Here is a 110006-nt window from a genome sequence, read left to right as displayed (position 1 = left end):
CGAGCGCGGCGGCGAGCACGACGGATTACTCCGCGTCGGCGGCGGGAGCCTCAGCGGCCTCCGCAGCGGCCGGAGCGGCGGGAGCCTCCTCAGCGGGAGTCTCCTTCTTCTCTGCCTTGGGCTTGACGACGGACTTCTTGGACGCGTCGATCTCGAAGGGAGCCTTGGGCTCCTTGACCTTGAGCGTGGACACCGCGTCCTTGTCGCCCTTGAACTTGCCCCAGTCGCCCGTGATCTTGAGGATGGCGGCGACCTGCTCGGTCGGCTGCGCGCCGACGGAGAGCCAGTACTGCGCACGCTCGGAGTCGACCTCGATGAAGGAGGGCTCCTCGGTGGGGTGGTACTTGCCGATCTCCTCGATCACGCGACCGTCGCGCTTGGTCTTCGAGTCGGCGACGACGATGCGGTAGTACGGCGCGCGGATCTTGCCCAGGCGCTTGAGACGAATCTTTACAGCCACGATTCTCCTGAATTGTGTGAAGGAAGGAACTGATCGCCTGGAGCGTGGGGTGCACACCCGGCGGAAGCTCTGAGGGAGGACGACTGCTGGATAGAGGGTCGAGCAGGTCGTCCGACCTTCTATTCTGCCAGATGCCGGCGCGCGGCGCGAAACGTGGCGACACGGCCGATGCTCGCTCCCCCGACCCTCGTGTCAGAATGTGCTCGTGTCGCTCGATTTCACCCCGTCCGCCCGCTCCACCGTCGGTCTCGAGTGGGAGATCATGCTCGCTGACCCCGTGAGCGGCGACCTCGTCGGTCGTGCACCGGAACTGCTCGCCGCACTCGAGGACGAGAGTGCCCACGAGCGGCACACCGTGACGGGCGAGCTCCTCACCAACACGATCGAGGTCACGAGCGGCGTCGGCGACTCCGTCTCCCACGCCGTGGACGACATCGCCCAGGCGATCGCCGCCGTCCGCGCCGCGACGGACCCCGCCGGGATCGAACTGCTGTCGGCGGGCAGCCACCCCTTCGCTCAGTGGTACGAGCAGCAGGTGACCGACAAGACGCGCTACCACACGCTCATCGAGCGCACGCAGTGGTGGGGGCGCAACATGATGATCTGGGGGATCCACGTCCATATCGGTGTGGAGGACGCGCGCAAGGTCTTCCCGATCATCAACGCGCTGACGGGTTATCTCCCCCACCTGCAGAGCATCGCGGCATCGAGCCCGTTCTGGGCCGGAGAGCGCACCGGCTACGCGTCCAACCGCGCGCTCGTGTTCCAGCAGCTCCCGACCGCGGGCCTGCCGTGGCCTCTGCAGGACTGGGCGCAGTTCGAGGGGTACCTCGACGACATGGTGCGCACCGGGGTGATGGCCGACGCCTCGGAGGTGCGCTGGGACATCCGTCCGGCGCCTCGCTGGGGAACGATCGAGATCCGCGCCTGCGACGGAGTGTCGACTCTTCCCGAGCTCGCCGCGATCGCCGCGCTCGTGCAGGTGCTGGTCGAGCATTTCTCCCGCGAGTTCGACGAGGGCCGTGCCCTGCCCCAGATGCCCGCCTGGTTCCATCGGGAGAACAAATGGCGAGCCGCGCGGTACGGGCTGGATGCCCGGGTGATCGTGGATGCGGAGGGCACGCAGCGCCCTGTCCGGGAGCACCTCGCCCAGACCATCGAGGAACTCGCGCCGATCGCCGTGGAACTCGGGTGCGCCCGAGAACTCGGCAGCATCCACACGACGCTCTCCGCCGGCGCCAGCTACGCGCGCCAGTTGGCGGTGGCGGAGGCCTCCGGCGGCGACCTCCGCGCCGTCGTCCATCACCTGATCCGCGAGTTCCGCTCCGGCCCGGAGTCCTCCACCGCCGACCTCTGACCGGTCCGCTCCCGCGGCGGAGCGATCCCCGCACTCAGTCGTCGAGCAGTTGCCGCGCGAGCCCCTCGTCCAGGACGACGTCCGTGATGAGATCGGCCGCGATGGCCGCGCGCAGACTCACGAGCTTGGGGATGCCGGAGACGACGCACACCCGTCGCGGGACGCGGCGCAGGCGGTCGAGCCCCGGCCCGGTCGCGCGTGCGTTGACGCGGATGTCGCGCCACGAGCCATCGGCACGGAAGAACACCGTCGCGACGTCACCGATCGCGTGGTCCTCCCGCAGACTCCGGTAGTCATCGCGCCCGAGGTACCCGCCGACGTAGACCCGACTGGGTACTTCGGCCGAGGGCGAGCCGAGGCTGAAGACCGCGATGTCCATCTTGGACTGCAGATCGAGCACGCGACGGGTGCTCCGCTCCCGCCACATCGCCTCGCGGGTGGCCGGGTCGTCGAAGAACGCCGGCACCGGGAACTGCTGCACCTGCGCCCCGAACGCACTGCCGAAACGCTGCAGGATGTCGCTCGAGTACTCGACGCCGCTGGTCTGCGTGTTGCCGGCACCGTTGAGCTGCACGAACGTGGTGTTGTGGGTCTCCTTCTGCGTGAGGCCCCGGCTCACCGCGCTGATCGTGGACCCCCAGGCCACACCGATGATCATGTTCGAGTCCACGAACTGCGACAGCAGTCGTCCGGCGGTGAGGGCGACGCGTTCCAAGCGCTCCACCTCGCTGACGATCTCGGACATCGGCACCACGTGCGCGGCCACTCGATGTCGGTCACGGATGCGTTGCTCGAGGATGCCGAGGCGCTCGAGCGGGGAATTGATCCGGATGTCGACCAGACCGCTCTCCCGTGCGTAGCTCAGGAGCCGCGACACCGAGGACCGGGACGTGCCCAGCTCCTGCGCGATGACCTCCATGGTCTTGTCCTGCATGTAGTAGAGCTGTGCAGCCGTGAGCGCCGCGATCAGCCTCGAATCGCGGGATTGCGCGTCTGAACCGACCATGGGGGCCTCCTCTGCATCGATCCTTGCACATATGTGCAGTCGACTTGCGCACGACCCTCGACAGGTCGAAGCTGAGGGCAAGCAACGAAAAGAGGTCGAGGATGATCGAGTCGACACACTCATCACCCGAACGCGCCGCAGTGCAGGCGCTTCGTGAATCCGGACGTACGAGCGTCCTTCTGATCGGCGGCGGGATCAACGGCATCTCGACGTTCCGTGATCTGGCTCTGCAGGGAGTCGACGTCACCCTGGTCGAGCGTGGGGACTTCGCCTCCGGCGCATCCGCGGCCTCGAGCCACATGATCCACGGCGGCATCCGCTACCTCGAGAACGGCGAGTTCCGCCTGGTCCGGGAATCCGTGGAAGAGCGCAACGGACTGCTCAAGATCGCTCCCCACTATGTGAAGCCGCTGCAGACGACCATTCCGATCTACTCGACGTTCTCGGGAATCCTCTCCGCCCCGCTCCGCTTCCTCACGCACAAGAGCGGGAAGCCGCAGGAGCGCGGCGCTTTCCTGATCAAGGTCGGGCTGACGATCTACGACACGTTCTCCCGCGACGGCGGCACCGTGCCGCGTCACCGCTTCCTCGGACGCAAGCGCTCGCTGGCCGAACTGCCCTCGATCGACCCGAAGATCAAGTACACCGCGACCTACTACGACGCGTCGATGCACGACCCCGAGCGCCTCGCGCTCGACGTCCTGCAGGACGGCCTCGCCGCACACCCGGGCGCGCGTGCGCTGAACTACGTGGAGGCGATCGGCCGAGACGACAAGACCGTCCTGCTGCGCGACCGCGAGAGCGGCACGGAGTTCTCCGTGGCGGCCGATGTCGTCGTGAACACCTCGGGCCCGTGGACCGACCTCACCAACGACGCCCTCGGCACCGAGACCCGCTTCATGGGCGGGACCAAGGGCTCGCACATCGTGCTGGACCACCCCGAGCTGCTTGCGGCCACGCGTGGCCGGGAGATCTTCTTCGAGCACTCCGACGGACGCATCGTGCTGATCTACCCGCTCAAGGGCCGCGTGCTCGTCGGAACCACCGACATCGACGCCGACCCGCGCGACCCGGCGATCTGCACCCAGGAAGAGGTCGACTACTTCTTCGATCTGATCCACCACGTCTTCCCGCAGATCGACGTCTCGCGCGACCAGATCGTATTCCGCTTCTCGGGCATCCGCCCGCTCCCCCGTCACGAGGACACCGCCCCCGGCTTCGTGTCCCGCGACTACCGCATCGAGGTCGACGACTCGGGTTCCGTCCCGCTGGTCAGCCTGGTCGGCGGCAAGTGGACCACCTTCCGCGCGCTGGGCGAGTCGCTCTCCGACATCGTCCTCGGCCTCATCGGTCGCACCCGGACGGTCTCGACGGTCGGGCGTGCCATCGGCGGCGGACGCGACTTCCCGCGCACCGAGAAGGCCAAGCGCATCTGGATCCAGGAGTACCTGCCCGGCGCTGGCGACCGCGCGGAGAAGCTGCTCACCCGCTACGGCACGCGCGCTGCGCAGGTCTGGGAGCACATCGAGCAGGGCGCGGATGCTCCCATCGCCGGTGGCGACCTGTCGACCCGCGAGCTGGAGTGGATGGTGCAGAACGAGATGGTCACGCGCCTGCAGGACGTCATCATGCGCCGCACGAGCATCGCGTTCACCGGACACGCCGACAGCGCGGTCATCGACGAGATCGCGGACGCTCTCGCCCCGCTGCTGGGCTGGGACCGGGCGCGCCACGACACGGAGCTTGACCAGACCAGGGAACTCCTGAACGATCGGCATGGACTGCACCTCTCGTCCCGCACCCGCGGCTGACGAGGGATCCGACGTCGCCCTCCTTGCGACGCACCCTCATCATGTGGTCAGGGCAGAGGGGCCCTGACCCGCAAGAAAGGTCAATGAAGACATGGCTGATGTCAATCTCGGTCTCTACTTCCTGTCGGAGTTGGTGGGCACAGCGATGCTCGTCCTGCTCGGATGCGGTGTGGTGGCCAACGTCGCGCTCGCCAAGAACAAGGGCTTCGGCGGCGGCTTCCTGATGGTCAACTGGGGCTGGGGTCTGGCGGTCTTCGCCGGTGTCCTGGTCTCCGCCTACTCGGGCGCCATCCTGAACCCCGCCGTGGGAATCGGTCTCCTCATCTCGGGGACGATCACGTTCCCGATGTTCCTGGTCGCAACCGGTGCGGAACTGCTCGGCGCCATCCTCGGTGCCATCGTGGTGTGGCTCGCCTACAAGCAGCACTTCGACGAGGAGCCGGATGCCGCCAACAAGCTCGGCGTCTTCTCCACCGGTCCGTCGATCCGCTCCTACGGCTGGAACCTCGTCACCGAAGTCATCGGCACCTTCGTGCTGGTCTTCGTGATCCTCGCCTTCGCCGACTACGGCGACATCGAGGTCGGCACCCCGGGTGGCCTCGGACCGCTCACCGCGCTCCCCGTCGCTCTGCTCGTGGTCGCCATCGGCGCCTCGCTCGGTGGACCGACCGGCTACGCGATCAACCCGGCCCGTGACCTCGGACCGCGCATCGCTCACGCGATCCTCCCGATCAAGGGCAAGGGCGCCAGCGACTGGTCCTACTCGTGGGTCCCCGTGGTCGGCCCCCTCATCGGTGGTGCACTCGCTGCCGTCGCAGCTCCTGTCCTGCTGCACCTCGCCTGATCCGACCTGAATTCAAAGGAGAACACAATGGCTGACTACATCCTCGCCATCGACCAGGGAACCACCTCCAGCCGCGCGATCATCTTCGACAAGAAGGGCAGCATCATCGCGACGGGCCAGAAGGAGCACGAGCAGATCCTCCCGAAGGCGGGCTGGGTCGAGCACGACGCCTCGGAGATCTGGCGCAACGTGCAGGAGGTCATCGGTCTGGCCCTCAGCCGTGCCGACCTGACCCGCCACGACATCGCCGCGGTGGGAATCACCAACCAGCGCGAGACGGCGGTCGTCTGGGACAAGACCACCGGAAAGCCGGCGTACAACGCCATCGTCTGGCAGGACACCCGCACGCAGGGCATCGTGGATCGTCTCGCGGCCGACGGCGGCGTCGAGCGCTTCAAGCCGATCGTCGGACTGCCGTTGGCGACGTACTTCTCCGGTACCAAGATCGCCTGGATCCTCGAGAACGTCGAGGGCGCACGTGAGAAGGCGGAGGCCGGCGATCTGGTCTTCGGCACGACGGACAGCTGGGTGCTCTGGAACCTCACGGGCGGCGTCGACGGCGGCGTGCACGTGACCGACGTCACGAACGCGTCGCGCACCATGTTCATGGATCTGGAGACGCTCGAGTGGCGCGACGACATCCTCGAGGCCTTCGGGGTGCCGCGTTCGATGATGCCGGAGATCCGCTCGTCCTCCGAGGTCTACGGGGCGGCGGAGGACTCCTCGCTGCTGCGCGAGACCCCGATCGCCGGCATCCTCGGCGACCAGCAGGCCGCGACCTTCGGCCAGGCCGCGTTCCAGAAGGGTGAGAGCAAGAACACCTACGGCACCGGCTGCTTCCTGATCTTCAACACGGGCGAGGAGATCGTCCACTCGAAGAACGGGCTGCTGACCACGGTCGGCTACAAGCTCGGCGACCAGCCGACGCACTATGCGCTGGAGGGCTCCATCGCCGTCACCGGATCGCTGATCCAGTGGCTGCGCGACCAGCTCGGCATCATCTCCTCCGCCCCCGAGGTCGAGGAGCTCGCCGAGAAGGTCGAGGACAACGGCGGCGTGTACATCGTCCCGGCGTTCTCGGGCCTGTTCGCGCCTTACTGGCGGCCGGATGCCCGCGGTGCGATCGTGGGTCTGACCCGCTACGCGAACAAGAACCACATCGCTCGCGCCGCCCTGGAAGCAGTCGCCTTCCAGACCCGCGACGTGCTGGACGCCGTGAACGCCGACGCCGGTGTGGATCTGACCGAGCTCAAGGTCGACGGCGGCATGGTCGCCAACGACGCGCTCATGCAGTTCCAGGCGGATGTCCTCGGTGTGCCGGTCGTGCGGCCGGTGGTCGCGGAGACCACCGCGCTCGGCGCCGCCTACGCCGCGGGTCTCGCCGTCGGTTTCTGGAACGGGCTCGACGACCTGTCCGCGAACTGGCAGGAAGACCGCCGCTGGGAGCCCTCGATGGAGGCAGGCGAGCGCGACCGCCAGCTGCGTCTGTGGCGCAAGGCCATCTCGAAGTCGATGGACTGGGTCGACGAGGACGTCAAGTAGTCGCACCCGACCGAGAAGCGGCCCCGGAGAGATCTCTCCGGGGCCGCTTCTCGGTGTCCGGCCGTCGAACGGGGTGTCAACGACCCGCCAGAACGGCGAGGAACGCCCGCGCGACGCTCCGAGGCGCGGCTGCGTCCCACGTGACGTACTCGTTCCGCACAGGACCTCGCCGGACGGCCACCGTCGCCACCTCCGCATTCGAGCGCGCCACGACACCGGGTGCGAGCAGCGTGACGGCGAGCCCCGCCGCGACCAGCCCGAGGATGAGCTCGGCGGAGTCGGCCTCGAAGGCGACGTCGCGCTCCACCTGCGCGGCAGCGAACGCCGCATCGCTCTGCGCGCGACCCGAGGTGCCGGCGGGGAAGTCGACGAACGTCGTCCCCGCGAGGTCGTGGATTTCCACGAATGGCGCCTTCGCCAGGGCGTGTGCGGAGGGGACGACGGCCACCAGGCGGTCGGAGGCGAGCACTCGCGAGGCGACACCGGTCGGAAGCACTTCCTCACGGAGTCCGACGAGCGCGACATCCAGATCGCCGCGGTGGACGGCCGCCATCAGCGCATCGCTGTTCCCGACCTGCATCTCGACCCTCGTCGAGGGGTGCGCAGACCGGTAGGCGACGAGCACCGCGGGGACGTCGACGGAGGTGACCGTGGGGATCACCCCGAGCCGAAGGGTTCCCACGACATCGCCCACGGTCGCCGCGGCGTCCTCCCTGGCCTGTTCGACCGCCGTCAGAGCGTTGCGCGCCGGCACCACGAACGCCTCCCCCGCCTCGGTCAGACGAACGCTGCGACTCGTACGCACGAACAGCCGCTGACCGAGCTCACGCTCGAGTGCGGCGATCTGATGACTGAGGGCGGACTGCGTGACGAAGCAGCGCTCCGCAGCACGGGTGAAGCTCGATGCCGCCGCGACCTCGACGACGTAGCGCAGCTGCTGGAGGTCCATCTTCATATGATCTCTGTTCATGGAAGCCGTGACAAGCATGCGTTGGACTCATCGAGTCCTCGCGGGGAGGCTGAGAGCATGAACAGACTGCCCATCGTGCTTCTCACGGCATTCGCACCGATCGCGTGGGGGACGACGTATCTCGTCACCACCGAGCTCCTGCCCGCCGGTCACCCGCTGTTCGCGGCCCTGCTCCGCTCGCTTCCGGCCGGGCTGCTCGCGGTGTCGATCGGTCGCCGACTCCCGCACGGCCTGTGGTGGGGCAAGGCCTTCGCCCTCGGAGCACTCAACATCGGAGCGTTCTTCCCGCTGCTGTTCCTCGCGGCGGAGCGTCTCCCGGGAGGCGTGGCCGCTGCCGTGGCGGGCGCACAGCCGTTGATCGTTCTCGCGATGGGCGCTCTCGTGCTGCAGGAGCGGATCCGTCCGACCACCGCCGCCGTTGCGGTGGCCGGTGCCGGTGGCGTGGCCCTCGTCGTGCTCGGTCCTGCCGCGGAGCTCGACCTCTGGGGCATCCTGGCGGCGCTCGGGGGCGTCTCCGCCACCGGCGCCGGGATGATCCTGACCAAGCGGTGGGGGCGGCCGAGCATGGTCGGCCCCGTGGCCTACGCGGGCTGGCAACTCACCGCCGGCGGTCTTCTGCTGCTCCCGATCGCGCTTCTCGTCGAGGGGGTGCCGTCGGCCATCGACGGAGGTGCCGTCCTCGGCTACGTGTGGCTGGGCACCGTCGGAGGAATCATCGCGTACACGCTCTGGTTCCGCGGCATCCAGCAGCTGCCGGTGATCGCCCCGGGGCTTCTGGCGCTGCTCTCCCCGATTGTCGCGACCACCCTCGGCACACTGGTCGCCGGTGAGGCGTTCACGCTGGTCCAGGCGATCGGCTTCGCAATCACGCTCGCCGCGCTGGTCTCAGGGCAGATCTTCGCGCACCGAGGAACCACGCCAGTCCCCGCGGTCGAACCCTCCGCGGCACCCGCGCCGGCCTCGCCGCGCTGAGCGGCTCAGCTCTTGCCGAACAGCTTCTGGATCTCGGCCAGCTCATCCTCGCTCGGTGCCGCCTTCGCGCCGCCCCCGAGACCGAAGCCGGATCCGGTCGGAGCCGACGTCGCAGCGATACCGGCGTTCTCCGCGGCACGCTTCGCCGGGTTGCCCGAACGGGAGCCGCCCGAGGTCTTCCCCTTCTTGCCCCTCTTCGACGAGGCTCCGGGCCTACCCATCCCGGGCACGGGTCCCATGCCGGGGATGTTCGGGGTGCCGCCGCGCGCGACGGTCTTCATCATCTTCGCGGCCTGTTCAAAGCGCTGCACGAGCTGGTTGACATCGGTCACGGTGACGCCGGAACCGCGGGCGATGCGCAACCGGCGGGAACCGTTGAGCACCTTCGGGTTGCGGCGCTCCCCCGGCGTCATCGAACGGATGATGGCTTCGGTGCGGTCGATCTCGCGTTCGTCGAAGTCCTCGAGCTGCTGCTTCATCTGCCCCATGCCGGGGAGCATCCCCAGCATCTTCTTCATCGACCCCATCTTCTTCATCTGCTGAAGCTGGTCGAGGAAGTCTTCGAGGGTGAACTGCTCGGTGGCGATCTTCTCCGCCATCTTGACGGCTTCCTCCTCATCGAAGGCCTGCTGGGCCTGTTCGATGAGCGTGAGGATGTCGCCGAGGTCGAGGATGCGGCTCGCCATGCGGTCGGGGTGGAAGGGCTCGAGATCCTCGAGTCGCTCTCCGGTGGACGCGAAGATGATCGGACGGCCCGTGATCGAGGCGACCGAGAGGGCGGCACCACCGCGGGCGTCGCCGTCGAGCTTCGACAGGACGACCCCGGTGAAGTCGACGCCCTCCTGGAACGCCTTGGCGGTGTTCACGGCGTCCTGACCGATCATCGCGTCGATGACGAACAGCACCTCGTCGGGGTCGACCGCCTTGCGGATGTCGGCGGCCTGCTTCATCAGCTCGGCGTCGACGCCCAGGCGTCCGGCCGTGTCGATGATGACCACGTCGTGCTGGTGGCGGCGAGCGTGCTCGACACCATCACGCGAGACCCGGACCGGGTCACCGACGCCGTTGCCCGGCTCCGGGGCGAACACGGTGGCGCCGGCCTGCTGGGCGACGACCTGAAGCTGGTTCACGGCGTTCGGACGCTGCAGGTCGGCGGCGACGAGCAGCGGCGTGTGCCCCTCGCCCTCGAGCTGCTTCGCGAGCTTTCCGGCGAACGTGGTCTTTCCCGACCCCTGGAGACCGGCGAGCATGATGACGGTGGGCGCGGTTTTGGCGAACCGGAGACGTCGCTGCTCACCGCCGAGGATCTGCACGAGTTCCTCGTTGACGATCTGCACGACCTGCTGCGCCGGGTTGAGGGCCTTGTTGACCTCGTCGCCCAGAGCCCGTTCACGCACCTTGGCCGTGAACTCCTTGACGACGATGAGGGCCACGTCGGCGTCGAGGAGTGCGCGGCGGATCTCGCGCACGGTTCCGTCGACGTCGGCCGCGGTGAGCTTTCCCTTCGTGCGCAGATTGCGGAAGGTCTCGGTGAGCCGGTCGGAGAGCGTGCCAAAGGTAGCCATGGTGCTGTCGATTCTACGCGAGACACTCGGTGCCGGTGGCGCACCCCGGGTGCCGGTTCACGAACCCCAGGGAAGCCGGTGGATCGCCGCGAGTGCGTCGATGAGCACGGCTTCGGGACTCCCGCGCCCGGCGCCCTGCTCCGCCCAGACGCGGAGAGACGTGAGCACCGCTGCCGCATGAGCCGCACCCAGGATGTCGGCCCGCACGTCGTCGACCCCGGACGCCACGGCCGCGCGCGCGATCGCGGCGGCCAGGCGTGCCTGTCGGAGCCCGGTGTCCCTGACCAGCTCGTCCTGAAGCCCCATCGCCGTCGCATTGCGCAGAGCCAACGCCAGCGGATCGGGGGCGAAGTCGCGCACGACGGTCACGAGGATGCCGCGCACGCTCTCTCCTGTGGCACCCGCATCCTGCTGCTCGAGAGCGACCACCGCGTTCTCGATGCGCTCATCGACCCCGGACCAGAGCACATCGCTCTTCGATGCGAAGTAGTTGAAGAAGCTCGAGCGGCTGACTCCGGCGCGCTGCGTGATGTCGGCGACGGACGTCGCGTCGTAGCCCCGCTCCAGGAACAGTTCGCAGGCGGCTTCGGCCAGGGTCTCGCGCGACGAGGCCTTGGGGCGCCCTGCACGGCCGGTCACACTCATGACATCACGGTACCGCGCGGCGTGCATGACCTGCGCTGTCGGCAACCGGGAGTATTGTTGGACTCGATCCATCTAGGCTCCTGACCTGGACACCGACGGCGAGAGAAGATCATGCTCGACATCCTCACACCGGGGTTCGCCCCCGACTTCGTGCCGTACACCGAGGGGTGGGAGCTGCAGCGTCGCGTCCACGCCGACGTGGTCGACGCCACGCGTCCGAACACGCTGATCCTGCTCGAGCATGAGGCCGTGTACACCGCGGGCAAACGCACCGAGCCGCAGGAGCGCCCGCACGACGGGACGCCTGTGGTCGATGTCGATCGCGGCGGGAAGATCACCTGGCACGGTCCAGGACAACTCGTCGGATACCCGATCGTGCGGCTTCCCGAGCCCATGGACGTCGTCGCGCACGTGCGGCGCCTGGAGCGGATCCTCATCGAGGTGCTCCGCCCGCTCGGCGTCGACGGCTACCAGGTGGAAGGTCGCAGCGGTGTCTGGGTGCGACGCCCCCTGTCGGAGGACAAGGTCGCCGCGATCGGCGTCCGCGTGCAGCAGGGCGTCACGATGCACGGTTTCGCGATCAACTGCGACAACTCGCTCGCGGGCTTCCGCGGCATCATCCCCTGCGGCATCACCGACGCCGGGGTGACCACGGTGAGCGAGGTCGTCGGTGCCTCCGTCTCGCCGACCGACATCGTCGCGTCCCTCGTCGACGCCTTCACCGCCGAATACGCGACCCACGACACAGGAGTGCCCGCATGACCGCCGCCCCCGAGGGACGCAGGCTTCTGCGTCTGGAGATCAGGAACGCCGAGACCCCCATCGAGCGCAAGCCCGAGTGGATCAAGACCAAGGCGAAGATGGGCCCGGAGTACACCGCGCTGCACTCGCTCGTGAAGAGCGAGGACCTGCACACGGTGTGCCAGGAGGCCGGGTGCCCGAACATCTTCGAGTGCTGGGAAGACCGGGAGGCCACCTTCCTGATCGGCGGCTCGCAGTGCACCCGACGCTGCGACTTCTGTCAGATCGACACCGGCAAGCCCGACGACTACGACACGGACGAGCCGCGACGGGTCGCCGAGAGCGTGCAGCGGATGGGTCTGCGTTACGCCACGGTCACGAGTGTCGCGCGCGACGACCTTCCCGACACCGGTGCCTGGCTCAATGCCGAGACGGTGCGCAGGATCCACGAGCTCAACCCGAACACCGGCGTCGAGCTCCTCGCCAACGAGCACAACGGCGACCCGGCTTTCCTCGGTCAGATCTTCGAGGCACGCCCGGAGGTCTTCGCACACAACGTCGAGACCGTGCCGCGCATCTTCAAGCGCATCCGCCCGGCTTTCCAGTACGAGCGGTCGCTCGATGTGCTGACGCAGGGCCGCGCGGCCGGCCTGATCACGAAGTCGAATCTGATCCTCGGCATGGGAGAAGAGCCCGAGGAGGTCGTGCAGGCGTTGCAGGATCTGCATGACGCCGGCTGCGACATCATCACGATCACCCAATACCTGCGGCCGACGCCGCGGCACCTGCCGGTGGCCCGCTGGGTGAAGCCGACCGAGTTCGTCGAGTTCAAGGAAGAGGCCGAACGCATCGGGTTCCTCGGGGTGCTCGCGGGCCCGCTGGTGCGCTCGTCCTACCGCGCCGGACGCCTGTGGGCGCAGTCCATGATCTCCAAGGGTCGTGAGATCCCGCCGCACCTCGCGCACATCGCCGAGAGCGTGGACCAGGGCTTCGCCCAGGCCGTCTGACCGCTCAGTCGGCGCTCATCACCGACTGCACGCCGCCGTCGGAGCCGAGGTTGACGAGCAGGACGTCGTCTGTGGTGGTCGCGTCCAGGGCGTACTCCATGACCGCGAAGGGCTCGGAGCCGCCGTGCTCGTCCGCCAGGATGGTCATGCTCATCAGGCGCAGGGAACGGATGATGTCCACGGCCGCGTCCCCGGAGACGTCCACCAGGACATCGTCGAGCTCGTCGCCGTAGGCCTCCTGCTGCTGCAGGATGTACTCGGTGACCTCGCTGGTGCGGTCGTCGACCTCCGCGAGCATCCCGCGACGCGCCGTGTCGTCCACGGTCTCGAGACCGGCGATCAGCGAGGCGGCGATGTCGAGCGCTTCGGAGGACACGTCGTCCTGGTCGGGCGCGGTCAGATCCACGGTGACGCTCTGGTCACCGAGCTCGACGGTCTCCGACCAGAAGATCGAGCCGTCGGGCCCCGACGAGAGGAGTCCGAAGTAGTCGTGTTCGATCGCCATAACGCTATGAAACCAGCCTCCAGGTCGCGGCGGTAGTCCCGTGCTCAGCCGACGAGCGACTGCACGAAGACGTGGGGGGTGAAGCCGGTCAGATCGTCGATGCCCTCGCCCTGGCCGAGCAGCTTCACCGGGATGCCGGTGCGCTCCTGCACCGCCAGCACGAAGCCACCCTTGGCCGAGCCGTCGAGCTTGGTGATCACGAGACCGGTGACTCCGGCATGCTCGAGGAAGGACTCCGCCTGCAGCACTCCGTTCTGTCCCGTGGTCGCGTCCAGCACGAGAAGGACCTCGCTGATCGGCGCCTGCTTCTCGACGACGCGGCGGATCTTGCCGAGCTCATCCATGAGCCCGCCCTTCGTGTGCAGGCGTCCCGCCGTGTCGATGATCGCGATCTCGATGCCCTCGCGCTTGGCGTACTCGATGGTCTGGAAGGCGACGGAAGCCGGATCCTGGCCCTCCTGCTGCGGACGCACGATCGCCGCGCCTCCGCGCTGGGCCCAGGTGGCCAGCTGGTCGACGGCCGCCGCGCGGAACGTGTCGGCCGCACCGACCACGACGCTGCGCTGGAAGCCGCGGAGGAACTTCGTGAACTTGCCGATCGTGGTGGTCTTGCCGACGCCGTTGACCCCGACGACGAGCACGACGGCCGGACGCTCGGTCAGCTTGAGGGTGGTGTCGAACTTGGCGAAGTGCTCCTCGAGCGTCTCGCGCAGCATGCGCCGCAGGTCCTGCGGATCCGTGGTGCGGTAGCGCTCGACCTTCTCGCGCAACTCCTCGACGACGCGCTCGCTGATGTCGGGGCCGAAGTCCGCCGTGATCAACGCGGTCTCGAGGTCTTCCCACGTCGTCTCATCGATCGTGGGCTTGACGAACATGCCGCGCAGTGCGCGACCGAGGGACCAGGACTTCTCCGCCATCCCCCCAGCCTACGGGGCCGCTGCCGGTCCGCGGAGCAGAGGGCGTGCGTCAGCTCGCCGCGGCGGCCCGGTCGCCGACACGCTGACCGACCACCGCCGAGACGCCGTCCTGCCGCATCGAGACGCCGTAGAGCGCGTCCGCGATCTCCATGGTGCGCTTCTGATGCGTGATGACGAGCAGCTGCGAACTCTCACGCAACTGCTCGAACACCGTCAGAAGGCGCCCGAGATTCGCATCATCGAGGGCCGCCTCGACCTCGTCGAGGATGTAGAACGGGCTGGGACGCGCCTTGAAGATCGCCACCAGGAGCGCCACGGCCGCGAGGGAGCGCTCGCCACCCGAGAGCAGGGAGAGCCGCTCGATCTTCTTGCCGACCGGCCGCACCGACACCTCGATACCGGTGGTGAGCATGTTCTCGGGGTCGGTCAGCGAGATGCTCCCGGTTCCTCCGGGGAACAGCAGCGGGAAGACCTGCCCGAAGGCCTCCTTGGTGTCCTCGAACGCGCTGGCGAAGATGGTCTGCATGCGCTCGTCGAGGTCGGCGATGATCGTGAGCAGATCCTGGCGCGTCTGCGTGAGATCGGCCAGCTGCTCGGTCAGGAAGGCGTGGCGTTGCTCCAGCGCTGCGAACTCCTCGAGGGCGAGGGGATTCACGCGGCCGAGCTGAGCGAGCTTCCGCTCGGCGTCGGCGAGTCGACGCTGCTGGAGACGCCTGTCATACGGAATGGACGTATCGTCCAGCTCGTCGCCGCCGACCGGATCGACTCCGGGATCGCGAGGAACCCGCTGATCCGGACCATATTCCGCGACGAGGATATCCTCGTCGAGGGCGAGCTCAGAGGCCACACGCTCGAGCAGGCTGTGCAGGTGGAGCTTCTTCTCGTGGATTTGCAGTTCGAGCCCGTGCACGCTCTCCGTCAGACCTGCCAACCGCTCCCGCAGCGAGGTCTCCTGCGCACGGAGGGCCGTGAGTTCCTCGTTCTGCGCTGATCGCGCCGCTTCGGCTTCCGACAGCGCGACGCGCGCCTCCGTCACCGATCGGTCGAGCGAGTCCAGCACGCGGGGCAACTCCTGCGCGACGCCTGCGGCAGACTCGCGCTGGGCGCGTCGGATGACGGCCCGACGTGCGGACTCCGCGGCGGCGTCGCGCTCGTGCTCACGTTGACGCTCCAGCCCGACCACGCGCGCCTGCGCCGCGCGCACACGCTCCCGCAGAGTCTCGATCTCCAGCCGCGCCCTGACCTCGGTCTCGCGCGCCGACTCGAGCGCCTCGAGCAGGCCGTCGCGCGCCGACGCGTCCAGCACCGGACGTGGCGCCGCGACCGCATCCTCGACCGCGCTCCGGGTCGAGTCCGCCTTCGCCTCCGCGTCCGCCACGGCCGCCTGCGCCTGCGCGAGCCCGGCCTCCAGCCGCTCGCACTCCGCTGCGGCCGCTTCATGCTGGACCGTGATGCGGTTGACCTGCTCGGCGTGGGTCGCGAGCGCGGCATCGAGCTCACGCAGAGCGCGCAGCGAGTCCTTGGCGTGCCGGCGAGTCGTCTCGACCGCGTCGTCTGCTTCCGTGCGGGCCTCGCGCAGAGAGTCGACCACGACCTGGATCTCGGTCAGCCGCTCCACCGCCGCATCCCGCTCGGCGGCGAGCTCCAGACGCGAACGTTCGCCGCCCGAGCCGGTGCGCAGCGTCTGGGCCGTGATCACGTCGCCCCGCACCGTGACGATCGTGGTGGCGTCGTCTCCGGCAGCATCCAGTGCCGAGCGGGCGTCGCGAGCGGATTCGATGCTGTCGGCGATCAGTACGTGCGCCAGGATCCCCAGGACGCCGTCCGGTGCCGTCACGGTGTCGACGGCGGGCGTCACACCGGGGAGGGACGGGAGCGTGATGGGGGTGCGGATCGCATCGGCGACCACGAAGTCGACCACTCCCCTGCGCGCGTCGGCGGCGTCCTGAGCGAGCGCGAAGGCATCCGCGCCGGTGTCCACGAGCACCCCTTCTGCGAGGGGGCCGAGAACGGCGGCGACCGCAGCTTCGAAGCCGGCGCGCACCTGCACGGCATCCCCGACGAGTCCGCGCACGCCCTGTGCGCCGGACTTCACGATCTCGGCGGCACCGCCCGACACCGCCAGCGCGCTGCTCAGCGCCGCGGCCTTCGCGGTGAGGGAATCAGCCTCGCGCTCCGCGGCATGCAGCCGGTCCCGCAGCGACTCCCGTTCCGCTTCCGCAGCCGTCGCCGCTCGCTGGGCCGCCTCGTATGCGGCGGAATGCTCGGCGGCCGATCCCTCCGGCGCCTCCGCCCCGTCGATCGATTCCCGTGCCTCCGCGGCCGCGCGTCGACGCGCATCCGCGGCCTCGAGCGCGTTCTCCTGACGGAGCACGGCGCCGCGGACCGCAGCGAGAGCGGACGCGGCCGCATCCGCCGCGCCGCGAAGTGCTGTCACCCGCATGTCGTACTGGGAGACCAGGGCGCTCTGCTCCGCGATGTCGACGTCGAGGGTGTCGAGTTCCGCGCGCGCGAGTACGACCTCGCGACTGGCCGCTGCCGCCGCATCCTGCGCATCGCCGAGACCCGCCGCGATCGTGGTGATCTCGTCCTTCGCCTCATCGATCGTCGTCTGGGTCACGGTGATCGCGGTCACCGCCGCGTGGTCCTCGTCGGAACCCAGCAGCGCGAGCCGCTGGTTCGCCAGCGTGAAGAGCCCGCGCATGCGCTCCTGCACCTGTTCCAGACCGAAGGCCACGCTCCGCGCCTGATCCACCGCGACCGAATTCTGATCCTGTTCCAGTCGCGCGATCCCCGCCCGCACGGTGTCAGCCTGATCCGACAGCACGAGGCGCTCGGTGTGGCGTTCGTTCTCCGTTCGGGCATGATCCGCGAGCGCCGTCCGCAGCGCCACGACGTCGTCGGCGAAGATCCGGGCCTTGGCGTCGCGCACGACCGCTGCGATCGTCTGCGCCTCGCGGGCGATCTCCGCCTGGCGTCCGAGCGGCTTCAGCTGGCGACGGATCTCACCGGCGAGATCACTGAGACGGGTGAGGTTCGTCTCCATCGCGTCGAGCTTGCGGAGGGTCTTCTCCTTGCGTCGACGATGCTTGAGGATGCCAGCCGCTTCCTCGATGAAGCCGCGCCGGTCCTCCGGCGATGCCTGCAGCACGGTGTCGAGCCGCCCCTGACCGACGATCACATGCATCTCTCGACCGAGTCCGGAATCACTCAGGAGCTCCTGCACATCGAGCAGCCGGCAGTTCTCGCCGTTGATCGCGTATTCGCTGGAACCGCTGCGGAACAGCGTGCGGCTGATCGTGACCTCGGCATAGTCGATCGGAAGCGCGCCATCGGCGTTGTCGATCGTCAGCTGCACCTCCGCGCGTCCGAGCGGCCCCCGCGTGGAGGTGCCCGCGAAGATGACGTCTTCCATCTTGCCGCCGCGGAGTGACTTCGCACCCTGCTCGCCCATCACCCACGCGAGTCCGTCGACGACGTTGGACTTGCCGGACCCGTTCGGTCCCACGATGCAGGTGACGCCCGGTTCGAACACGAAACTCGTCGGCTGCGCGAACGACTTGAAGCCCTTGAGCGTCAGGCTCTTCAGATGCATGCGGGCACCGCTCGTCCGGGAAGAATCACGGCCATACGCTACCGGAATCCCGCGCCAGCGCTGGCATCCCGCGCGGGCGGGGGATGATCCCGACTCCGGTACGACACGCCGAGGATCGGAACGAATGCTTGACGTCTCCTGTGAACCCTCGCTACGGTGGGCCACCGGATCGCCACACGAAAGGAGGTTACCGATGATCACTCAGCTCGACGCTCAGGCCACAGGCCTTGCCGCGCACGCATTCTCTGCGCCGCGCCTCGCGCACTCGGTAGCCGCCGGCATCCGTTTCCGCGCGATCGGATAGCAGCGCTCTGCGCGACCTCCGCTCCTGCGGTGGCGGGAGGCCGCGCCGCTGTCCCCGCGGGTGTCGACGTTCAACGCCGAGGAGAACCGGCCCATGCTCGCCATCAACGAAGCCCTCGGGTTCCGTGCGGTGTCGTACGGCGCGGCCTGGCAGAAGAGAGCGTAGGGTTCGCGGCCCCGAACTCATCCCTCGGGATGACGTTCGGGGCCGCACCTTCATCCATGCGAGCGACGACGAGGCGGCGACGAGTGGGAAGGCTGGAGGCATGAACATCCCCGTCATCGAAGCCCACGCCCTCTCCAAGCACTTCGGCACGACCCGCGCTCTCGCGGGGGTCGACCTCGCGTTCGCACGCGGCGAATCCGTGGCGATCATGGGAGCGTCCGGCTCCGGCAAGACGACTCTCCTGCACGTTCTCGCCGGGATCACCGCACCCGACGCCGGGAGCGTGACCTTCCGCCCCGCCCAGGGAGCGCCGATCGAGGTGACCGAGCTGGGCGAGTCCGGTCGCTCCCGCCTGCGACGTGAACGCTTCGGCTTCGTCTTCCAGCAGGGGCTGCTGATCCCGGAGCTCACCGCCGTCGAGAACGTCGCCCTCGCCAGCATGATCAACGGCGTCGCCCGAAGAGATGCGCTCCCCCACGCGGCCGCCTGGCTCGCGGCCCTGGGATTGGCAGGGATGGAGGATCGCCGCATCGGTGAACTCTCCGGTGGACAGGCGCAGCGTGTCGCGATCGCGCGCGCGCAGGCGACCGGGGCCGAGCTCATCTTCGCGGACGAGCCCACGGGAGCCCTCGACTCGCGGACCTCCGACGAGGTCATGGACGCCCTGCTCTGGTCCACGACCGCACAGGGACGCACGCTCATCGTCGTGACGCACGATGCCGAGGTCGCGGCACGGTGCACGCGCACCGTCGCCGTGCGCGACGGCCGTGTCATCTCCTCTTCGGTGGCCGCATGAACCGGCACGTGCTGAGGATGCTGCTGCGACCCGGCAACGGTGATCGAAGTGTCGTCGTCCTGCCCGTCATCGCGTTCGGAGTCGTGACGACGCTCGTGCTCACCGTCGTCGGCGGTGCACAGTCGTTCTGGACATGGACCGACGAGATGGCCCCGATCTATCAGGCGCTCGCCGCGATCGCCCTCGTCCTGCTGGTGGTGCCGCTGGCATCGCTCGGCGGAGCCGCCGCCCGCCTGTCCGCCCGCCGCCGCGACGACCGGCTGTCGACCCTCCGACTGCTCGGGGTCTCCCCTGCCGGCGTGACGACAGCCACCGTGACCGAATCCGTGCTCCTCTCCGGTGGCGGTGCACTGCTCGGTCTGCTCGGCTCTCTCGCCCTCAGCCCATTGATCGCCCTGATCCCCTTCCGCGGGGAGCCGTTGGGGCTCGACGGCGTCCTGCTGCCACCGTGGACGGTTGCCGCCGTGATCCTCGGGGTCCTCGCACTCGCGGCCGTCAGCGCGATGATCGGCCTGCGCCAGGTCGTCGTCTCACCGCTCGGTGTTCGCATGCGCACCACGGTCTCGAAAGTGCACTGGGTTCGGGCGGTGATCGCGGTCGGAGTCCTCGCGATCTCGTTCGCACTGGTCTCGGTCTTCCCGGGGATGGCCGGGTTCGTCGCCACCGTCGTCGTGCTCTCGGGCCTCTTCGCGGGCGCCCTCGCCGTGCTCAATCTGGTCGGTCCCTGGGTGCTGGGGGTGACGGCATCGGGACAGCTCCGACGCGCCGAGCGACCGGACCGCCTCCTCGCCGCGCGTCTCGTCCTCGACTCTCCGAAAGCCGCGTGGCGTCAGATCGGTGGAATCGCCATGGCGAGCTTCATCGCAGTGTTCGCCGGAACCGGCGTCTCGCTTCTGAACGTGATGGGGGCGTCCGACGCCGACGCCACGCTCGCCACGGACATGCGCACCGGCCTCATCATCACCCTGATCGGCTCGTTCCTCATGGTGGCGGCGTCGGTCGGCGTGAATCAGGCATCCGACGTGCTCGATCGGCGAGAGCTGCACCGCAGCCTGCACCACCTGGGGATGCCGCTCGACACTGTCGACCGGGCCAGACGGCGGGCCATCATGTCGCCGCTGCTGATCACGGCGCTGGGCTCGGCCGTGTGTGCCGCCGTGCTCGTCTTCCCCTTGATGGGTATGGCCGTGATCACCGCGCCCGCATCTCTCCTCACGATCGCGTTGGTGGTGGGGCTCGGAATCGCCATCGTCTGGCTCACCACCCGGGCGACGCGGCCGCTGCTCGCGCGATCGTTCAGCGCCGCATGAGCCGTGCCGAGCGTGCGCCGACACGTCCCCGCCGTCTCATCGGATTCTTCGTCTCACTGGCCATCGGCCTGCCGCTGGCGGTGCTGTTCTCCTGGCCGCAGGCATTCGGGGCGCAGCGTGCGCCGGTGATCGCGCAGCTGATCTCCTTCCGGGCACCACTCGCCCTCGGACTCGCGGTGGTCGCCGTCATCGCAGGGATCATCGCCCTGCTCAGGCATCGCTGGGGCGTGGCCGCGGCGATGGCGATGGTGCTCAGCATGACCGCTGCTGGCAACGGGGCCGTGCTGCTGCAGCGTGGTTCGAGCGCCGAACTCCCGGAGGGCGATCTGACCGTCGTGGCCTGGAACACCCAAGGCGGCGCCACCTCGCCCGCCGACGTCGCGCGCCTCGTGCTCGACGTCGAAGCCGACATCGTGAGCCTTCCCGAGACGGATGAGCACGCCGCGGCGGAGATCGTACGAATCCTGGCCGCAGGTGGCGTGCGGATGGCGCCCGACACGACGCGCGCGGACAACGACTATTCGGGTATCCCGACCTCGGTGCTCATCGCCGAGGCACTCGGCGAGTATCGCATCGACACCGCTGCCGGGTCGACACCGGGACTGCCGAGCGCGGTGTGGCGCCCGGTCGAGAGCACCGGACCCACCGTCGTCGCGGCACATCCCCTTCCGCCCCTGTTCGCGCACATGGAGGACTGGGATGCGGGTCTCCGCTGGATCGCCTCGATCTGCGATGCACCGGATGTGATCGTCGCCGGCGACCTCAACGCGACAGTAGACCACATGTCCGGACTCGGCGTCGACGGCGCCCTGATCGGCGGATGTGACGACGCCGCTCTCGCCGCGGGTGACGGCGCAACCGGGACCTGGCCCTCCGCTGCTCCGACCTGGGCAGCGGCGCCGATCGACCACGTGCTGATCGGTTCTGCCTGGGCGGCGCGCGGCGCGCGCGTCATCACCTCGTTCGACGCCGGGAGCGACCATCGCGCGATCGTCACCGTGCTCGACGAACGATGAGGTCGGTCAGAGTGTCAGCGCCGACGCTGACAGCGGGGGCAGAAGTGGCTCGACCGGTTCATGAACGCTTCGCGGCGGATCGGCGTGCCGCAGCGGGCGCACGGCTGCCCCCCGCGTCCGTACGCGTTCAGCGAGTGCGCGAAGTAGCCGGCCTGTCCGTTGACGTTCACGTATTGCGCATCGAAGCTCGTGCCCCCTTCGGCGAGGGCCTTCGCGAGCACGGCGCGGACCTCGGTCAGCAGCCGTCTCACCGCCTGCGTCGACAGCAGATCGGCCCGTGTCTCGGGGTGGATGCGTGCCGCCCAGAGCGACTCGTCGGCGTAGATGTTGCCGATACCGCTGACCAGGTTCTGGTCGAGCAGCACGCGTTTGACGGCGCTCTTGCGTCGCGCCAGCGCCCGGCGGAACCCGGCGTCGTCGAACAGCGGGTCCAGGAGATCCCGCGCGATGTGGCGCACCTGGGACGGGATGAGGGTCGGGCCGTCGAGGATCAGCGGGTCGACGGCAAGCGAGCCGAAAGTGCGCTGATCCGCGAACACGACCGCGAGCTCCCCGTGGATCGGGTGCTCCAGATGGATCCGCACCCGCTCGTGACGCTCGGACGCGGCATCGGGCGAGCGGAGCAGCATCTGCCCGCTCATCCCCAGGTGCGCGATCAGCGCGGTGTCGCTCGCAGCCAGCGGCAGCCAGAGGAACTTGCCGCGTCGTTCGGCTCCCGCGACCGTGTGTCCCTCGAGGCGGGCGACGAAATCGGCCGCACCCGCGGGATGCCGGGTGAGCGCCCGTTCGTCGAACACGCTCACCGCGGTGATCAGAGAGCCGATCGCCGCCGGCGCGAGACCCGCGCGGACGACCTCGACCTCGGGAAGCTCAGGCACTCTCGCTGAGCATGCGCCAGGCGCTGAGGGCCGCAGCCATCTCCGCCGTCTTCTTGCTGCTGCCGACACCACGCATGCTGACGTCGCCCACGATCACCGTCGCCGTGAAACGGCGATCGTGATCCGGTCCGCTCGCCTCGATGAGGTACTGCGGCGGGGTCGCGCCGACGCGTGCGGCGAGTTCCTGCAGACTCGTCTTGGGATCCATCGCCGCGCCGTAGCGCTCGGGGTCGGCGAGCAGAGGAGCGGTGAGACGGAGCACGAGCTCGGTCGCCGCCTCCGGGCCTGCCGACAGGTACGTCGCACCGATCACGGCTTCCATCGTGTCGGCGAGGATCGAATCCTTGTCGCGCCCGCCGGTCTGCTCTTCGCCACGCCCGAGCCGCAGGTGACTGCCGAGGTCGATGCCTCGCGCCACCTCGGCGAGAGCCACTGTCGAGACGACACTCGCGCGTCGCTTCGCCAACTGGCCCTCCGAGAGATCGGGGTGCGTCGTGAACAGCATCACCGTCACGGCTTGACCGAGGACGGAGTCGCCCAGGAACTCGAGGCGCTCGTTGTGCGGGATCGCGCCGTTCTCGTAGGCGTACGAGCGATGGGTGAGCGCCAACTCCAGAAGCTCCGCGTCGATGTCGACGCGGAGCTTATCTGGGAGAGGTCGCATCCCCCCGGGGACCTCCGTCACGATCGTTGTTCGTGACTCAGACGTCGGCGACCTTGCGGCCCTTGTACTCCAGGAACAGCTCGGTGCCCTGCGAGTCGGTGACGACCTTCGCCTGGTGGGGACGGCTGTAGACGACCTGGCCGTTCTCGATGGTCTTGACGAGAGCGATGGGTGCCGCCTTCCACTGCGCGCGGCGCGAGCGGGTGTTCGAACGGGATACCTTGCGCTTCGGGGGGTTACCAGCCATGACTAGCTCTCTTCTTTCTCGGCGGCACGCGATTCTTCCGCGCCGTCTTGGTCTGTGATGTGTTGGAGCGCGCTCCACCGAGGATCGATGGGAGCCACCTGCTCCGTTCCGGTGCTCACGGCCAGTCGTTCACCCGTTTTCGGGTCGAGACCCGGGCAATCCGGCTGGCACACCGGCTGAAAAGGAAGCGCCAAAACTAGCGCATCCCTGACGAGAGTTTCAAGATCCACGTGGTCGTCTTGAACCTCGAAGTCAGTTTCTTCCTCACCAGGATACGCGAAAAGCTCCTGGAACTCGACTTCGACGGGCCGGACGATGTCGATCAGGCATCTGCCGCAGACGCCGACGTACTCGCCATCGGCCGCGCCGGTCACGAGAATCCCCTCGTGAACAGACTCGAGACGCACGTCGAGATCGATCTCGGAACCTGCCTCGAGGGAGACGATGCCCTCGCCCCAGGTTTCCTTGAGCGCCACGGAGAATGCGTGCTCACGCATCTCGCCCGGGCGCCGGACGATGTCACGGGCGGGGAGGATGAAGGGGCCGTTCAGTCGGGAGCGCACTGTTCAATGTTACCGGCTCCCCCTGAACGTGGGTTCAGACGAGGCGTCGCTCAGATGCCGCGGGCGCCCGTGTCCAGGAAGGACGCGACCGCCTCGGGGACGAACGGCGACACGTCTCCGCCCAGCGACGCGACCTGACGCACGAGAGAGCTCGAGACCATCGCGTGCGACGGATCGGGCAGCAGGAACACGGTCTCGATGTCGGCGAGGTGGCGGTTCACGATCGCCATCGGCGACTCGTAGGCCACATCCATCTGCGAGCGGATGCCCTTCACGAGCACTCCCGCGCCCACGTCGCGGGCATAGTCGACGAGGAGCCCCATGCTCCACGACCCGATCACGATGTTCCCGGCCATGCCGTCATCGGCGATCGAACGCTCCAGCAGTGCCAGCCGCTGGGCGATCGGCAACATGGCCTCTTTCCCCGGGTTGTGCACGACCAGCACGTGAAGCTCGTCGAACAGACTCGCGGCTCTGCGGATGACATCGAGATGGCCCAGCGTGGGCGGATCGAAGGAACCCGGGACGACGGCGATCCGACTGCTCATGATTCCAGCCTAGGGCACGGGCCGAGGGGATCGACGAGCGGGACCCGAGCGTCAGTTCTTCGCGAGCGCCGCACGATCGGCCTCGCTGACCCGCCGACCGATCACCTCGCGGAGACCGGGGTGCTCGGCCAGTTCGGGGTCGTGCGTGAGGATCGCCTCGGCGATGTCGCGTGCGCTCGCGATCAGCCCGGCGTCCTTGACCACGCGCAGCAGCCGGAGCGACGAGCGCACTCCCGCCTGTGCGGCTCCCAGCACGTCGCCCTCGCCGCGGAGTTCGAGATCGACCTCCGCCAGCGCGAAACCGTCGAGGGTGGCCGCCACCGCATCGACCCGCTCGCGGGCGAGGGTCTCGGCCTCCGCCTCGGTCACGAGCAGACACAGCCCCGGCACGCCGCCGCGCCCGACACGTCCACGGAGCTGATGCAGCTGGGAGACGCCGAAGCGGTCGGCGTCGAGCACGATCATGGTCGAGGCGTTCGGTACGTCGACACCCACCTCGATCACCGTCGTCGCCAGAAGCAGGTCGATCTCCCCGCGCGCGAAGGCCTGCATCACGGCATCCTTCTCGTCGGAGGGCATCTTGCCGTGCAGCACGGCGCGGCGCAGACCGCCGAGGATCGGATGCGTCGCGAGCACCTCATCGAGTTGCACGACCCCCCACCGCGGACCGCTCGCACCCTCGGGCGGCGGCGCCGACGGTTCGGTCCCGTCCGTCGTCTTCGTCGTGGTGTCGATCGCCGCGCACACCGCGAAGACCTGCCGCCCCTGTGCGATCTCCTCCGCGGCACGTTCCCAGACGCGGTTGAACCAGCCGGGATGCTCGGCCAGCGGCGCCACGAAGGTCTGGATGCCGGCCCGCCCGGCGGGCATGGTGCGGATCACCGAGGTGTCGAGGTCTCCGAAGACCGTCATCGCGACCGTGCGGGGAATCGGGGTGGCCGTGAGCACGAGCGCGTGGGGACTGGACCCCTTCGCGCGGAGGGCCTCACGCTGCTCGACACCGAACCGGTGCTGCTCGTCGACGACCACGAGCCCGAGATCGGCGAACGTGGTCTTCTCCCCCAGGAGAGCGTGCGTGCCGACCACGATCAGCGCCTGCCCGGACGCCACCCGCAGTGCGGCCTTGCGTCGTTCCGCGGCCGGCATCTGCCCCGTCAGCAGCGTCGGCATGACGAGCGGCGCCAGCTGCGGGCCGAGCATCTTGGCGATCGAGCGGAGGTGCTGGCCCGCGAGAACCTCGGTGGGGGCGATCAGCGCGGCCTGCCCTCCGCTCTCTGCCACCTGGAGCATGGCGCGCAGCGCGACGAGCGTCTTGCCGGAGCCGACCTCTCCCTGCACGAGTCGGTTCATCGGCCAGGCGCCGACGAGGTCATCGGCGATCTGCGCGCCGACGGTCTGCTGATCCGGCGTGAGCGTGTACGGAAGCGTCGCGTCGAATCGCTCGAGGAGACCGCCCGGGGACGCTCGGCGCGCCGTGGCCGACAGCGCCCGCACGGCGGCGCGCTGCTGGAGCAGAGCGGTCTGCAGCGTCAGCGCCTCATGCATCCGGAGAGTGCGCACGGCGGGATCGATGTCGTTCTTGGTGCGCGGGCGGTGGATCTGCTCCAGCGCGACCGAGGCGGTCAGGAGTTCCTCCTTCTGCCGCACCTGCTCCGGGACCGGGTCGGGGACCTCCGCGAGATCGTCGAGCACACGACCGATGAGACGCGCGATCTGCCAGGTCTGCAGCGTGGACGTCGCCGGGTAGATCGGGATCGGGACCGCCGCGCGGGCATCGGCGCGTCGCCGTGCGGAATCCTCGTCGTCGAACAGCTCGTACTCGGGGTGCGCGAACTGGGTGACGTTGTTGAACATGCCCACCTTGCCGGAGAACACCCCGCGGCGACCCACGGCGAGATCCTTCGACCGCCACTCCGCGGCGCCGATGTTCTTGGCGAAGAAGGTCAGGGACATGCGTCCGATGCCGTCGCCGATGACGACGTCGACCATCGCCCCCGGCTTGTTGCGCATGCGTCGGAAGCTGGAGGAGAGCACCTCCGCGACGATGGTGACCGTCTCCCCGAGGGGGAGATCGCGGATCGGTGTGAGCTCTCCCGGATCGGCATAGCGGCGGGGATAGTGCGCCAGCAGGTCGCCGACGGAACTCATGCCGAACGCGCGATCGAGCGACTTGGCCGACGCCGCCCCGAGGGCCTCCTCGAGCGACGAATCCAGCGTGAGCGACATGCTCCGAGTCTAGAGAACGCCGCGGACACCCCCGTCGCGCGCCGGTCGGTATCGTGTTCGGGTGACCAGGATCATCTCCGGGCGCGCCGGTGGTGCGCGACTCGACGTCCCCCCGACCGGCACCCGTCCGACGAGCGACCGTGTCCGGGAGTCGCTGTTCGGTGCGCTCGACGCGGCGGACGCGATCGCGGGCGCACGGGTGCTCGACCTCTACGCCGGATCCGGGGCTCTGGGTCTGGAAGCCCTCAGCCGCGGCGCCGCGAGCCTCGATCTGACGGAGAGCGGCCGAGCCGCGGCGGCGATCATCCGGAAGAACGCCGCCACGATCCGGCGCGCCGGCATCGATGCCCCGACCCGCGTGCACGAGAGTTCGGTCCGCGCCTACCTCCAGCGCGCCGTGGGACCGTTCGATCTCGTCTTCACGGACCCGCCCTACGACATCGGCGACGCCGCCATGGACGAAGACCTACGGATGCTGTCGCCGCTGCTCGCGCCCGACGCGATCGTGATCGTGGAACGCGCGAAGCGGTCGACCGCCCCGGACCTCGCCGGGGCCGGACTGGACCTGGTCCGGGAGAGGAACTACGGAGACACCACGCTCTGGTGGGCCGCTCCGTCCGAGGCGGACACCGCCGAGGCGGCGGACTCGAAGGCGACGGGTCAGCCGGACGCGGAATCCCAGTCGCGGTAGGGATCCCAGCCCGTCACATCGACGGGGATGTCGTCGCACAGCAGCGGGGCCTCACCCTGGGTCCGGACCTCGCCGATCACGCGGAACCCTGGTGGAAGGATCCCCGTCGGGAAGGTCGCCAGCAGCGCGTGGTCCTCACCACCGGCGAGAGCAAGATCGGGGTCAGCGCCGAGGGCGGCCCGGTCGAGGGCGATCGTGACGCCCGACGCCGCGGCGAGCCGGCGAGCATCCAGCGCGAGCCCGTCCGAGACGTCCATCATGGCGGTCGCGCCCGCGGTGGCCGCCACGGGACCGAGTCCGATCGGCGGCGAGGGGCGCAGCTGCGCGGACAGCGCGGCGCGCTCCCCCGATTCGAGTCTCGCCGGGTCGACCGGCACCGGAACGTCGCCGTCGGTGAAACGCCCGAACAGGATCGAGAGACCGCGCGCGGCGTGTCCGAGCTCTCCCGCCACCGCCACGGTGTCGCCGGGGCGCGCACCACTGCGCAGCACGGCGCGGCGTCCGCCGAGATCGCCCAGCGCCGTCACGGCGACCGTGAGCACGTCGGAGGTCGTCAGATCCCCACCGACCACCGCGCACCCGGGCGCGAGCGCCGCGCAGGCCTCCCGGAAGCCGTCCGACAGCCGCTCGACGAACGAGAGCCGCAGATCGCGCGGTACGGCGAGAGCCACGAGCAGAGCCGTGGGGGTGGCGCCCATCGCGGCCACATCGGCGAGATTGACCGCAGCGGATTTCCAACCCAGGTCGTAGCCGCTCGACCAGGCGAGCCGGAAGTCGGGTCCGTGCACGAGGGTGTCCGTGGTGGCGACGACGGTCCCCGAGGGCGCCGCGATGACCGCCGCATCGTCTCCGGGGCCGATGATGGCGTGCGACGCCGGCACCATGCGGGACAGGATCGCCTCGAGGATGCGGCCTTCGGACAGGTCGCCCAGGCGCGGATCATCGGCATCGGGTCGGGAGGACATGGTGTCAAAGGTAGCCTGGAAGCATGTCCCCTCTCCGCCGCCTCGCAGCCGCTGCCGGTGCGGTGATCGCGGTCGCCTTCCTGTCCGGCTGTTCCCAGACCGTGCACCTCGAACCCGCTGCCGCGGCGAACGATCCCGGCTGCGCCTCGGTGTCCGTGCTGCTCCCGGACACGGTCGGAGGGTTCGACCGCGTGTGGACCGACGCCCAGGCGACCGGTGCGTGGGGAGATCCCACCATCGTCCTGCGCTGCGGTGTCGAGCCGCCCGCACCGTCCGCCCTGGTGTGCACCACGCTGGGCGGCGTCGACTGGCTCGTCCTCGATCAGGAGGACACCCGGCAGCGCCTGGTCACCTACGGGCGCGACCCCGCCGTCGAGGTCAACATCCGTCGCGGCGAGGAGATCGACTTCGCCACCGTGGTCGACGCGCTCTCCTCGAGCATCCAGCCGGGCCTCGCGCCCGCGACGGCGAAGTGCACGGATCGCGTCGAGACCCCCGCGAGCTGACGGTCAGCGGCGGAGGCCGGCCTCGATCAGCTCGGAGATCAGTTCGCCGTAGCTGAGCCCCGAAGCCACCCAGCACTTGGGGAACATCGAGATCGGAGTGAACCCCGGCATCGTGTTCAGCTCGTTCACCACGAGGCCGCCGTCAGGCAGCAGGAACATGTCCACACGGGCGAGACCGCGCCCGTCGACCGCCTCGAACGCGCGGATGCCCGCGTCCTGGATCGCGGCCAGCTCCGCCTCGGTGAGCTCCGCCGGGCAGACCACGTCGACACCGTCACCGCCGAGATACTTGCCCTCGAAGTCGTAGAACCCCCGCGACGTGAGCACGATCTCCCCCGGAAGCGAGGCGCGCGTGCCGTCGGCTCCCTCCAGAACGGCGACCTCGATCTCCCGCCCCGTCACACCGGCCTCGATCAGCACTTTGTCGTCCTCCGCGAAGGCGACGAGGAGTGCGGCGTCGAGTTCCTCCGCGGCCTCGACCTTCGAGACGCCGACGCTGGAGCCGGCACGAGCCGGCTTGACGAACAGCGGCAGCCCGAGCTCGGACGCGGCCGTGCGGACAGCACCGGCATCCCGGTCCCAGTCGCGACGGCGCACCGTCACCGACGGAGCGACCGCGAGCCCGGCGGCCTGCAGGGCGATCTTCATGAAGTGCTTGTCCATGCAGAGGGCCGAATCGAGCACGCCTCCCCCGGCGTACGGCACCTCGAGCGTGTCGAAGTACCCCTGGATCGTGCCGTCCTCGCCGTGCGGACCATGCAGGATCGGCAGGACGATGTCGATCTCGCCGAGATCGGTCACGGCACCGTCGGTCTGCACCACGCGGAGCGTGCGGTCGCCGCCGGGCTCCGGCCAGCGCACGCGGGTGCCGTTGTCCACGACCTCCGGCAGGTGCTCGGCGTCGAGGGGGAACTTGGCGGGCTCGTCGTCCTCGAGGACGAAGGCCCCCTCCCGTGTGATCCCGACGGGAATCACGTCGTACCGCGCGCGATCAATCGCGCCGAGCACGCCCCCCGCCGTGGCGGAACTGATCGAATGCTCGCTGGAGCGTCCTCCGAAGAGCACCACCACCGTCTGCTTGTCCATGGTTGGTCCTCTCACCCTGGGGGGTGTCGTCGTCCGTCGTCAGGTGGGGTGCGATGTCGCGGGGGTCCATCTTCCCGTCGAGCACCATCTTCACCTGTTCGACGATGGGCATGTCCACCTCGGATTCGCGCGCGAGCTGCAGGATCGGCGCGACGGACGCGAGACCCTCGGCCGTCTGCTGCATCTGCTTCACGACATCCTGGAAGCTGTATCCCTGTCCGAGCAGGCGCCCGGCGGTGTTGTTGCGGCTGAGCGGAGACTGGCACGTCGCGATCAGGTCGCCGAGACCCGCGAGGCCCTGCAGGGTCTCCGGGTGGGCGCCGTTGGCCACCGCGAAGTCGGTCATCTCGACCAGCCCGCGCGTGATGATCGAGGCCTTGGTGTTCTCGCCGTAGCCGACGCCGTCGACGATGCCGATCGCGACGGCGATCAGGTTCTTGAGCACGCCGCCGAACTCGGTGCCGATCACGTCGGTGTTGACGAACGTCCGGAAGTAGCTGTTGCGGGCCGCGCGCGCGACGATGTCGGCCGTCTCCTGACTCCGCGAGGAGATCACGGCCGCGGTCGGCTGCTCACGGGCGATCTCGAGCGCCAGATTCGGCCCGGAGGCGACGGCGATGCGATCGGGATCGCAACGAAGCTCCTGCTGGATCACCTGGCTCATGCGCAGCCCGGTGGAGCGCTCGACGCCCTTCATGAGACTGACGATCTTCGCGTCGCTCTCGGCCAGGAGCGGGCGCAGCGCCTTGAGGTTCTCGCGCAGCGACTGGCTCGGCACCGAGAGGTACACCTGCTCGGCGCCGTGCAGCGCCGTGGCGAGCTCATGGGTGGCCGCCATCGATCGCGGAAGATTGATGCCCGGCAGGTACCGCGAGTTGCGCTTGGCTTCGTCGATCTCATGGGCGAGCTCGGCGCGGCGGGCCCACATCGTGACCTGAGCGCCGCCGTCGGCGAGGATCTTGCCGAATGTGGTGCCCCAGCTGCCGGCGCCGATGACGGCGACGCGCGGGCCCGTCGGGGTGGTTCTCCTAGGAGTCAAGGCGACCCGTCTCCTTCTGTCCATGCGTCGACGGGTTCCATCGTTCGGCGGGAGCCTTCTCGTCGCGGAGCTGCTCGAGCAGCTTCGTGATCGCGTCCATGAGCCTCGCGGTCGCCTCGGTCAGCGCAGCCGGCTCCCCCGCTCGCGCTCGCAGATCGGAGACGTCGACCGGGTCGCCGATCAGCACGCGCACGGGCTTGCGGAGCGGCCAGAGACTCAGACCCTTCTGGTAGCGCCCCATGATCTCCTGAGTTCCCCACTGGGCCATGGGGATCAGCGGGATGCCGTCGGCCAGTGCGAGCCGCACCGCGCCGGACTTCCCCCGCATCGGCCACAGCTCGGGGTCGCGCGTCAGCGTGCCCTCCGGGTACACGATCACCCCGCGGCCGTGCTCCACCAGCGCCGCGGACTGCGCCATGGTCTGCTTCGCCGAGGCGGCGGACGAGGTGCGCGCCACCGGGATCATCCCGGTGCGCTTCAGCACCCAGCCGAGGACCGGAACTCGGAACAGGCTCTCCTTCGCCATGAACCGCGGAGCACGACCGATGCGCCACACGGCCAGAGCCACGACGAGCGGGTCGAACTCGGAGTAGTGGTTCGGCGCGAGCACGAACGACCCCTCACGGGGGAGCTTCTCCGCGCCGGAGACGCGCACCTTGGCGAGCAGGGAGATCAACGGCACCGCGATCGCGGCGAGTGGCCAGAAGACGCTCGGTCGAGTCGTCTCCGGAGACCGGGCACGCATGCCCGTCACCGGATGACGTCGAAGTCGGCGCCGACCGCGTCGAGCTTGGCGAGGAACTTCTCGTATCCGCGGCTGAGGATGTCGACGCCCGAGACCGTGGACTCGCCGGTGGCCGTCAGGGCCGCGATCACGTGGCTGTAGCCGCCGCGCAGATCGGGAACGACGATGTCGGCACCGTGCAGCGGAGTGGGACCCGTGACCACGGCGGCCTGCTCCAGGTCACGGCGCGGAACGCGGCGCGGTCCGTCCTGCAGCCCGCGGGGGTGCACGACGATGTCGGCGCCCATCTTGACGAGGGCGTCGGTGAACCCCAGGCGGTTCTCGTACACGGTCTCGTGGACGACGGAGCGACCGTTCGCCTGGGTCAGGGCGACCACGAGCGGCTGCTGCCAGTCGGTCATGAAGCCGGGGTGCACGTCGGTCTCGATGACGACGGGCTTGAGCTCGCCGTCACGACGGAACAGGATGCCGTCCTCCTGGATGTCGAACCAGCCGCCCGCCTTGCGGAAGACGTTGAGGAAGGTCAGCATCTCCTGCTGCTTGGCCCCGCCGACGAAGATCTCGCCGTCGGTGGCCAGCGCGGCCGAGGCCCACGACGCGGCCTCGTTCCGGTCGAAGATCGAACGGTGGTCGTATCCGCGCAGCTTCTCGACGCCCTCGATCACGATGACCCGGTTGGGCTCGTAGGAGATGATGGCGCCCATCTTCTGCAGCACCGCGATGAGATCCATGATCTCCGGCTCGATGGCCGCGTTGCGGAGCTCCGTCACGCCTTCGGCGCGCACGGCGGTGAGCAGGACCTGCTCGGTGGCGCCGACGCTCGGGTACGGCAGGTGGATGTTCGCGCCGTGCAGACGCGCACCCGGCCGGGAGAGGCGGATGCCGCTGGGGAGCTTCTCGACCACGGCACCGAACTTGCGGAGCGCGTCGAGGTGGAAGTCGATCGGTCGGTCGCCGATGCGGCAGCCGCCCAGGTCGGGGATGAACGCCTGGCCCAGACGGTGCAGCAACGGGCCGCAGAACAGGATCGGGATGCGAGACGCACCGGCGTGCGCGTCGATCTCCTCGAAGTGCGCGGACTCGACGTCGCTGGGGTCGAACACCAGCGAACCCGGCTCGTCCCCCTCGGAGACGCGGACGCCGTGCACCTCGAGCAGCGAGCGCACCACGGCGACGTCGCTGATCGCGGGGACGTCCCGCAGCGTGCTGACGGTCTCGCCGAGCAGAGAGGCCACCATCGCCTTCGTGGCGAGGTTCTTCGCACCCTTGACGTCGACCCGGCCGCGCAGCGGTCGCCCGCCGCGGATGGTGAGGACGTCGCCGGTGAGAGCCGGGGCTCCGTCCGGAAGAGCATCGCGCACGGGTGTCGTCATTCGGAGCCTCACTTCATTCACGGATATCGGGGCGGACGCCCCCTGGCCCACCGACCTCCCGACTCACTGAATGGGAAGGGTGCGGGGCCGCCACGACTCGCGGCGGGCCTCGTACTGCACGATCTTGTCTTCGTTGCGCAGTGTGAGCCCGATGTCATCGAGCCCTTCGAGGAGCCGCCATCTAGTGTAATCGTCGATCCCGATGTCGGCCTGGACGTCGCCGATCGCGGCGGTGCGCGCCTCGAGGTCGACCGTGATCGACGTGCCGGGGTTGCGATCGATCTCCGCCCAGAACCGCTCGAGGTCCTCTTCCGAGATCGTCGCCGCGAGAAGCCCCTGCTTGCCGGCGTTCCCGCGGAAGATGTCGGCGAACCGGGGACTGAGCACGACCGAGAAGCCGAAGTCGCGCAGCGCCCACACGGCGTGCTCACGGCTGGATCCGGTGCCGAAATCGGGACCCGCGACCAGCACGGAGGCGCCGCGGAAGGCCGCCTGGTTCAGCACGAAGTCGGGATCCTGACGCCAGCCGTGGAACAGCGCGTCCTCGAAGCCGGTCTTGGTCACGCGCTTCAGGAAGACGGCGGGGATGATCTGGTCGGTGTCGACATTGGACCGCTTGAGCGGGGCCGCGATGCCGGTGTGGGTGACGAACTTCTCCATGCTCAGGCCTCTTCCTCGGTCAGCAGATCGCTCGGACTCGACAGCGTTCCGCGGATCGCGGTCGCCGCGGCGACGAGAGGCGACACGAGGTGCGTCCGCCCGCCCTTGCCCTGGCGTCCCTCGAAGTTACGGTTCGACGTCGACGCGCACCGCTCCCCGGGAGCGAGCTGATCGGGGTTCATGCCCAGACACATCGAGCAGCCCGCGAAGCGCCATTCCGCGCCGAAGTCCGTGATGATCTTGTCGAGTCCCTCGGCTTCGGCCTCGAGCCGCACCCGGGCGGACCCGGGGACGACCATCACACGCACGCCGTCGGCCTTCTTCTTGCCCTCGATGATGGAGGCGAAGGCGCGCAGATCTTCGATCCGGCTGTTCGTGCACGACCCCATGAAGACCGCGTCGACCGGCACGGCCTTCAGCGGCGTCCCGGGAGTCAGATCCATGTACTCCAGCGCGCGTTCGGCGGCGGCGCGCTCGTTCGCGTCGGCGATGTCGTCGGGGTTCGGCACGGTCGACGACAGCGAGCTGCCCTGGCCGGGGTTGGTCCCCCACGTGACGAAGGGCTCGAGCTCGTCGGCGTCGATGAACACCTCCGCGTCGAACTGCGCCCCGTCGTCGGTCGGCAGCGTGCGCCAGTAGGCGACCGCGTCCTCCCAGTCCTGTCCCTGCGGCGCGTGCGGGCGGCCCTTCAGGTAGGCGAACGTGGTCTCGTCGGGGGCGACCATGCCGGCGCGGGCACCGGCCTCGATCGACATGTTGCAGATCGTCATGCGCCCCTCCATCGACAGCGCGCGGATCGCACTGCCGCGGAACTCCAGGACATAGCCCTGTCCACCGCCGGTGGTGATCTTCGCGATCACGGCGAGGATGATGTCCTTGGCGGTGACCCCGGGGCGGAGAGTGCCGTCGACGGTGATGGCCATGGTCTTGAAGGGCTTCAGCGGGAGCGTCTGGGTCGCCATCACATGCTCGACCTCGCTGGTGCCGATGCCGAACGCCATCGCGCCGAACGCGCCGTGTGTCGAGGTGTGCGAGTCACCGCAGACGACCGTGATGCCGGGCATCGTCAGCCCGAGCTGCGGTCCGACGACGTGCACGATGCCCTGCTCCGCATCGCCCAGCGAGTGCAGTCGGACGCCGAACTCGGCGGCGTTGCGGCGCAGCGTCTCGATCTGAGTGCGGCTGGTCAGGTCGGCGATGGGCTTGTCGATGTCCCACGTCGGGGTGTTGTGGTCCTCCGTGGCGATCGTGAGATCGAGCCGGCGCAGGGGACGGTTCTCGCTGCGGAGACCGTCGAACGCCTGGGGGCTCGTGACCTCGTGGACCAGATGCAGGTCGATGTAGATGAGGTCCGGCTCGCCGTTCTCGCCCTTCACGACCAGGTGGTCGTCCCACACCTTCTCGGCGAGCGTGCGGGGGCGGGCGGTTTCGGCACCGGATTCGGGGGTGTTCATGGCGTGTCTCCTGAAGATGGCGGGACGGCCCACGATGGACTCCGCGACGAGGAGGGGCTCAGAACGAGGTCTCGTCGCGGCCGCTAAGAAGGAGCACGATCCGCATGACGCCAGGTTACCACCGCTTCCCCGGGCGATGACGCGGCGTGACAGTCTGCTGTTCACCCGATCGATCGAGAGGCACCGCATGACCGTCGACACCACGCGCTTCGTCACCCGCGCCGTCCATGCCGGCCGTGTCCGCGAGACCGCGCGATCGCGTGCCACCCCGATCTACCTGACGGCCGGCTTCGAGTTCGACGACTTCGATCACGCCGCCGATCACTTCGGATCGGGGTCCGGCTTCGGCTACACGCGCACCGGCAACCCGACCGTCCGCGCGGTCGAACGCCAGCTCGCCGCCCTGGAGTCCGGCGTCGATGCCGTGCTCGTGGCGAGTGGACAGGCAGCCGTGGTCACGGCGCTGCTCACCGTCGCCGGTGCCGGAGATCACATCGTCAGCTCCACCCACATCTACGAGGGCACCCGGGGCCTCCTGCTCGACAACCTCGCCCGACTGGGCATCGAGACGACCTTCATCGACGACATCGCCGATCCGGACGCGTGGCGAGCGGAGATCCGTCCGAACACGCGCGCGCTCTTCGCGGAGTCGATCGCGAACGCCCGCAACGACATCCTCGACATCTCCGCCGTCAGCGCGGTCGCGGACGAGGTGGCGATCCCCCTGATCGTCGACAACACGCTCGCCACGCCCTACCTGCTGCGACCGATCGAGCACGGCGCGGCGATCGTGGTGCACTCCGCGTCGAAGTTCCTGGCCGGGCACGGCTCGGTGCTGGGCGGGGTGATCATCGACGACGGCCGTTTCGACGCGGCTCGCGCCGGCCACAACGCCCCCCACCTCGTGCTGCCGGGTCGCGGTGGACTCCCCAGCGTCGCCTCGCGCCATGGCGGCAACGCGCGGATCGCCTATGCCCGCGAGTCCGTCGCGCCGCGCTTCGGCGCCTCGCCGTCTCCTCTGAACGCCTTCCTGATCGGCCAGGGCACCGAGACGCTGGGCCTGCGGGTGGAGCGCCAGTCACGCAACGCCCGCCAGATCGCACAGTGGTTGGAGGCGCAGGATGCCGTCGAGAGCGTCGACTACGTCGGCCTCCCGTCCCACCCCGATCACGCCACGGCGCTGCGCTATCTCGAGGGCGGCTTCGGCTCGATCTTCACCTTCACGCTGCGCGACGGACTGCCCGCGGCGCGGCGCTTCGTCGAACAGGTGCAGGTGTTCACCCATATGACGCACATCGGCGACGTGCGGTCTCTCGTCCTGCACCCCGGCACCACCAGTCACTCCGTGCGGACTCCCGAGGAACGCGACATCCTCGGTGTGCGGCCCGGCACGCTCCGGCTGTCGATCGGCATCGAAGATGTCGACGACCTGATCGCCGACCTCGCTCACGTGCTCCAGGAGATCCCGGAGACGGTCGCATGAGCCGCCCGCAGCACTTCGGCTGGTTCCTCGCCCGCGGTTTCGGCCCGCAGGGATGGGGCTATCCCGCGCTCGACTGGGACTACGACTGGACCCGACCGGAGATCTATCAGGAGGCGGCCCGCACGTTGGAGCAGGCGGGCTTCGATCTCGTGATCATCGAGGACAGCCCCTCGCTCGGGTCGGCCGACACCATCGACCTGCGCATCCGCCATGCGTTCGGCGGGCCGAAGCACGACCCCCTGCTGCTCGCGCCCTACCTCTTCCAGGCGACGACGCATCTCGGGGTCGTCCCGACCGTGAACCCCGCCGCCTCGCTCCCCTACACGTCCGCGCGACAGTTCTCGACGCTCCAGCACCTGAGCGGTCATCGCCTCGGCCTCAACGTGGTGACCGACACCGGCAGCGCGCGCCATTTCTCGGATGCACCCCAGCTCGGGCACGACGAAGCCTACGACCGCGCAACCGAATGGCTCGACGGCATCCGCGCGCTCTGGCGCAGCTGGGAGGACGGAGCGCTGGTGCGAGGTCGCGACTCCGATGTGTACGCGGACGGCTCGAAGCTGCGTGCGGTGCAGCATCGCGGGGCGCACTTCGCCTTCGACGGCCCGCTCAATGCGCTGCCGTTCACTCGGGGAGAACCCGCGATCGTCTCCCCCGGCGGGTCCGGGCGCGGCCTCGGTTTCGCCGGCGCGAACTCCGACGTCCAGCTCGCCCTCGCACCCCTGCACGAGGCCTCCGTGCGCGCCTACCGCACGAAGATCCACGATGCCGCGATCGCTGCAGGTCGCCGCGCTGAGGACATCAAGATCCTGTTCGCGATCCAGCCCGTCATCACGTCGTCGACCGAGGAGGCGGATCGGATCGTCGCCGCTTCCGCGCATCCCGACGATGCGGCGCTCGTGCAGATCGCGCGGAAGCAGTCCAGCGACCTCGAGACCGACCTCACCTCGCTCGATCTCGACAAGCCGCTCGACCTGTCGATCTTCGGCGCACACGTCTCCCGCGGCAGCATCCAGCGGTTGGTGGGCGATCGCGACGAAGACGCCCCGCTCCGCGCGCATCTGACGGCCCTCGCGCGCGCGGGCCGCTTCTCCGACCGCACCGGGTTCGTGGGAACCGCCGAAGAGTTCGCCGATGTGATCGAGGAGCTCGGAGAGTGGGGCAACGACGGCGTCCTGCTGTGGGGCGACTTCCACCCCGTCACGCTGCACCGGACCCTCGACGAGCTCGTGCCGGTGCTCCGGCGGCGCGGTATCCTCCGTCGCGAATACGTGGACGGCGGGCTGCAGGCGAATCTGCGCGCGTTCTGATCCGGGGTCCGGAGAGCGCGCTACCAGCCCATGGAGCCGGGGACCCCCTTGAACGGGCCGACGACCGCGGACGTCACCCATCCGCCGTAGAACCCGCCCGGCTGAGGGACGGCGACCTCGTCGCCGACCGTGCACTCGTCCATCTGTGCCGCGTACACTGCCACCCGGTCTGTCAGCGCCCCGTATCCCGGCGCGGGGTGCGGGTAGTTCCATGCGGCCCCGGGGCGCACGACGTCTCCGCTGCGCACGTCGAAGTAGCGCGCGGCGCCCTTGAACTCGCAGAACGAGCTTCCGGAGGCGTCCACGAGCGCTCCGGGGATGAAATCAGCGAACGGCACGTAGTAGACGGGAGGGTGGCTCGTCTCGAGCACGCGCACCGCATCGCGGGTGTCGGCGATCAGCTCGCCTCCGAGGCGGATGGTGATGCGCTCCACGACCGGCTCGACCCGAGGCGGCCTCGGGTAGTCCCAGACGGATTCCTGACCGGGAGCGGGGGTGTCGGGGCGAGGTCTCTGCATCTGTTCACTTTACGTCTCTCGGTGTTGACTGGGTCCCATGACCGCGATACCGATGTTCCCGCTCGGCTCCGTGCACTTCCCGCACACCGCGCTGCCGCTGCGTGTGTTCGAGCCGCGGTATCTCACGATGATCGGGCGGCTCCTGGATGAGGACGACCCGCGGTTCGGCGTGGTTCTCATCGAGCGCGGCCACGAGGTCGGCGGCGGTGACCGACGCAGCGGCATCGGGACCATGGCCCGACTGGTCAGCGTCTCGGCGGGCGCCGACGCTCTCCTCGCCGTATCGGTGGGCACCGATCGCTTCACGATCGACGAGTGGCTGGACGACGACCCCTACCCTCGCGCCGAGGTCACGCCGGTGCCCGAGCTCGAGTGGAACGACGCGCTCACCCCGCTGCGCACGGAAGCCGAGGCGATCGTGCGTCGAACGCTGGCACGCGCCCCCGAGTCGCAGTGGGACGCCGACACCGAGCTCTCGGACGATCCGATCGCCGCGGCATGGCAGCTCGCCGCGATCGCGCCGCTCGGCGAGTACGACCGGTACCTGCTGCTGCAGTCGACCACGGCGGGCGCACTCCTGCGTCAGGTCATCGATCTCACGCTCGAAGCCGAGCTCCTGTGGCCAGACGAGTGAGGTGCCGCTGTCGCATGGCCAGGAACAACGGAAGGGTGAAGGCGAAGGCCGTCAGCCCCGAGAGTGCCACGTAGAGCCAGCCGCGCCTCATGCCGATGCGTCTCGCCTCGACGATGATGAACACGCTGCCCGCGATCGCCACGGCCAGGAGATCGACGGTGATCGACGACACCGCCGGGCCGCTGTTCACCAGGTCTCCGAGGAAGTCGACCATCTGCGTGATCGCCAGGACGTTGTACGTCCAGGTGGCGATGAGCCCGGCCACCGCCAGCGCGAGGTAGAAGAGAGCCAGGGGGGTCCAGTGGCGGGTCATGCCGCCATGATCTCACTCCGCCGGCGTGGTGGCCCGCGCCACGCGCTTCTCGTGAGACGACGCGATCAGGCTCGCGACCGTGGCGACCGTCATCGACACGAGGATCACGCCCAGCGAGACCATGTTGTCGATGTCGGGCACCCACTCGACGTGCTCGCCGCCGTTGATGAAGGGCAGCTCGTTGACGTGCAGGGCATGCAGGATGAGCTTGACGCCGATGAATCCGAGGATGACGGCGATGCCGTAATGCAGGTACCGGAGGCGGTCGAGCAGGTCGCCGAGCAGGAAGTAGAGCTGGCGCAGGCCCATGAGCGCGAAGATGTTGGCGGCGAAGACCAGGAAGCCGTTCGTGGTGATCTCGAAGATCGCCGGGATCGAGTCGATGGCGAAGATGAGGTCCGTGACCCCGATCGTGATGAAGACGATCACCATGGGGGTGAGCATCCGCTTGCCGTCGACCGTGGTCCGCAGCTTCGCGCCGTCGTACTCCTCGCTGATGTCGATACGGCGGCGCAGAAGCCGCACGACGAAGTTCTCCCGCTGCACCTCGCCGTCGTGATCCCCCTCGGGCATGGCCTGGCGGATCGCGGTCCAGATCAGGAACGCTCCGAAGATGTAGAAGATCGGTGAGAAGTTCTCCACGATCGCGACGCCCACCAGGATGAACGCCCCGCGGAGCACGAGCGCGATGATGATGCCCACCATCAGCACCTGCTGCTGCAGTCGTCTCGGGACCGCGAACTGCGCCATGATCAGCACGAACACGAACAGGTTGTCGATCGAGAGGCTGTATTCCAGCGCCCAGCCGGTGACGAAATCGCCGGCGTTCCGCCAGCCGCCCACGGTGCCCAGAAGGACGGCGAAGAGCAGTGCGAGCCCCACATAGAAGACCACCCAGAGCGTGGACTCCTTCGTCGAGGGGATATGCGGCCGGAGCCGGATGAGCATCAGATCGCCGATCAGGATGATCGACAGCACGACCATCGAGGTGATCTCGAACCAGAGGGGGATGTCCACGGGCGCACGGCACCTTTCGCGAGGGTCGGGAGGGAGTCGAGAGTCTCTCCCCCGCACAGCGTGCGGCGCGCGCCCGGAGCAGCGATCTCGGTGCTCGTGATGACGTTACGCGCGGATTCGGGATACTCCCTCTCGCGTGGACCATCGTAGTCCTCGCGGCGGCCCACCGGTCACGCACGGATTCTGAGACGATGGGGGCCTCCTCGACACTTACCGGTGAGAGACACCGAACGGAAACAGGATGCCCGTGCAGACGAGTGATCAGAAGTGGGCGGCCCAGGCGGCGGCGGGTGACGAGAGCGCCTTCCGCGAGCTGTATCGCGCACACGTACGTCCCGTGTACTGGATCGCCAACGGCATCCTCGCATCGCCCGTCGATGCCGAGGACGTGACGCAGGAGACCTTCGTGGTGGCCTGGCGCAAGCTGCCGGGCCTCGAACTGCAGGGAGAATCGATCCTGCCCTGGCTGGCGACGATCTGCCGCTTCCAGGCCGCGAATCGACTCCGGCAGCGGCGACGCGATCAGGCGCACACCGCCGAGGCGCTGGATGACACCCTCGCCGACACCGTCAGCGTGGAGGACCAGGTCATCACCGCCGAGCTGGCGGCGCGGATCGCGTCCGAAGTGGGAACGCTGAGCGATCTCGACCGCGAGGTCTTCCGGCTGTGCGCCGCGGAGGGATACGCCTACCAGGCCGCGGCGGATCAGCTCGGGGTGAGCCATGCCGTCGTTCGGAACCGTCTCTCGCGTGTACGCACCCAATTGCGCGGTGCCGTCAAGGAAGTGAGAGACGCATGAAGGACCAGACCGAGTTCGAGGAGCTCCCGACGCTGTCGGATGCGACCATCGCACGTATCGAGAACGCGGTGTTCTCGGAGATCGCCGACGAGCGGCCGCCCGCCCCGGCGTCGGCTTCCCGCGCACGTGTGCGCCGGCGCCGGTGGTTGACCGGTGTCAGCGTCGCCGCGGCCTTCGCCGTGGGTGTCCTCGTGACACCCACGGTCCTCGACGCTCTGGGCGGCGCCTCCTCCCTGAGCGCGGCGGACGGCAGCTCTTCCGCTGTCGACGTGGCTCCGGAGTCGGTCGCCGGCGCGACGGATCGAAGCGGCGCCGAGGTCGCGCAGGATGCGGCGGGAGACGCGAACGGTCTGACACTCCTGGGCGGAGAGGTGGCCGAGGGCGACAGGGAGATCATCGCCACGGCGAACGCGACGCTGCAGGTGAAGGACATCACGACCGCGGCCGAGGAGGTCACCGCCCTCGCGACGAGCAGCGGCGGGTACGTCGAGAGCACCGAGATCGGCAAGGCGGCGGCGTCGGATGACACGGTCGAGTCCGCCCCGGTCGACTCGGCGTACGGGTGGATCAGCGTCCGCGTCCCGTCCGAGGCGCTGACCGACGTGATCGCCGCGCTCGACGAGTCCGGCGAAGTGCTGTCGTCGTCGATCTCCCGACAGGATGTGACATCGGTCGCCATCGACCTGCGCGCCCGCGTCGACGCGACGACGGCATCGGTGGAGAGGCTGACCGAACTGATGTCGCAGTCCGGCAGCGTCTCGGAGTTGATCGAGGCGGAGGTGGCGTTGACCGAGCGTCAGGCGCAGCTCGAGTCGTACGAGCAGCAGCTGGCGTCGCTCGACGATCAGGTGGCGATGTCGTCGTTGCAGGTGCAGCTCACGCGCACCGACACCACGGCGACCGCGGATCCCGCCGGATTCGGCGACGGCCTGCTGGCCGGCTGGAACGGGTTGATCGTCTCGCTCAACGCCCTCGTGATCGCGGTCGGCTTCGTGCTCCCCTGGCTCGGGATCGCCGCCGTCGTCGTCCTGATCGTCTGGCTCATCCGCCGCGCACGTCGCATGCGCCGGGCCTCCGCGGCAGCGCCGAAGACGCCTGCGGAGGGCTGAACGGGCAGCTCCCCCGCGATGATCGGAGATGCGGTCCTGCCCCTCGACCGGGCGGGGCCGCATCTTTCGCGTGTGCGCCCTCGAATCATCCGTAAACCACGAAAGCCCCCGGCGAACCGGAGGCTTTCGTGTGTCGTGTGACCCCAGCGGGATTCGAACCCGCGTTACCGCCGTGAGAGGGCAGCGTACTAGGCCGCTATACGATGGGGCCGTCTGGCGGAACGTTTCCGTGCCGCGACAACCGTTCAAGTATGCCACGGCGATTATTGTTGCGCCAAATCGAGCCGGGAAGAGCGTGGAGCCCGGGCGTGGCGCACGAGAAACGGTTTGCCGACGGCCCCCGAAAGGAGTTGACTCGACCTATGCGCGTCACCAAGTTCGAACATGCCGCCCTCCGCCTCGACGAGGGAAGCCAGACCCTCCTGATCGATCCGGGCTCCTTCACGTCCCCGCAGGATGACCTCGGAAACCTGGTCGGGGTCGTCCTCACGCACGAGCATCCCGATCACTGGACGCCGGAGCATCTCGACCGGATCCTCCGGCTCGCGCCCGGAACCCCCATCTTCGGTCCGGCGGGCGTCGTCCGGGCAGCCTCGGACTACGTCATCACCGAGGTCTCCCCCGGCGACACCGTCGAGGTCGGAGACTTCACGCTGCGTTTCTTCGGCGGCACGCACGAGATCATCCACTCCTCGATCCCGACGATCGACAACGTGGGAGTGCTCGTGAACGACAAGCTCTACTACCCGGGCGACTCCTACGCCGTGCCGGAGGGCGTCGAGGTCGACACCCTCGCCGCACCCCTCGGTGCCCCGTGGCTCAAGGTCGGCGACGCGATCGACTACGTCCTCGCCGTCGCGCCTCGTCGCGCCTTCGGCACCCACGACATGACGCTCTCGGTGGCCGGGAAGGCCATGCATCGCGCGCGGCTGCAATGGGCCACCGAGCAGGGCGGCGGCGAGTTCTTCGAGCTCGACCCGGGCGACACGCTCGATCTCTGATGGAGGCGGTCCGTCGCCTGCTGCCGGCCCCCACCGGACGGCTGCGGTTCCGCGAGATGTCCGTCGACGATCTCGACGACATGGCGGCGCTGCTCGGCGACCCGCAGGTGATGGCCTACTACCCGGCGCCGAAGACCCGGCACGAGAGCCTCGACTGGATCACCCGTATGCAGTCGAGCTATGCGGAGCACGGCCACGGGCTGTGGGTCATCGAGACGCATGAGGGCGAGTTCCTCGGCGACTGCGGACTGACGTGGCAGTCCGCCAACGGCCTCCCGGTGCTCGAGGTCGGGTACCACGTTCGCACCGCTAGACAGCGTCGCGGCTATGCGACCGAAGCGGCACTCGCCTGCCGCGAGCTGGCGCGCACGGAGTTCGCACCGACGCTGCTCACCGCGATCATCCATCCCGAGAACGTGGCCTCGCGCACGGTCGCAGAGCACCTCGGCATGACCCACATCGACGACGACCGCGCGCACCCCTGGATCGTGCGCACGGTCATGGGGATGCGGCTCGACGCCGCTCCCCCGGGCTGACCGCCGCGATCAGGCGTCGGTGGCGCCCGCCCGCACGCGGAGCTCCCGCGCCAGATGGTCCCGCTGCTCGATCACGAGGCGACGAAGGGCGGCCGGCGCCTCGTCGTTCGCGGTCAGCCACCCGTCGACGAGTTCCAGGGAGTCCGACTCCGGGAACAGCCCGACGACCAGACGTCGCGCCAGCTCGATGCTGCGGGTACCCCACAGGGCGCCGATGCGGTCGAAGTACTCGGCGTCGAACCCCGCGATGAGGTCGCGCCGCCCGCCCGCGCGGAACCCCGCGATCTCGGCGTCGAGGTGGTCGTTGCTCAGCGACAGATCGTTCCACGCGGCATCCCAGGCGGCGCGTCGCACGGCGGCGTCCGGGCGGGAGGCGAGCGCGCGACGGGCGGCCGTGCGGCCGGTCCCCGTCTCGTCGCGGGTCAGCTCGGACTCGATGTCCTCCGCACCCGCGTGTCCGGTGGTCACGAGAGCCGTCAGCAGCTGCCATCGCAGGTCGGGGTCCACGGTCAGTCCATCCGGGACCTCGCCCCGCCACAGGTCCGTCGCCTCGGCGGCGCGCACATCGTCGTAGGCGCAGGCACCCGCGAAGGCACGAGCCCAGGAGAGCTGCGCGTCGCTGCCGGCATCCGCGTGCTGCAGTGCGCTCCACGTCGCCTCGGTCCACTCGCGCAGCTGGTGAGGGCGGCGCGCGTCGTCGACGAAGTGGCGCACCGCGAACGCGGCGTTGGCGAGCACACCGGCGAGCAGGCCGACGTTGTCTTCGCGCGGCGCATGCGTGCGCGCGATCGCGAGGTAGCGCGTCGCGTCGAGTTCACCGTCGCGGGTCGCATTCCACAGCGATGACCATACGAGGGCGCGGGCGAGGGGATCCTCGAGCGCGGACAGCGAGGTCTCGACCGTGGCGAGGGAGCGCTCGTCGAGGCGCGCCTTGGCATACGTCAGATCGTCGTCGTTGAGCAGCACGAGCGGTGCATCGGCGAGATCCACCGGCGTCCGCTCGACCGCGATGTCGAGGGAGATCTGATCGCGCCGCACGAGCCGATCGTCCGACCAGTCGTAGAGCCCGATGCGCAGGCGGTGCGGGCGCGCATCGGTCTGCACGAGCACGGACGAGTCGTCGGACTGCTCCAGAGCGAGCGTCGACATGCCGGTCGTCTCGAGCCAGGCAGCCGACCAGTCGCGCATGTCGCGACCCGACACGGCGCTCAGCTGTGTCAGGAGGTCATCGAGGGTGGTGTTTCCGAAGGCGTGCGCCGCGAAATACCGACGCGCGCCTTCGAAGAACGCCTCCTCACCGGCGAAGGCGACGAGCTGCTTGAGCACCGACGCCCCCTTGGCGTAGGTGATGCCGTCGAAGTTGAGCTTCGCGGCTTCCAGGTCGGTGATGTCGGCGACGATCGGATGCGTGGTCGGCAACTGGTCCTGCTGATACGCCCACGCCTTCCGGCGTGCCGCGAACGTGACCCAGGCATCGGTGAAACGCGTGGCCGCGGCGGACGCGTGCGCGCCCATGTAGTCCGCGAACGACTCCTTGAGCCACAGGTCGTCCCACCAGCGCATCGTGACGAGGTCGCCGAACCACATGTGCGCCATCTCGTGCAGGATCGTGTTCGCCCGCGCCGCCCGCTGTGCCTCGGTGGCCGCTCCGCGCGACAGGTACGCCTCGGTGAAGGTGACCAGGCCGGGGTTCTCCATGGCGCCGAGGTTGTACTCCGGCACGAAGATCTGGTCGTACTTGCCCCAGGGGTAGGGGTAGGCGAACGCGTCTATGAAGAAGTCGAGCCCCTGACGCGTGATCTCGAGGATCTCCTCGGACTCGAGGTAGGGCGCCAGCGACCGTCGAGCGAAGACACCCAGTGCGATCCGCTGCTCATCGCGTACCCACTCACCGTCGACCCGGGTGTACGGCCCGGCGGCGACCGCGGTGATGTAACTCGAGATCGGCAGCGTCGGTGCGAACGTGACGGTCTGCACGCCCACGCCGCGGTCCACGTGCGCGACGCTCTGGTTCGACAGCACCTCCCACTGCGTCGGGGCGTGCACGACGAACGTGTACGCGGCCTTGATGTCGGGCTGCTCGAAGCAGGCCATCACGCGGCGCGAGTCGGCGGGCTCGTACTGGGTGTAGAGATACGTCTCGTTGTCGGCGGGATCGTGGAAGCGGTGCAGGCCCTCTCCCGAGCGGCTGTAGGCGCCGACCGCCTCGACGACCACGGTGTTGGAGGCGTCGAGACCCGAGAGCGCGATGCGGGCGCCGTCGTACTTGACCTCCTGCGGAGTTCCGTTCACCGAGACGGCGAGCACCTCTTCGCCGATGAAGTCGAGCCACGTCTCGGAGACCGTGGAGTCGAACTCGAGGGTGGTGGTGGTGGCGAAGCCGGTGCGCGCTCGTTCCGGGGCTCCGGTCAGATCGAGCTCGACGCGGATGCTGCGCGCGGTGATCGCGGCGGATCGCGCGGCGGTCTCCTCGCGGGTCAGGTTGGCGGTGTCCATCGGACCATCCTTTCATCCGTGGCGGGGAGCGGAGACAGTCCGGCCTGCGCCCGATCCGCTTCCACCCTCCGTGCCGCTCGTCGAACAGTCACTGCTTCTTCTGCGAGGCACCCCGCCGCGTGACCCGACGGCCGGTCTTGTCGTTGATCAGGAGACGGCGGATCGCAGTCTCGGGCGCCACCGTCAGGTCGAGCGTCTTTCCGCGGGAGTAGAGCCGGAAGACCCGGGGATCGATGTAGCTGCCGCGCGCCACGGCCGTCGTGTTCCCCAGGGCGGTCGCCGTCGCCTGCACCGCGAGCCGCTCGGCCCGCTGCTTGTCGGCGCGGGTGTCGAGGGGGCCGATGCGGGCGAGGGCGTCGGCGGCGAGGATCGTGCCGTGCAGGGTGCGGAAGTCCTTGGCCGAGAAGACTCCTCCGGTCACGTCGCGCAGATACGCGTTGACCTCCGTCGGAGTGATGCGCCGGCGCTGCCGCCCTCGACGATAGGTGAGCAGCAGCGCGCTGGACGACCCGCGGGACAGCTCCGCGAGGATCTCGGCGAGCGGCCCGTCGGTGATCTCGATCGCCGCGGTCTGCCCGCTCTTCGCGGGGAACGACAGAGCGACCGTGTCGCCGTCGATCGTGACGTCGCGACGACGCAACGTGGTCAGTCCTCTGCTCCCGTGCTTCACGAGGTACCGCTCCGAGCCCACCCGCAGAGCGGCGTCGTCGAGCAGACGGAACGCCGTCGCGAGCACGCGCTCCTTGCTGAGTTCATCGCCCGAGAGCGCACGGGTGACCCGGGCACGCGCGCGCGGCAGTCGCTCGGCGAGATCGAGCGCCCGCCGGAACTTGCCCCGATCGCGTCCGACGCGCCACAGCGGATGGTACAGGTACTGCCGCCGTCCGGCCTCGTCCGTTCCCACGGCCTGGATATGTGCCAGCGGGTCCGCGGCGATCCAGACGTCCTCCCATGCCGGGGGGATCACGAGGTCGTGGATGCGTTCGCGATCGGCTTCGGGTGCCGTCTCCCCGTTCTGGTCGAGGTAGCGGAAGCGAGACCCGGAGCGCGTGCGCCGGTAGCCGATGTCCTCACCGGGGACGACGCGAATGAGCGCGCTCATGCGCGAGACGAGGGGGTCGGGGCGGCGAGGAGATCACAGCGCGGTTCGGGCATGAGCCCAGCATGCGGCCGGTCCACCGATCCCTGGAAGGGGCTGGCTTCGTGCCCCACCGTCCTGCTAGGCGCCCGGGGCCGGCTATCCGGCGTCCAGGAGGGGACGAGGAGGACTCACCGGAAACGACGAAACCCCCGCCGTGGCGGGGGTTTTCATCGTGCTGGGGTACCTGGACTCGAACCAAGAACAACGGAACCAGAAACCGCCGTGTTGCCAATTACACCATACCCCATGGGCGAAAATCGCTTCCCGCACCGAGAGTCAAGCTTACCCGACCGATCTCCCGGATCCAAACCGAGCGGGTCCTCCCCGCGCGTCGCGCCGGGAGACGCGCGAGGAGGACCGCCGGGGCAGCCCTCCTCGCAGCGCCTCTGAAAGATGATCAGCCGGTGAGGACCGCCGACAGCCCGCGCAGGCGGCGCAGCGATTCCTCCTTGCCGAGCAGTTCCATGGACTCGAACAGCGGCGGGGAGATCCGGCGTCCCGTGATCGCGACGCGGGGCGGGCCGTACGCGACGCGCGGCTTCAACTCGAGCTTCTCCACGAGAGCGGTCGCGAGCGCCTCCTGGATCTTCTCCGGGGTGAAATCCTGCACCGGCTCGAGAGCCTCGACGCACGCGTCGAGCACCTCGGCGCCGTTCGCCGGGAGACCCTTGAGCGCATCGGCGTCGTACGACACCTCATCCGCGAACAGGAATCCGACCATGCCCGGCACGTCTCCCAGCAGCTGCACGCGCTCCTGCACGAGCGGCGCGACGCGGAATGCCATCACGAGCTGCTCGTGCGTCGGCTCGTCGAAGAGACCGGCCGCGGCGAGGTACGGGATCGTCCGCTCGGCGAAGTCCTTCTCGGACAGCATCCGGATGTGGTCGCCGTTGATCGACTCGGCCTTCTTCTGGTCGAAGCGCGCCGGGTTCGGGTTGACGTTGACGATGTCGAACGCGGCCGTGAACTCCTCGAGCGAGAAGATGTCGCGGTCGGGTCCGATCGACCAGCCCAGGAGCGCCAGGTAGTTGAGCAGCCCCTCGGGGATGAATCCGCGATCACGGTGCAGGAAGAGGTCGGCCTGCGGGTCGCGCTTGGAGAGCTTCTTGGTGCCGGTCTCCCCCAGCACGAGCGGCATGTGCGCGAACCGCGGCACGAACGTGGTGACCTCGGCCTCGATCAGTGCGGCGTAGAGCGCGAGCTGGCGGGCCGTGGACGGCATGAGGTCTTCGCCGCGCAGCACGTGGGTGATCCCCATCAGGGCATCGTCGACGGGGTTCACGAACGTGTACAGCGGCACGCCGTTCGGGCGCACGACCACGAAGTCGGGGAACGAGCCCGCCGGGAAGGTCACCTCGCCACGGATCAGGTCGACGTAGGTGAGGTCCTCGTCCGGCACCCGCAGACGCAGCGCGGGCTGGCGTCCTTCCGCGCGGAAGGCGGCCTTCTGCTCGTCCGTCAGAGCACGGTCGAAGTTGTCGTAGCCGAGCTGCTTGGCGCGACCGTTGGCCTCGTTCCGCGCGTCGATCTCCTCGGCGTTCGAGAAGCTCTCGTAGAGGGCACCGGAGGCGAGGAGCTTGTCGATCACGCCACGGTAGATCTCGTGGCGCTCGGACTGTCGATAGGGCGCGTGCGGGCCGCCGACCTCGACACCCTCGTCCCAGTCGATCTTGAGCCAGGTGAGCGCATCGACGAGCTGACGGAAGCTCTCCTCGCTGTCACGGGCGGCATCGGTGTCCTCGATGCGGAAGACCATCGTGCCGCCGTTGTGCCGGGCGTACGCCCAGTTGTACAGCGCGGTGCGCACCATGCCGACGTGCGGCAGGCCGGTCGGGGACGGGCAGAAACGGACGCGGACGTCGGCACCACTGGCGGTCGTGGTGAGGGGGTGAGGAGTAGCCATAGCCCTTCGATTCTAGGCCGCGCGGCCCACGGCCACCGCCGCGGTGTGGTGAAGCGAGACGACCCCCTCCTGCGCGTGCTCGTCGCAGAGCACATCGAACCCTCGACGGAAACGAAGACGCTCGTCAGCATCGAGGCCCCGGTAGAACAGACCGGCCGAGGCCACTCCCCCTTCCGCCGATCGCCACAGCGCCGTCGGAGCCACGCGCCACGTCCAGGAATGCTCCACAGCGGTCACCGACTGCCAGCCCGCCTCGGCCAGCATCCCGGCGAAGCCGAGGGCCGTGCGCTCGAACTCCTTCTCGGGCGCGAGCCGCTCGCCGGTCGCCGGCACCAGACCCGCGCGTTCGCACACCTCGCGCCAGAACCACGACGGCGAGTCGACCCAGATCGTCGCCGCCAGCGGCGCATCGGGCACGGCGACACGGGCGACGCCGCGCGCCCCGAACCGCGGGTCCGGCACGTGGTTGAGCACGAAGTTCGCCGTCACGGCGTCGAAGGAGCCGTCGGCGAACGGCAGGTCGGGCAGAGCGCCCTGCACGAATCGGATGCCGGGATGCTGCCGCTCCGAGACTTCCCTCATCGAGTCCTCCGGCTCGCACCCGATCACGTGCCAGCCGAGGCGGGCGAATCGTGCTGCGAGATCGCCGGTCCCCGAACCGACGTCGAGCAGTCTCCGCCCGTCTGCGCCGCCGAGCAGCCGGGCCAGCGTGTCGCCGGTCCCGGCGCACAGGGCGGCGTACGAGGCTGCGTACGCCTCCCCGACGCCATCCCAGGACTTCACCGCGGGTTCATCCGCCCAAGGGGCGCGAGTGCGACGATCGCGAGGACCAGCACGAACGCCGCGACGCCGAGACCTGCGTACTGGAAGTTCGACAGGATGACCCCGGCGAGGACCGCGCCGGCTGCCGCGCTCAGGCTCATCAGGGAGTCGCTGCGGCCCTGTCTGCGGGTGCGGAGCGCGGGAGCCGAGGCCTCCGTGAGCAGTGCCGCGCCCGCCACCGTGGCGGCGCTCCAGCCGAGACCGAGCAGGATGAGCGCCGCCATCACGCCCCACGCCTGATCGTTCGTGAAGATCGCGAACCCCAGGGAGAACGCCGACAGCACCTGGCCGAGCAGCACCACCCGCAGCCGGCCCCAGCGGTCGGCGAGGATGCCGAACACGGGCGAGAGCGCATACATCCCCGCGACATGCAGTGCGATGGTGACTCCGACGAGCTGCGACACGTCGGCGGGTGTGGGGTCCATGCCGTGCGCGCCATGGGCCATGTGCGCGAGATGCACGGGCGTCATCGCCATGACCGACGCCATCACGACATGCGATCCGGCGACCGCGAACATCGCATAGCGCGCGACCCGGGGCCGGTCGACGAACGGCACAGCGGTCGATGCCGTGGCCGCTGTGGCGAGTCGTTGCGCGGCGAGCAGCGGGTCGGGCCGCAGTGCGACGAGATACAGCACCAGGGCAGCGGACTGCGCGACGAACGAGAATGCGTAGGAGCCCGTCTGCGGCGGCATCCCGATCGCCTGTCCGACGACCTCTCCCGGGCCCAGCAGCAGCGGTCCGGCGACACCGCCGACCGTCGTCGCCCAGACCACGATCGAAAGATCACGTCCGCGATGCACGGGCGCCGCGAGGTCGGTGGCGGCGAAGCGCGACTGCAGATTGCCTGCGTTGCCGGCACCGATCATGAGGATGCCGACCAGCAGCAGCGGGAAGAGCCGCAGGGAGGCGGCGAGGATCACGACGGCGATCCCGACGAGCGCGAAGAGGTTGCCGAGCGTGAGGGCACGACGTCGCCCGAGCCGGGCCGCCAGCCGCGCCAGCGGGATCGCGCACAGAGCAGCTCCCAGAGTGACCGACGCCGTGGCGAGGCCCGAGAGGGCGTCACTGCCGGAGATGTCCGCGGCCAGGAGCGCTCCGAGGGAGACCGTCGAGCCGAAGGCGGTACCGCCGAGCACCTGTCCGATCGAGAGCGTCAGCACCGTGCGCCGCTGGACGGCCGCCTGCTCGGATGCCGTCAGCGGCACGGTGGTCATGCGGCGGGTCGAGCGTCGCGCACGGCGTTGCGCAGGATTCCCAGCCCGGTGATCTCGACCTCGACCGTGTCACCCGCGCCGAACGTGCCGACACCCGCCGGCGTTCCCGTGAGGATGACGTCGCCCGGGAGCAGCGTGAACACGGCCGAGGCGTGCGCGATGATCTCCTCGACGGAGTGGATCATGTCGGTCAACGGCGCCTTCTGACGTACCTGGCCGTTCACCCGCGTCTCGATCGTGGCTTCGGCCGGGTCGAAGTCGGTGCTGATGGTCGGCCCCAGCGGGCAGAAGGTGTCGAAGCCCTTGGCCCGTGCCCACTGGCCGTCCTTGCGCTGCAGATCGCGGGCGGTCACGTCGTTGCCGATCGTGTAGCCGAGCACGTAGTCGAGCGCATCCTTCGCGGCCACGTTCTTCGCGACCTTGCCGATGACGACCGCCAACTCGCCCTCGTACTCGGTCTGCTCCGAGATCTCGGGGCGCACGATCGCATCGCCCGGGCCGATGATCGACGTGTTCGGCTTCAGGAACAGCAGTGGCTCCTCGGGAGCCACTCCCCCCATCTCGGCGGCGTGATCGTGGTAGTTCTTGCCGACGCAGACGATCTTCGACCGCGGGATCACCGGGGCGAGCAGCACCGCATCGGCGATCGGCACGCGGACACCGGTGGGCTCGAAGCCCGCGAACAGCGGGTCGCCCGAGAGGACGACGAGGTCGGTCTCATCGACGATCCCGAAGAGGATGGCGTCGTCATGGCTGAATCGTGCGATCTTCATGCCTCCAGCCTAGCCAGAGCGCAGACGCGCGAGACCCCGCTCCGCGCGTCGGCGAAGCGGGGTCTGAGCGGACGGAGGGCGCGGCTGTCAGGCGTCGAGACGGAGGAGCCAGCCGTGCGTGTCCTCACGGCGGCCGTACTGGATGTCGGTGAGCTCCTCGCGCAGGGACAGCGCGAGTTCGCCCAGCGGCTGGGGCTCGTCGAACCCGTCGCCCACCAGCGCACCGATCGGCGTGACGACCGCGGCCGTGCCGCAGGCGAACACCTCGACGATGTCGCCGGATGCCACCCCGGAGCGCCATTCGTCGATCGAGATCGGACGACGCTCCACGGTGTACCCGCGGTCCTCCGCGAGCTGCAGGAGGGAATCGCGCGTGATGCCGTCGAGGATGCTGTCGGACTTCGGGGTGACGATGCGCCCGTCCTTGAAGACGAAGACGACGTTCATGCCGCCGAGCTCCTCGACGTTGCCGTTCTCGTCGAGGAAGACGACCTGGTCGCAGCCCTTCGCGCTCGCGAGCGTCTGCGGCAGCAGGCTGGACGCGTAGTTGCCGCCCGTCTTGGCCTTGCCGGTGCCTCCGCGACCCGCGCGGGAGTGCTCCTGCGACAGCCAGATGCGCACGGGCTTCACGCCACCGGAGAAGTACGCCCCCGCGGGACTCGCGATCACGTAGTACGCGACCTTCTGGGCCGCGCGCACACCCAGGAAGGCCTCCTTGGCGAACATGAACGGACGCAGGTACAGGCTCTGGTCGGCGCCGGAGGGAACCCACCGGCCGTCGACCGCGATCAGCTCGCGCAGCGACTGGATGAAGTACTCCGTCGGCAGCTCGGGCAGCGCCAGACGGCGCGCGCTCTGCTGCATACGGGCCGCATTGCGGTCCGGACGGAAGGTGTGGATCGATCCGTCCTCGTGGCGGTAGGCCTTGATGCCCTCGAAGATCTCCTGGGCGTAGTGCAGCACCGATGCCGCCGGGTCGAGCGCGATCGGGCCGTACGGCTGCACACGCGGGCGGTGCCATCCGCCCTTGACCGACCAGCAGATGTCGACCATGTGGTCGGTGAAGACGACGCCGAAGCCCGGGTTCTCGTGCACCTCGGCCACGCGGGCCGGCGAGGCCGCAGCGAGGTTCTTGGTGACAGCGAAATCGAGCGGCGCCACGGCTGCCTGTGCATCGATGGTTGTCATGTTCCTCATCCGTTCCTTGGGTGTGGCGCGTCCTCGCGCGGTATCAAGACTACGCCGCGGTTCAGAGGCGTGCGGTGATGGCGGAGCCGATCTCCGCGGTGGATCGCGCACCGCTGCGGGCCGCGATGTCGGCCTCGACCGCCGCGCTGACACGCTCCGACTCGGTGTGCAGTCCCAGGTGGTCGAGCAGCAGGGCGACGGACAGGATCGCCGCGGTCGGGTCGGCCTTCTGCTGCCCCGCGATGTCCGGCGCCGAGCCGTGCACCGGTTCGAACATCGAGGGGAAGACGCCGTCGGGGTTGATGTTGCCCGATGCCGCCAGACCGATCCCGCCGGTGACCGCACCCGCCAGGTCGGTGAGGATGTCGCCGAACAGGTTGTCGGTCACGATGACGTCGAAGCGCGACGGGTCGGAGACGAGGAAGATCGTCGCCGCGTCGACGTGCAGGTAGTCGACCGCCACGTCGGGGTGCTCGCTCGCGACCTCGTCGACGATGCGCTTCCAGATCGCCCCGGCGTGCACGAGCACGTTGGTCTTGTGCACGAGCGTCAGCTTCCGCCGACGACGTTCCGCGAGGGCGAAGGCGTGCCGGACGACCCGCTCGACACCGAAGGCCGTGTTGACGGAGGTCTCGTTCGCGACCTCGTGCGGGGTGCCGACGCGGATCGCGCCGCCGTTGCCCACGTACGGCCCCTCGGTGCCCTCACGCACGACCACGAAGTCGACCTCGCCCGGGTTCGAGAGCGGGCCGGGCGCGCCGACGAACAGCTTCGAGGGCCGCAGATTCACGTAATGGTCGAGAGTGAAGCGCAGCTTCAACAGCAGACCGCGCTCGATGTTCGCGTCCTTCAACCGGGGGTCGCCCGGCATGCCGCCGACGGCGCCCAACAGGATCGCGTCGTGCGCGGCGATCGCGGCGAGGTCGTCGTCGGTGAGGGTGTCACCGGTCTCCAGGAAGCGCGCGGCTCCCAGGGAGAATCGCGTCGTCTCGAACCGCACATCGCTGGCCGCCGTGACCGCGTCGAGCACCTTCTCCGCCTCGGCGATGACCTCGGGACCGATGCCGTCTCCGGGGATGACGGCCAGCTTCACGACACGCGACATGACACTCCTTGCAACCGGTGGGACCGGCCCGGGTCCGCGGGGACTCCTCAGGCCGGTCCTCCCAGCGTAGTGCTCAGTGTCGAGGGCGCGTGCGCAGTGTGACGGCAGCGATCACGCCCGCGACCACGACCAGCGCGGCCCCGATCAGCGAGGTCACCATCACTCCGGATCCGAAGGCGTCGGCCGCGGCATCCCACACCGCACGCCCCACGGCATCCGGCAGATCGCGCGCCGCGATGTAGGCCCCGGCGAGCGTCTCGCGAGCCGCCTCCATCACGTCGGCGGGCAGCCCGGCCGGCAGCACCAGGGCGCCGCGGTAGAACGCCGTGATCAGCCCACCCAGCACGGCGGTGCCGAGGACCGCACCGAGTTCGTAAGCGGTCTCCGAGACGGCGCTCGCGGCTCCCGCCTTCGCGGCGGGAGCGCTCGACAGGATCAACTCGTTCGAGATCGTCTCGGCCGCACCGATCCCGATGCCGAGCACGACGAAGGCGATCACGAGCGGCGCGACGCCGTGCTCATGCGTCGTGAACGCGACGATGAGGTAGCCGGCGACCGAGAACACCAACGCCGACGGCACCAGGATGTGCGGGGCCACGCGACGCGAGATCGGTACGACGCTCAGGCCCGCGATGATCATGGCCACCATGCCGGGCACGAGCGAGAGTCCGGCCACCATCGGGGACAGTCCGAGCACGAGCTGCAGATGCTGCGACACGAAGTACAGGAAGCCGACCAACGCCACCACGCTCAGGAGGTTCACCAGGATCGCTCCGGAGAACGAACCACGACGGAACAGTGCCATGTCGAGCATGGGGGTCTCGGCACGCAGCTGACGGCGCACGAAGACGGCCCCCATCGCGATGCCGAGCACCGCCCAGAACCCGGCGGTGAGGCTCGGTCCGCCGACGGCGAGCGACTTGATGGCATAGACGACCGGGATCATCGCTGCCATCGACAGGGCGATGCTCACCAGGTCGATCCGGCCCGGGTGCGGGTCACGGCTCTCCGGAACCAGCAGCGGAGCCGCGATCAGCAGCGGGACGAGCACGGGAACCGCGATCAGGAACACCGAGCCCCACGAGAAATGCTCGAGGAGGAAGCCGCCGACCACCGGGCCCAGTGCCGCGCCGGCGGAGAACGCCGACGCCCAGACCGCGATCGCCAGGCGGCGCTGATCGCGGTTCTGGAAGATCGAGCGCAGCAGCGAGAGCGTCGAGGGCATCAGCATCGCGCCGAAGAATCCGAGCAGCGCCCGCGCGGCGATGAGCAGCCCCGCGGTCGGGGCGAAGGCGGCGAGCACCGACACGGCCGCGAAGCCGGTGGCGCCGATCAGGAGCATCCGCCGACGGCCGAAGCGATCACCGAGCGTCCCCATGGTCACCAGAAGCCCGGCCAGCACCAGCGGGTACACGTCGATGATCCACAGCTGCTCCGCCCCTGTCGGTGCGAGCGCGATCGAGATCTCGGGCAGCGCGAAGCTCAGCACCGTGTTGTCGACGGACACCAGCAGGACCGGGAGCATCAGGACGGCCAGTGCCGCCCACCCGCGCGCCCCGGCGCGGGGGGCGTCCGTCTCTGTCGTCGGGATCGACGCAGTACGGTTCATGGAACACCTCTCAGACTCTGGGACGATCCGTTACTAAACCGTCCAGATGGTATAGTAACAGAATCCCCCCGAACGAAGGGACCCCCATGCCCCGACCACCGCTGGCACGCGAGAAGGTGCTCGACGCGTTCGAGGCGATCGTGATCGCCGAGGGCGAGCGGACGGCGACCCTGGACGCCACGGCCAAGGCCGCAGGCGTCTCCAAGGGCGGGCTGCTCTACCACTTCGGATCGAAGGACGAACTCGAGGCGGGGTTGCTGGAGCGCCTGGAAGCGCTCACCGTCGCCGATCTCGAGCGGATGAGGGCCGACCCCGAAGGCCCCGTCGCGTACTACGTCCGCACCTCGGTCATGGAGGACGACGCCCTCGACCGCGCTCTCATCGCCGCCTCCCGACTCGCCCAGGGCGGCTCTTCCGCGGCCGGCGACATGCTGCGTCGCACCCGGCGGCTCTGGGAGGACACGATCCGCCCGCACGTGCGCGATGCCGCCAGTCTGGATCTCGTGATGCTGCTCAGCGACGGCCTGTACTTCAACAACTCACTGGACCTGCACGGTGCCGAGCACCTCGTCCCCCGCGACCGGGAACTCTCCGATCTCATCGCGCTCGTGCTGCGGGCGACCTCTCCCGAACCCTCCTGACACGGCGAAGGCGGGAGCGCCATCGCGCTCCCGCCTCCGTCCTGCGTGCAGCCGGATCAGGCCTCGGTGATCTCGATCTGGCGGAACAGGTCGGCGTCGATCGCCGCGCTCACGTCCTCCAGCAGCTCCTCGGAGACGGGCGAGTCGAGCGTCAGCACGCTGAGCGCCTGCGCACCCGCGGCCTGGCGAGCGATCTGCATTCCCGCGATGTTGATGCCGGCCTCGCCGAACTTCTGTCCGTAGACGGCCACGATGCCGGGGCGGTCGGTGTAGAGCATCACGACGTGGTGCTTCTCGATCGGCAGCTCGAGCGTGTGGTCGTTGATCCCGACCAGCTTCTCCGTCTGCTTCGGACCCGTGAGCGTGCCGGAGACCGAGAGCTGGGTGCCGTCGGAGAGGGCTCCGCTGAGGGTGATGAGGTTGCGGTACTCGTCGCTGACGTCGTCCTTGAGCAGGCGGACCGCGATGCCCCGCTGCTCGGCCAGCAGAGGAGCGTTCACGTAGGACACCGTCTCGCTGACGATGTTCGTGAAGACGCCCTTCAGGGCAGCCAGCTTCAGAACGCTCACGTCGTAGCCGTTGAGCTCGCCGTGCACCTCGACGTCGAGGCTCGTGAGCGGCGAGGTCGAGAGGGCGGCGAAGATCTGACCGAGCTTCTCGACCAGCGCGATGCCCGGGCGCACGTAGGGGTCGATCACGCCTCCGGCGACGTTCACGGCATCCGGGACGAGGTCGCCGCCGAGTGCGAGGCGCACCGACTTCGCGACGGAGACGCCGGCCTTCTCCTGCGCTTCCTCGGTGCTCGCACCCAGGTGCGGCGTCACGACGACGTTCGGCAGGTCGAGGAGCGGACGCGCGGATCCGCCCTCGGCAGGAGGCTCGGAGGTGAAGACGTCGAGACCCGCGCCCGCGATCTCACCGGCGACGAGCGCCTCGTGCAGCGCTGCCTCGTCGATCAGGCCGCCACGGGCCACGTTGACCACGAAGGCGGTCGGCTTCATCGCCGCGAACTGCTCGGCGCCGATCATGCCGGTGGTCTCCGGCGTCTTGGGCATGTGGATGGTGAGGAAGTCGGCTTCGGCGACGAGTTCGTCGAGGGTCAGCAGCTGCACGCCCAGCTGCTGGGCGCGCGCCGAGGTGACGTAGGGGTCGTAGGCGACCACGCGCATGTCGAAGGCGGCCAGGCGGGCGGCGACCAGGGCGCCGATGCGGCCGAGGCCGACGATGCCGACGGTCTTCTCGAAGAGCTCGGCTCCCGTGAAGGAGCTGCGCTTCCACTGACCGGCGGCGAGCGACGCGTGCGCGGCGGGGATGCGCCGCGCGAGGCTGAGGATGTGACCGACCGTGAGTTCGGCGGCGGAGACGATGTTCGACGTGGGCGCGTTCACGACCATGACACCCGCGGCCGTCGACGCCTTGATGTCGACGTTGTCGAGTCCGACGCCGGCGCGGGCGACCACCTTCAGCTTCGGCGCGTGGGTCAGCGCCTCTTCGTCGATGCGCGTCGCGGAGCGGATCAGGACCGCGTCCGTGTCGGCCAGCGCCGCGAACAGCGCCTCACGATCGGTGCCGTCGACGTGACGGACGTCGAAGTCGGGGCCCAGGGCCTCGATCGTGGCGGGAGAGAGCACTTCGGCGATGAGCACAACGGGCTTCGGCACAGAGAATCCTTCGGGGCAGCGCGACAGGCGGGAGAGGGGCCGATGCGCCGCACACCAGGGGGCGCGATCGTCTCCACTGTACCCGAGCGACCTCGGCGCTCCGTCCCGTGTGACGCCCTACGACAGTGGCGCGACGGTCACCAGCTCGTCCATGTTGAGGATGCTGTACCCGAGCAGGCTCAGCCAGAACACGGCCACGATGCCGAGGCCGGCGAGCAGCACGAGTGCCAGTTCCCCGACGTTGCGGCGACGACCGATGAGGGAGGCGAAGACGAACGCGATCGCCGGGAACACCACTCCGAAGGAGAGGGTCACCCACCCGATGCCGGTGAGGCCGCTCTGCGCGAAGCTGAGCAGATGAGCGACGGCGTTCCACACCGCATAGGCGTAGAACAGCCCCGCGAGTCCGACGACGAGACCGGTCAACCAGCGCGGCGTCCGACGGCGGGTGGCGGGGAGCGCGTCTCCGGTGGCTGCATCGCTCATGATCCGATCACCCCCACGGTGACGAAGGGCCAGGGAACCAGCAGGACCACGCCCAACAGCAGGACGCCGATGCGGATCCAAGCCGCTTTCCCGCGGGTGAGCAGCCACGACGCGAGGAACCACAGCAGCGGGGCGGCGACCGCCAGCACGAACCACGGGATGTACATCGCATCGGTCACGATCAGGTTGGCGAGCGGCTTCAGCCGCAGTCCGCCGATCACCCAGCCGATCGTGTAGAGCAGGTAGACGCCGCCGACCACGCCGAGCACCAGGAGAAGCGCGTTGCTGAGCGCCGGAGGCTGGTGCGGGGCGACGACGGTTCCGTCCGCGCGAAGGTGTCCGACATCGTCGCTGCCCTTCCCGACCGCGTTCCAGCCGGTCGGCAGCGCCGGGGACGGTCGCGTCCCGTCCTCATCGCCGTCCCAGCTCAGGGCGTCCTCGGAATCGGAAGTCATCTCCCCAGAGTAGGACACGCGGTCCACTATGCTCGGGGTGCATCGGGCCAGGGGCCCATCCGCTGGGGGAAGGATCACCGTGGCCGAGCAGAAGAAGAAGGTCGCCACCGCTGCAAGCACGTCCTCGGACGCCGCCACCACAGAACCGCCGTCCGGCTGGACGCCTACCCCCGCAGCGAAGAAGCGCGCCACCCTGTTCCGCGGGATCGCCGCAGGTCTGTGGGCGCTCGCGATCGCCGGGGAGGCCGTCGCCATCTTCTGGCTGCTGCGTCAGCGCGAGTTCGTCGGTGAGGACGGTGCGCTCGTGCGCGACCCCGACACCGGGCTGCTCCGAGAGCAGGGCGTGACGGCGCAGTTCCCGCAGTGGGCCTTCGTCGCGCTGCTGATCGCTCTCGTCCTGATCGCCGCGCTGTCGATCACGGGCTCGGTGCTCTGGAAGAAGGCGAATCGCCTGGACCCCGCCCGCAGGTCCGACACGACGCGATTCTTCGTGCAGAACCAGCTCGGCGCCATCATCGCCATCGTGGCCTTCCTGCCGCTGATCATCCTCATCTTCCTGAACAAGGACATGAGCAAGGGCCAGAAGACGACCGCCGGCGTCGTCGGCATCGTGCTGGCCGTGCTGGCCGCCGTCCTCGGAACCAGCTTCAGCCCGCCGTCCGTCGAGCAGTACACCGCCGACCAGTCGGCGGTGATCCAACTCCTCGGCGCCGATGAAGTGGTGTGGGTGGACGGCGGCGCCGTGTATCACGTGTGCGACGAGGTGTCGGCGATCCAGACCGGGAGCGAGATCCGCACGGGAACGACGGCCGAGGCCATCGAGGCCGGAAAGATCCGCCTCACGCTGCAGTTCGCCTCCGAGCTCCGGGCCTGCGATCTCGCCGTGCCGGAGAACACCGACGAGATCACAGAGGCCCTGCGCGCGATCCAGGCCGGTGCGATCGACACCCCGCTGCCGGCGCCGCGGTGGGCCGATCCCGCCGACGCGCCGATCGAGGTGCCGGAGGCGACGCCCGCGGAGTGAGCGTCCACTCCCCCGGTCGGGACCGCTGCGCGTCAGTCCTCGCGGAGCGCCTCGACCAGGCGCTCCTCTGCCGACGACAGGTGGTGACGCAGGATCGCGACGGCACGCTCGCCTGATCCTGCGGACACCGCCTCGAGGATCTCGGCGTGCTGCTGCGCGATCACCGAGGCATCCAGCAGTCGGCGTCCCTGCACCTGGGCCATGCAGAGCCGGACCTCGTCGATCACGCTGCGGTACATCCGTCCGGTCCGCTCACTCCCGAGCGCATCGATCAGAGCCGTGTGGAAGCGGAGATCGGGATCGACGGTGGCGGCATCGGGCCCGGGGGGCATCGCCAGGATCTCGGCGTTCGCCTCCACCGCGGCAGGCGGGACCACGCGTGTCTCGGCGAGCTCGCGCAGCGCCGCGCTCTCGAGTCGTGTCCGGGTGCGGTACACGTCGCGCACGGTGTCCGGATCGATCGCGCCGACCCGCGCGGTGCGATGTGCGGTGCGCACCAGCAGCCCGGCGGCGACCAGTTGCTCGATCGCCGCCTTCGCGCTCGGCCGGGCCACACCGTAGGCGCGCGCCACCGCAGCTTCGGTGAGCGGCTCGCCGGAGCGGATGTCGCCGTTCAGGATGCGCGCACGCAATCGCGAGGTGACGGCATCCACCACGCCGACGATCTCGAGACCGGTATCCGATGGCATCATCCGGCCAGCATAGTGATCGCGCACGCCTTGGGTACACTTGTCAGACAATCCGCCATCTCATTGAGGAGCATCGTGTCGACCACCCTCACCGGACCCCTGGACGCGGCGCTGCTCGGCGCGTCCACGCAGGTTCATTCCCGCTCGATCGACCGCTTCGCCCGCGCGCACGATGCCTCGCACTATCTGCTGATCCCGGATGCGGTCCTCTCCCCCGCGGATGCCGACGGCGTGGCCGGAGCGTTCGCCGCGGTGCGCGCCGCCGGCCGCACTCTCACGTTCCGCTCCGGGGGCACGAGCCTGTCCGGGCAGGCGGTGAGCGGCGACATCCTGGTCGACACCCGGAGCCACTTCCGCGACATCACCGTCGAGAACGGCGGGGAGACCGTCCGTGTGGGTCCCGGCGCGACCGTACGACAGGTCAACATCCGCCTCGCCCGGCACGGACGCAAGCTCGGCCCCGACCCTGCCAGCGAGATCGCCTGCACGATCGGCGGCGTCGTCGCGAACAACTCCAGCGGCATGGCCTGCGGCATCACCGAGAACTCATACCGCACGATCGAGTCGCTGCGCATCGTGCTGCCCAGCGGCACGATCCTCGACACCGCAGACCCCGAGGCGAATGCGCTGCTGCGCGCCGCCGAACCCGCCCTGGCGGACGGGCTCCTCGCGCTCCGCGCACGTGTGCTCGCCTCACCCGAGCACCTGGCGTTCCTGCGGCAGCAGTTCTCGATGAAGAACACCATGGGCTACGGCCTCAACTCCCTGGTCGACTTCGACGACCCGGTGCGCATCCTCGAGCACCTCATCATCGGCTCCGAGGGCACGCTCGCCTTCGTCGCCGAGGCGCGGTTCCGTACGATCGCCATCCGCCCGGCGATCGCCACCGGGCTGCTCGTCTTCGAGACGCTCTCCGCGGCCATGGCGGCCCTCCCCGCACTGAGCGATCTCGGCCTCGCCACGATCGAACTCATGGACGCGGCCTCGCTCCGTGTCGCGCAGGGTCTCAGCGACGTGCCCGCCACCATCGCCGAGATCGAGGTGCAGCAGCACGCGGCCCTCCTGGTCGAGGTGCACGCCGAGGACCAGACGTCGCTCACGACCGCGCGATCTGTCGCTCAGGCGCACTTCGATGCCCTCCCGCTCGCCGTCGCTCCGCGCCTCACCACGGATGCCGCCGAACGCGCCGCCCTCTGGCAGGTCCGCAAGGGGCTGTACACCGCCGTCGCGGGCGCACGCCCCTCCGGGACGACCGCGCTGCTGGAAGACATCGTGGTGCCGGTCGACCGCCTGCTCGTGACGTGCGAGCGTCTGATCGAGCTGTTCGCGCAGCACGGGTACGAGGGGTCGGTGATCTTCGGGCACGCGAAGGACGGCAACGTGCACTTCCTCCTCAACGAGCGCTTCGACGATCCGGACAGCGTCGCCCGCTACCGCCGATTCACCGACGACCTGGTGGAGTTGGTGCTCGGACAGCAGGGCTCTCTCAAAGCGGAGCACGGCACCGGGCGCATCATGGCGCCGTTCGTGCGGAGACAGTACGGCGACGAGCTGACCGACATGATGTGGGAGATCAAGCGGCTGTTCGACCCGGACCTGATCCTGAACCCGGGCGTCGTGCTCTCCGACGACCCGGACTCCTACCTCCACGATCTCAAGCGCGTGCCCACGGTGGAGGCCGAGGTCGATCGCTGCGTGGAGTGCGGATACTGCGAGCCGACCTGTCCGAGCAAGAGCATCACGCTCACTCCCCGGCAGCGCATCGTGATCCGACGCGACATGGCCTGGGCCGAGGAGCAGGGCGACACCGCCCTGCTCGAGGAGTTGCAGGCGGACTACGACTACGAGGGCGTGCAGACGTGTGCGGTCGACGGGATGTGCGGGGTGGCCTGCCCCGTCGACATCAACACCGGTGACCTCGTGCGCCGTCTGCGCGCCGAGCAGACCACGGCCGTCGAAGGAGCAGCGTGGGGCGCGGCGGCCAAGCACTGGGGAACGGTCACCCGGGCGGGCGGCGTCGCTCTCACCGTCGCCGACGCCCTCCCGGCGCCCCTGGTGAGCGGCGCCACCCGCGTCGGACGGTCACTGCTCGGCGCCGACACAGTGCCGCTGTACGACGGGGGGCTGCCCCGTGGCGGCTCGAGGCCGCCGCGACCCGCGAACCCGGCGGACGCCCGCGCCGTGCTCTTCGGCGCCTGCATCGGCACGATGTTCGGACCGGAGGGCGAGGGCCGTGGGTCCCGCGACGCCCTGCGCGACCTGCTGGATCGTGCCGGGATCCCGGTCGTCGTCCCCGAGGAGAACGGCGGGCTCTGCTGCGGCACCCCCTGGAAGTCGAAGGGACATCTCGACGGCTACGGCCTGATGTCGGCCCGCGTGCTCGAGTCGCTCTGGGTCGCGAGCCGGCAGGGCGAGCTCCCCGTGGTCTGCGATGCCGCCTCGTGCACCGAGGGATTGGACGTGATGCTCGCGCAGTCCGTCGCCGCCGACCCTCGCTATCGCGGTCTGCGGATCGAGGACGCCACGACCTTCGTCGCGCGGGAGATCCTCCCTCGACTCACGGTGTCGACCAGGCTCGCCACGGTCGCGGTGCATCCGACCTGCTCCACGACCGCGCTGGGAGCCACGGGAGCGCTGACCGCGATCGCCGCCGCCGTCGCCGACGAGGTGTTCGTCCCCGAGGGGTGGGGCTGCTGCGCCTTCGCGGGCGACCGGGGCCTGCTGCATCCGGAGCTGACCGCCAGTGCCACCGCGCAGGAGTCGGCCGAGATCGATGCGGCCGACGGCGCCCGTGGGGGCTTCGGTGCCTTCGTGTCGGCCAACCGCACGTGCGAGATCGGGATGACGCGCGCCACCGGAAAGCCCTACCGCCACGTGATCGAGGTACTGGAGGAGCTCACCCGCGCCTGAGCGCCCCGCACGCACGAAAGAACGGGCGCCCCGAGAGGGACGCCCGTTCTTTCGTGAGTCGGATCAGCGTGCGGCAGAACCGTCGACGTAGTCCTCGTCCGTCTGCTTCCAGGCGAAGAGCGAACGCAGCTCCTTGCCGGTGACCTCGATGGGGTGCTGCTCTTCCTTGGCCCGCAGCGCGAGGAACTCCTCGGCGCCGTTGTCCTGGTCCTCGATGAAGCGCTTGGCGAAGGCACCCGACTGGATGTCGGCCAGGACGCCCTGCATGCTCTCCTTGACGCGGGCGTCGATCACGCGCGGGCCGGAGACGTAGTCGCCGAACTCGGCGGTGTCGGAGATCGACCAGCGCTGCTTGGCGATGCCGCCCTCCCACATCAGGTCGACGATCAGCTTCAGCTCGTGCAGCACCTCGAAGTACGCGATCTGCGGCTGGTAGCCCGCCTCGGTGAGCGTCTCGAAGCCGGCCTGCACGAGGTGGCTGACGCCACCGCAGAGCACGGCCTGCTCGCCGAACAGGTCGGTCTCGGTCTCCTCGGTGAACGTGGTCTTGATGACGCCGGCGCGGGTGCCGCCGATCGCCTTCGCGTACGAGAGCGCCAGGTCCCAGGCCTTGCCCGAGGCATCGCGCTCGACGGCGATGATGTCGGGGATGCCACGGCCCGCGACGAACTCGCGGCGCACCGTGTGGCCGGGGGCCTTCGGGGCGACGAGGATCACGTCGACACCCTCGGGTGCGTCGATGTAGCCGAAGCGGATGTTGAAGCCGTGCGCGAAGGCGAGGGTCTTGCCCGCGGTGAGGTTCGGGGCGATGGACTCGCTGTAGATCGTGCGCTGGTGCTGGTCGGGAGCCAGGATCATGATGACGTCGGCCCACTCGGTGGCCTCGGCGACCGACTTCACGGGGAAGCCCGCCTCTTCCGCCTTGGGAGCGGACTTCGAGCCCTCCTTGAGCGCGATGGCGACCTCGACGCCCGAGTCGCGCAGGTTCTGCGCGTGGGCGTGACCCTGCGAACCGTAACCGACGATCGCGACCTTCTTGCCCTGGATCAGGGACAGGTCGGCGTCTGCGTCGTAGAAGATCTCGGTGCTCACAGTGTGTTTCTCCTTGTTCGTGGTGAATGCGGGACCGATCGGCCCCTGAGTGTGTGGGAAAGTGTCAGCCGCGCAGGACGCGCTCGGTGATGCTCTTGCCGCCGCGTCCGATCGCGAGAAGGCCGGACTGGGCGATCTCCTTGATGCCGAACGGCTCGAGAGCCCGCAGCATCGCCTCGACCTTGCCCTTGTCGCCGGTGACCTCGATCACGAGCGCTTCGGCGGCGTAGTCGACCACGGAGGCGCGGAACAGGTTCACGACCTCGATCACGTTGGACCGGGTGGCGTTGTCGGTGCGCACCTTGACGAGCATGTGCTCGCGCTGCACCGAGGTGCTGAAATCGAGTTCGACGATCTTGATCACGTTGATCAGCTTGTTGAGCTGCTTCGTGACCTGCTCGAGCGGAAGCTGGTCGACGTCGACGACCACCGTGACGCGCGAGATCCCCGGCACCTCGGTCACGCCGACGGCGAGCGACTCGATGTTGAAGCCGCGGCGGGCGAAGAGCCCCGCGACTCGGGTGAGAAGACCGGGAGTGTCCTCCACCAACAGACTCAGCACGTGGGTCGACATGGCTCAGGCCTCCTCATCGAACGTGGGCGCGTGCTCACGCGCGTACTGGACGTAGCTGTTGCTGACACCCTGCGGAACCATCGGCCAGACCATCGAGTCGGCGCTGACGACGAAGTCGATCACCACGGGGCGGTCGTTCGTCTCGAGAGCGAGCGTGATCGCCGCGTCCACCTCCTCTTCCTTCTCGACGCGGATCGCGAGGCAGCCGTACGCCTCCGCCAGCTTCACGAAGTCGGGGATGCGGATCGTGCCGTGACCGGTGTTCAGGTCGGTGTTCGAGTGACGACCGTCGTAGAAGAGCGTCTGCCACTGGCGCACCATGCCGAGCGACGAGTTGTTGATGATCGCCACCTTGATCGGGATGTTGTTGATCGTGCAGGTGGCGAGCTCCTGATTGGTCATCTGGAAGCATCCGTCGCCGTCGATCGCCCACACCGCACGATCGGGCTCGGCCACCTTGGCGCCCATGGCCGCCGGCACCGAGTAGCCCATCGTGCCCGCGCCGCCGGAGTTGAGCCAGGCGTTCGGGCGCTCGTACTTGATGAACTGCGCTGCCCACATCTGGTGCTGACCGACACCGGAGGCGAAGATGCCCTCGGGTCCGGTGAGTTCGCCGATGCGCTGGATCACGTGCTGCGGGGCGAGCAGACCGTCGGTGGGCGGCGCGTATCCGAGCGGGAACTCGGTACGGAGCCCGTCGAGGTACGACCACCATTCGTCGATGTCCGGCCTGGCGCCACCCGTGGCGCTGTGGAACGCCGCGTCGAGATCGGTGAGCACATCGCGCACGTCACCGACGATCGGCACATCCGCCATGCGGATCTTGGAGATCTCGGCGGGGTCGATGTCGACGTGCACGACCTTGGCATTCGGCGCGAACAGTGCCGCCTTGCCGGTCACGCGGTCGTCGAAGCGGGCACCCAGCGAGACGAGCAGGTCGGCCTCCTGCAACGCCAGCACGGCGGGAACCGTCCCGTGCATGCCCGGCATGCCGAGGTGCTGCGGGTGCGAGTCCGGGAAGGCGCCGCGGGCCATCAAGGTGGTGACGATGGGCGCCCCGGTCGACTCCGCGAGTGCCAGCAACTCGGCCGAGGCCTTGCCGCGGATCACCCCGCCGCCGACGTACAGCACCGGCTTCTTGGCCGTGGCCAGCATCGCCGCAGCGGCCTGGATCTGCTTGCCGTGGGCCTTCGTGACCGGCCGGTAGCCGGGGAGGTCGATCTTGGGCGGCCACACGAAGGGCGCCATGGCCTGCTGCGCGTCCTTGGTGATGTCGACGAGCACGGGACCGGGACGACCGGTCGAGGCGATCTCGTATGCCGCCGCGAGCGCGCCGGGGATGTCCGCGGCATCCTTCACCAGGAACGAGTGCTTGGTCACCGGCATCGTGATGCCCACGATGTCGGCTTCCTGGAAGGCGTCCGTGCCCATGAGTGTCGAGAACACCTGACCGGTGATCGCGAGCAGCGGCACCGAGTCCATGTACGCGTCGGCGATCGCCGTCACGAGGTTGGTGGCGCCGGGCCCGGAGGTGGCGATGCAGACGCCGACCTTGCCGGAGGCCGAGGCGTATCCCTCGGCCGCGTGGCCTGCACCCTGCTCGTGCCTCACGAGGATGTGCCGGAGGTCGGACGCATCCATGAGCGGGTCGTAGACGGGAAGGATCGCTCCGCCCGGAAGCCCGAAGACGTCCGTCACCCCGAGCAGTTCGAGCGTGCGCACCACGGCCTCGGCGCCGGAGATCTCGGGGGCGGCGGATGGGCGGGCGGGTGGTCTCGGCACGGCCGAGACGGAATCAGCAGTCATGACTTTCCTTCATGGTGATCTGTGGACGACGTCGGAGCCGAAGCGGTCCGGAGCCGGACACTGCTCGACGTGATTCAGCCGGTGGTCGCTCCCTCGGCGGCGGACCGCACGAGTCGCGAGTATTTGGCAAGAACGCCACGGGTATAGCGCGGGGGAAGCGGCTCCCAGCCGGAACGCCGGGAGGCGAGCTCCGCCTCGTCGACGAGTAGGTCGAGAGAGCGAGCTGCGATATCGACCCGTATCAGATCACCATCGCGCACGAAGGCGATGGGACCTGCGTCCACCGCTTCGGGTGCTATGTGGCCGATGCACAGGCCGGTTGTGCCGCCTGAGAATCGTCCGTCTGTCAAGAGTAGTACATCTTTCCCCAGGCCAGCGCCCTTGATGGCCGCGGTGATCGCGAGCATCTCGCGCATACCCGGGCCGCCCTTGGGGCCTTCGTAGCGGATCACGACGACGTCGCCCGCCTTCACCTCGCCGTTGGCGAGGGCGTCCATGGCACCGCGCTCGCGCTCGAACACGCGAGCAGGACCCTCGAACACGTCGGCGTCGAAGCCGGCGGACTTCACCACGGCCCCCTCGGGCGCGAACGAACCGTGCAGGATCGTGATGCCGCCGGACGCGTGGATCGGGTTGTCGAACGTGTGGATGACGTCGCCGTCGACCGGCGCCGGGTTCAGGTCTCGCAGGTTCTCGGCGACGGTCTTGCCCGTGACCGTGAGCGCGTCGCCGTGCAGCAGGCCCTCGTCGAGCATGGCCTTCATGAGCACCGGGATGCCCCCGTGCCGGTCGACGTCGTTCATGACGTACTTGCCGAACGGCTTCATGTCGGCCACGTGCGGCGTCTTGCTGCCGATGCGGTTGAAGTCGTGCAGGTCGAGGTCGACCTCGGCCTCCCGGGCGATCGCGAGCAGGTGGAGCACGACGTTGGTCGAGCCGCCGAGGGCCATCGCGATCGCGATCGCATTCTCGAACGACTCCTTCGTCAGGATGTCCTTGGTCGTGATGCCCTGACGCAGCAGGTTCACCACGGCCTCGCCGGAACGGTGCGCGAAGTAGTCGCGACGGCGGTCGGCGGAGGGCGGAGCGGCGGAACCGGGAAGGCTCAGGCCGAGGGCTTCCGCCACCGAGGCCATCGTGTTGGCGGTGTACATGCCACCGCAGGCGCCCTCACCCGGCGCGAAGGCGCATTCGATGCGCTTGAGGTCCTCTTCCGTCATCCGCCCGGCGCGGCACGCGCCGACTCCCTCGAAGGAGTCGATGATCGTGATCTCCTTCTCGGTGCCGTCCGAGAGCTTGACCCAGCCGGGAGCGATCGATCCGGCGTACAGGAAGACGCTGGACAGTCCCAGTCGCGCACTCGCCATGAGCATGCCGGGGATCGACTTGTCGCAGCCGGCGAGCAGCACGGTGCCGTCCAGGCGCTCCGCCATGATCACGGTCTCGACCGAGTCCGCGATGACCTCGCGCGAGACCAGGGAGAAATGCATGCCCTCGTGCCCCATCGAGATGCCGTCCGACACCGAGATCGTGCCGAACTGCAGCGGGTACCCGCCGCCCGAGTGCACGCCCTCCTTGGCGCCCTGCGCCAGGCGGTCCAGGCTCAGGTTGCAGGGGGTGATCTCGTTCCAGCTCGAGGCGATCCCGATCTGAGGCTTGTCCCAGTCGGCATCCCCCATTCCGACCGCGCGGAGCATGCCCCGAGAAGTGGTGGCCTCGATGCCGTCGGTGACGACGCGACTCCGGGGCTTGATGTCGATGGACGCGGGTGCGGCAGCTTCGTGCGAGGACATGCAGGAAGTCTATTCCTGCGCCGCGGTCCGCTCGTCCGCGAGCGCCTCCAGAAGCAGTGCCATCTGTTGTGGGTTCTCCACACGGAGGGCCGCATGGCTCTCCCCCGGCCCCACACGCACGCCCAGATCGCCGGGACCGAGCACCCGGATGCCGTCTTCATCGGTCACGTCATCGCCCGCGAACAGGATGCCGGTGGCGTCGAACTTCTCGCGGAGCGCGACCATCGCGGAGTCCTTGCCCTCGGCGCGGGACGAGAATTCGAGCACGCGGTGTCCTGCCCGGCGCCGCCAATGCGGGAACCGGTCGGCGACCAGGGCGTCGATCTCGGCAAAGACCTTCTCCTCGACGTCCCGTTCGGCACGGCGGGTGTGCACGCCCATTCCGAAGGTCTTGGGTTCGAACTCGGCACCCTCGTGCCTGTCGATGATGGGGCGGGCCGCCTCCCAGAGCGCCTCGCGGGCCCCTTCCTCGGTGGCTTCGCCGCTCGCCTCCGCCTCCCCCTCTCCGGGGTACCAGTACTGCGCGCCGTGTGATCCGGCGAGCACGATCACGGAGTCGTCCTCGTGCTCGGTGATGATGCGCAGATCGTGCAGGCTGCGCCCCGAGACGTAGGCGACGACCGTGTTCGGCATCGCGGCGAGACGCGCCACCTGGGCCGCGACCTCGGGAAGCGCCCGCGCCGCCATGGGATCGGGAACCAGGGGCGATGCCGTCCCGTCGAAGTCGAGGGCCACGACGAGGCGTTCGGTGCGGGCCAGCGCCGTCAGGTCGTCGTCGGGCTCACCGGGGGTCCAGGCGCGCGTCACGCTCTCTCCGTTCTCAGGGGGAAGTCCAGTATGCCGGTCGTTCTGCGGCGGTCGGAACTCACCGCGGGTGCACCTCGTCGAGCGCCGCGAGGAACGAGGAGGACCAGGCGTTCACGTCGTTGTCGAGCACGCGGCGGCGCAGCGACCGCATCCGCTTGGACTGCTCGGCGGGCGACATCTCGATCGCGGTCATGATCGCGTCCTTGACCCCCTCGATGTCGTGCGGGTTCACCCGCACCGCCTGGCGGAGTTCGTCGGCGGCACCCGTGAACTCGCTGAGCACCAGCACGCCGCGGTTGTCGGCGCGCGTGGCGATGTACTCCTTGGCCACCAGGTTCATGCCGTCGCGCAGAGCGGTCACGAGCATGACGTCGGCGGCGAGATACAGCGCCACCATCTCCTCACGCGGGTACCCCTGGTGCAGATACCGGATCGCCGAATGCCCCATGGTGTCGGTGTCGCCGTTGATGCGGCTGACAGCCAGCTCGATCTCGTCGCGCAGGTGCACGTAGGCGTCGACGCGCTCGCGACTGGGGCTGGCCACCTGCACGAGCGTGACCTCCTCGACCTTGAGACGTCCCTCGGCGAGGAGCTCGCCGTATGCCTTGATGCGGTGACGGATGCCCTTGGTGTAGTCCAGCCGGTCGACGCCCAGCAGGATGCGGTCGGGGTTGCCGAGGCTCGCTCGGATCTCGGCCGCGCGCGCTTTGATGTCCTCACGCTCGGCGAGTTCGATGTACGGGGCCGTGTCGATCGAGATCGGGAACGCCTTGGCCAGCGCCGTGCGCGTGCCGCCGTCGCCGTCGGGCACCGCGACGGTGGATCCCTTGACCTCATAGCGCAGGCGGCGCTTCACTGCGGTGAGGAAGTACGTCGCGTCCTGCACGCGCTGGAAGCCGATCACGTCGGCGCCGAGAAGCCCACGGAGCACCTGATCGCGCCACGGAAGCTGCGCGTACAGCCCGTGCGCCGGGAACGGGATGTGGTGGAAGTAGCCGATCGTGACGTCGGGGCGCAGCTCACGCACCATCTGCGGCACGAGCTGCAGTTGATAGTCGTGCACCCAGACCGTGCCGTTCTCGACCACGGCGGCGACAGCGGCTTCCGCGAAGCGACGGTTCACGGTGACGTAGGCGTCCCACCATTCGCGGTGGTACTGCGGCGGCGCGATCACGTCGTGATAGAGCGGCCAGATCGTGTCGTTCGCGAACCCCTCGTAGTACTCCGCGACCTCGTCGGCGCTGAGCGCGACTGGGATCAGCTCGATGCCGCCGTTCTCGAACGGCGCGAGCTCGAGATCGGCCTGCCCCGCCCAACCGACCCACGCACCGTGCACACTGCGCATCATGGGCTCCAGTGCGGCCACGAGGCCGCCGGGAGACACTCGCCACTGCTCCTCGCCATCGGGTCCCACGACGCGGTCGACCGGAAGTCGATTGGCGACCACCACGAATTCTGCAGCGTCCAAGATGACTCCTCACACCAGCGGTACCCCCAGGCTATCGAGGATGCCGTGCATCGGCGGACACCTCGGTCCGTGGACTCACCCGGCGACGGGCCGCTTTCGACGCGGGGCGCTGAGCACCGCGTGGATCACGCCGGCGCCGAACGCGACGGCGGCCGCGCAGACCGGGAGCACCAGGGCGGCCGGGGTGCCCATGTTCTCGGCGATGTCGCCCGCGAGCGCCGCCCCGATCGACTGTCCGACCACGACTCCCGACCCCATCATCGTCATGACGGTCGCCGAGCGTCCGAGCGGACTGAGAGCGGCGGCGAAGCTGTACTGCGTGACCAGGGTCGGGCCGATGCCGATCCCCATGATCGCCAGCGCCAGCACCATCATTCCGACGGAGTCGTCGACGAGGCCGAGCAGCAACGAGCCACCCAGCAGGATGCCGGAGAAGACCAGCCACCGGGCGCGCAGCGTGAACGCCGGGGGCAGCCAGGCCACGCCGAGCGCGAGCAGCGCCGATCCGACCCCCATGACCCCGTAGAGGAGACCCGCCTGCTCCGCCGCACCCCGATCCGCCATGAAGGAGGTGAGTGCGGTGAGCATCGTGCCGAAGAACATCCCGACTCCGAGGATGCCGAGGACCACGACCAGCAGCTGCGGACGGAACAGCTCGGAGACCGAGGAGAGCGCCCTGCCGTCGGCATCACGGTCGCGAGAGACGTGTCGGCCGCTCGGATGCAGGGCGAACGCGCCGACGAAAACGAGCGTGAGCACCGCGGCGCCCACCAGCGGCGCCCACGGTGCGATCGCGGAGGCCAGGATGCCCACGAGGAACGGTCCGAAGACGAAGACGGTCTCGTCGGCCGCCGACTCGTAGGCCATGGTCCCCGAGATCGTGCGGGCCCGGCGATCCTCCGACATGCGATCGCGGATCAGGGTCACCAGGCGCGACCTCGACAGGGGTGCCACCTGGGGAGCGGTCGCGCCGATGCCGACCGCGGCCAGCAGGACGAAGCCGTCGGGGGCTGTGCCGTACACGACGAGCGTGAAGACGATCAGCATCGAGCCGTTGGCCACGGCGAGCGTCGTCAGCACGACCCGCTGCCCGAACCGGTCCGCCGCCGCCCCCAGGAGGGGGCCGAAGCAGGCGGTGCCGAGTCCGACCGCGGCCGAGGTGAGGCCGCCCAGTGACAGGGAGCCGCGGGCCGAGACGACGACCGTGAGGACGCCGACCACCATCATCGCGAAGGGGAGACGCGCGATGAACGCGATCAGGAAGTAGGGGAATCCGGCGATGCGGAGCAGGCTCGGCTCCGCCGTGGTGTGCGTGTGTGTCATGGCTCTCGCGCGCCCGCAGACGCGGTGTCGGGTGCCGCCGCTGTCCGCCGGGATGCCGACGGCCGGTAGATACACGGTGTGCGGCCGCGGATGAACCGCGACCCTCCCATGGTAGCGCGTCGCCCTGAACGCGGCCCGAACCGGTTCCTCGTCCCGTCGCGACGAAGGCGCCCCGTTGGCAGGGGCGGGCGCCGATGTCAAGCCTCCCGCCTCCTGCGCCGCGGTGCCGGTACCGTAGGGGCATGCGCTACCTCTTCAGCACCGGACTCATCGCAGCAGTCTCCGCCGGGATCTCTCTGCTGCGCGGCACCCGTGAGGAACCCATCACCTGGCGCTCAGCCCTGTCCTGGCTGAGCTGGGCGATCACGATGGCCCTCGCCGTCGGAGCCGTGGTCGACATGCGCCGGGCGCGCCGCGGCGTCCGTGTCGACGCCGACTCCCCGCAGTCGGTCAAGAAGTCGAAGAAGGCCCAGCGTCTTCAGTTCCGCTCCCAGAAGGCCCTCGCAGACGCCCAGGGGCACGCCAAGGACAAGCGCTCCTGAGCATCCGCCTCGGGCGACCGGGGCTCAGAGGGTGAGGATGAGCGCTTCTCCCTGACCTCCTCCACCGCACAGCCCGACCGCCGCCATGCCGCCGCCGCGACGCGCGAGTTCGTGCGCCAGGTGCACCACGAGGCGGTTGCCGGAGGCCCCGATGGGGTGACCGATCGCGATGCCACCGCCGTGGATGTTCACGACCTCCGAGCTCAGCCCGAGCTCATCCCGAGACCGGGCCACGACGGCACCGAAGGCTTCGTTGATCTCCACCAGGTCGAGATCGGCCGGCGTGATGCCCTGCTTCGCGCATGCCTGCTCGATCGCCCGCGCCGGCTGCGCCTGCAGCGAGTTGTCCGGACCTGCCGTCTGACCACTGGCCCCCACCGCAGCCAGGACCGGCCAGTTCTTCGCGGCCGCCGTCGCGCGCGTGGTCACGATGACCGCGGATGCGCCGTCCGAGATCGGCGAGGCGTTCCCCGCCGTGATCGACCCGCCCTCGGCGAACGCCGACCGGAGGCCCGCGAGCGTCTCCACCGTGGTCTCCGGGCGGATGCCCTCATCCGTCGTGACGCGCACCGGCTCCCCTCGTCGCTGCGGTACCTCGACGGCGACGATCTCCTGCGCGAAGACTCCGGCGGCCTGTGCAGCCGCAGCGCGCTGGTGCGATAGCGCCGCCACCTCATCCTGTGCCTGCCGGGTGAGGTCGTAGCGGGCGTTGTGCCGTTCGGTCGACGCGCCCATGCTCTCCCGGTCGTACGCATCGGTGAGCCCGTCGTACGCCATGTGGTCGAGCACCTCGACGCTGCCGTAGGTCCACCCCTCGCGGGAGCCCATGAGCAGGTGGGGGGCCCGGGTCATGGACTCCATGCCCGCAGCGACCACCGTCTCCGCGTCCCCGGTCCGGATCATGCGCGCGGCGTCGATGATCGCCGTGAGACCGGAGAGACAGACCTTGTTCACGGAGTGCGCCGGCACCTCCCACCCGATGCCCGCGCCGATCGCGGCCTGGCGTGCGGCATTCTGGCCCGATCCGGCCGCGAGCACCTGTCCCACGATCACCGCATCGACATCGTCGGGGGCGACCCCCGCCTGCCTGAGCGCCCCCGTGATCGCGAACGCGCCCAGTTGCGGCGCGGTGAACGCGGCGAGCTGACCCTTCAGCCGACCCTGCGGGGTGCGGGCGGCGGCCACGATCACGACGTCGTCGGGTCGCGGGGATGAGTTGTCGGTCATATCCGTTCCTGTCCTTCAGTTCTGCCGTTCGAGCGCGACATGCAGAGGCGCTTCCGTGGCCGCGAGCACCTCGTCGGCCGTGACTCCCGGCGCCGTCTCCACCAGCACGAGGCCGTGATCGGTGACGTCGATCACCGCCAGATCCGTGATGATGCGATCGACGACCCCGCGGCCGGTGAGCGGGAGCGAGCATTCGTTCACGATCTTGGCGGAGCCGTCCTTCGCGACGTGCTCCATCAGGACGATCACCCGCCCCGCCCCGTGCACCAGATCCATCGCACCGCCGGGGCCTTTGACCATCTTGCCGGGGATCATCCAGTTCGCCAGGTCTCCCCCGGCCGAGACCTGCATGGCTCCGAGGATGGCGGCGTCGATCTTCCCGCCTCGGATCATGCCGAAGCTCGTGGCGGAGTCGAAGAACGCGGAGCCGGCCAGCACCGTCACGGTCTCCTTGCCTGCGTTGATGAGGTCGGCGTCCACGGCATCCTCGCGAGGGTACGGCCCGACTCCGAGGATGCCGTTCTCGGACTGCAGCATCACCGTCACCCCGTCGGGCACATGGTTGGGGACGAGCGTCGGGAGCCCGATGCCGAGGTTCACGTACGAGCCGTCCTGCAGCTCCGCCGCGGCACGAGCCGCCATCTCCTCGCGAGTGAGCGCCATGTCATGCTCCTTCCGCGGACACGGTCCGCCGTTCGATGCGCCGAGGGATGTCGGAGCCCACTTCGACGACACGGTGCACGAAGACGCCGGGGAGATGGATGCGGTCGGGATCGAGTTCTCCCGGCTCGACGAGCTGCTCGACCTGGGCGATGCACACCCGCCCGGCCATCGCCGCCAGCGGATTGAAGTTGCGTGCCGCCTTGTTGAAGATCAGGTTGCCGTGACGATCGCCGGCCAGTGCGTGCACCAGGGCGAAGTCGGTCGTGATCGCCTCCTCCAGCACGAAATCGCGCGGCGTGCCGTCGACCGGGAAGGAACGGACGTCCTTGACCGGGGAGGCGACGGCGATCGTCCCGTCCGGGCTGTACCGACGCGGCAGCCCGCCCTCGGCCACCTGCGTGCCGACTCCCGTCTGGGTGTAGAACGCGGCGATGCCCGCACCGCCCGCGCGGAGCTTCTCCGCGAGCGTGCCCTGCGGCGTCAACTCGAGCTCGAGTTCCCCGCTGAGGAACTGGCGCTCGAACTCCTTGTTCTCCCCCACATATGACGAGGTCATCTTGCGGATTCGACCGGCCCCCAGCAGGACGCCCAGACCCCAGTCGTCGACACCGCAGTTGTTGCTGACCACGCTGAGGTCGCGGGTGCCCTGGGCCAGAAGCGCCTGGATCAGCGCGATCGGATTGCCGCAGAGCCCGAACCCTCCCACGGCCAGCGAGGCGCCGTCGGGGATGTCGGCCACGGCCTCGGCCGCCGAAGACCATTGCTTGTCGATCACGCGCACTCCTTCGAACCGTGTCCTGCTCCCAGCCTCGCCCTCGGACTCCCGATGCGGAAGCCCGTTCTTGCCATGTGGCCGAACTGCGCAGTAGCGTCCACATTATGGAACCCCCGTCCCGCAGTGTCCCCGGAGCGCAGGCGATCGCGCGCGCCTCTCGACTGCTGCGCCTCGTCACCGCGAGCGGCGCACAGGGGGCCGGCCTGCAGGAGCTCGCTCGTGACGCCGGCCTCACGCGTTCCACCACGCATCGCCTGCTCACCGCACTGAAGGCGGAGGGGTTGGTCGACCGCGACGAGGAGAGCACACGGTGGCTGCCCGGCCCCGAGCTCTTCCTGATGGGGACGGTCGCGGCAGCGCGCTACGACGTGACGACGCTCGCTCGCGACCTGGTCCGCTCGCTCGCCGTCAAGACCGAGGAGAGCGCGTTCTTCTCCGTGCGACGTGCCGACGAGACCGTCTGCCTGCTCCGTGAGGAGGGCTCCTTCCCGATCCGGTCCTTCGTGCTGAGTGAAGGGGTTCGCTTCCCCCTCGGGGTCGCGAGCGCCGGGCTCGCCATCCTCGCGTTCCTGCCTGACCACGATGTGGATTCCTATCTCGATCGGCATCCCGAGTTGGCCGATACGTGGGGCGGTGCCCACGCGGCGGCGCCCCTGCGGACGCGCCTGGGCGAGACGAAGGAGCGCGGGTTCGCGATCAACCCCGGACTCATCGTGGAGGGCAGCTGGGGAATGGGCGCCGCGGTGTTCGATCGCAGCGGTCGCCCGGAGTGGGCGCTGAGCCTGACCGGTGTGGAGTTCCGCTTCGGCCCGGAGCGGATCGCATCGCTCGGACGCACGCTGCTCGCGCATGCGCACGAGCTCTCGGCCCGCATCGCCAGCGCGCGGCGCTGATCGGACAGGCCACGCCACTTCATACCAATAGGTATATACTTTTTGGTATGGATCGTGTCGATGTCATTCCCTCCCTGGTGCTCTCCGCCCACGCCCTGGCGCGTATCGCCGCGCAGGACGCGGGCAACGAAGCTCCGGCGGCGCAGTGGCGGGTGCTGAGCCTGCTCGAGCAGCGAGGCGGCCGCCGCGTCGGTGAACTGGCCGTCGCCGCGCGCACCACGCAACCGGGCATGACGCGCCTGCTCGGCACTCTCGAGCGCGACGGCCTGGTCCGACGTGGTCCGGATGCCGCGGACTCGCGAGGAATCGTGGTCGACGTCACACCGGCAGGGGCGGCCGCGCTCGTCTCCTGGCGCCGCGAGTTCCGAGACACTCTCGCCCCGAGGTTCACCGACCTCACCGACGGGGACTGGGCCGTCCTCACCCGCGCAGCGGAGATCCTTCACGCACACGCCGACGACGGTGCCGGCACGGACACCACCGACGTCCGCGACCGCACCGAGACCGAACGAGACGGAGCACACCGATGAGCGGCACCCCCACCGCATCCCCCTGGAAGCAGCCTGCGCAGGTCTGGGCCGTCGCGTTCGCGTGCGTCGTGGCCTTCATGGGCATCGGGCTGGTCGACCCGATCCTGCCCGCGATCGCGGAATCCCTCGAGGCCAGCCCCGTCGAGACCGAGCTCCTGTTCACCAGCTACCTGCTCGTGACCGGACTCGCGATGCTCGTGACCAGCTGGATCTCGAGCCGGATCGGCGCGAAGGCGACCTTGCTGATCGGGCTCGCCCTGATCGTGGTCTTCGCTCTCCTGTGCGCGATCAGCGGCAGCGTCGACGCCGTGATCGGGTTCCGCGCCGGATGGGGGCTCGGCAACGCCCTGTTCATCTCCACCGCGCTCGCGACGATCGTGGGTGCCGCATCGGGCGGGAGCAGCGCCGCCATCATTCTGTACGAGGCCGCTCTGGGGCTCGGCATCGCGATCGGACCGCTCTTGGGCGGCCTCCTCGGCGAGCAGAGCTGGCGTGGACCGTTCTTCGGCGTCGTGGTGCTGATGGCCATCGCCTTCGTGGCCGTCCTCGTGCTGCTGCGCGGTCCGCGGGAGGTGCGCACCCCGGTGCCGTTCTCGGCACCGTTCGCGGCGCTCCGTCGGCCCGCCCTCGCGGTTCTCGCGGTCGCCGCCCTGTTCTACAACATCGGCTTCTTCGTGCTGCTCGCCTTCTCCCCCTTCCCCCTCGGCTTCGGCGCGATGGGCATCGGCCTCACCTTCTTCGGCTGGGGTGTGGCCCTCGCGGTCACCAGCGTCTGGGTCGCACCGGTTCTCATGCGGCGACTGCCGCGCACCCGCATCATCCTGATCGTCCTTCCGCTGCTCGCGATCGACCTGATCACCGCAGGCCTCGTCGTCGGGAGCCCCGCTGCCCTCGTCGCCTGCATCGTCATCGGCGGACTGCTCCTGGGCGTGATGAACACGGTGCTGACCGAGGCGGTGATGGAGGCCACGGACCTCCCCCGCTCCGTCGCCTCGTCGTCGTACTCGGCGGTCCGTTTCCTCGGCGGCGCGATGGCTCCTCCGATCGCCGCATTGCTGTGGCACGCGTTCAACGCCACGGTCCCCTATCTGTTCGCCGCAGCGGCCGTCCTGATCGCCGCCCTCACGGTGTTCCTGGGACGCAAGGTGCTCGCCCACATCGACGACGAGCCGGCCGATCCGGCCTCCGAGGATGCGCAGGCCATCCTGATCGGCGACGCCGCCTGAGCCCGACGCGCCCGGGCGCGGGGACCCACGGCCTCGATTTCACTTGCCGCCACCGGACTGGTAATGTAATTCCTCGGCCGGGGTCATCCCGGACAACGCACCTCTAGCTCAATCGGCAGAGCAACTGACTCTTAATCAGTGGGTTCTCGGTTCAAGTCCGAGGGGGTGCACGGATCAGCCTCGAAGACTCTCGCCAGTCTTCGGGGCTTTTCTGCTTTCCGGGGTCCCGCTCCGACGTCTCCGGATGACGCCCGCAGCCGATCGCCGAAGTCGGCTGACGTATCCTGAAGGCGTGACCGCCTCCTCTCACGCCGCTTCCGTTCCCTCTGATCTCGACGCCGACCTCGCGCTCGCGCTCCGCCTCGCGGATGCCGCCGATGCGCAGTCCCTCCCCCGGTTCGACACCGCCGATCTGGTCATCTCGACGAAGGCCGACAACTCGCATGTCACCGACGCCGATCTGGCCACGGAACGTGCGATCCGCGCGGTCCTGGCAGACGAGCGTCCGGCCGACGGGATCTTCGGCGAGGAGTTCGGCGCGGAGGGCGACACGCACCGCCAGTGGATCATCGATCCGATCGACGGCACCGCGAACTTCCTGCGCGGTGTGCCGCTCTGGGGCACGATGATCGCCCTGGCGATCGACGGCGTCCCGCAGGTCGGCGTCGTCAGCATGCCCGCCCTCGGTCGGCGCTGGTGGGCATCCACGGGCGCCGGCGCCTGGACCAATGGCGCGACGGGAACGCAGCAGCTCCACACCTCCGCCGTGTCTTCGCTGGACGACGCGAGCGTCAGCTTCCAGAGCATCGCGCAATGGACGGAGGCGGGTCGCGGCGACGCGCTGCTGGCATTGTCCGCCCGTGTGTGGCGCGACCGCGGTTACGGCGATGTCTATCCGTACATGCTTCTCGCCGAGGGCCGCCTCGACATGGTGTCGGAGTTCGGCGTCAAGGAGTACGACATCGCCGCCGCGGTGCCGATCGTGCGGGAGGCCGGAGGGCGCATGACGTCCTTCGACGGGGATGAGACGATCTCCGCGCGCTCGACACTCGCAACCAACGGCATCCTTCACGATGCCTTCCTCGAGCTCCTGCACGAATGACCCGATCCTGAGGCCAGCGATGAGTCCCCGCTTCCCGTCCGCCGCCGCCGGAGCCCTGCTCCTGGCGCTCGCGCTGACCGCGTGCGCGGCCCCTGATGCCCCGGCAGCATCCCCGCCGCCCACGGCCGCGCCGAGCGCAGTGGCGAGCGAGCAGCCTGCGGCCTCCCCCGTGCCGACCGAGTCGGATGCCCCGCTCACCTGCGAGAGCATGATCTCGACCGGCACCGTGCAGGCACTCACGGATGCCGGGTGGACCGCACGGCCGACCGCGTTCGTGATCGGCGACGTGGAGCTCACGGCGGGCATGCTGTGCTTCTGGGCGGACTACTCGGTCGGATCCGATCATGGCCAGCTGTACGGCTGGTCCGAGATCACTGCGGATGAGGCCGCGAAGGCGCAGTCCACCCTCATCGCGGCCGGCTGGTCGCGGGAGGACGGCCCGGCGGGAACCTACCTCACCGAGGATCCCAAGTACTCCATGGGAACCGATGACGAGGGATACGGCATGACCTACCTGTTCGGCGACGGCTGGGTGAAGCTCGCCGACACGAAGCAGAGCCTGCTCCTGATCGAGTGGGCAGGCTGAGCGGACATGCCATGACTCTCTTCACCGGACTCAGCGCGTTCCCGCTGACGCCTTTCTCGCAGGATGCGCCGGATGAGGGCGCCTACGTGCGGCTGATCGAACGTCTGGTGAAAGCGGGCGTCGACTCCATCACCGCGCTCGGCCCCACCGGCAGCGGCGCGTATGTGACGCCGTCGGAGCGATCCAGGATCACGCGGCTGACGCGGCAGCACGCGGCGCAGGTGCCCGTCATCGTCGGCGTGAGCGCGCTGCGCACGTCGCAGGTGCTCGCGCACGTCGATGATGCCGAGGCCGCCGGCGCCTCGGGCCTGCTCGTCGCCCCGGTCTCGTATCAGGTGCTCACCGACGACGACGTCTTCGAGCTGTATCACGCCGTCACGGAGCACTCGGATCTTCCCGTGATCGTCTACGACAACCCCGGCACGACGCACTTCACCTTCTCGAACGCGCTCTACGCCCGCATCGCCGCACTCCCGGGTATCGCGTCGATCAAGATCCCCGGCGTGCCCCGCGATCCCGCCGCCGCCAGCGACCACGTGGCCGCGATCCGGTCCGCGATCCCCGCTCACGTGACGATCGGCGTCTCCGGCGACGCCTTCGCTGCCACGGGACTGAACGCCGGCTGCGATGCCTGGTACTCCGCCATCGGTGGGACGTTCCCTGCACCCGCGGTGGCGATCACGCAACACGCGCGGGCGGGGCGCGGCGAGCTCGCTGTGGCGGAGTCCGAGCGGCTCGCCCCGCTGTGGGAGTTGTTCACCGAGTTCAGCGGAAGCCTGCGGGTCATCGCGGCGGCGGCCGAGCATCTGGCTCTCGCACCGCCTCGGTGCCTCCCGCTCCCCCTGCAGGGGCTCACGTCGGAGCAGCGCGCACGCGTGGCTGCGGCGGTGGATTCGCTCGCGCTGACATGATCGCGGTCGGATCCCCACCGCGACGCTAGGGTGTGATCGTCACAGCGGCACCTCGATCGGAGACGGTGGATGAAGCGGTTCGATTCGCGCCCGAACGCCTGGAACGAGTTCCTCGGAAGATTCCTCCGGTCGTGGCCGTGGTGGGCGCTGATGATCGTCGCCGGTGTGGCCACCGCGATCGGGGTCGTCATCCTGCTTCTTCCGCAGGCCGCTCTCAGCCGGCTCGTGCTCGTGACCGCACTCGGTTTCATCGTCTCCGGCATCGCCGATCTCACCGGAGCGGAGGTCCAGCCTCGCGCAGCCGTCGCACGATGGATCGGGGTCGCGTGGATCGTCTTCGGAGTGGCGGTCCTGATCTGGAGCGACGAGCCCGCCGTCATCGTCGTCGTCAGCGCGGCCCTCTTCGCGGTGTCAGGTGTGGTGCGCACCGTCGCCGCCCTGCTCCGACGCCCGCGCGTCGTCGGTCCGATTCTCACCGGCGCCGTCGAGATGGCGATCGCGGTCGGACTCGTTCTCTCCCCGCACACCACGCTCGCCGTCGTCGCACTCGCGTACGGGGTGCGGACCACGATCGCGGGCGTGCACCTCGGCGTGGTCGCCGATTCGGTGCGGCGGCGGCGGACCGCCGAGTCCTGAGCCCAGCCCTCCACGGCTACGCCGATGCGAAGCTGGTGCGCTCCACGCCCCTCGCTGCGGGGATCGAGTTCCGGGCTCAGCAGCAGACTTTCCGGTGCTGGGTATGGAGGAATGCTGTGGTCCTCCCGACCGACTCCTGACACGTGTCAGCGTCCGTGATGAGGGCGTTCGGTGTCCGATAGCGTGGTCGTCATCCCGCCGTTCGCGGACCGCTCCGAGGAGAGATCGATGAGGAACCCTGCGCGTGAGCGCTCGCTCGCGGAACCCGACACCGGTGAGGGCGGTATGCGCTCCGAGGTGCGGCGCCTGGTATCCGGCGTGAACCTCGCAGTCCTGGTGCTCGCGACTCTGGCTGGGTTGTGCGGGGCCGTCGACAGCATGACGGACGCGGGTGGAGATCGGCTCTGGGGAAACCTCACGATCGCGGCACCAGGTGTCTACGCGGGATGGTGCATGCTCGAGCCCGCGGTGCGAAAGTCCACCGACATCCGCACGGTTCTCCTGCGCATGGTCTCTGCGTGCCTCATCGCTCCGGCATTCGTCGCGATCCCGGTTGGAGCTGCGGTGGGTATCGCCGTCCTCTTCCCGGGAGTCCGCGACCTGATCGCCGCCGCCGAGGCCGGTAACGGCGGGTTCCACTACTACTGGTCCGAGGGCGTCGTCTCGCAGGTGCTCCTCGTGCCCCTCGGCGGTTGGGTCGTCGGCGCGTGCATCGCGCTCGGTGTGTGCCTGATCATCGCTCTGCCGGTCCTGTCTCTGCGATCACCGGGGACCGTTGCGACCGGTTCACATATCGAGTCCGTGAACGGAGCGAAGCGCGACTCGACTGCCGCCTTCGTGTTCTGCGGGCTCGGCGCGACCATCGCCGGGATCGTGCTGTGGGTGTTCGGCGACGGCGGGAGCATCCTCGAGGTTCCCCGGGCGCTGGGCCGTGTCGCTGACGCGCTCTCATCTGGAGTCGTCCTCTGGGATGAGGCTGCATGGCTGGGCGGAGTCCTTCTGGTCGTCCTCGGCCTCATCGGGATGGGGTGGGGGTGCGGGCGGGTGCTCAGGGCACGCAGCGACGCCTCAGATCACTGACGACGCGCCACCGCGGACCAGCAGGGTTCACTTGACGCCGGACGCTGACGGGAGTATTTTTCCGCCCAGGAATCGTCGTTGCGGGGGCGCGATGAAGACAACCTCTGGGGAGCCGCGTCGCGGGCGGGTATTGGGGTCCGCCCGAGACCGGTCCGTGCTGCGAGACGCGTCATGATATCTGCTGTACGTGGCCTGCAGGGCGCCCGGTGAGGCCGACCGGCACCCCTCAACGTCCCGGCGCCAGACGAGGGCGCGCACAACCATCGCCGCATCTACGCCACCGTGCCGATGGCATTGCTGTCCGACGAGTCCGGGAAGATCTCCGAGTGGTCGTCTTCGCCGGCCTCGATGCGATCAGCACGATCTGACAGAAGATCTGCGAGCATGACGTTCGTGGCCCGGTCGATTCCGTCACGCGCCAGGGCGCGATACTCCTCGGAGGCGCGTCTGAGCGTGGCGACCTTCATAGCGTGAAGTGATCTGATCGGCATTGTGATCTCTGTTCGGGGAGGCGTTGAGATCCGAGAGGTGACAGCGTCACCACTGTGTTGCTGGCGACACTACAAGCAATCGGCGCAGAATGGGTCCTTTCGTTGCTCCTGCGCGGGATCGAGCTCGGCCGATTCGCGCCGTCCGAGCGGGCGGAGCGAACAGCCACCCGGCCCAGGTGTCTCGGATCCAGTCGTAGAGCACGTCGGGCGCGGCGGCGAGGCAGCGTCCGGGCTGCGAGGAAGCGTGACGCGCGGCGCACACGGTCGAACCGTGCCGCCCACCTCGACGACGTCGCCGAGCGGATGAACGAGCGAGGTGCAGCCACATCGGGACAGGCTCTCGCACTCGTGGGGCCGACCGCTTGATCCGGAGGCCGCGAAGGCACGAAAAAGGCCCGCCTCCCCGTGTTCGACAGGGAGGCGGGCCTCATTCGTGCGACAACGACCTGGTGGAGCTGGGGGGAATCGAACCCCCGTCCAACGCTGCTAATCCACGCCTTCTCCGGGCGCAGTCTGTGAAGACGTTCTGCTCGGCTCCGACCTTTGTCACAGACACCTAAGTCGACGAGCCCAGCCTGGGAAGAGTCCCGCGTGACGTCCAGACGCCGTCACACAGCAAGATTCCTAGATGACGCCAGGGTCCGTGTCGGAATCACACACGGTCTGACGGACTATCGGGCTCGCTTATGCAGCGAGGGCGAAGTCGTTGCGCTTGGTTTCGGCAACTATGTTTTTGCAGAGAGCGTTTACGAGATAACTCTGCATCCTCGGCCCGCTTCTCGTGGATACACAGGCGCTGTCGAAACCGATCAGCCCCGTAGTCCTTCTTCCGAAGGAGCCGTTGTCGCACTGTGGAGTTGTCAATCCTGAGATCCGTGAACCTCAGCTTCTCAGGGTACAACGGATACCGCTCCCCTGCCATTCCCGAAGGCCGCGCGCGTAGAGTCGGCTCATGAGTGAAGTCACCGTGACCGTCCGGGGAGAGCATGATGTGCGCGTCGCACCGGAGCGCGCGACGATCCACGTGAGCGTGCGGGCCGAGGGCCCGGAACGTGCAGCCGTCGTCGAGACCGCGATGCGTCTCACCGAACCCGTGCGGTCGAGCATCACCGAGCGAGTGGATGCCGGGACGATCGTCGAGTGGTCGAGCAAGCGACTCTCCGTCCGGGCCGAACGGCCCTGGAACGCCGAGGGACGTCGCCTTGCTCCCGTCTACTACGCCGGCATCGATCTGACGGCCACGTTCACGGACGCATCCGAGCTCTCGATGTGGGTGTCCGATGTCTCCGCGTGGGACGGCGTCGAGGTGGGAGGGGTCGACTGGCACCTGACTCCGGTGACCAGGACCCGTCTCGAGAACGAGGTCGCCGCCGCCGCTGTCGGCGTGGCGGTCGCCCGCGCCACTGCCTATGCGCGCTCCCTGGGACTGACAGACGTCACTCCGCGCGAGATCGCGGACGTCGGCCTCCTCTCGAGCGGACACTCCGACACCGCGGCCCCCCTGATGATGAAGGCACGCGGCGCCGCGTTCGCGGCCGACTCCGCATCGGCCATGGAGTACGAGCCGGAAGAGATCGTGGTGTCCGCGACGGTGGAAGCGCGGTTCTCCGCGCAGTGAGCGGGAGAACTCCCCGGACTCAGCGCGTGAAGGGCGCGAGTTCCGAGGCCAGGCGCTCCGACACCCGCGCGTGCACCGCGGTACCGTCTTCCTGGTGGTCGACGGTCAGCAGCATCCCGGTCTCGTGGATGGCCGCGATGAGGTCACCCCGGTCGTACGGGACGACGGCGTGGACCTCGACGGCCGGCTTCGGCAAAGCCTCTTCGATCGCCGCTCGCAGCTCCTCGATGCCCTCGCCGGAGCGGGACGACACGAAGTGCGCCTTCGGCTGCAGACCACGCAGCACCAGACGCTCGTCATCGGAGATCAGGTCGGCCTTGTTGAACACGACGATCTCGGGCAGATCGCGCACACCCACATCGCCCATCACGTCGCGCACCGTCTGCAGCTGACCCGCCGGGTCGGGGTGCGATCCGTCGACCACATGCAGCACGACATCCGCGTCGCCGACCTCCTCGAGCGTCGAGCGGAAGGCCTCCACGAGCTGCGGCGGCAGATCCCGCACGAACCCGACCGTGTCGGTGATCGTGTAGACGCGGCCGTCCGCGGTCTCCGCGCGACGCACAGTGGCGTCGAGGGTCGCGAACAACGCGTTCTCGACCAGGACACCCGCGCTGGTGAGAGCGTTCAGCAGGCTGGACTTCCCCGCGTTCGTGTATCCGGCGATCGCGACCGAGGGGATCGTGTTGCGTCGACGCTCGGCGCGCTTGGCCTCGCGCGCGGGCCCGTAGTCACGGATCTGGCGGCGCAGCAGCGCCATCTTGGTGCGGATGCGCCGACGATCGAGCTCGATCTTGGTCTCACCCGGACCACGCGAGCCCATACCGGCTCCACCGGCACCGACCTGGCCACCGGCCTGACGGCTCATCGAGTCACCCCATCCGCGAAGACGCGGGAGCAGGTACTCGAGCTGCGCGAGCTCGACCTGAGCCTTGCCCTCGCGGCTCTTGGCATGCTGGCTGAAGATGTCGAGGATGACGGTCGTCCGATCGATCACCTTGACCTTCACGACGTCTTCGAGCGCGCGGCGCTGGCTGGGCGCGAGCTCGGTGTCGGCGATGACGGTATCGGCACCCACCGCGGCGACGATGTCCTTCAGCTCCTGCGCCTTTCCGCGACCGAGGTAGGTGGCCGCATCGGGGTGCGGGCGACGCTGGAGCACACCGTCGAGCACCACGGCACCCGCGGTCTCGGCGAGAGCAGCGAGCTCACGCAGCGAGTTCTCCGCGTCTTCCTGGGCGCCCTGCGGATACACGCCGACGAGAACGACGTTCTCGAGTCGCAACTGGCGGTACTCGACCTCGGTGACATCCTGGAGCTCCGTGGACAGACCGCCGACGCGTCGAAGCGCGTGCCGATCCTCCAGGTCCCACTGATTGCCGTCGGATGAGCCGTGCGCTGCGGTGGATTCGTCCTGCAGCGCCTGTGCTGCACCGAATGTCCGCGCCTCCGTGCGCTTCTCCGCATTCGCGAGAACGCGCGCGAGCGCCTCATCGCCGGTCGAGGGTGTGCTGGTGTCCGTCATCCGTCCCTTGTCTCTGCTGCGTCGAGCCTTAACCTTATCCCCACGGTCCGGTACGCTCACCGTATGGGGTCTGACCATTACTTCACTGCGGCCCCGGCAAGCCCCGAGAACCTGCGTGCGATCCGTGTGTCGCTCGCCGGCCGCGAGCTGAGTCTCACCACCGCGGGTGGCGTCTTCAGCCCGGATCGCCTGGATGCCGGCACTGCAGTGCTCCTTGCGAACATGCCACCGGTCCCGCCGGGAGGCCATCTTCTCGACCTCGGCAGCGGGTGGGGCCCGATCAGTCTGTCGATGGCCCTCGCCGCACCCCATGCCACGGTGTGGGCCGTGGATGTGAACGAGCGAGCTCTCGACCTCGTCCGCCGCAACGCGGCATCCCTCGGCCTCACCAATGTCAACGCCGCGCTGCCCGACGATGTTCCCTCGGATGTCACCTTCCGGACGATCCGCTCGAACCCGCCCATCCGCGTCGGCAAGAACGAGCTGCACGGTCTGCTCGAGAAGTGGATCCCTCGCCTGGATGAACGCAGCGACGCCTGGCTGGTCGTGCAGCGCAACCTCGGTGCGGATTCTCTCCAGCGGTGGATCGGCGCGACATTCCACCCGGGCTTCAGCGTCTTCCGCACGACGACGGGCAAGGGCTACCGGGTCCTGAAGGTGCGCAAGCACGGCACGCCGCCGACGGAGCCGATCACGATCGCCTGACAGGCCCGAGCTCCCTCGCACGGGCGGTGGGCGCCTCCGTCAGAGGAGATCGACCTCGCCCTGGAAGACCAGCTGCGCCGGGCCGGACAGCGCGACATGCTCGCCGTCCTCCGCCGCGAACATCCGCACGCCGAGCGTTCCTCCGGGAACCTCGACACGCCAGTGGTCCGGGGCCTGCTCGCCGGCCCAGTAGCGCACCGCGAGGGCGGCGGCGGCGACTCCGGTGCCGCAGCTGAGCGTCTCGCCCACGCCTCGCTCGGACACCCGCATCCGCACGTGGCCGATGCCGTCTCGCACCAGCGGGTCACCCGGAACCACGAACTCGACGTTGGCACCCTCCGGCAGAGCAGGCTCGAGCTCCGGCTGCCGATGCAGTTCGAGCGATGCCAGCTCCACGTCGGATGCCAGAGCGACCACGACGTGCGGGTTGCCGACGTCGATGCCGAGGCCGGGGCGCGCCACCGTCAGACCGTCTGCCGTCACGAGCGGATCGGTGCCCACCAGCTTCCAGCGACCGAGATCCACCTGATACCCGGACTCGCTGCTCGTCACGTCTCGGACGCCGGCACGCGTGCCGATCGGCAGCGTGGATCCCGACTCGATGTTCGCGAGGCCCGAACGGACGAGGTAGTGCACGAAGACGCGGATGCCGTTGCCGCACATCTCGGCGATCGATCCGTCAGCGTTGCGGTAGTCCATGAACCATTCGGCCTCGGGCTCCTCGGCCAGACTCGTGGCCCCTTCGGCGATCGCACGCGAACGCACGACCCGCAGTACTCCATCAGCCCCGATACCGAAGTGCCGGTCGCAGAGAGCGGCGACCTGCTCGGCGCTGAGGTCGAGCTCACCGTCCGGGTCCGCGATGATGACGAAGTCGTTGCCGGTGCCGTGCCCCTTGGTGAATGCGACCATGTCCCCAGTCTAGGGATGTCTCTCAGCCGTCGACGACGAGGCGCTTCCCGGTCTGTGACACGGAGAACCGCTCATACCCGAGCGCATCGTAGAAGCCGAGCACCGCTTCATTGCCCTCCCGCACCATCAACTGCACTTTGGGACATCCCTGCGCGGCCAGGAGACGTTCGGCCTCCTCGACGAGCGCTCTGGCCACCCCTCTCCCTCGGTGAGTCTCCGCTGTGGCGAGGTAGTAAAGCCAGCCCCGATGCCCGTCGTACCCGGCCATCACCGAACCGATGATGAGGTCGTGCCCCGACCCGTCGAGGTCGGGATCGAGCGCCACCAGGAATGTCTCGGGCTGAACCGCCAGCTTGCGTTCGATGTCGAGACGCGGATCGTTCCAGGGACGGGTGAGGCCGGCCGCCTCCCAGAGCGCGATGACCGCGTCGGTGTCGGCCTGGTCGAAGGCCCGGACAGTCCATGGCACGGCAGTCATCCTCTCCTCTGCGTCCGCCCGGACAGGAACGTCCGGCGACGATCCATCATGCCCGAACGACGCGGTAGCGACCGCAGAGGAAACTGCGGTTGCGTGCGACCTCGATGAGCTCGAGGTCCACCGCGCGCGGCAGAAGCGGCGCACCCGCTCCGAGCGTGACCGGCGCGTATTGCACCCACAGCTCGTCGACGAGGCCCGCGTCGACGAACTGCCCGGCCAGCTCCCCGCCGCCCACGATCCACACGTCTCTGCTCCCCGCGGCATCGACCACATCTCGATGGACGGCTGCCACTTCCCCGCGGGCGAACCGGATGTCTGCCCCCGGCAGAACGGGCAGGTCACGATGCGTGAACACCCAGGTGGGCTGCGCATAAGCCCAGGGCTCATCACCCTGATGGGCCAGGAGCCACTCGTAGGTGGAGGCGCCCATCACCAGCGCGCCGATCTTCTCCTCGAAGGCCCCGTACGCCATGGGACCGTCCTGATCGATGTCCTGCGAGAGCAGCCAATCCAACGAGTGATCGGTCGTCGCGATGAAGCCGTCGAGGCTGGATGCGGTGTAGTAATGCGTCGCCATGCCGGCAAGCATTCCATCGACCACGGACATCCGCAGAGGAGCGGCGTCGCCTCAGCGCGCGAGCAGCGTCGCCGTGTCGACGGGAGGGCGGTGCCACTCGACGGCACCATAGCGTCGGAACCAGGACACCTGACGGCGAGCGTATCGCCGGGTCAGCGCCTGCGTCTCGGCGATCGCCTCGGCCTCGGTCAGCGTGCCCTCCAACTGTCCGAGCGCCTGCGCATACCCGATCGCCTTGCGAGCGGTCACACCACGCTCCAGGCCGTGCCGGCGCAGCTCCTCGACCTCGGCGATCAGGCCCGAGGCCCACATCCGCTCCACCCGGGCATCGAGACGCTCCACGAGAGGCGCGCGGTCGACCTCCACGCCGATCAGACGGGTGTCGGGTCGCCAGAGCTCCGGCGCTGACGGCAGGGCCGCGCCATGCGTCTCTCCCCCGGCCTCGAGCACTTCGAGCGCCCGGATCACCCGCCGGCTGTTGCGCGGATCGACGCGCGCGGCCGTCTCCGGATCGAGGGCGCGCAACCGGGAGACCAACGCGTCGACGCCCTTCTCATCCAGTTCGCTCTCCAGGCGGGCACGCAGCGCCGGGTCGCGCGGCGGGAATCGGAAGTCGAACACGACACTCGACACGTACAGTCCCGATCCACCGACGAGAATGGCATCGCCCCCGCGCCCGTGGATGGCGGATACCGCGGCGCGGGCCATCGGCTGATACCAGGCGACGGCCGCTTCCTCGGTGACCTCTCGCACGTCGAAGAGGTGGTGCGGAATCCCCCGGCGCTCGTCCGGCGCCAGTTTCGCCGTGCCGATGTCCATGCCGCGGTACAGCTGCATGGCATCGGCGTTCACGATCTCGGCGGGGTTCCCCCGCCCACGGAGCGACTCGGCGAGGTCGAGGGCGACCTCGCTCTTCCCCGTACCCGTGGCCCCGATGACCGCCCACAGGCGCGGCGCGACGGGAGAATCGATCCCGGAACCGCTCACACGCCGACGCGCAGCGTGGGGAGCCCGAGCGACACGGCGCGCGGCGCTCCGTCCGCCGCCGGAGCGGGTACCGCGCACGACTCGGACTGCGCGCGGTCCCAGGCGTCGCCGCCGCGCGTGCGACGGATCTGCAGCGGCTTGCCCTCGGGGTCGTCCGCGAGCAGGAAGAAGGGTGCCGCGTGCGTCACCGTCACGGTGACGATGTCTCCGGGACGCGGGATCGCCGAGCCGGGCGTCACCTCGAAGTGCACCAGGCGGTTGTCCTCGGCGCGTCCGGTGAGCCGGTGTGTCTCGGCGTCCTTCTTGCCCTCCCCCGTCGAGACGAGGACCTCGACCTGCCGGCCGATCTGCTTGTGGCTCTCCTCCAGCGAGATGCGCTCCTGCAGGGCGAGCAGACGGTTGTAGCGCTCCTGGACGACGGCCTTCGGCACTTGATCCGCCATCGTCGCGGCGGGTGTGCCCTCACGGATGGAGTACTGGAAGGTGAACGCACTGGAGAATCGTGCCTGCTCCACGACGCGCATGGTGTCTTCGAAATCCTCATCGGTCTCACCCGGGAAGCCGACGATGATGTCGGTCGTGATCGACGCGTTCGGCATCCGTTCACGGACTCGATCGAGAATGCCGAGGAACTTCTCGCTGCGGTACGACCGGCGCATCGCCTTCAGGATGCGATCGCTGCCCGACTGCAACGGCATGTGCAGCTGCGGCATGACATTCCGGGTCTCCGCCATCGCGTCGATGACGTCATCTGTGAAAGCGGCCGGGTGCGGGCTCGTGAAGCGCACGCGCTCCAGACCTTCCACCTCGCCGGCCGCGCGCAGCAGCTTGCTGAACGCCTGGCGATCGCCGAACTCCACACCGTACGAGTTGACGTTCTGGCCGAGCAGGGTCACCTCGAGAGCACCGTCTTCGACGAGCAGCCGGATCTCGTTGAGGATGTCTCCGGGGCGCCGGTCCTTCTCCTTGCCGCGCAGACTCGGAACGATGCAGAACGTACAGGTGTTGTTGCAGCCCACGGAGATCGAGACCCAGCCGCTGTGAGCGGCGTCGCGCTTGGTGGGGAGCGTCGACGGGAAAACCTCGAGCGATTCGAGGATCTCGAGCTCCGCCTCGCCGTTGTGGCGGGCGCGTTCGAGGAGACCGGGCAGAGAGCCCATGTTGTGGGTGCCGAAGACGACGTCGACCCAGGGAGCCTTGTCCAGCACGGCCTGCTTGTCCATCTGAGCGAGGCATCCGCCGACCGCGATCTGCATCCCGCTCTTGCGGCGCTTCACCGAGGCGAGCTGGCCGAGGGTGCCGTACAGCTTCCCTGCCGCGTTGTCCCGCACCGCACAGGTGTTGATGATGACGACATCGGCTTCATCGCCCAGGTCCGCGGGCACATACCCGGCGCTCTCCAGCGAGCCGGAGAGGCGCTCGGAATCGTGCACGTTCATCTGGCAGCCGAAGGTACGGACTTCATACGATCGGCGCTGCCCGTCGGCGTCGACGGATGCTGACGACGCGGAGATGATCGTCGGTTCGCTGCGAGGGATAGTCATGATGCTCCCATTCTACGAGCGCTTTCCGCCGACTCCTTCGATGCCGATCAGTCCGAGTCGACGAACCGCACACCCGACGAATGACCGCCGAACTTCTCCTCCGCCAGCGCGGTCTTCGCCGCCGTCATCGCGACGGATCCGCCATAGCCACGACGCGCAAGCTGCCCCATCAGACGCCGGAGTGCCGTGTCGGGATCGAGCCTGGCGAGCGAACGGGACTTCGATCGCGCGAACTCCAGCGCGCGTTCCGCGTCGTCATCGGGCAGCTCACCGAGCGCCGCGTCGACCACATCACGGGGAATCCCGCGCTGCGCCAGCGCTCGCGCCAACGCGACACGTCCCTGCCCCTTGCGATTCGCTCCGGAGTCCACGAGTTGCACAGCAAGCGTCGCATCGTCGAGGTAGCCGCGGCGCGTGAAATCGTCGATCACGTCATCGACCTGACCCGCCTCGAGGTGATGCCCGCGGAGCACCATCCGCGCTTCAGAGATCGAGAGGGAGCGCGCCCGAAGCTTGCGGACGAGGCTCTCCGACGCCGCTTCCTGCAGCTGCTGGGGGTCCGGCCCGTCATCCTTGTCGGATTCGTCGTCGGCAGCGTCGCGCAGCGCCCTCAGGCGAGGGGGCGTCTTCGCGGATGACGTCCCCCCACGAGCAGGGTGCCGTTCGCTCGGCGTCCCGCCATCCGGCGAGGAACGCACGGTCGCCCCCCGATCGAGGAGGGCGCCGAGCTGACTCGACGGTGTCTTATCGTCGACCTCATCCGCCGGGGAGCCGCCGCGCGGCCTGTGCGCCCCGAACAAGGGGATGACGGGGGCGAGTCCCTCTTCCGGACGCGACCCGCCCCCGCTCTCCTGTGACATGATCAGGCCGGACGACGCTCAGCGAGCTCGTCTGCCGCCGGAGCGGCGACCGCCGGCTGACCGATGCCGAGCTTCTGCTTGATCTGCGATTCGATCGCCAGGGCGATGTCGGGGTTGGTGAGCAGGAAGTTGCGAGCATTCTCCTTGCCCTGCCCGAGCTGATCACCGTCGTAGGTGTACCACGAACCCGACTTCTTCACGATGGCGTGCTCGACACCGAAGTCGATCAGACTGCCCTCGCGGGAGATGCCGACACCGTAGAGGATGTCGAACTCGGCCTGCTTGAAGGGCGGAGCCATCTTGTTCTTGACGACCTTGACGCGTGTGCGGTTTCCGACCGCGTCGGTGCCGTCCTTCAGCGTCTCGATGCGGCGGATGTCGAGGCGCACCGAAGCGTAGAACTTCAGCGCCTTGCCGCCGGCGGTGGTCTCGGGCGATCCGAAGAACACTCCGATCTTCTCGCGCAGCTGGTTGATGAAGATCATGGTCGTGTTGGTCTGGTTGAGCCCACCGGTGAGCTTTCGCAGCGCCTGCGACATCAGACGCGCCTGCAGACCGACGTGCGAGTCACCCATCTCACCCTCGATCTCGGCCCGCGGCACGAGAGCAGCCACGGAGTCGATGACGATGAGGTCGATGGCGCCGGAACGCACGAGCATGTCGGCGATCTCGAGCGCCTGCTCTCCCGTGTCGGGCTGGGAGACCAACAGCGCGTCGATGTCGACGCCGAGCTTCGCCGCGTAGTCGGGGTCGAGCGCGTGCTCTGCATCGATGAACGCGGCGATTCCGCCCGCGCGCTGTGCGTTTGCGATGGCATGCAGGGTGAGCGTCGTCTTACCGGAGGACTCCGGTCCGTAGATCTCCACGATTCGTCCGCGCGGCAGGCCTCCCACACCGAGCGCGACGTCGAGCGCGATGGAACCGGTGGGAATCACGGCGACGGGAGCACGGTCATCGCTGCCGAGCCGCATGACGGAGCCCTTGCCGAACTGACGGTCGATCTGGGCGAGTGCTGTCTCGAGGGACTTCTCGCGGTCTGCGGGTGATGGCATGATGTGTTTCCTTCTGCTCGCGTGATGCCGCCTGTAGGCTGCCGCGGCACTCCCGAGTGGGAGCAACTCTCCGGCAAGGCGTATGGCTCATCGGCCATGTCTTCACCGTACGAGGGGCCACCGACATCAGGTCGGCGAGTCCAGCGGACGGTGGAGAACGATGTCTCCGAACCACTTGTGCAGAACACTACGCCCGCTTCGAACACATCTTCGACGACACGCCGTTCTCGACCCATCATCTTCCGGTTGATTCGAACAAGCGGAAAGGTCAGCGGCGCCGAGGTTCCAGACGACCGGCACCGTGACGGCGGGGATCGGGGACATCCATCTCATCGCACAGCGAGAACCAGATCTCGCGAGGCGGGGTACCGTCGGCGAGGGCTTCGACCGCGGTGCGTCCGAGGGACGTCAGAACCAGGTCGTTCACGAGTGACGGAGCGCGCCCCTGGAACTCGTCCTCGACGGCGCGGAGGAACTCGCTACGACGCATAGGAGAAGGCGGCGGCGATCAGCGCAGGGAGAGCTCAGGCTCGACCGAAGCGACAAGGTCGTCCGGAACGACGTCCGGGAAGACCTGGATGCCTTCGAGCACCGAGATGCGGTCGCCGACTTCACGCATGATGATCGAGATAGGGACATCGAGCGCATCGGCGACGGAGGCGAGGATCTCGCTCGACGCTTCCTTCTGACCGCGCTCGACTTCGCTGAGGTATCCCAGAGCGACCGATGCCTTGCTGGCGACCTGACGAAGGGTGCGCCCCTTCTGCAGGCGGAAGTCCCTGAGCACATCGCCGATTTCCTGACGTACAAGAATCATCGGAACCTCCTCACCGTTCGTTTTGCCGGGGAGAACCCCGGCGAGATCGCCAGTCTAGTCCTCCTGGCTTTCACAGAATCTACCGTTTCACTCTGTGGTTTGAATGTGAACACATCACGAACAACGGCGTCGGCGGTTCAGCTATTCCCCAATGCCTCGAGCAACGCGGAAAGCACCGCGTCCACCGACGCGGCACGGATCTGTGCACGGTCGCCCACGAGGTGAAGCGGCACCGAGAAGCTGGTCACGGGAGTCGCCACCCCGACGTGCACGGTGCCCACCGGCTGCCCGTCGGGAGATGCGGGTCCCGCGATCCCCGTGGTGGAGATGCCCACCTCGGCGTCGCGTCCGTCGATCGCCACTGCTCGCCGCACACCCTCGGCCATCTGGACCGCGATCTCGGGATGGACAGGGCCTGTCTGCGCGAGCAGCGCGGCGTCGACTCCCAGCAGTGACACCTTGAGCGGAGTGGCATATGCCACCACGGCGCCACGCAACACCGACGAGGCACCTGCGACCGAGACCAGCTCAGCGCTGACAGCACCGCCCGTCAGAGACTCTGCGACGCCCAATGACCAGCCGCGCCGCTGCAACGCCTCGATGACGGCCGACGGCACGGACGACGTCATGACGTCCGACGCGAGCCGCGCACCTGAGCCACGATGTAGTCGATCCCGCTCGCGATCGTGAGCACGAGGACGATGACCATGAGCACGGTCGTCGTCGTCTTCCACGCCCCGAGTCCGAAGACCTGGTGCAGCGGCAGCAGTGCCCAGCCGAGGGCGACGGCCTGCACGGCGGTCTTGAGCTTTCCCATCCACGCGGCCGCGACGACATGTTCTTTCGCCACCACGAGGCGATGGACGGTGATCCCCCACTCGCGCACGAGGATGAGGATCACGATCCACCAGGGGACCTCTCCGAGGATCGCGAGACCGATGAATCCGGACCCGGTCAGGAGCTTGTCGGCGATCGGGTCCCAGAGCTTCCCGAAGTCGCTCACGATGTCGTATCGCCGGGCGAGGTAGCCGTCGACCCAGTCCGTGGAGATCGCGATGATGAAGAGGATGCCCGCCGCCCAGCGGATGCCGGGGTCCGGGATCCCGAACGTGCCCCCCAGGAGGAGCAGCACGAAGAAGACGACGGCGAGGGGGATGCGGACGATCGTGATCGCGTTGGGAAGCTGCCGCGGAATGCCCATCAGTCGCGCCCCGTCAGGCCCCAGGCGTCTTCGTCGCCCTCGGCCTCCACCACGGGAAGTCCCTCGAACTGCGCCTCGGTCGGGTCCGTGAAGGCCGGAGCCGCGGACGCGGACGTCACCGACGGTGTCGCCGGGGCTGCCGGGGTCTCCTCTCCGCGCAGCCTCGCCATCACCTGCGGGAGCTGCTCGGCGGTCGCGAGGACGTCGCGCGCCTTCGACCCCTCGGAGGGGCCGACGATCTCGCGGGACTCCAGGAGGTCCATCAGCCGGCCGGCCTTCGCGAAGCCGACACGAAGCTTCCGCTGGAGCATCGACGTCGAGCCGAACTGCGACGACACGATGAGCTCGGCGGCTGCGAGCAGGAGCTCGAGATCGTCTCCGATGTCCTCGTCGACGTCCTTCTTGCGGGCCTCTGTCGACTCCTGCACATCGGCTCGGTACTCCGGCCGCGCCTGCCTGGTGACGTGCTTGACGACGGCGTCGATCTCCTTCTCGTCGACCCAGGCACCCTGGAGACGGAACGGCTTCGACGAACCCATCGGAGAGAACAGCGCATCGCCCTGGCCGATCAGTTTGTCGGCGCCCGGACTGTCGAGGATCACGCGGCTGTCGGTGACGCTCGTGACGGCGAAGGCCAGCCGTGAGGGCACGTTGGCCTTGATCAGGCCGGTGACGACGTCGACGCTGGGTCGCTGAGTGGCCAGCACGAGGTGGATGCCGGATGCACGGGCGAGCTGGGTGATGCGCACGATCGAGTCCTCGACGTCGCGCGGTGCCACCATCATCAGGTCGGCGAGCTCGTCGACCACGACCAGGAGGTAGGGGTAAGGCTTGAGGACGCGCTCGCTCCCGACCGGAAGCACGACCTCACCTGCTCGCACCGCTCGATTGAAGTCGTCGATGTGTCGGAACCCGAACGACGCGAGGTCGTCGTACCGCATGTCCATCTCCTTCACGACCCACTGAAGCGCCTCGGCGGCCTTCTTCGGGTTCGTGATGATCGGAGTGATCAGGTGCGGCACGCCGGCATAGCTCGTGAGCTCGACCCGCTTCGGATCGATCAGCACCATGCGCACATCGGCCGGGCGCGCGCGCATCAGCAGGCTCGTGATCATGGAGTTGACGAAGCTGGACTTACCGGAACCGGTCGAACCGGCCACGAGCAGGTGGGGCATCTTCGCCAGGTTCGCGATGACGATGTTCCCGCCGACGTCCTTGCCGACGCCGATCGTCATCGGGTGGGTGCTCTTCTGCGCCGCCGGGGAGCGCAGCACGTCGCCGAGCGCGACCATCTCCTTGTCGGCGTTCGGGATCTCGATCCCGATCGCGCTCTTGCCGGGGATGGGCGAGAGGATGCGGACGTCGTTCGAGGCGACGGCGTACGCGAAGTTGTTGCTCAGTTGCAGGATCTTCTCGACCTTGACGCCGTGACCGACCTCGACCTCGTATTGCGTGACCGTCGGGCCGCGGGAGAAGCCGGTCACCTTCGCGTCGACCTTGAACTGGGAGAGGACGCTGGTGATCTGTTCGATCACCTTGTCGGTCGCCTCGGACCGCACCACGGGCGGCGGGCCCTCCACCAGAAGTCCCGGAGAGGGAAGGATGTACGGAGTCACAGGAGCCTGCGGCCCGCGCTCCCCCGGTCCTTCGGTGCCGAAACCGTCGAGTCCGGGGAGCTCGGGCATCTCGCCCGTGTCGGACTCGTCGTCGAGCAGAGCGGTGCTCTGCTGTTCCGCCAGCGAGTCCGTGACCGAGCGGACGTCGGAGAGCACCTCGGTGGCGGCGTCGTACGGGTTCTCGACCACCACCGCCTGGTCGTAGGCCGGAGTCGGCTCATTGGTGGAGAGCAGCGCGGTGATGTCATCCGAGCCCAGAGTGCCCTCGTCGGGGTCTTCCTCGCGTCCGGTCTTGTTGCGCCGCCACCAGGGCAGCACGTCGGGGTCGTCCACCTTGTCGGCCTCGTCGACCGCGGTGGAGTCCTTCGCCGACTTCTCGACGCGCTCGGCGTCGAACATCCAGGCGTAGAGATCGCCCAGACGAGCACCGATGCGGTTCGGCGGCGTCTTGGTGAGAATCAGCACGGCGAGCACGGCGAGCAGCGAGAGCACGATGTAGGCGACGACGGGGGTGAGGAACGCCAGCGGCTCGCCGAGCATCCATCCGAACAGTCCGCCTGCCTCGCTGAGGGCCAACATCCCCTCTCTCGGCTGAGCGCGAGTGAGCGCGCCCGTGCTGTCGGGAACGCCCGCCGCCACATGGCAGAAGCCCGCCAGGGAGAGGATGAACAGGCCGAAACCGATGCCGATCCGTCCGTTGTCGTGCACGGATGAGGGGTGGCGGAACAACCAGCCGGCCAAGAGGAGGAGCAGCACCGGCATGACGAAGGCCACGCGTCCGACGAGCGCTCCGACCGAGTACGCGCTGATGTTCGCCGCGACCTCGTTGCCGATGAAGAACCATTCGTTCACCGCTCCGAGGATCGCGAGCAGGACGAGCAGGAACGGGAAGCCGTCCCGACGGTCGTCCTTCTGCAGGTTCTCCGGACCGAACGCGCGGAAGAGGCCGCCGACGCCGTGCGCCACTCCGCCCCACGCGCGGACCGCCACCGGAGGCTTGTCGGCCTGATCGATGTACTTCTTCGGCGCCGGCTGTGCCTTCGGAGCGGCCTGCCTCTTCGGGCGAGCCGGTGCGCTCTCAGACGCGCGCGCGGATTTCGTGGTGCTCCTGGCCATGCCCTCACGTTACGGCCCTGGGCCGACATTCGCCCGCAATGACGCGGCTTTGCGGTGATCTCCGGAGGGGATCTCAGCGCGTTCGGCGCACCATGGTGTCTCGCAGCGGACCCTCCTCCGAGATGACGAACCCCTCGGAACGATAGAGGTTCCGCGCGAAGTTGTCCTTCTCCACGCTCAGGCAGATCCGCGCATGCCCCTGCGCGCCCGCGAGCTGCACGAGTTCGCGCAGAAGCGACCTCCCGACACCTCTGGCGCGCCACAACGGATGCACACCGATGATGAGCTCGGGCACCGCCACCCCGACGTAACCGAATCCGGGGCGGTCCTGAGGCAGCATCCGATACCACGCGGCGCCGATGGACTCACCATCCACGGCCATCGCGATCAGTCCGTCGTCCGCCGCCTGCTTCCAGCCGGCGAGGTAGCGCCGATGCTCGGCCGAGGTCAGGACCTCGTGCCGCGGCCGGGCTCCGCCGGCACGCCAGTTGGCGGCCTCGACGATCATGTCGCCCAGGAACACGCCGTCGGCCTGCGACGCGCGTCGGGTGGAGAATCCCATGGACATGACGCGAGCATAGGACCCGGGTGTTACGTCCGGATGACGGACGCCCGAGAGTGCTTCCGCCCGTTCCGGCCGCTCGGCCTCAGGCCTCGATGACGAGCGGCACGATCATCGGACGGCGGCGGAGCTTCTGGTTGACCCATCGACCGATCGTGCGGCGGATGACCTGAGACAGCGCGTGAGTGTCGCGCACGCCGTTGCCCGCAGCCTCCTTCAGCGCCGCGACGATCTTCGGCGTCACGTCGTCGAACACCGCATCGTCCTCGGCGACGCCGCGCGCGTGGATCTCCGGCCCGGAGATGATGCGGCCGGTCGCAGCATCCACCACGACGATGACCGAGATGAAGCCCTCTTCCGCGAGGATCCGACGATCCTTGAGATCGGCATCCGTGATCGCACCGACTGTGGAGCCATCGACGTACACGAAGCCCAGGTCGAGCTGCCCGGCCACTCGAGCGGTGCCGTCCTTGAGATCGATCACCGTGCCGTTTGAGGCGATGATCGTGCGCTCGGCCGGGATGCCGGTGTCCTGAGCGAGCTTCGCGTTCGCGATCAGGTGGCGGTACTCGCCGTGCACGGGCAGCACGTTCTTGGGCTTGAGGATGTTGTAGCAGTAGATGAGCTCCCCTGCCGCCGCGTGGCCCGACACGTGCACCTTGGCGTTGGCCTTGTGAACCACGTTCGCACCGAGCTTCGTGAGGCCGTCGATGACGCGGTACACCGCGTTCTCGTTTCCGGGGATCAGGCTCGACGCGAGGATGACGGTGTCGCCCTCGCTGACCTCGATCGCGTGGTCGAGGTTCGCCATCCGGCTGAGCACGGCCATCGGCTCACCCTGCGACCCCGTGGACATGTAGACGATCTGGTCGTCCGGCAGATCGCGCGCCTTGCGGTAGTCGATGAGCACTCCGGACGGCACCTTGAGATAGCCCAGCTGCTCGGCGATCGTCATGTTGCGGACCATGCTGCGGCCGAGGAAGGCCACGCGACGACCGTTCGCGTATGCCGCGTCGATCACCTGCTGCACGCGGTGCACGTGGCTCGAGAAGCTCGCCACGATCACCCGGCGCGGAGCCTTGGCGATGACCTGGTCGAGGACCGGCCCGATCGAGCGCTCGGTGGGCGTGAACCCGGGGACATCGGCATTGGTCGAGTCGACCAGGAAGAGGTCGACCCCCTCCTCGCCGAGTCGCGCGAAGGCGCGCAGATCCGTGATGCGTCCGTCGAGCGGCAGCTGATCCATCTTGAAGTCGCCGGTCGCGAGGACCATGCCCGCGGGCGTGCGGATCGCGACGGCGAGGGCATCCGGGATGGAGTGGTTGACGGCGACGAACTCGAGGTCGAACGGGCCGACGCGCTCCTCCTGTCCCTCCTTGACGGTGAGGGTGAAGGCCTTGATGCGGTGTTCCTTGAGCTTCGCCTCGACGAGCGCCAGGGTCAGCCCCGAGCCGATCAGGGGGATGTCGCTCTTGAGACGCAGCAGATACGGCACGGCGCCGATGTGGTCCTCGTGACCGTGCGTGAGCACGACGCCGACGATGTCGTCGAGGCGGTCACGGATCGGCTCGAAGTCGGGAAGGATCAGATCGACACCGGGCTGGTGCTCTTCCGGGAAGAGCACGCCGCAGTCGACGATCAGGATCTTGCCGTCGTACTCGAAGATGGTCATGTTCCGACCGATCTCGCCGAGACCGCCGAGCGGTGTGACGCGCAGGGTCCCTTCGTCGAGAACTGCGGGATCTGCGATGGGGATGGACATGGTGTCTCCTCAGTCGGACGCAGTGCGCGTCCGTTCGTTCATGGGGACGCGACTCAGCGCGTCGTGCCGTGCACCTTCGGCAGGGCGCCGCCCGCAGCCGCATTGCGGTCAGGGCGGAAGTTCGAGAAGTCGGCTCCGGCGACACCGGCGACGAGGTCGAGCTCGTCTTCGATGAGCGCAGCCTCCCATTCCTCCGGGCCGACCAGGGGCAGACGGACGCGCGGGCTCGAGATGCGGCCGAGACCGTGCAGGATGTACTTCGCCGCGACGGTGCCGGGCACGTGAGTCATCACGGCTCGCACGAGCGGCTCGAGGCGCTTGTGCTCCGCGGTCGCGGTGGCCAGGTCTCCGGCATTCACGGCGTCGATGATCGTACGGTACGGAGCCGCCGCCACATTGGCGGTGACACCGATCAGCCCGGTCGCCCCGATCGCGAGGTGGGGCAGCGCATTGGCGTCGTCGCCCGAGAAGTACATCAGGTCGGTCTGGTTGAGCACGCGGCTGACCTCGGAGAAGTCGCCCTTGGCGTCCTTGACCGCGAGGATGTTGGGGTGCTTCGCCAGCCGGAGGATCGTCTCGTACTTGATGGGCACGCCGGTGCGGCCGGGGATGTCGTAGAGGATCACCGGGAGATCCGTGGCGTCGGCGACGAGACGGAAGTGGGTGAGGATGCCCGCCTGCGTGGGCTTGTTGTAGTACGGGGTGACGATCATGATGCCGTCGGCCCCGGCCCGTTCGCTCGCCTTGTAGAGCTCGATCGCGTGCGCGGTCTCATTCGAGCCGCCGCCCGTGATGATCTTCGCGCGTCCCGCTGCGACGGACTTGCCGACCTCGACGAGCTTCAGCTTCTCCGGGTCGGTCAGCGTCGAGGTCTCACCGGTCGTTCCCGTCACCACGATGCCATCGGCGCCTGCGGTGATCACATCGTCGATGTGCTTCTCGACGGCGGGCCAATCGACTTCGCCGTCGGCCGTCATCGGAGTGACGAGCGCGACGAGAACCTGTCCGAAGGGGTTGCCCGAGTGCGTCATGGCTCCAGCGTATCGCCTCGGATGCCGCTCTCGCGTCGATGCTCGCCCACGCGGGGAGCGAGCGCCACCGCCCGCGACGGCGGGCGATCGGGCACCGCCGCGGCGGCCGTCCCGTCAGACGCGTCCGCGCCGCGCGATGCGTGAGGTGACCGCGCTCGGCAGCAGACCTGCCACCAGGACGATCGCCTTGTACCGGAGAGAGGGAATCGACACCGCCCTTCCGAGCGCAGCATCCCGCAGACCTTCGCGCACGACATCCCGCGCATTCAGCCACATCACGCCGGGAACGCCCTCCTCGCCGACCGGGAGACCCATGCGCTCGTGGAAGCTGGTGTGGGTGAACCCGGGACACAGAGCGGTCACGCTGACTCCGTCGCGCGCGTACTCGGCGTTCGCCCAGCGGCTGAATCCGATCAGCCAGGCCTTGCAGGCGGAGTACGTCGAGCGCGAGATGAAGCCGGCGACCGAGGCCACGTTGATGATGCGACCCCCGCGTCCGCGCATGACCTGCAGTGCCGCGTGCATCAGACGCATCGATGCCTCCACGTGCACGCGGAGATGGCGCACCTCGTCGTCGATGTCGTTGTCGGCGAAGGTCAGGGGCAGGCCGAAACCCGCGTTGTTGATCAGCAGATCGATCGGATCGGCGCGGTCGCTCAGCCGCTCGGCCACGCGCGCGACCCCGGCGTCGTCGGCGAGATCGGCGACGAGTACCTCGACCGCGACGCCGAACGAGCCGCGCAACTCGGCAGCGACGTCGTCGAGCGCCTCGCGCGTGCGCGCCACCAGCACGAGGTCGGCTCCGCGGCGGGCGAGTTGGCGCGCGAACTCCGCGCCGAGTCCGGCGCTCGCACCCGTGATCAGTGCGTTCGGCATCAGCGCTCGTATCCCAGGAATCGGTAGCGCACACCGGAGCGCGAGGTCTGCCACTCCCCCTCGTCGACCAGGCGCCACCCCGTCTTGGCCGGCGCGTAGGTGTCTCCCGCGACATCGAGATCGAGCTCCGTGACCTCCAGCCTGTCGGCATCGCCGATGATCTGGCGGAAGATCTCCGCGCCGCCGATGATCCAGACACGGTCCTGCCCGCGAACGGCTTCCGCCACAGTGGCGGCCCGCCGCGCGCCCTCAGCAGCCCAGTCCTGCTGACGGGTGACGACGATGTTCTCGCGGCCGGCGAGCGGACGGAACCGCTCGGGCAACGAGTCCCAGGTCTTGCGACCCATGACCACGGGCGCGCCCAGAGTGACCTCCTTGAAGTGCGCGAGGTCCTCGGGCACGTGCCAGGGCATCCCGCCCTCGGCCCCGATGACCCCGCCCTTCGCCTCGGCCCAGATCAGGCCGACCATGATCGGCACCGCGGGTGACGCGGTCATACCGCCACCGCCGCCCGGATCGCCGGGTGGTGCTGGTAACCCTCGATCACGAAGTCCTCGTACCGGTAGTCGAGGATCGACTCGGGCGTCCGCGCGAATGAGAGCGCGGGCGCCGGGTACGCATCGCGCGTCAGCTGCTCGCGCACCTGCTCGAGGTGGTTGTCATAGATGTGGCAGTCGCCACCGGTCCACACGAAGTCGCCGGGCTCGAGACCCACCTGCTGCGCGACCATCAGCGTCAACAGTGCGTACGACGCGATGTTGAAGGGGACGCCGAGGAAGAGGTCGGCGCTGCGCTGGTACAGCTGGCAGGAGAGTCTGCCGTCGGCGACGTAGAACTGGAACAGCGCGTGACACGGAGCGAGAGCCATGTCGGGGATGTCGGCCGGGTTCCAGGCGGACACGATGAGCCGGCGCGAATCGGGCGTGTGCCGGATCTGCTCGATGACATCGGAGAGCTGATCGATGCTGTCCCCGTCGGGCGTCGGCCACGAACGCCACTGCACGCCGTAGACGGGGCCCAGGTCTCCGGAGTCATCCGCCCACTCGTCCCAGATGGTGACGCCGTTCTCCTGCAGCCAGCGCACGTTCGAGTCGCCGCGGAGGAACCAGAGCAGCTCGTACGCGATGGACTTGAAGTGCACGCGCTTTGTCGTGATCAGCGGGAACCCCTCGGCGAGGTCGAAACGGATCTGTCGGCCGAACACACTCGTGGTGCCGGTGCCCGTGCGATCGGACTTCCGGGTGCCGTTCTGCAGCACGTCTCGGAGGAGGTCTTCGTACGGCGTCGGGACGGCTGCGCTCATGACTGCCACGATACCTCCCTCACGAGTGCGACGGGCTGAGGACGTCCCGACCGGCTGCACGTCGTCACGATCCGAAACATCGGCCCCCGTCCCGCTCCCGGCCGCGTAATCTCGACGCATGTCACCTGTTCTCGCACTGGCGATCGCGGCTGCGCTCCTCGCGCTCGCCACGGCGATCGGCCTGGTGCTGCGCCGCCGCGACGGGCGCCGGCGCGAGGGGGGAACCCAGCGCTTCGACCCCCAGGATGTCGACTCCGCGCCTCTCGGCAGCCGTGCGACGCTCGTGCAGTTCAGCACCGAGATGTGCACCCGGTGCCCGCAGGTGCGGCGACTGCTCCGCGAGTACACGGAGGAGCGTGACGGGGTGCACCACCTCGAGGTGGACCTGACGCACCGGCCCGAGCTGTCGCAGCGCTACCGGGTGCTCCAGACTCCGACGACCTTCCTCGTCGACCCCGACGGTGCCGTCCTCGCCCGATTCCACGGCGTCCCCCAGCGGGACGCCCTGACCCACGCCCTCGCCGCCGTCTGAGGCGCGGAGACCGGAGCCGATCATGAGCACCCTCACAGGAATCGACCCCCGTGGTCCTCGGTTCGCGGCGACCATCACCGCCGTGCTGCTGCTGGCGGCGACCTTCCTGGCGTTGATCGGGATCTCGACCTCACGCAGCCCGGCCACGTTCGGCTGGTTCGCGTATCAGCCGCTGGCCGACGCACGATTCCCCGCGGGAAGCGACTGGGCGATCGGTCTCGCTCCCCTGGGCCAGCGGGTCCTCGATCCGGGGTTCCTCCTCACCGCGATCATCGCGCTGCTCTTCCTGTGGAGCGTGGTCTCGCCGCGCACGGCACCCTGGGGCGTGCTGTTCCGGCGCTTCGTCCGGCCGCGGCTCTCACCACCCGTCGAGCTCGAGGATCCGCGACCTCCCCGGTTCTCTCAGGGCGTCGGGCTCGTCGTCGTGAGCGTCGGACTGATCCTTCATCTCGTCGGAGTCCCGTGGGCTCTGCCGATCGCCACCGCAGCAGCGTTCCTCGCCGCGTTCCTGAACGCGGCGTTCTCGTACTGCCTCGGTTGCCAGATGTACCTCCTCCTGCAGCGTGCAGGGCTCGTCGGGCGGACCGTCTCCGCCACCTGACGGCGGTATCACTCGTTCCGCACGATCGCTAGGCTGGCGACGACGCGCACTGCGCACCGAGCAGAGCGCGAGAACCGGAGGAATCATGCCCGTCACCAGCGAAGCGACCACGACCTGGACCGGATCCCTCGCGGAGGGCTCGGGCACCGTCGCTTTCTCGTCGTCGAATCTCGGCACCTTCCCGATCGACTGGAAGGCGCGCAGCGAGGGCAGCGACACCACCACCACACCGGAAGAACTGATCGCCGCCGCGCACGCCTCCTGCTTCAGCATGGCCCTGTCGCATGCCCTGAGCGAGAACGGCACTCCGCCCGAGCGTGTGAACACCAGCGCATCGGTGACCTTCAAGCCCGGCGTCGGCATCACCGGCAGCCACCTGAACGTCAACGCCGTGGTTCCGGGGCTCTCTCCCGAGGCTTTCCAGGACCTCGCGAACGAGGCCAAGACCGGGTGCCCCGTCTCTCAGGCTCTCGCAGGCATCGAGATCACCCTCGAGGCGACGCTGGCCTGAACCGGCCGGCTCAGGAGCGCGAGAGGCGGATCGCCTCACGGATGCTGGCTCGGGCATCCTTACGACGGCCCGCAGCGTCCTGCACGACCCCGAGACGGAACCGCGCCCGCCAATCGGTCGGCGCCGCTTCGGCCTCCGCGACATAGCGCGCGACCATCGGATCGGCGTCCTCACGGGCCAGACGTCCGCTCGGGGTCAGCTCCGTCTCCGCCTCCGGCATCCCCCCCTCGGCATCGAGCGTCTTGCCCAGACGGTCAGCAGCGAAGCCGAACTGCATCTCGCGGATGAGCGCCCAGGCACCGACGAGAGGCATCACCAGCAGGGCGACCCCGATCGCGATCGCGATGGGCTCCCCCGTCGTCAGCATCAGCACGGCCCGCTGACCGACGACCACGATGTACAGCGCCAGGCACACGGCCATGACACCGACGCCGATCCGCGGGATCATGCCCCGAGACCGATGTCGATCATGTTCTCCAGGCCGACGACGACCCCCGTCGCGTGCACCGCGAACGGCACGGCGAGGCGGATTCCCGGGGCGTACGCGAGCGCCGGATCGATCGTGTCATGCGTGAAGGTCAGCGACTCGCCCGGTCCGGCGAGGATGACCTCCTGCTTGGCGATCACCCCGGGGCGACGTAGCGAGTGGATCGGCACGCTGCCGACCTGCTGTCCGCGGGCGCGCTGGTCCGCGTGGGGCGCGCTCACGGGGCCCTGCTCCGCGCGGGCCGCGGCCAGCAACTCCGCGGTGCGCACCGCGGTGCCACTGGGCGAATCGATCTTGGTCTCGCGATGAGCTTCGACGATCTCGGCGGATCCGAAGAAGGGCGCGGCAGCAGCAGCCAGGGCGGAGCCGAGAACGGAGCCGAGCGAGAAGTTCGGGATGAAGACCACGCCCGTCCCGGCGGCGTTGACGAGAGGACGCACCAGAGAGATACGCTCCGCCGACCACCCGGAGGTCGCGACGAGCACGTTGATGCCGTGCTCGACGGCGGTTCGCACCACATCGATGCTCACTTGCGGGGTCGAGGCGTCGACGACCAGATCCGCACCCGCGAGTTCCGAGAGGTCGCTGCGCGAGGAGAGCACGCGGCCCACCTCGAACCCGTCGAGCTCGTCGATCACCCCGTGGATGATCTGGCCGAGCTTTCCGGTTCCGCCGACGAGGGCTACCTGGGTGGTCATGGAGCCAGTCTAGAGAGCGCGAGCACGCCTCTGCCGCGGACGCGCGGAGGGCCGGGCGTCAGACCGGCAGCGGGTCGGGGATTCCCGTGCGCATCTCGAACGGGAGGTGCCCGGTGTCGTTGTGGGTCAGCAGAGTCCACGGCCGACCCTGCTTCTGCGCGATGACCGTCAGCCCGCAGTGCGCCTGATTGAGGGTCATCCATCGCCATTCCGGGGCGCCGAGCACTTCGCGGACGAACCAGGAGATCACGAAGTTGTGGGTGATGAGCACCTCGTGCACGTCGCCGTTCTTGCGGACGAGGAACTCGTTCACGGCGTCGTACATCTGCGCACCGCCGGCCTCGATCTCGGCGTCGGTGATCGAGCCGAAGAAGGGCTCGTACGCGGACGGCGTGTCGTCCGTCATGCCGGTGGGGACGCAGTCGAAGAGCAACGCGGTCGGCTGGGGGTCGACGGACGGGAGACGCGCGGAGATCGCCCTCGCCGTCTCGTTCGCCCGCAGCAGCGGCGAATGCCACACACGGTCGAGGGGAAGGCCGGACAGCCGATCGGCGATCAGCTCGGCCTGGCGCTGCCCCCGAGGCGAGAGGGGTCCGTCGGCGAGACCGTACTCGGCATCCTGATGCTCACCATGCCTGACCAGATATATGTAGTGCGTCACAACCCGCTCGCTTCATCGCCGACCTCTGCCCGGCGTCTCTTCCACCCTATGTCACGGGTCGGACGGTGCTCAGTTCCCTGCCCGGGTGAGCTCGGTCACCTGCGCGCGCGACAGCAGGACTCCCGCACCCTGCATGAGCTCGTCGACGTGGTCGGTCGCGAACGTGTTCACGATCGGTGCCGCGATGGTGCGCTGCGCGAGGAGCCAGGCGATCGAGACCGCCGCCACCGGAACCGACAGCTCCTCGGCGACCTGATCGAGCGCCCGCAGGATCTTGATGCCACGGCGATTCAGGTGTCCGCGCAGCTGCTCGCCGCGCACACCCTGCGACGTCGCCGCCTTCCGACGATGAGCCCCCGACAGGAAGCCGTGTTCGAGCGCGTGCGACGGGGTCACGGCCAGATTCTGCGCACCGGCGACCAGACGAAGATCGCCCTCGAACGGCTGACGACGGAGCAGATTGTACGGCGTGTCGATGACCTCGATGCGCGGGTATCCGGCCGAAGCGAGGATACGGGCCTCGACGAGGCGTTCCGGAGCGAAGCCGAAGGCGCCGATGGCACCCACCTTGCCGGCATCCCGCAACCACTCCACCGTCGCGAGCGTGTCCTCGAGGTTGGTCGTGCTGTCGAGTGTCGCGTCGAGGTGGAGCACGTCGACGCGTTCGACGCCCAGGCGAGTGAGGGATCCCTCCACCGCGCGCACCAGGTTCACCGAGCCGAGCCCGGGGTTGTCGGCATGCGATCCGATGCGCACGCTCAACAGGGCGTTGTCGCGCAACCCGCGGGACCGCAGCCACTGACCGATGATGTGCTCACTGCGGCCGCCGGAGAAGCCGTCGGCCGTGTGCACGGCGTTACCGCCGAACTCCACGTAGCGATCGAGGATCGCGTGGCTGGTCTCGAGGTCGATGTTCCACCCGAACTCGGCGGCACCGAGCATCAGCGGGAAGGTCTCGAATCCGGTCTCGCCCAGGGGGACTCGGATCGACTCCCCTATTCCGGGGCCGACGATCGGGATGGGCGCGGACGGATGCTCCGCGGCCGTCGTCTGGGCGCGATCCTCCGCTGCTCCTGCGCCTACGCCGAACAACCGCATACCCTCACCCCCGCGTCGATCGATGCTCACCGATCTGCGTACCTGCTGATCCTGCACCCCCCGGTGCGTACTTCGAGGGTAAGCGAGATCCGCGGTCGCGCCGGCCAATCCGGGGAACGGCGCGGGAACTTCCCGTAACGGTTTGATCACATCGGATACGACAGAACCCGGGGCCTCCTCTCGGAGACCCCGGGTTCTGATCGTGAGGGGATTACTCGGCTGCGGCCTCGTCGACCGGTGCGGCATCCGCTGCGGGAGCCTCATCGATGACGGGCTCGAGCGAGAGCTTGCCGCGGTCGTCGATCTTCGTGATCTTCACGAGGATCTTCTGGCCGACCGAGAGGACGTCGTCGACGTTCTCGACGCGCTTGCCACCGGCGAGCTTGCGCACCTCGGTGACGTGCAGCAGTCCGTCCTTGCCCGGCAGCAGCGAGACGAACGCACCGAAGGTGGCGATCTTCACGACGGTGCCGAGGAACTGCTCCCCGACCTCGGGGTTGGTCGGGTTGGCGATCGCGTTGACCTGGGCACGAGCGGCCTCGGCCGAAGGACCATCGGTCGCACCGATGTAGACGGTGCCGTCCTCCTCGATGGAGATCTGCGCGCCCGTCTCATCCTGGATCGCGTTGATCGTCTTGCCCTTCGGGCCGATCAGCTCGCCGATCTTGTCGACCGGGATCTGCACGCTGATGACGCGCGGCGCGGTCGGCGCCATCTCGTCAGGAGCGTCGATCGCGGAGTTCAGGACGTTGAGGATCGTGAGACGCGCATCGCGGGCCTGCGTGAGCGCACCGGCGAGAACCGACGTCGGGATGCCGTCGAGCTTCGTGTCGAGCTGGATGGCGGTGATGAACTCACTCGTACCCGCGACCTTGAAGTCCATGTCGCCGAGAGCGTCTTCCGCACCCAGGATGTCGGTCAGCGCCGCGTAGCGGGTCTCGCCGTCGACCTCGTCCGACACCAGGCCCATGGCGATGCCGGCGACGGGAGCGCGCAGCGGCACACCCGCGTTCAGCAGCGACAGGGTCGATGCGCAGACGGAGCCCATCGACGTGGAGCCGTTGGAGCTCAGCGCCTCGGACACCTGACGGATCGCGTACGGGAACTCCTCGCGGCTCGGCAGCACCGGCACGAGTGCGCGCTCGGCGAGGAAGCCGTGCCCGATTTCGCGACGCTTCGGCGAACCGACACGGCCGGTCTCACCGGTCGAGTACGGCGGGAAGTTGTAGTGGTGCATGTAACGCTTGCTCGTGACGGGAGACAGCGAATCGATCTGCTGCTCCATCTTGAGCATGTTCAGCGTGGTGACACCCAGGATCTGGGTCTCGCCGCGCTGGA

General features: G+C 68.8%; 109 protein-coding genes, 3 tRNA genes, 1 other RNA gene and 1 pseudogene (2 of these 114 cut by a window edge). 38 read left to right on the top strand and 76 right to left on the bottom strand.

Annotation, left to right across the window (positions count from 1 at the left end; all coding sequences use genetic code 11):
• Positions 1–19 carry the start of an RNA-binding protein gene (locus ACWA14_RS06885; RefSeq protein ID WP_045280385.1) on the bottom strand. The gene continues 212 nt to the left of window position 1, outside the view, so 19 of the gene's 231 nt are visible here — the first part of the coding sequence; it begins with the start codon at positions 17–19; the stop codon falls past the left edge of the window.
• A gap of 6 nt (positions 20–25) precedes the next feature.
• The gene (gene rpsP, locus ACWA14_RS06880; RefSeq protein WP_463797075.1) at positions 26–460 is read right to left on the bottom strand and encodes a 30S ribosomal protein S16; all 435 of its coding nucleotides are present in this window, start codon (positions 458–460) and stop codon (positions 26–28) included.
• A gap of 205 nt (positions 461–665) precedes the next feature.
• On the opposite strand from rpsP, the gene ACWA14_RS06875 reads away from it, so the two are divergent.
• Positions 666–1817, top strand: a complete 1152-nt coding sequence (locus tag ACWA14_RS06875) for a glutamate--cysteine ligase (RefSeq protein ID WP_463797074.1) — start codon at positions 666–668, stop codon at positions 1815–1817.
• A gap of 34 nt (positions 1818–1851) precedes the next feature.
• On the opposite strand, the gene ACWA14_RS06870 is transcribed toward ACWA14_RS06875, so the two are convergent.
• Positions 1852–2823 carry a sugar-binding transcriptional regulator gene (locus tag ACWA14_RS06870; RefSeq protein WP_463797072.1) on the bottom strand — a complete coding sequence of 324 codons (972 nt, stop codon included), beginning with the start codon at positions 2821–2823 and terminating at the stop codon, positions 1852–1854.
• 101 nt (positions 2824–2924) lie between these two features.
• On the opposite strand from ACWA14_RS06870, the gene ACWA14_RS06865 reads away from it, so the two are divergent.
• The 3 genes from ACWA14_RS06865 (at position 2925) to glpK (ending at position 7020) form a co-directional block, all read left to right on the top strand.
• Positions 2925–4634: a glycerol-3-phosphate dehydrogenase/oxidase gene (locus ACWA14_RS06865; protein WP_463797070.1), complete on the top strand. Its 1710-nt coding sequence runs from the start codon at positions 2925–2927 to the stop codon at positions 4632–4634.
• A 91-nt stretch (positions 4635–4725) separates the two neighbouring features.
• Entirely contained in the window at positions 4726–5478 is a 753-nt protein-coding gene (locus ACWA14_RS06860; protein ID WP_463797068.1) for an MIP/aquaporin family protein, read from the top strand.
• Positions 5479–5505: 27 nt separating this feature from the next.
• Positions 5506–7020, top strand: a complete 1515-nt coding sequence (glpK, locus tag ACWA14_RS06855) for a glycerol kinase GlpK (protein ID WP_463797066.1) — start codon at positions 5506–5508, stop codon at positions 7018–7020.
• Positions 7021–7096: 76 nt separating this feature from the next.
• Here glpK and ACWA14_RS06850 read toward each other — a convergent pair whose 3' ends face one another.
• On the bottom strand, positions 7097–7969 hold the full coding sequence (locus ACWA14_RS06850; protein WP_463797064.1) for a LysR family transcriptional regulator: 873 nt from the start codon (positions 7967–7969) through the stop codon (positions 7097–7099).
• A 78-nt stretch (positions 7970–8047) separates the two neighbouring features.
• Between ACWA14_RS06850 and ACWA14_RS06845 the strand changes: the two genes are divergently transcribed.
• Positions 8048–8962: an EamA family transporter gene (locus tag ACWA14_RS06845; RefSeq protein ID WP_463797063.1), complete on the top strand. Its 915-nt coding sequence runs from the start codon at positions 8048–8050 to the stop codon at positions 8960–8962.
• Between the two features lie 5 nt (positions 8963–8967).
• Here the strand turns inward: ACWA14_RS06845 and ffh are convergent, their stop codons facing one another.
• A complete protein-coding gene (ffh, locus tag ACWA14_RS06840) occupies positions 8968–10527 on the bottom strand; it encodes a signal recognition particle protein (protein ID WP_463797060.1) in 1560 nt (519 codons plus the stop codon).
• Positions 10528–10584: 57 nt separating this feature from the next.
• Positions 10585–11172 carry a TetR/AcrR family transcriptional regulator gene (locus tag ACWA14_RS06835; protein WP_463797059.1) on the bottom strand — a complete coding sequence of 196 codons (588 nt, stop codon included), beginning with the start codon at positions 11170–11172 and terminating at the stop codon, positions 10585–10587.
• 111 nt (positions 11173–11283) lie between these two features.
• On the opposite strand from ACWA14_RS06835, the gene lipB reads away from it, so the two are divergent.
• Both lipB and lipA read left to right on the top strand, forming a co-directional pair.
• Positions 11284–11934 carry a lipoyl(octanoyl) transferase LipB gene (lipB, locus tag ACWA14_RS06830; protein WP_463797057.1) on the top strand — a complete coding sequence of 217 codons (651 nt, stop codon included), beginning with the start codon at positions 11284–11286 and terminating at the stop codon, positions 11932–11934.
• Positions 11931–12920, top strand: coding sequence for a lipoyl synthase (gene lipA, locus ACWA14_RS06825; RefSeq protein ID WP_463797055.1), 990 nt, complete (start codon positions 11931–11933; stop codon positions 12918–12920). The genes lipB and lipA overlap by 4 nt, the downstream gene beginning before the upstream one ends.
• A gap of 4 nt (positions 12921–12924) precedes the next feature.
• On the opposite strand, the gene ACWA14_RS06820 is transcribed toward lipA, so the two are convergent.
• Genes ACWA14_RS06820 through smc form a run of 3 tightly spaced genes read right to left on the bottom strand, consistent with a single transcriptional unit; the run spans position 12925 to position 17937 of the window.
• Entirely contained in the window at positions 12925–13425 is a 501-nt protein-coding gene (locus ACWA14_RS06820) for a DUF2004 domain-containing protein (protein ID WP_463797053.1), read from the bottom strand.
• Between the two features lie 44 nt (positions 13426–13469).
• Positions 13470–14342 carry a signal recognition particle-docking protein FtsY gene (ftsY, locus tag ACWA14_RS06815; RefSeq protein WP_463797051.1) on the bottom strand — a complete coding sequence of 291 codons (873 nt, stop codon included), beginning with the start codon at positions 14340–14342 and terminating at the stop codon, positions 13470–13472.
• Positions 14343–14391: 49 nt separating this feature from the next.
• Entirely contained in the window at positions 14392–17937 is a 3546-nt protein-coding gene (smc, locus tag ACWA14_RS06810; protein WP_463797049.1) for a chromosome segregation protein SMC, read from the bottom strand.
• A 325-nt stretch (positions 17938–18262) separates the two neighbouring features.
• Between smc and ACWA14_RS06805 the strand changes: the two are divergent.
• The 4 genes and pseudogenes from ACWA14_RS06805 to ACWA14_RS06790 form a co-directional block, all read left to right on the top strand.
• Positions 18263–18406, top strand: a pseudogene (locus ACWA14_RS06805) (GNAT family N-acetyltransferase); the annotation flags it as partial.
• A gap of 100 nt (positions 18407–18506) precedes the next feature.
• Entirely contained in the window at positions 18507–19202 is a 696-nt protein-coding gene (locus ACWA14_RS06800; protein ID WP_463797046.1) for an ABC transporter ATP-binding protein, read from the top strand.
• Entirely contained in the window at positions 19199–20512 is a 1314-nt protein-coding gene (locus ACWA14_RS06795) for an FtsX-like permease family protein (protein WP_463797044.1), read from the top strand. Before ACWA14_RS06800 ends, ACWA14_RS06795 begins: the two co-directional genes overlap by 4 nt.
• The gene (locus tag ACWA14_RS06790; protein WP_463797042.1) at positions 20509–21528 is read left to right on the top strand and encodes an endonuclease/exonuclease/phosphatase family protein; all 1020 of its coding nucleotides are present in this window, start codon (positions 20509–20511) and stop codon (positions 21526–21528) included. Before ACWA14_RS06795 ends, ACWA14_RS06790 begins: the two co-directional genes overlap by 4 nt.
• A 14-nt stretch (positions 21529–21542) precedes the next feature.
• On the opposite strand, the gene mutM is transcribed toward ACWA14_RS06790, so the two are convergent.
• The 6 genes from mutM to ACWA14_RS06760 all read right to left on the bottom strand — a co-directional run bounded on the left by mutM (position 21543) and on the right by ACWA14_RS06760 (position 26654).
• Positions 21543–22406 carry a bifunctional DNA-formamidopyrimidine glycosylase/DNA-(apurinic or apyrimidinic site) lyase gene (mutM, locus tag ACWA14_RS06785; RefSeq protein ID WP_463797040.1) on the bottom strand — a complete coding sequence of 288 codons (864 nt, stop codon included), beginning with the start codon at positions 22404–22406 and terminating at the stop codon, positions 21543–21545.
• Positions 22399–23070 carry a ribonuclease III gene (rnc, locus tag ACWA14_RS06780; RefSeq protein WP_463797037.1) on the bottom strand — a complete coding sequence of 224 codons (672 nt, stop codon included), beginning with the start codon at positions 23068–23070 and terminating at the stop codon, positions 22399–22401. Before rnc ends, mutM begins: the two co-directional genes overlap by 8 nt.
• Positions 23071–23107: 37 nt before the next feature.
• Positions 23108–23317 carry a 50S ribosomal protein L32 gene (gene rpmF / locus ACWA14_RS06775; protein WP_028502695.1) on the bottom strand — a complete coding sequence of 70 codons (210 nt, stop codon included), beginning with the start codon at positions 23315–23317 and terminating at the stop codon, positions 23108–23110.
• A 2-nt stretch (positions 23318–23319) separates the two neighbouring features.
• Positions 23320–23814 carry a YceD family protein gene (locus ACWA14_RS06770; RefSeq protein ID WP_463797382.1) on the bottom strand — a complete coding sequence of 165 codons (495 nt, stop codon included), beginning with the start codon at positions 23812–23814 and terminating at the stop codon, positions 23320–23322.
• A gap of 116 nt (positions 23815–23930) precedes the next feature.
• Positions 23931–24428: a pantetheine-phosphate adenylyltransferase gene (gene coaD / locus ACWA14_RS06765; RefSeq protein WP_463797034.1), complete on the bottom strand. Its 498-nt coding sequence runs from the start codon at positions 24426–24428 to the stop codon at positions 23931–23933.
• A 51-nt stretch (positions 24429–24479) separates the two neighbouring features.
• Positions 24480–26654: an ATP-dependent DNA helicase RecG gene (locus ACWA14_RS06760; protein ID WP_463797031.1), complete on the bottom strand. Its 2175-nt coding sequence runs from the start codon at positions 26652–26654 to the stop codon at positions 24480–24482.
• Between the two features lie 61 nt (positions 26655–26715).
• On the opposite strand from ACWA14_RS06760, the gene rsmD reads away from it, so the two are divergent.
• On the top strand, positions 26716–27345 hold the full coding sequence (gene rsmD / locus ACWA14_RS06755) for a 16S rRNA (guanine(966)-N(2))-methyltransferase RsmD (RefSeq protein ID WP_463797029.1): 630 nt from the start codon (positions 26716–26718) through the stop codon (positions 27343–27345).
• On the opposite strand, the gene thiL is transcribed toward rsmD, so the two are convergent.
• Positions 27315–28310, bottom strand: a complete 996-nt coding sequence (gene thiL / locus ACWA14_RS06750) for a thiamine-phosphate kinase (protein WP_463797027.1) — start codon at positions 28308–28310, stop codon at positions 27315–27317. The two genes, rsmD and thiL, sit on opposite strands and share 31 nt — an antisense overlap.
• A gap of 23 nt (positions 28311–28333) precedes the next feature.
• Between thiL and ACWA14_RS06745 the strand changes: the two genes are divergently transcribed.
• Positions 28334–28816, top strand: coding sequence for a DUF3515 family protein (locus tag ACWA14_RS06745; RefSeq protein WP_463797025.1), 483 nt, complete (start codon positions 28334–28336; stop codon positions 28814–28816).
• A 3-nt stretch (positions 28817–28819) separates the two neighbouring features.
• On the opposite strand, the gene ACWA14_RS06740 is transcribed toward ACWA14_RS06745, so the two are convergent.
• From ACWA14_RS06740 to leuC, 6 genes are all read right to left on the bottom strand, one after another.
• On the bottom strand, positions 28820–29902 hold the full coding sequence (locus ACWA14_RS06740) for a D-alanine--D-alanine ligase family protein (RefSeq protein ID WP_463797022.1): 1083 nt from the start codon (positions 29900–29902) through the stop codon (positions 28820–28822).
• Positions 29808–30965 (bottom strand): NAD(P)H-dependent glycerol-3-phosphate dehydrogenase, encoded by a 1158-nt coding sequence (locus ACWA14_RS06735; protein WP_463797019.1) that lies wholly within the window; start codon positions 30963–30965, stop codon positions 29808–29810. The genes ACWA14_RS06740 and ACWA14_RS06735 overlap by 95 nt, the downstream gene beginning before the upstream one ends.
• The gene (locus ACWA14_RS06730) at positions 30931–31686 is read right to left on the bottom strand and encodes a lysophospholipid acyltransferase family protein (protein WP_463797017.1); all 756 of its coding nucleotides are present in this window, start codon (positions 31684–31686) and stop codon (positions 30931–30933) included. Before ACWA14_RS06730 ends, ACWA14_RS06735 begins: the two co-directional genes overlap by 35 nt.
• 5 nt (positions 31687–31691) lie before the next feature.
• Positions 31692–33059, bottom strand: a complete 1368-nt coding sequence (murA, locus tag ACWA14_RS06725) for a UDP-N-acetylglucosamine 1-carboxyvinyltransferase (protein WP_463797015.1) — start codon at positions 33057–33059, stop codon at positions 31692–31694.
• A gap of 63 nt (positions 33060–33122) precedes the next feature.
• Positions 33123–33719, bottom strand: coding sequence for a 3-isopropylmalate dehydratase small subunit (leuD, locus tag ACWA14_RS06720; protein ID WP_463797014.1), 597 nt, complete (start codon positions 33717–33719; stop codon positions 33123–33125).
• Between the two features lie 2 nt (positions 33720–33721).
• Complete coding sequence (gene leuC, locus ACWA14_RS06715; protein WP_463797012.1) at positions 33722–35173, bottom strand: 3-isopropylmalate dehydratase large subunit; 1452 nt, start codon at positions 35171–35173, stop codon at positions 33722–33724.
• Between the two features lie 187 nt (positions 35174–35360).
• Here leuC and ACWA14_RS06710 point away from each other — a divergent pair, with 187 nt between their 5' ends.
• Together ACWA14_RS06710 and ACWA14_RS06705 are read left to right on the top strand one after the other, a co-directional pair.
• Positions 35361–36656 (top strand): O-acetylhomoserine aminocarboxypropyltransferase/cysteine synthase family protein, encoded by a 1296-nt coding sequence (locus ACWA14_RS06710; RefSeq protein WP_463797010.1) that lies wholly within the window; start codon positions 35361–35363, stop codon positions 36654–36656.
• On the top strand, positions 36653–37966 hold the full coding sequence (locus tag ACWA14_RS06705) for an LLM class flavin-dependent oxidoreductase (RefSeq protein ID WP_463797008.1): 1314 nt from the start codon (positions 36653–36655) through the stop codon (positions 37964–37966). The genes ACWA14_RS06710 and ACWA14_RS06705 overlap by 4 nt, the downstream gene beginning before the upstream one ends.
• A 20-nt stretch (positions 37967–37986) precedes the next feature.
• Here the strand turns inward: ACWA14_RS06705 and ACWA14_RS06700 are convergent, their stop codons facing one another.
• The gene (locus tag ACWA14_RS06700; RefSeq protein ID WP_463797006.1) at positions 37987–38484 is read right to left on the bottom strand and encodes a DUF427 domain-containing protein; all 498 of its coding nucleotides are present in this window, start codon (positions 38482–38484) and stop codon (positions 37987–37989) included.
• Between the two features lie 37 nt (positions 38485–38521).
• On the opposite strand from ACWA14_RS06700, the gene ACWA14_RS06695 reads away from it, so the two are divergent.
• Positions 38522–39118 (top strand): LON peptidase substrate-binding domain-containing protein, encoded by a 597-nt coding sequence (locus ACWA14_RS06695; protein WP_463797004.1) that lies wholly within the window; start codon positions 38522–38524, stop codon positions 39116–39118.
• On the opposite strand, the gene ACWA14_RS06690 is transcribed toward ACWA14_RS06695, so the two are convergent.
• The gene (locus ACWA14_RS06690; RefSeq protein ID WP_463797003.1) at positions 39081–39431 is read right to left on the bottom strand and encodes a DUF2834 domain-containing protein; all 351 of its coding nucleotides are present in this window, start codon (positions 39429–39431) and stop codon (positions 39081–39083) included. The two genes, ACWA14_RS06695 and ACWA14_RS06690, sit on opposite strands and share 38 nt — an antisense overlap.
• 12 nt (positions 39432–39443) lie before the next feature.
• Complete coding sequence (locus ACWA14_RS06685; RefSeq protein WP_463797001.1) at positions 39444–40448, bottom strand: TerC/Alx family metal homeostasis membrane protein; 1005 nt, start codon at positions 40446–40448, stop codon at positions 39444–39446.
• A 241-nt stretch (positions 40449–40689) separates the two neighbouring features.
• Here ACWA14_RS06685 and ACWA14_RS06680 point away from each other — a divergent pair, with 241 nt between their 5' ends.
• Together ACWA14_RS06680 and ACWA14_RS06675 are read left to right on the top strand one after the other, a co-directional pair.
• Positions 40690–41247, top strand: coding sequence for an RNA polymerase sigma factor (locus ACWA14_RS06680; protein WP_463796999.1), 558 nt, complete (start codon positions 40690–40692; stop codon positions 41245–41247).
• Positions 41244–42356 carry a DUF4349 domain-containing protein gene (locus tag ACWA14_RS06675; protein WP_463796997.1) on the top strand — a complete coding sequence of 371 codons (1113 nt, stop codon included), beginning with the start codon at positions 41244–41246 and terminating at the stop codon, positions 42354–42356. Before ACWA14_RS06680 ends, ACWA14_RS06675 begins: the two co-directional genes overlap by 4 nt.
• A 138-nt stretch (positions 42357–42494) precedes the next feature.
• Here ACWA14_RS06675 and ACWA14_RS06670 read toward each other — a convergent pair.
• A tRNA-Glu gene (locus ACWA14_RS06670) sits at positions 42495–42567 on the bottom strand.
• A 151-nt stretch (positions 42568–42718) separates the two neighbouring features.
• Here ACWA14_RS06670 and ACWA14_RS06665 point away from each other — a divergent pair.
• Positions 42719–43357: an MBL fold metallo-hydrolase gene (locus tag ACWA14_RS06665; RefSeq protein ID WP_463796995.1), complete on the top strand. Its 639-nt coding sequence runs from the start codon at positions 42719–42721 to the stop codon at positions 43355–43357.
• Complete coding sequence (locus ACWA14_RS06660) at positions 43357–43893, top strand: GNAT family N-acetyltransferase (protein ID WP_463796993.1); 537 nt, start codon at positions 43357–43359, stop codon at positions 43891–43893. Before ACWA14_RS06665 ends, ACWA14_RS06660 begins: the two co-directional genes overlap by 1 nt.
• Before the next feature lie 9 nt (positions 43894–43902).
• On the opposite strand, the gene pepN is transcribed toward ACWA14_RS06660, so the two are convergent.
• The 10 genes from pepN to ACWA14_RS06610 form a co-directional block, all read right to left on the bottom strand.
• Positions 43903–46389 (bottom strand): aminopeptidase N, encoded by a 2487-nt coding sequence (gene pepN, locus ACWA14_RS06655; RefSeq protein WP_463796990.1) that lies wholly within the window; start codon positions 46387–46389, stop codon positions 43903–43905.
• An 88-nt stretch (positions 46390–46477) separates the two neighbouring features.
• Complete coding sequence (locus tag ACWA14_RS06650) at positions 46478–47491, bottom strand: DNA topoisomerase IB (RefSeq protein WP_463796989.1); 1014 nt, start codon at positions 47489–47491, stop codon at positions 46478–46480.
• 214 nt (positions 47492–47705) lie between these two features.
• Positions 47706–47777: transfer RNA gene (locus tag ACWA14_RS06645), tRNA-Gln, on the bottom strand.
• Positions 47778–47927: 150 nt separating this feature from the next.
• Positions 47928–49433 (bottom strand): glutamate--tRNA ligase, encoded by a 1506-nt coding sequence (gene gltX / locus ACWA14_RS06640; protein WP_463796987.1) that lies wholly within the window; start codon positions 49431–49433, stop codon positions 47928–47930.
• Between the two features lie 12 nt (positions 49434–49445).
• Entirely contained in the window at positions 49446–50216 is a 771-nt protein-coding gene (locus tag ACWA14_RS06635) for a class I SAM-dependent methyltransferase (protein ID WP_463796985.1), read from the bottom strand.
• Entirely contained in the window at positions 50213–51472 is a 1260-nt protein-coding gene (locus ACWA14_RS06630; protein WP_463796983.1) for an MFS transporter, read from the bottom strand. The genes ACWA14_RS06635 and ACWA14_RS06630 overlap by 4 nt, the downstream gene beginning before the upstream one ends.
• Positions 51469–52245 carry a fumarylacetoacetate hydrolase family protein gene (locus ACWA14_RS06625; RefSeq protein WP_463796981.1) on the bottom strand — a complete coding sequence of 259 codons (777 nt, stop codon included), beginning with the start codon at positions 52243–52245 and terminating at the stop codon, positions 51469–51471. Before ACWA14_RS06625 ends, ACWA14_RS06630 begins: the two co-directional genes overlap by 4 nt.
• An 87-nt stretch (positions 52246–52332) precedes the next feature.
• Complete coding sequence (locus ACWA14_RS06620; protein ID WP_463796979.1) at positions 52333–53433, bottom strand: branched-chain amino acid aminotransferase; 1101 nt, start codon at positions 53431–53433, stop codon at positions 52333–52335.
• Positions 53434–53494: 61 nt separating this feature from the next.
• On the bottom strand, positions 53495–54538 hold the full coding sequence (locus ACWA14_RS06615) for a 3-isopropylmalate dehydrogenase (RefSeq protein WP_463796977.1): 1044 nt from the start codon (positions 54536–54538) through the stop codon (positions 53495–53497).
• A gap of 73 nt (positions 54539–54611) precedes the next feature.
• Positions 54612–56147, bottom strand: coding sequence for an MFS transporter (locus ACWA14_RS06610; RefSeq protein WP_463796975.1), 1536 nt, complete (start codon positions 56145–56147; stop codon positions 54612–54614).
• Between the two features lie 86 nt (positions 56148–56233).
• Between ACWA14_RS06610 and ACWA14_RS06605 the strand changes: the two genes are divergently transcribed.
• Complete coding sequence (locus ACWA14_RS06605; protein ID WP_463796973.1) at positions 56234–56788, top strand: TetR/AcrR family transcriptional regulator; 555 nt, start codon at positions 56234–56236, stop codon at positions 56786–56788.
• A 56-nt stretch (positions 56789–56844) separates the two neighbouring features.
• On the opposite strand, the gene serA is transcribed toward ACWA14_RS06605, so the two are convergent.
• The 3 genes from serA to ACWA14_RS06590 all read right to left on the bottom strand — a co-directional run bounded on the left by serA (position 56845) and on the right by ACWA14_RS06590 (position 59390).
• A complete protein-coding gene (serA, locus tag ACWA14_RS06600) occupies positions 56845–58449 on the bottom strand; it encodes a phosphoglycerate dehydrogenase (protein ID WP_463796971.1) in 1605 nt (534 codons plus the stop codon).
• 117 nt (positions 58450–58566) lie between these two features.
• Positions 58567–58935 carry a hypothetical protein gene (locus ACWA14_RS06595; RefSeq protein WP_463796969.1) on the bottom strand — a complete coding sequence of 123 codons (369 nt, stop codon included), beginning with the start codon at positions 58933–58935 and terminating at the stop codon, positions 58567–58569.
• The gene (locus tag ACWA14_RS06590; RefSeq protein WP_463796967.1) at positions 58932–59390 is read right to left on the bottom strand and encodes a hypothetical protein; all 459 of its coding nucleotides are present in this window, start codon (positions 59388–59390) and stop codon (positions 58932–58934) included. The genes ACWA14_RS06595 and ACWA14_RS06590 overlap by 4 nt, the downstream gene beginning before the upstream one ends.
• A gap of 79 nt (positions 59391–59469) precedes the next feature.
• Between ACWA14_RS06590 and ACWA14_RS06585 the strand changes: the two genes are divergently transcribed.
• Positions 59470–60414, top strand: a complete 945-nt coding sequence (locus ACWA14_RS06585) for a hypothetical protein (RefSeq protein WP_463796964.1) — start codon at positions 59470–59472, stop codon at positions 60412–60414.
• Positions 60415–60446: 32 nt separating this feature from the next.
• Here ACWA14_RS06585 and ACWA14_RS06580 read toward each other — a convergent pair whose 3' ends face one another.
• A complete protein-coding gene (locus ACWA14_RS06580) occupies positions 60447–61106 on the bottom strand; it encodes a GntR family transcriptional regulator (protein WP_463796962.1) in 660 nt (219 codons plus the stop codon).
• Between the two features lie 72 nt (positions 61107–61178).
• On the opposite strand from ACWA14_RS06580, the gene ACWA14_RS06575 reads away from it, so the two are divergent.
• A complete protein-coding gene (locus ACWA14_RS06575; RefSeq protein ID WP_463796960.1) occupies positions 61179–64013 on the top strand; it encodes an FAD-binding and (Fe-S)-binding domain-containing protein in 2835 nt (944 codons plus the stop codon).
• A 63-nt stretch (positions 64014–64076) separates the two neighbouring features.
• Here the strand turns inward: ACWA14_RS06575 and ilvC are convergent, their stop codons facing one another.
• From ilvC to ACWA14_RS06540, 7 genes are all read right to left on the bottom strand, one after another.
• Positions 64077–65105, bottom strand: coding sequence for a ketol-acid reductoisomerase (gene ilvC, locus ACWA14_RS06570; protein WP_463796958.1), 1029 nt, complete (start codon positions 65103–65105; stop codon positions 64077–64079).
• Positions 65106–65169: 64 nt separating this feature from the next.
• A complete protein-coding gene (ilvN, locus tag ACWA14_RS06565) occupies positions 65170–65679 on the bottom strand; it encodes an acetolactate synthase small subunit (RefSeq protein WP_463796956.1) in 510 nt (169 codons plus the stop codon).
• 3 nt (positions 65680–65682) lie between these two features.
• Positions 65683–67485 carry an acetolactate synthase large subunit gene (locus ACWA14_RS06560; protein WP_463796954.1) on the bottom strand — a complete coding sequence of 601 codons (1803 nt, stop codon included), beginning with the start codon at positions 67483–67485 and terminating at the stop codon, positions 65683–65685.
• 74 nt (positions 67486–67559) lie between these two features.
• On the bottom strand, positions 67560–69278 hold the full coding sequence (ilvD, locus tag ACWA14_RS06555) for a dihydroxy-acid dehydratase (protein ID WP_463796952.1): 1719 nt from the start codon (positions 69276–69278) through the stop codon (positions 67560–67562).
• Positions 69279–69287: 9 nt separating this feature from the next.
• Positions 69288–70085, bottom strand: a complete 798-nt coding sequence (gene otsB / locus ACWA14_RS06550) for a trehalose-phosphatase (protein WP_463796949.1) — start codon at positions 70083–70085, stop codon at positions 69288–69290.
• 58 nt (positions 70086–70143) lie between these two features.
• On the bottom strand, positions 70144–71553 hold the full coding sequence (locus ACWA14_RS06545; protein ID WP_463796945.1) for an alpha,alpha-trehalose-phosphate synthase (UDP-forming): 1410 nt from the start codon (positions 71551–71553) through the stop codon (positions 70144–70146).
• Between the two features lie 75 nt (positions 71554–71628).
• Positions 71629–72876 carry an MFS transporter gene (locus ACWA14_RS06540; RefSeq protein ID WP_463796943.1) on the bottom strand — a complete coding sequence of 416 codons (1248 nt, stop codon included), beginning with the start codon at positions 72874–72876 and terminating at the stop codon, positions 71629–71631.
• A 242-nt stretch (positions 72877–73118) separates the two neighbouring features.
• On the opposite strand from ACWA14_RS06540, the gene ACWA14_RS06535 reads away from it, so the two are divergent.
• Positions 73119–73418 (top strand): hypothetical protein, encoded by a 300-nt coding sequence (locus ACWA14_RS06535; RefSeq protein WP_463796942.1) that lies wholly within the window; start codon positions 73119–73121, stop codon positions 73416–73418.
• Between the two features lie 24 nt (positions 73419–73442).
• Here ACWA14_RS06535 and ACWA14_RS06530 read toward each other — a convergent pair whose 3' ends face one another.
• The 3 genes from ACWA14_RS06530 to ACWA14_RS06520 are packed head-to-tail and all read right to left on the bottom strand — an operon-like array spanning position 73443 to position 76083.
• The gene (locus tag ACWA14_RS06530; protein ID WP_463796940.1) at positions 73443–74645 is read right to left on the bottom strand and encodes an acetyl-CoA C-acyltransferase; all 1203 of its coding nucleotides are present in this window, start codon (positions 74643–74645) and stop codon (positions 73443–73445) included.
• Between the two features lie 15 nt (positions 74646–74660).
• On the bottom strand, positions 74661–75308 hold the full coding sequence (locus ACWA14_RS06525; RefSeq protein ID WP_463796938.1) for a 3-oxoacid CoA-transferase subunit B: 648 nt from the start codon (positions 75306–75308) through the stop codon (positions 74661–74663).
• A 1-nt stretch (position 75309) separates the two neighbouring features.
• Complete coding sequence (locus tag ACWA14_RS06520) at positions 75310–76083, bottom strand: CoA transferase subunit A (RefSeq protein ID WP_463796936.1); 774 nt, start codon at positions 76081–76083, stop codon at positions 75310–75312.
• 104 nt (positions 76084–76187) lie between these two features.
• On the opposite strand from ACWA14_RS06520, the gene ACWA14_RS06515 reads away from it, so the two are divergent.
• From ACWA14_RS06515 to ACWA14_RS06475, 9 genes are all read left to right on the top strand, one after another.
• Positions 76188–76976 carry an IclR family transcriptional regulator gene (locus tag ACWA14_RS06515; RefSeq protein WP_463796934.1) on the top strand — a complete coding sequence of 263 codons (789 nt, stop codon included), beginning with the start codon at positions 76188–76190 and terminating at the stop codon, positions 76974–76976.
• Positions 76977–77023: 47 nt separating this feature from the next.
• A complete protein-coding gene (locus tag ACWA14_RS06510) occupies positions 77024–77506 on the top strand; it encodes a MarR family winged helix-turn-helix transcriptional regulator (RefSeq protein WP_463796933.1) in 483 nt (160 codons plus the stop codon).
• The gene (locus ACWA14_RS06505) at positions 77503–78732 is read left to right on the top strand and encodes an MFS transporter (protein WP_463796931.1); all 1230 of its coding nucleotides are present in this window, start codon (positions 77503–77505) and stop codon (positions 78730–78732) included. The genes ACWA14_RS06510 and ACWA14_RS06505 overlap by 4 nt, the downstream gene beginning before the upstream one ends.
• A gap of 97 nt (positions 78733–78829) precedes the next feature.
• Positions 78830–78902 (top strand) — tRNA-Lys (locus ACWA14_RS06500).
• A gap of 122 nt (positions 78903–79024) precedes the next feature.
• Positions 79025–79834: an inositol monophosphatase family protein gene (locus ACWA14_RS06495; protein WP_463796929.1), complete on the top strand. Its 810-nt coding sequence runs from the start codon at positions 79025–79027 to the stop codon at positions 79832–79834.
• A 19-nt stretch (positions 79835–79853) separates the two neighbouring features.
• Positions 79854–80420 (top strand): hypothetical protein, encoded by a 567-nt coding sequence (locus ACWA14_RS06490; RefSeq protein WP_463796927.1) that lies wholly within the window; start codon positions 79854–79856, stop codon positions 80418–80420.
• Positions 80421–80431: 11 nt separating this feature from the next.
• Positions 80432–81331 (top strand): dihydrodipicolinate synthase family protein, encoded by a 900-nt coding sequence (locus tag ACWA14_RS06485; RefSeq protein ID WP_463796925.1) that lies wholly within the window; start codon positions 80432–80434, stop codon positions 81329–81331.
• Between the two features lie 69 nt (positions 81332–81400).
• Positions 81401–81967, top strand: coding sequence for a DUF308 domain-containing protein (locus ACWA14_RS06480; protein WP_463796924.1), 567 nt, complete (start codon positions 81401–81403; stop codon positions 81965–81967).
• Positions 81968–82195: 228 nt separating this feature from the next.
• Positions 82196–83047 carry a hypothetical protein gene (locus ACWA14_RS06475; protein WP_463796921.1) on the top strand — a complete coding sequence of 284 codons (852 nt, stop codon included), beginning with the start codon at positions 82196–82198 and terminating at the stop codon, positions 83045–83047.
• A gap of 272 nt (positions 83048–83319) precedes the next feature.
• Here the strand turns inward: ACWA14_RS06475 and ACWA14_RS06470 are convergent, their stop codons facing one another.
• Complete coding sequence (locus ACWA14_RS06470) at positions 83320–83514, bottom strand: hypothetical protein (RefSeq protein ID WP_463796919.1); 195 nt, start codon at positions 83512–83514, stop codon at positions 83320–83322.
• A 471-nt stretch (positions 83515–83985) separates the two neighbouring features.
• Positions 83986–84355: a transfer-messenger RNA gene (gene ssrA, locus ACWA14_RS06465) on the bottom strand.
• A 135-nt stretch (positions 84356–84490) separates the two neighbouring features.
• Between ssrA and ACWA14_RS06460 the strand changes: the two genes are divergently transcribed.
• Positions 84491–85156 carry an SIMPL domain-containing protein gene (locus ACWA14_RS06460; protein ID WP_463796917.1) on the top strand — a complete coding sequence of 222 codons (666 nt, stop codon included), beginning with the start codon at positions 84491–84493 and terminating at the stop codon, positions 85154–85156.
• 19 nt (positions 85157–85175) lie between these two features.
• Here the strand turns inward: ACWA14_RS06460 and hflX are convergent, their stop codons facing one another.
• On the bottom strand, positions 85176–86681 hold the full coding sequence (hflX, locus tag ACWA14_RS06455) for a GTPase HflX (RefSeq protein ID WP_463796915.1): 1506 nt from the start codon (positions 86679–86681) through the stop codon (positions 85176–85178).
• Positions 86682–86744: 63 nt separating this feature from the next.
• Here hflX and ACWA14_RS06450 point away from each other — a divergent pair, with 63 nt between their 5' ends.
• Complete coding sequence (locus tag ACWA14_RS06450) at positions 86745–87386, top strand: class I SAM-dependent methyltransferase (RefSeq protein ID WP_463796913.1); 642 nt, start codon at positions 86745–86747, stop codon at positions 87384–87386.
• Positions 87387–87425: 39 nt separating this feature from the next.
• On the opposite strand, the gene dapF is transcribed toward ACWA14_RS06450, so the two are convergent.
• The 18 genes from dapF to ACWA14_RS06360 all read right to left on the bottom strand — a co-directional run bounded on the left by dapF (position 87426) and on the right by ACWA14_RS06360 (position 104080).
• Entirely contained in the window at positions 87426–88298 is an 873-nt protein-coding gene (gene dapF / locus ACWA14_RS06445) for a diaminopimelate epimerase (RefSeq protein WP_463796911.1), read from the bottom strand.
• Between the two features lie 22 nt (positions 88299–88320).
• Positions 88321–88776, bottom strand: a complete 456-nt coding sequence (locus tag ACWA14_RS06440) for a GNAT family acetyltransferase (RefSeq protein WP_463796909.1) — start codon at positions 88774–88776, stop codon at positions 88321–88323.
• A 46-nt stretch (positions 88777–88822) separates the two neighbouring features.
• Positions 88823–89353 (bottom strand): dihydrofolate reductase family protein, encoded by a 531-nt coding sequence (locus tag ACWA14_RS06435; RefSeq protein ID WP_463796907.1) that lies wholly within the window; start codon positions 89351–89353, stop codon positions 88823–88825.
• A gap of 51 nt (positions 89354–89404) precedes the next feature.
• On the bottom strand, positions 89405–90340 hold the full coding sequence (miaA, locus tag ACWA14_RS06430; protein ID WP_463796905.1) for a tRNA (adenosine(37)-N6)-dimethylallyltransferase MiaA: 936 nt from the start codon (positions 90338–90340) through the stop codon (positions 89405–89407).
• Positions 90337–91884: a tRNA (N6-isopentenyl adenosine(37)-C2)-methylthiotransferase MiaB gene (miaB, locus tag ACWA14_RS06425; protein ID WP_463796903.1), complete on the bottom strand. Its 1548-nt coding sequence runs from the start codon at positions 91882–91884 to the stop codon at positions 90337–90339. The genes miaA and miaB overlap by 4 nt, the downstream gene beginning before the upstream one ends.
• Positions 91885–91931: 47 nt before the next feature.
• Entirely contained in the window at positions 91932–92582 is a 651-nt protein-coding gene (locus tag ACWA14_RS06420) for a regulatory protein RecX (protein ID WP_463796901.1), read from the bottom strand.
• A gap of 164 nt (positions 92583–92746) precedes the next feature.
• The gene (gene recA / locus ACWA14_RS06415) at positions 92747–93796 is read right to left on the bottom strand and encodes a recombinase RecA (RefSeq protein ID WP_463796899.1); all 1050 of its coding nucleotides are present in this window, start codon (positions 93794–93796) and stop codon (positions 92747–92749) included.
• A 268-nt stretch (positions 93797–94064) separates the two neighbouring features.
• Complete coding sequence (locus tag ACWA14_RS06410; protein ID WP_463796898.1) at positions 94065–94286, bottom strand: DUF3046 domain-containing protein; 222 nt, start codon at positions 94284–94286, stop codon at positions 94065–94067.
• An 18-nt stretch (positions 94287–94304) separates the two neighbouring features.
• Positions 94305–94613, bottom strand: a complete 309-nt coding sequence (locus tag ACWA14_RS06405) for a helix-turn-helix domain-containing protein (RefSeq protein ID WP_056308102.1) — start codon at positions 94611–94613, stop codon at positions 94305–94307.
• A gap of 137 nt (positions 94614–94750) precedes the next feature.
• Positions 94751–95242 (bottom strand): CinA family protein, encoded by a 492-nt coding sequence (locus tag ACWA14_RS06400; protein ID WP_463796896.1) that lies wholly within the window; start codon positions 95240–95242, stop codon positions 94751–94753.
• Positions 95239–95814, bottom strand: coding sequence for a CDP-diacylglycerol--glycerol-3-phosphate 3-phosphatidyltransferase (pgsA, locus tag ACWA14_RS06395; protein ID WP_463796894.1), 576 nt, complete (start codon positions 95812–95814; stop codon positions 95239–95241). Before pgsA ends, ACWA14_RS06400 begins: the two co-directional genes overlap by 4 nt.
• Positions 95814–98546 carry a DNA translocase FtsK gene (locus ACWA14_RS06390; RefSeq protein WP_463796892.1) on the bottom strand — a complete coding sequence of 911 codons (2733 nt, stop codon included), beginning with the start codon at positions 98544–98546 and terminating at the stop codon, positions 95814–95816. Before ACWA14_RS06390 ends, pgsA begins: the two co-directional genes overlap by 1 nt.
• Positions 98547–98619: 73 nt before the next feature.
• The gene (locus ACWA14_RS06385; protein ID WP_463796890.1) at positions 98620–99114 is read right to left on the bottom strand and encodes an N-acetyltransferase family protein; all 495 of its coding nucleotides are present in this window, start codon (positions 99112–99114) and stop codon (positions 98620–98622) included.
• Between the two features lie 79 nt (positions 99115–99193).
• The gene (locus tag ACWA14_RS06380) at positions 99194–100870 is read right to left on the bottom strand and encodes a ribonuclease J (RefSeq protein ID WP_463796888.1); all 1677 of its coding nucleotides are present in this window, start codon (positions 100868–100870) and stop codon (positions 99194–99196) included.
• 53 nt (positions 100871–100923) lie between these two features.
• Positions 100924–101901, bottom strand: coding sequence for a 4-hydroxy-tetrahydrodipicolinate synthase (gene dapA / locus ACWA14_RS06375; protein WP_463796886.1), 978 nt, complete (start codon positions 101899–101901; stop codon positions 100924–100926).
• A gap of 114 nt (positions 101902–102015) precedes the next feature.
• Positions 102016–102777: an SDR family NAD(P)-dependent oxidoreductase gene (locus ACWA14_RS06370; protein WP_463796884.1), complete on the bottom strand. Its 762-nt coding sequence runs from the start codon at positions 102775–102777 to the stop codon at positions 102016–102018.
• The gene (locus ACWA14_RS06365) at positions 102777–103274 is read right to left on the bottom strand and encodes a dihydrofolate reductase (RefSeq protein WP_463796882.1); all 498 of its coding nucleotides are present in this window, start codon (positions 103272–103274) and stop codon (positions 102777–102779) included. The genes ACWA14_RS06370 and ACWA14_RS06365 overlap by 1 nt, the downstream gene beginning before the upstream one ends.
• Entirely contained in the window at positions 103271–104080 is an 810-nt protein-coding gene (locus ACWA14_RS06360; RefSeq protein WP_463796880.1) for a thymidylate synthase, read from the bottom strand. Before ACWA14_RS06360 ends, ACWA14_RS06365 begins: the two co-directional genes overlap by 4 nt.
• A gap of 118 nt (positions 104081–104198) precedes the next feature.
• On the opposite strand from ACWA14_RS06360, the gene ACWA14_RS06355 reads away from it, so the two are divergent.
• The 3 genes from ACWA14_RS06355 (at position 104199) to ACWA14_RS06345 (ending at position 105724) form a co-directional block, all read left to right on the top strand.
• The gene (locus ACWA14_RS06355) at positions 104199–104612 is read left to right on the top strand and encodes a thioredoxin family protein (protein WP_463796878.1); all 414 of its coding nucleotides are present in this window, start codon (positions 104199–104201) and stop codon (positions 104610–104612) included.
• A gap of 22 nt (positions 104613–104634) precedes the next feature.
• Positions 104635–105213 carry a DUF4395 family protein gene (locus ACWA14_RS06350; protein ID WP_463796875.1) on the top strand — a complete coding sequence of 193 codons (579 nt, stop codon included), beginning with the start codon at positions 104635–104637 and terminating at the stop codon, positions 105211–105213.
• Between the two features lie 85 nt (positions 105214–105298).
• Positions 105299–105724: an OsmC family peroxiredoxin gene (locus tag ACWA14_RS06345; protein ID WP_463796873.1), complete on the top strand. Its 426-nt coding sequence runs from the start codon at positions 105299–105301 to the stop codon at positions 105722–105724.
• A 10-nt stretch (positions 105725–105734) separates the two neighbouring features.
• Here the strand turns inward: ACWA14_RS06345 and ACWA14_RS06340 are convergent, their stop codons facing one another.
• The 5 genes from ACWA14_RS06340 to ACWA14_RS06320 all read right to left on the bottom strand — a co-directional run.
• Complete coding sequence (locus tag ACWA14_RS06340) at positions 105735–106172, bottom strand: hypothetical protein (RefSeq protein WP_463796870.1); 438 nt, start codon at positions 106170–106172, stop codon at positions 105735–105737.
• Positions 106169–106909 (bottom strand): 4-hydroxy-tetrahydrodipicolinate reductase, encoded by a 741-nt coding sequence (gene dapB / locus ACWA14_RS06335; protein ID WP_463796868.1) that lies wholly within the window; start codon positions 106907–106909, stop codon positions 106169–106171. Before dapB ends, ACWA14_RS06340 begins: the two co-directional genes overlap by 4 nt.
• Positions 106910–106967: 58 nt before the next feature.
• The gene (locus ACWA14_RS06330; protein ID WP_463796866.1) at positions 106968–107570 is read right to left on the bottom strand and encodes a histidine phosphatase family protein; all 603 of its coding nucleotides are present in this window, start codon (positions 107568–107570) and stop codon (positions 106968–106970) included.
• A gap of 69 nt (positions 107571–107639) precedes the next feature.
• Positions 107640–108668, bottom strand: a complete 1029-nt coding sequence (locus tag ACWA14_RS06325) for an aldo/keto reductase (RefSeq protein ID WP_463796864.1) — start codon at positions 108666–108668, stop codon at positions 107640–107642.
• Between the two features lie 211 nt (positions 108669–108879).
• Positions 108880–110006 carry the final stretch of a polyribonucleotide nucleotidyltransferase gene (locus ACWA14_RS06320; protein WP_463796862.1) on the bottom strand. 1150 nt of this gene lie beyond the right edge of the window, so only the last 1127 of its 2277 coding nucleotides appear in the window; its start codon lies off the right edge, out of view; it ends in the stop codon at positions 108880–108882.

Source organism: Microbacterium sp. TW_SC_2, from assembly GCF_055361165.1.
The sequence above is the reverse complement of the archived record's forward strand: the minus strand, read 5'-3'. Positions and strand labels throughout refer to the sequence as shown.

Excerpts from the sequence above, each read along its gene's own strand:
- ACWA14_RS06870 (WP_463797072.1), bottom strand. The coding sequence starts at position 2,823 with ATGGTCGGTTCAGACGCGCAATCCCGCGATTCGAGGCTGATCGCGGCG.
- ACWA14_RS06865 (WP_463797070.1), top strand. The coding sequence starts at position 2,925 with ATGATCGAGTCGACACACTCATCACCCGAACGCGCCGCAGTGCAGGCG.
- ACWA14_RS06860 (WP_463797068.1), top strand. The coding sequence starts at position 4,726 with ATGGCTGATGTCAATCTCGGTCTCTACTTCCTGTCGGAGTTGGTGGGC.
- glpK (WP_463797066.1), top strand. The coding sequence starts at position 5,506 with ATGGCTGACTACATCCTCGCCATCGACCAGGGAACCACCTCCAGCCGC.
- ACWA14_RS06850 (WP_463797064.1), bottom strand. The coding sequence starts at position 7,969 with ATGGACCTCCAGCAGCTGCGCTACGTCGTCGAGGTCGCGGCGGCATCG.
- ACWA14_RS06845 (WP_463797063.1), top strand. The coding sequence starts at position 8,048 with ATGAACAGACTGCCCATCGTGCTTCTCACGGCATTCGCACCGATCGCG.
- ffh (WP_463797060.1), bottom strand. The coding sequence starts at position 10,527 with ATGGCTACCTTTGGCACGCTCTCCGACCGGCTCACCGAGACCTTCCGC.
- ACWA14_RS06835 (WP_463797059.1), bottom strand. The coding sequence starts at position 11,172 with ATGAGTGTGACCGGCCGTGCAGGGCGCCCCAAGGCCTCGTCGCGCGAG.
- lipB (WP_463797057.1), top strand. The coding sequence starts at position 11,284 with ATGCTCGACATCCTCACACCGGGGTTCGCCCCCGACTTCGTGCCGTAC.
- lipA (WP_463797055.1), top strand. The coding sequence starts at position 11,931 with ATGACCGCCGCCCCCGAGGGACGCAGGCTTCTGCGTCTGGAGATCAGG.
- ACWA14_RS06820 (WP_463797053.1), bottom strand. The coding sequence starts at position 13,425 with ATGGCGATCGAACACGACTACTTCGGACTCCTCTCGTCGGGGCCCGAC.
- ftsY (WP_463797051.1), bottom strand. The coding sequence starts at position 14,342 with ATGGCGGAGAAGTCCTGGTCCCTCGGTCGCGCACTGCGCGGCATGTTC.
- smc (WP_463797049.1), bottom strand. The coding sequence starts at position 17,937 with ATGCATCTGAAGAGCCTGACGCTCAAGGGCTTCAAGTCGTTCGCGCAG.
- ACWA14_RS06800 (WP_463797046.1), top strand. The coding sequence starts at position 18,507 with ATGAACATCCCCGTCATCGAAGCCCACGCCCTCTCCAAGCACTTCGGC.
- ACWA14_RS06795 (WP_463797044.1), top strand. The coding sequence starts at position 19,199 with ATGAACCGGCACGTGCTGAGGATGCTGCTGCGACCCGGCAACGGTGAT.
- ACWA14_RS06790 (WP_463797042.1), top strand. The coding sequence starts at position 20,509 with ATGAGCCGTGCCGAGCGTGCGCCGACACGTCCCCGCCGTCTCATCGGA.
- rnc (WP_463797037.1), bottom strand. The coding sequence starts at position 23,070 with ATGCGACCTCTCCCAGATAAGCTCCGCGTCGACATCGACGCGGAGCTT.
- rpmF (WP_028502695.1), bottom strand. The coding sequence starts at position 23,317 with ATGGCTGGTAACCCCCCGAAGCGCAAGGTATCCCGTTCGAACACCCGC.
- ACWA14_RS06770 (WP_463797382.1), bottom strand. The coding sequence starts at position 23,814 with ATGCGTGAGCACGCATTCTCCGTGGCGCTCAAGGAAACCTGGGGCGAG.
- coaD (WP_463797034.1), bottom strand. The coding sequence starts at position 24,428 with ATGAGCAGTCGGATCGCCGTCGTCCCGGGTTCCTTCGATCCGCCCACG.
- ACWA14_RS06760 (WP_463797031.1), bottom strand. The coding sequence starts at position 26,654 with ATGTCGCTCACGCTGGATTCGTCGCTCGAGGAGGCCCTCGGGGCGGCG.
- thiL (WP_463797027.1), bottom strand. The coding sequence starts at position 28,310 with ATGTCCTCCCGACCCGATGCCGATGATCCGCGCCTGGGCGACCTGTCC.
- ACWA14_RS06745 (WP_463797025.1), top strand. The coding sequence starts at position 28,334 with ATGTCCCCTCTCCGCCGCCTCGCAGCCGCTGCCGGTGCGGTGATCGCG.
- ACWA14_RS06740 (WP_463797022.1), bottom strand. The coding sequence starts at position 29,902 with ATGGACAAGCAGACGGTGGTGGTGCTCTTCGGAGGACGCTCCAGCGAG.
- ACWA14_RS06735 (WP_463797019.1), bottom strand. The coding sequence starts at position 30,965 with ATGGACAGAAGGAGACGGGTCGCCTTGACTCCTAGGAGAACCACCCCG.
- ACWA14_RS06730 (WP_463797017.1), bottom strand. The coding sequence starts at position 31,686 with ATGCGTGCCCGGTCTCCGGAGACGACTCGACCGAGCGTCTTCTGGCCA.
- murA (WP_463797015.1), bottom strand. The coding sequence starts at position 33,059 with ATGACGACACCCGTGCGCGATGCTCTTCCGGACGGAGCCCCGGCTCTC.
- leuD (WP_463797014.1), bottom strand. The coding sequence starts at position 33,719 with ATGGAGAAGTTCGTCACCCACACCGGCATCGCGGCCCCGCTCAAGCGG.
- leuC (WP_463797012.1), bottom strand. The coding sequence starts at position 35,173 with ATGAACACCCCCGAATCCGGTGCCGAAACCGCCCGCCCCCGCACGCTC.
- ACWA14_RS06710 (WP_463797010.1), top strand. The coding sequence starts at position 35,361 with ATGACCGTCGACACCACGCGCTTCGTCACCCGCGCCGTCCATGCCGGC.
- ACWA14_RS06705 (WP_463797008.1), top strand. The coding sequence starts at position 36,653 with ATGAGCCGCCCGCAGCACTTCGGCTGGTTCCTCGCCCGCGGTTTCGGC.
- ACWA14_RS06700 (WP_463797006.1), bottom strand. The coding sequence starts at position 38,484 with ATGCAGAGACCTCGCCCCGACACCCCCGCTCCCGGTCAGGAATCCGTC.
- ACWA14_RS06695 (WP_463797004.1), top strand. The coding sequence starts at position 38,522 with ATGACCGCGATACCGATGTTCCCGCTCGGCTCCGTGCACTTCCCGCAC.
- ACWA14_RS06690 (WP_463797003.1), bottom strand. The coding sequence starts at position 39,431 with ATGACCCGCCACTGGACCCCCCTGGCTCTCTTCTACCTCGCGCTGGCG.
- ACWA14_RS06680 (WP_463796999.1), top strand. The coding sequence starts at position 40,690 with ATGCCCGTGCAGACGAGTGATCAGAAGTGGGCGGCCCAGGCGGCGGCG.
- ACWA14_RS06675 (WP_463796997.1), top strand. The coding sequence starts at position 41,244 with ATGAAGGACCAGACCGAGTTCGAGGAGCTCCCGACGCTGTCGGATGCG.
- ACWA14_RS06665 (WP_463796995.1), top strand. The coding sequence starts at position 42,719 with ATGCGCGTCACCAAGTTCGAACATGCCGCCCTCCGCCTCGACGAGGGA.
- ACWA14_RS06660 (WP_463796993.1), top strand. The coding sequence starts at position 43,357 with ATGGAGGCGGTCCGTCGCCTGCTGCCGGCCCCCACCGGACGGCTGCGG.
- pepN (WP_463796990.1), bottom strand. The coding sequence starts at position 46,389 with ATGGACACCGCCAACCTGACCCGCGAGGAGACCGCCGCGCGATCCGCC.
- ACWA14_RS06650 (WP_463796989.1), bottom strand. The coding sequence starts at position 47,491 with ATGAGCGCGCTCATTCGCGTCGTCCCCGGTGAGGACATCGGCTACCGG.
- gltX (WP_463796987.1), bottom strand. The coding sequence starts at position 49,433 with ATGGCTACTCCTCACCCCCTCACCACGACCGCCAGTGGTGCCGACGTC.
- ACWA14_RS06630 (WP_463796983.1), bottom strand. The coding sequence starts at position 51,472 with ATGACCACCGTGCCGCTGACGGCATCCGAGCAGGCGGCCGTCCAGCGG.
- ACWA14_RS06625 (WP_463796981.1), bottom strand. The coding sequence starts at position 52,245 with ATGAAGATCGCACGATTCAGCCATGACGACGCCATCCTCTTCGGGATC.
- ACWA14_RS06620 (WP_463796979.1), bottom strand. The coding sequence starts at position 53,433 with ATGACAACCATCGATGCACAGGCAGCCGTGGCGCCGCTCGATTTCGCT.
- ACWA14_RS06615 (WP_463796977.1), bottom strand. The coding sequence starts at position 54,538 with ATGTCGCGTGTCGTGAAGCTGGCCGTCATCCCCGGAGACGGCATCGGT.
- ACWA14_RS06610 (WP_463796975.1), bottom strand. The coding sequence starts at position 56,147 with ATGAACCGTACTGCGTCGATCCCGACGACAGAGACGGACGCCCCCCGC.
- ACWA14_RS06605 (WP_463796973.1), top strand. The coding sequence starts at position 56,234 with ATGCCCCGACCACCGCTGGCACGCGAGAAGGTGCTCGACGCGTTCGAG.
- ACWA14_RS06595 (WP_463796969.1), bottom strand. The coding sequence starts at position 58,935 with ATGAGCGATGCAGCCACCGGAGACGCGCTCCCCGCCACCCGCCGTCGG.
- ACWA14_RS06590 (WP_463796967.1), bottom strand. The coding sequence starts at position 59,390 with ATGACTTCCGATTCCGAGGACGCCCTGAGCTGGGACGGCGATGAGGAC.
- ACWA14_RS06580 (WP_463796962.1), bottom strand. The coding sequence starts at position 61,106 with ATGATGCCATCGGATACCGGTCTCGAGATCGTCGGCGTGGTGGATGCC.
- ilvN (WP_463796956.1), bottom strand. The coding sequence starts at position 65,679 with ATGTCGACCCACGTGCTGAGTCTGTTGGTGGAGGACACTCCCGGTCTT.
- ACWA14_RS06560 (WP_463796954.1), bottom strand. The coding sequence starts at position 67,485 with ATGACTGCTGATTCCGTCTCGGCCGTGCCGAGACCACCCGCCCGCCCA.
- ilvD (WP_463796952.1), bottom strand. The coding sequence starts at position 69,278 with ATGTCCTCGCACGAAGCTGCCGCACCCGCGTCCATCGACATCAAGCCC.
- ACWA14_RS06540 (WP_463796943.1), bottom strand. The coding sequence starts at position 72,876 with ATGACACACACGCACACCACGGCGGAGCCGAGCCTGCTCCGCATCGCC.
- ACWA14_RS06535 (WP_463796942.1), top strand. The coding sequence starts at position 73,119 with ATGCGCTACCTCTTCAGCACCGGACTCATCGCAGCAGTCTCCGCCGGG.
- ACWA14_RS06530 (WP_463796940.1), bottom strand. The coding sequence starts at position 74,645 with ATGACCGACAACTCATCCCCGCGACCCGACGACGTCGTGATCGTGGCC.
- ACWA14_RS06525 (WP_463796938.1), bottom strand. The coding sequence starts at position 75,308 with ATGGCGCTCACTCGCGAGGAGATGGCGGCTCGTGCCGCGGCGGAGCTG.
- ACWA14_RS06515 (WP_463796934.1), top strand. The coding sequence starts at position 76,188 with ATGGAACCCCCGTCCCGCAGTGTCCCCGGAGCGCAGGCGATCGCGCGC.
- ACWA14_RS06510 (WP_463796933.1), top strand. The coding sequence starts at position 77,024 with ATGGATCGTGTCGATGTCATTCCCTCCCTGGTGCTCTCCGCCCACGCC.
- ACWA14_RS06505 (WP_463796931.1), top strand. The coding sequence starts at position 77,503 with ATGAGCGGCACCCCCACCGCATCCCCCTGGAAGCAGCCTGCGCAGGTC.
- ACWA14_RS06490 (WP_463796927.1), top strand. The coding sequence starts at position 79,854 with ATGAGTCCCCGCTTCCCGTCCGCCGCCGCCGGAGCCCTGCTCCTGGCG.
- ACWA14_RS06485 (WP_463796925.1), top strand. The coding sequence starts at position 80,432 with ATGACTCTCTTCACCGGACTCAGCGCGTTCCCGCTGACGCCTTTCTCG.
- ACWA14_RS06480 (WP_463796924.1), top strand. The coding sequence starts at position 81,401 with ATGAAGCGGTTCGATTCGCGCCCGAACGCCTGGAACGAGTTCCTCGGA.
- ACWA14_RS06475 (WP_463796921.1), top strand. The coding sequence starts at position 82,196 with ATGAGGAACCCTGCGCGTGAGCGCTCGCTCGCGGAACCCGACACCGGT.
- ACWA14_RS06470 (WP_463796919.1), bottom strand. The coding sequence starts at position 83,514 with ATGAAGGTCGCCACGCTCAGACGCGCCTCCGAGGAGTATCGCGCCCTG.
- ACWA14_RS06460 (WP_463796917.1), top strand. The coding sequence starts at position 84,491 with ATGAGTGAAGTCACCGTGACCGTCCGGGGAGAGCATGATGTGCGCGTC.
- hflX (WP_463796915.1), bottom strand. The coding sequence starts at position 86,681 with ATGACGGACACCAGCACACCCTCGACCGGCGATGAGGCGCTCGCGCGC.
- ACWA14_RS06450 (WP_463796913.1), top strand. The coding sequence starts at position 86,745 with ATGGGGTCTGACCATTACTTCACTGCGGCCCCGGCAAGCCCCGAGAAC.
- dapF (WP_463796911.1), bottom strand. The coding sequence starts at position 88,298 with ATGGTCGCATTCACCAAGGGGCACGGCACCGGCAACGACTTCGTCATC.
- ACWA14_RS06440 (WP_463796909.1), bottom strand. The coding sequence starts at position 88,776 with ATGACTGCCGTGCCATGGACTGTCCGGGCCTTCGACCAGGCCGACACC.
- ACWA14_RS06435 (WP_463796907.1), bottom strand. The coding sequence starts at position 89,353 with ATGGCGACGCATTACTACACCGCATCCAGCCTCGACGGCTTCATCGCG.
- miaB (WP_463796903.1), bottom strand. The coding sequence starts at position 91,884 with ATGACTATCCCTCGCAGCGAACCGACGATCATCTCCGCGTCGTCAGCA.
- recA (WP_463796899.1), bottom strand. The coding sequence starts at position 93,796 with ATGCCATCACCCGCAGACCGCGAGAAGTCCCTCGAGACAGCACTCGCC.
- ACWA14_RS06410 (WP_463796898.1), bottom strand. The coding sequence starts at position 94,286 with ATGCGTCGTAGCGAGTTCCTCCGCGCCGTCGAGGACGAGTTCCAGGGG.
- ACWA14_RS06405 (WP_056308102.1), bottom strand. The coding sequence starts at position 94,613 with ATGATTCTTGTACGTCAGGAAATCGGCGATGTGCTCAGGGACTTCCGC.
- ACWA14_RS06400 (WP_463796896.1), bottom strand. The coding sequence starts at position 95,242 with ATGACGTCGTCCGTGCCGTCGGCCGTCATCGAGGCGTTGCAGCGGCGC.
- pgsA (WP_463796894.1), bottom strand. The coding sequence starts at position 95,814 with ATGGGCATTCCGCGGCAGCTTCCCAACGCGATCACGATCGTCCGCATC.
- ACWA14_RS06390 (WP_463796892.1), bottom strand. The coding sequence starts at position 98,546 with ATGGCCAGGAGCACCACGAAATCCGCGCGCGCGTCTGAGAGCGCACCG.
- ACWA14_RS06385 (WP_463796890.1), bottom strand. The coding sequence starts at position 99,114 with ATGTCCATGGGATTCTCCACCCGACGCGCGTCGCAGGCCGACGGCGTG.
- ACWA14_RS06380 (WP_463796888.1), bottom strand. The coding sequence starts at position 100,870 with ATGTCCATCCCCATCGCAGATCCCGCAGTTCTCGACGAAGGGACCCTG.
- dapA (WP_463796886.1), bottom strand. The coding sequence starts at position 101,901 with ATGACGCACTCGGGCAACCCCTTCGGACAGGTTCTCGTCGCGCTCGTC.
- ACWA14_RS06370 (WP_463796884.1), bottom strand. The coding sequence starts at position 102,777 with ATGCCGAACGCACTGATCACGGGTGCGAGCGCCGGACTCGGCGCGGAG.
- ACWA14_RS06365 (WP_463796882.1), bottom strand. The coding sequence starts at position 103,274 with ATGACCGCGTCACCCGCGGTGCCGATCATGGTCGGCCTGATCTGGGCC.
- ACWA14_RS06360 (WP_463796880.1), bottom strand. The coding sequence starts at position 104,080 with ATGAGCGCAGCCGTCCCGACGCCGTACGAAGACCTCCTCCGAGACGTG.
- ACWA14_RS06355 (WP_463796878.1), top strand. The coding sequence starts at position 104,199 with ATGTCACCTGTTCTCGCACTGGCGATCGCGGCTGCGCTCCTCGCGCTC.
- ACWA14_RS06350 (WP_463796875.1), top strand. The coding sequence starts at position 104,635 with ATGAGCACCCTCACAGGAATCGACCCCCGTGGTCCTCGGTTCGCGGCG.
- ACWA14_RS06345 (WP_463796873.1), top strand. The coding sequence starts at position 105,299 with ATGCCCGTCACCAGCGAAGCGACCACGACCTGGACCGGATCCCTCGCG.
- ACWA14_RS06340 (WP_463796870.1), bottom strand. The coding sequence starts at position 106,172 with ATGATCCCGCGGATCGGCGTCGGTGTCATGGCCGTGTGCCTGGCGCTG.
- dapB (WP_463796868.1), bottom strand. The coding sequence starts at position 106,909 with ATGACCACCCAGGTAGCCCTCGTCGGCGGAACCGGAAAGCTCGGCCAG.
- ACWA14_RS06325 (WP_463796864.1), bottom strand. The coding sequence starts at position 108,668 with ATGCGGTTGTTCGGCGTAGGCGCAGGAGCAGCGGAGGATCGCGCCCAG.